Source organism: Paenibacillus vortex V453 (assembly GCF_000193415.1).
Taxonomy (GTDB): Bacteria; Bacillota; Bacilli; order Paenibacillales; family Paenibacillaceae; genus Paenibacillus_AQ; species Paenibacillus_AQ glucanolyticus.
In genome coordinates this window covers 1-115,343 of the sequence record NZ_ADHJ01000023.1, presented here as the reverse complement: position 1 = coordinate 115,343, position 115,343 = coordinate 1, and the positions used below count along the sequence as shown (strand labels likewise).

Sequence of the window (115,343 nt, the reverse complement as noted above, 5' to 3'; positions counted from 1 at the left end):
CGATTGTATGTCATCATGATCTCTCCACCCTTACATAAGGAATTTCCACATAGACGACGGTATGGGACTTCTCGCTTACAATGCGTATGGTTCCCTTGTGGTCATCAACGATGGATTTAACGATGCTGAGTCCCAGACCGACGCTCCCTTCTTCCTTGGAACTTTGTGGCCCCGAGAAAAACGGCTGAAACAAATTCGCAAGCTGGTCCGGGGGGATGGGTTCTCCCGGGTTATCGAATAGGAAGTGAACGCCCCCGTTGATATGCTTGGCCTTGACAGAGATTTCGGAATGAGATGCGCTGTATTTGATTGCATTGTCCAGAAGATTGATAAAGAGCTGGCGCAGCCTGTCCGGCTGACCAAGCACAAACAGCTCTTCTTCCGTCTCACAGGTAATGCTCTTCTTGTAACGCTTGGCTCGGAATGACATCGAGTCAATCACATCGCGGAGTATTTCCCCCGTATCTACAGGTTCCAGGTCGCCATCATGAGCGTTGTGCTGGGACACCTCAAGCAGCTTCAACACCATGGTGTGCAGTCGGCGACTCTCTTCGACAATGTGCGTCATTCCTTTATCAAAGAACTCTCTGTCGTCGTCCCCCTTTTCCCTGATGATCTCGGCATAACCAAGAATGGAGGTCAGCGGTGTTTTGAGTTCATGTGTCACATTGTCAAAAAAACGCTTCTCCTGTTCGTTCAGACTCTTCAGTCGGTCCCGATCTCGTTCAATTGTGGAAATTTGACTGCCGATCCGGTCTATCATGTCATTAAAATTCAACGCCAGTTCGCCAATTTCATCTCTTCGCTGGAACTGGATTCGGACATCCAGATTGCCGTTCTTAACATCTGTAGAAGCCCGCGTTAACTTCACCAACGGAATTGTGATATGCCTGGAGAGCATGTAGGAGAATAGAAAGGCAGCAGTGAATATGGCGAGCGCGATGTAAAAAATGATATCCATGATGCGTCCGCTTTGTTCGTAGAGGAGGGTGAAATCTTTAGTAAAGCGCAAAATGCCCACCTTAACCCCATCAATAATTACTGGATAGGAATAAAGAACACTTCCGCTGTCGCGGCCGTAAGTGATGGTATAAGCCGTTTTACCCTCAATGGCTTGCTGGAGATCCTCATTCGATTGTCCCGTGAATTCCTTCTCGTCCGATGAGAACAATAAGGTGCCATCAACGGTATATGCACTGACATGACTTGAAGTGGCGTGGTTCAAGTCTTTCACCATTTCCTCGGCCATCTGCCCGAAATAAAGTGTGTTGTTTGTGAAATGGTTGATGAGGAAAGCTTGCCGTACATAGACATTACTGTTGTTTTTAAGCCCGACCAAATCGGATGTTACAATCTTCTGATTGCTGGTCCGTATGACTTCTTTAACGGTCTGATTGAGCACAAGGAAAGAAAGGCTGAAGATCAGAAAAAAACCAACGATAAATTTGGCTCTGATGGTCCGAAGCATCCCTTATTCCGCCACTTTCTCGAATTTGTACCCGATGCCGAATACGGTTGTGATGAGATCGCTGGCATCCAGCTTTTTGCGGAGCCTTTGAATATGAGTATCCACCGTCCGCGTATCCCCCATAAAATCATAACCCCAGACCAAATCAAGCAGCTCCGAGCGCGTATAAATCTTCCCTCGGTGGCGATACAGGGTCATGAGCAGATCGAATTCCTTCGGTGTGAGATCAATCAAACTGCCGTCTTTCTTGACCAGACGCTCCTCCATTATGATCTCGATGCATTTAAACCGGATAACAACCTCTTGTGCCTCTTCTCTCTCAACATGGTTCGCCTGATCCAGCCGCCTAAGGATGGTGCGAATTCGCGCAACGACCTCCCGCAAATCAAAAGGCTTCGTGATATAATCATCCGCACCAAACTCAAGCCCAAGCACTTTATCCGTAATATCCGATTTAGCCGTAATCATGAATATGGGGATGTTGTAATCTGCAGTTACTTTTTTGCAAATATCGAGTCCGCTTTGATCCGGCAGCATCCAATCCAGCAAGAGCAGGTCAGGGCTGAAATCCTCCAGTTCCCTAAAACCTGCGGCTCCGCTGGCTGCCGTTCGGGTCTCGAACCCCTCCATAGCCAGCCCATACGCAAGCAAATCGGCGATCGGTCCCTCGTCTTCGATAATGAGAATTTTCGTTTTTTTCATGAGGTCTCCATTCTTAATCCTTAACCTGTTAATGAATCGATTTTAGCATATACCTTCTGCAAATGATAAATTAGATAAGCTGCAAGCGCGGTGAGTCTACTGTGTATCCGGTAAATGCAGCAGCTCTGGTACAGTGACAAATGAATAACCTTGGTCCTTCAAATCAGGAATCAACTGTTTAAGGGCTTCGATTGTGTTGGCAAGATGATTCTTACCATTAGCCGTATGCTGCAGAATAATGCCTCCCGGCTTTAACTGCGTGTGTATTCGCTGCATGATCCCCTGGGCAGGCAAGCCTGACCAGTCCATCGTGTCCACGGACCAGTTCACGATGGCTAAATCCAAACTTTGTATGGCCTCTACTTTTTCCTCATCCAAAGCGCCATACGGAGGTCTAAACAAGGAGGGGCGGTAGCCTATAATATCATTCAGCTTGTCCTGCGTATCATTGATTTGCTTCATCACTTCTTCCATGGTTATCTCCTTGAAGTTGGGATGGGACCAGGAATGATTCCCTATGGCATGACCTTCCTCCACAATCCGCCGCACGGTCTCAGGATGGGACGCAGCCCGATCTCCCAGAATAAAGAAAGTAGCTTTAATATCGTTCTCTCTCAATATATCCAAAATCTGCGGCGTAACGATGGCATCCGGACCATCATCGAACGTTAATGCGACCTGCTTACCGTCTTTTGCCGATCCGTTAAAATACACCTTCTTCTCCATCGACTGATTCTGATTCGTGCCGGATGAGCTTATCTCGTGTGGGCTGCCATCTGTTTGCTGACCAGCCGAGTGTCCCTGCTCTCCCATAAAATAGTCTCGGAGTCCGTCTACAATAGATTGAGCGGCTCGCTCCAGCCCTTCATTGCTCAGGAGCAATTGTTCGTCGTCCGCATTGGTGAGATATCCAACTTCCACAAGTACTGCCGGCATCTTGGGGGTAGCGAGCACTTTTAATTGTTCCTCTTTTATGCCGCGATCCCGGAGTCCAAGCCCCTTCACTACCTGCTTCTGAAGGGTTTGAGCCAACGGAATGCTGTCCTCGTGCCGATATAGGGTTTCCGTTCCCGAAGTTGTGGGATCTGTATACGTGTTGCCATGGATTGAAATCATAACATCCGCATTCCAATCATTCGCGATAGCTGCCCGGTCTTCCAATTCTACAAATTGATCATCTATACGTGTCATAAATGGCTCAAACAAGGGGTCTTCTTCCAGAATATCAAACACCCGCCCGGCAAGGGATAGGTTGAATTCCTTCTCATATGCGCCGCTTACACCGGTAGCACCGGGATCTTTACCCCCATGACCAGGATCGATAGCGATTCGATACGTCTGATTATTGTTAGGTGAATCAGGAAGGGTCTTATAGGTCTCTCCATGTTTAGCTGATGATGCCGGTATTAACTTCACCGTAGCTGAGCCGGTGTGCCATGCCAATTTGAATCCTAGGCAGAAGATGATTCCGATAAGTATAATATAGAAGACTTTCGCTGGTTTTTTACGTTTCTTGTGATGGATCATGGCTCCTCCTTCTGGGTGATCGGTTCATATTTTGTTAATGGAACTATGGCAGGAAACACCTCTCTTTTTATTTGCTAGACTTGTTCCATAAGAAGAATATAATCGCTGGATGTGACAACGATTTTACCGAGATGTCAACAACTTGTGTCAAAGCGCTGCTCGATGTAAATCCAAATCAAATCTATCGTTCCGCCGTCCGGCTGGGTTTCCTTTCATCCCATCTAAAGTCCGCACGTTCCGACACAACAAAAAAAAGCAGGCTGCCGTGGCAGCCTGCTTCTATCGCAACTATACGAGTATCTCCTGCGCTATCGCAGGAATGTTTCTACATTTCTACTACTATACGTTCAATGAATAAGCCGAGCGAGCGATTTCTGTCGCTTGAACCATGTTGCGCAAGGATTCCACTGTCTCTTCCTTACCGCGTGTCTTGAGACCGCAGTCCGGATTAATCCAGAACAGCTTCGGATCCAGCACACGCAATGCCCGATCAATCATACTTGTCATCTCTTCGACTCGCGGTACCCGTGGACTGTGGATATCGTATACACCGAGTCCAATTCCCAGCTTGTAGGTGTTGACTTCAAAGCTATGGATCAGTTCGCCATGGCTGCGCGAAGTCTCGATGGAGATCACATCGGCATCCATGGATTCAATCGAATCAATCATGTCATGGAACTCGCAATAACACATATGCGTATGAATTTGCGTCGTTGGCTGAACCGTGCATGTGGTCATGCGGAAGGCTTTAACGGCCCATGCCAGATACTCCGCCTGATCTTCTTCCTTAAGCGGAAGTCCTTCGCGCACCGCAGGCTCATCCACCTGAATCATTCCGATGCCTGCTTGCTCCAGCGCCTCGACCTCTTGTCTTAGGGCATAAGCCAGTTGATATGCAATCTGTTCGCGAGTGATATCTTCACGGACGAACGACCAGTTCATGATCGTAATCGGTCCGGTCAGCATCCCTTTAACAGGACGGTTGGTCTTGGACTGTGCATACTTCGTTTCCTCAACGGTCATCGCTTTCTCGAAGGCAACATCCCCGAAGATAACAGGTGGTTTTACGCAGCGGGAGCCATAGGATTGAACCCATCCATACTGTGTGAAGGCAAAGCCCTCAAGCTTCTCACCGAAGAATTCAACCATGTCCGTGCGTTCAAATTCACCGTGCACAAGCACGTCCAGACCGATCTCTTCCTGCAGCTTGATCCAAATATCGATCTGCTCCCGAATAAAGCCCTCGTACTGTTCATTATTCCACTCGCCCTTGCGCCACTGCTGGCGAGCCTTGCGCACTTCGGCTGACTGCGGGAAGCTTCCAATGGTAGTTGTCGGAAAAATCGGCAGCTGCCATTTGTTCTGCTGGACGACGTGACGCTCAGCGAACGGCAGACTGCGAGCCGGCTCCTGTGCACTCACCGCAGCAACAGCCTGCTGAACGTCATGGCGGTTACGCTCACCCGATTGCTTAAGCGCCTGAATTGCAAGCTCGGACTGCTCCAGTTCTTCAGCGATCCGGGCTGCGCCTGTAGAGACCGCTTTAGTTAACAGGACCAGTTCATTCAGCTTCTCATCCGCAAAGGCAAGAGCACCCTTCAGTTCGGGAAGAAGTTTCGTTTCGTTGTTCACTGTCACTGGTACATGGAGCAAACTGCATGAGGATTGAACGATGAGACGCTCAGCAACCACGTATTTGGTCAATTCCTCCAATTGTGTCAGTTTCTCGCGCAGTGACGCCTTCCAGATACCGCGTCCATCGATGACACCCGCTCCCAGAACTTTGTTCGAAGGAAATCCTGATTCTTTGATGGCTTGGACATTACCAGTCTGCCCATGCACAAAGTCAAGGCCTATGCCACTGACAGGCAGCTGAATGATGTCCTGGTAGTTTTCTACAGCTTCAAAATAGGTTTGCAGCATGATGTTCAAGCCAGGAGCCGAGGCTGCAAATGTTTCGTAGATCGTTCTTAACCGCTGCAGATCGCCATCGCTTAATTTCGTGACAAGAATCGGCTCGTCGATCTGTACCCATTGAACGCCTTCTTGTGCCAATTCCTGAAGAATCTGCACATAAAGGGGTAACAATTTCTTGAGCCAAGCATCCGTCTCCGAGGGCTGATATCCCTTCGACAATTTCAGGAAGGTTAACGGGCCAACAATTACCGGCTTGCCTTCAATCCCGAGCTTTTCCTTCGCCTCTTTATAGGCAGCAAGCGGTCTGTTCTCCGTAAGAACTGGCGTCGCTCCATCCAATTCAGGCACGATATAATGATAATTGGTGTTAAACCACTTGGTCATTTCACTTGCCGTAGCATCCTTGGTTCCGCGTGCAATGCCATAATAAACGGACAAAGGCACCTCGCCGCCCTTATAGGGAAAACGCTTCGGTATAATGCCAAACATTGTTGCCGTATCCAGTACATGATCGTAATAACTGAAGTCATTGACCGCAATGAGATCAATTCCCTTCTCCTGCTGCTTGCGTAAATGATTCAGTCGAATCTCCTGCAGCTGCTGGTGGAACTCCGATTCTTCAAGCTTCCCCGCCCAGAACGCTTCTAACGCTTTCTTCCATTCACGATCCGCACCAATTCGTGGATACCCCAAAACGCTGCTTCTTGTCATCTATGTAACACTCCCATACAAATTGTTACAAAGAAGATATCATGTATTGATCGGTATAGTGTAACTCGAATAAGCTATATCCAGTTATAGCTTAAGGCTATAACAAGTGTGTTTTGCGGGTTTAGCTCATGGGAATCATGGACAGAGTCTAGAGGCCCTGGTTCAGATTCGCCTTCGTTCTTATATTTTTTGTTATCCAATGCAAAGAGCTTGGCGATAAGCCAAGCTCTTGTAAACATATATAACTTGACCCTCTGAATCGGTTAGTGGCCTATTTTAGCAGCTTGAAACTCCAGCTCCATATTCCATGACAGTATCCTCCAAGGACTGTCTGACTGATTAAGCGAATGGCGGATATGACGAATATGTCCTGCTGTTACCTCATCCTCAAGCTCTTTGGCCCAGAACTGGCGGCCGATGATATAAGCCATACCATATTCCTCCCAGCTCGCGTACGATTGCTGAATCAATTGTGCGTTTTGCATCAGATAATGCCAAGCTTCTTCCTGCTGAATATGACCAAACGTCATGCATAAATGACAAATAAAAGCGGCTCGTCCCAAATCCCAGGCCAGAATGCCGGCAGTTGGCAGGTATCTGTGATAACGTTGAATGATGAGTAATTCGACTGCACTGAATTCATCTTGTATGGATGAAATATAACGGTTCTGCTGCTGTGGCGTCATGAGTGGCAAACCACTACGGAGACGATCAAATTTCACGCGATGCCCACCCTCTACCGTGAGCCAATTCAACACGCGCCAAGCCGAGCTTTCGTCCCTTATGTCCCATGCGTCGACCAATACCTCTTGATTAATCCGATCCCCTTCGGCTCCGCTTCGCGCCAGATCATATTGGCATGTAAAATGGACCCTGTTGTTATGAAGCAGAACGTCTCCCAGCGCTAGCGCCCAAAGCTGGCTTTTACTTAAATGACTGCTCATTGTTTTATCACGACTCCCGGATATTCATTCTGAAGCTGCGGATCTCCCAGAATATCCGGGTAATCCAAATTCTGCACGACCGGTTTATTTGCTGCCGTTGGAAGAAGACCTAACCTTGCGAACAGATTTTTGCGTTTATTCATTTGCTCCTCCATTTGCTTCAAACGCTCCTCGTACTCCCCATGCCCCGGACGATCCTGAAGCGCTTCGCGAGCCATCGAAAGGGCATCATGCGATTCCCCGAGCTGATAAAGAACCAGACTGTAATAGCTGCAGGTGTCTCCGCGGAGTCCCCCTTGGTAAGCCAGTTTAAAAAACTTCGCTGCTTCCTTATAGTTATTGACATAGTACAAAAAGACTCCGCCGTAAAACCAGATATAGGGATTGCGGGATTGCAGATCAAAAGTCTCAAAATACATTTCCAGACTACCTTCAATCTTGTCCCAATTCTGCAATTCGGCATGAACCCTTACAGTATGCAGCATCGCCCATTCGTTCTGATCATCCAGACGCAGCACTTCTTCCAATGGCTGGATGACCTCCTTAAATCTGCGAGCTGCCAGCAGAGCGGCTGCAAAAAGCTTGATGTATTGGGCCCTGTCCATATCCGATGGCAGATACTTAAGCATTTCATTAAAAAAAGAGACCGCAGCATTCCAATCCTTCAGGTAAAAGCTGCTGATTCCGCTGATTAAGTTGGCATCAAATTGCGAATCACCAGGAACAAGCTCCATAAATATCCGCAGATCGGCGCGGCAAAGCTCGAATTCTTTCAGCATGAATCTCGCAAACGCCCTGTTGTAATATGCATAGGGATGGTTATTCCGCTCTATATCCGCATCGAATATTTGAACGGCTTCCCGGTACTGGCCGTTCAGACGAAGCGCAGATCCGTATTCGAAATAGTGTTCTTGTCCCTTGTCATCATCCAGCTTGGCCTTTCCGAAATGAAACACACTTTCCTCATACTGATCCAGATGATAATAGCAGCTGCCCAGATCTGCATGAAGAAACCAAAGGTCTTCGATGTCCAGAGCTTTTTTATAATAAAGAACCGCTTCTTCAAACCGCTGAGCTTCTTTTGACATGACTGCCAAGTAGCGAAGCGATAACAGATGACCGGGATCCAGTGCCAGCACCAGTTCAAACTGCTGAATAGCAGCGGGATAATCCGACTGCTGGTACGCGTTTATCCCTGTTTGGTAGCGTAATTCCAACAGAAACGCTTCGTCCTTATTCTCTGCGTTGCCGGCAGCAGCGTAGTATCGGGTTGCTTTCTCGTATTGTTCCTCTTGATGGAGCGAATAGCCGAGTTGATAGTTCTGCCTAGCTGTAAGCTCGCCGAGCTGCACGAGCTGAAGCCATACGCCGACAGCCTGATCATACTGCTGCTGCTCCATATACAGACCGGCCAATTCATCCAACGTTTTCATTTGATCCGGTCGATCTTCAACCTCCAAGCGCATCTTCATTTGCTGCTCAAGTCGCTGATTCAGCGTGTCTATCTGAGTGTGAGCATGCAGGTCCCAGGGACATAGCTGCTTGATTCGAAGGTATAACTCTCTTGACTCCTTGATCCGCCCCAGCTGCTCAAGACATTGAGCTGCCCCGGTCAAAGCCTGGGCATCATCCGGGGTATGCACAAGAACTTTTTGGTACATGGAATAGGCATCTTCCAGCATTCCTAATTGAAGCATACAGTAAGCCAGGTCGCTGTTGTGATGGACTTCCGCATTCCCGGAAGCTTCCATCCTCTTGAAGGCTTGGAAGGCTTCCTCCCAATTGCTGTACTGCAAGCAAAGCTCCCCAATCATCCGATTGAGATCAGGTTCTTCCGGCATGATCTGAGCGGCTTCCCGAAGCCAGTGCTCCGCACCTTCCACATTCCCTTGGACTAAGCAAATCTGTGCATTTGATCGGGCAGCCAGAAATTGCTCCAGTTCATCCAGCGGGGTCATGCTGTCTGTTACATAGTCATAGCGAAGATCCCAGAAGCCTTCAAGCTGCATCATCACATAATCCACATATGTCTTGGGAAACAGCTCCTGCATCTCTATTTCCATGCTGCTCCACGCGAATGTCTCATCCAGCAATCTCCAGACCGGACCTGGAGCCCAAGCTCTATCCGCAAACAGCCGCAATACCTCGAATTGAAGCCGCTGTCTGGTTTCGAAGCCCGAGAATTTCTCATCCTCCAGCAGGGTAATCCAGCGATCCTCGTCCACTCGCGTTTGAATGTCATCATACAGATCGACAGCTTGAAGTAAAAACTCGTTAGCTAAAGCAGCCGGCAGGCTGTTAGAGGAATTCTGCTCTTGTATATCGGGTAAATCCCGCTCATGAACCGAGTCCTCCGTCCAATCATCAAACACTCCTGGATGATCTGTGTCTGCGTTTACTGCCGAAGGTGCTTGAGTTTGTCTTTGTATGTCCTTAGCTTCTTTTAAAGCGGCATCATAGGCTGTTCGAAGCTTCTGAAAGCCTTCAGGGTCCTCTTCGGGATGATGAAATTTAAGCCGGGCCATATAAGCGCGTTTAATAAGTACCGCATCCTCAGTAGGCTGGATGCCAAGAAAACTCCATATATCTGTCATTAGAAATCCGTCATCCTTTCGAGTTCGTCCAACCAGACCTTGCAATGCTCCGCTGCTTTACGAATCTCCCTGTCGTTCTGACGGCGGAGAATATCCTCGAATTGGCGAAGCACGGAGGCAATCTGTTCACGTGATGATCCGAGCGATTCTTCATAAAGCCGTTCCCCGCGTGCTAGCAGAAGCCTGTTCTCCATTCGGTCTCTAGGGTGGATTTTAATGTCCGAAAGCTCTTTAAATCGCTGCTCAATCTGCTCCTTGGAGAACTGGCCAGGATTCTCCTCAATCACAATTCGGGATTGTTCTCCGGTACTTACTACGGTGGCTTCCACTTCTAAAATGCCGTTGATATCATATGTAAAACGTACCTCGACCACCTCTTCCCCTTTAGGCGAAGCTGGAAGTTTGACGGAAAATTCACCTAGTCTGATATTGTTTTGCGTTAGCCGGCTTTCCCCTTGATATACAACAATGCTCATATCTTTCTGACTCTCACGGATCGTGCTATAGCTCTCTGTTCTGCTGACGGGCACAACCGTATTACGATCTATGATTGGACTGAAATGACCCGATTCAAAATACCCGGAGGCATTCTCTACTGAAACGCCTATGCCTAATGTATAGGGACACACATCGGTTAATACGATATCATGTAAAGCGGCATCTCTTGCCTTCATTCCAGCCTGGATGGCTGCACCAAGAGCCACTGTCTCGTCTGGATCGATATGAGCCGATGGCAGTCTGCCAAACAGTCTGGCAGCAAATCCAGTAATGATAGGCATGCGAGTCGCTCCACCCACCAAAATAATCGCATCCAAATCAGAGGGACGTATTGCGGCATCTCTTATCGCTCGTTCCATCGGCTGACGAAGACGGGCTAATAAAGGTTTAGCCAAAAGCTCAAATCGCTCCGCAGTAATCGTGCATCGCAGAAGCTCCTCATTGCTCACAATTTCCATATCCGCAGCTTTTCCCCTGGATAAGGAATGCTTGGCCTTTTCCGCCTGTTTTCGGATCAGGTTTGCCAGCTTGGGATCCTCCAGGTCAAGCATGCCTTCCTTTTGCCGGATCATGAATTCTTGCATCAGCAGTTCCGTGAAATCTTCCCCGCCAAGAAAATTATCGCCTGCTACCGCCTGAACTTCCATCAGGTCTTCGAATCGCTCCAGTATCGATACGTCGAAAGTCCCTCCACCCAGGTCAAAGACAAGAAATCGTGTGCTCGGTTCTTCTAAATGGAGGCCATAAGCAACAGCTGCAGCTGTAGGCTCATTAATGAGACGCTCGACTTTCAATCCCGCTAACTGGCCCGCTCGCTTCGTCGCTTTGCGCTGTGCATCGTTAAAATAAGCGGGTACACTGATAACGGCTTCCGTAACGGGCGTTCCAAGATACGCCTCTGCATCCTCCTTCAAGGCCCGCAATACAAAGGATGACAAATCCTCCGGACTAAATTGGTGTTCGCCCAAGAGAAACGTTTTATTTGTTCCCATATACCGCTTGAACACCGAGGCAGTCAATTGCGGATGGGTTATCATTCGCTGCTGTGCCGCTTCCCCGACGAGAATTTGTCCATCTTCGTCCACGCTGATTACGGAGGGGGTCAAATGCTGCCCGAGTGCGTTCGGTAAGATTTTGGCACCTTCCGGAGAATAAACTGCTACCACACTGTTCGTTGTACCCAAATCAATTCCAATAATCGTCAATATGTTGTACCTCCCACGATGAACTGCATTAGCGCTGCATCAACGTTCAATTTAGCTGTTAGGCATGTTGACGCATTATAATACCTTAGTTGTCTAAAACGCCTATACAGTATATCGGACAATCAAGAACAGTTCTATAGAATTTAATCCAAACCTTTCGGCTAACTTCCTGAATCCACGATAAAGAAGCATCCAGTTCCTGCCCTCTGGATGCTTTCTTTTGTTCATTCAGAGTGTATACACATTATTTCAATAACCACAGTGCCGGTACATTGGGCGGTTCCCAGCCAGTCAGCGATGTATGCGGCTGACGACAGATGTAGGTTTTCCCTCCGTAGGCCACTTCGTCGTTGACTTTGTAGCTGACATTTGCCGCCCAGGGCTGCGCACCGCTTTGCGGAGCAGTTGTCACACTGATGATGGTACCTGCCGACACATTTCCGGCTGCATCCTTAGCCGTCACGGTGAATGAGTAGCTCGTATTAGCCGTCAACCCGTTAATCGTAGCGGACGTTCCCGCTGTATTAACGGAGCTGGTTCCGTAGGTGACTATGTAGCCTGTTACACCGACATTGTCAGTGGAAGCATTCCAGCTTAAGGAAACGCTTGTTGCCGTCTTGGCTGTCACTTGAACATTGCCCGGGGCCGTCGGAGGTGTTGTATCTCCCCCCGTACTTGGGGGATCGGTTGTCACGGTAAGCGGCGTGCTGGCTGCGGATTGGTTGCCTCTCGCGTCAACCGCCTTGACCGTGAAGGTATAGGATGTGTCCGGTGTTAAACCTGAAATCACTGTACTGGTCCCGGTCACGCTGACGGATTGGGAACCGTAGTACACGATATAACCTGTCACTCCCACATTATCCGTGGATGCCGTCCAGCTTAAGCTTACGCTCGTTGCAGATTTGGACATGGAGGTCACATGGGTCGGAGCCGTTGGCGGCTGCGTGTCCGGCAACGGCGGACTTAAAGCATCCAGATAAGCGCGATGACTGTTCGAGAATTCAAAATTGTTGAATTTATCCCAGTTGACGGACCAGGTCATAAGACCGCGGAAATTCGGATAGCCGCTTACGCTTCCCCGGGTTTTATAGCTCGGCAGCTGGACGCCTTTAATCAGTGCATCCAGCGCCTTGTGTACTTCCGCAACCGAAGTAAAACCCCCGCCTGCATTGACGTTGGCCGGCAGCCCGAGCACGACTTGGTCCGGACGCAGCGGTGGAAACATCTGATTCGGGTTTTTGGCAACAGGGAATCCGGTTAAGATCATATCTGCCATGGCAACGTGAAAATCGGCATTTCCCATATTATGATACTGATCGTCCAGCCCCGTAATCGGACCCGAGTTATAGTTCTGAACCTGCAGCCAATCAAGGATATCGCGCGTGGCATAAATAACCGGCAGATAAGCTCCTGCGCGGTTGTCACAGCTGATGCAGCTGCCTCCGTAGAAGCTATAGCCAAGCTGTACAAAAAACGTTTCAGGCGCCATCGTTAAATAAAACGGTCCCGTTCCAAAATGGTTATTAATTGTGCGCAGGGCGGAGATCAAGTTGACGATGACCGGCGTGGTCGGGTTCTTGAAGTCGCTATCCCCCGAATTAAAATAAAGCGAATGGCCTTCGAAGTCCACGTCCAGTCCATCAAATCCGTATTTTTCGATGATTGCGATAACGGAGTTCACGAAATTATCCCTGGCCGAAGTGCTGGGAAGCTGTACCTGCCCGTTTGCACCTCCTATGGAAATGATGACCTTCTTCCCCTGACTTTGAAGATATGCAACATCTGCTTTGAAGTCTGCCTCCGTATAGTTGTAAGGAATGAAGCCGATAGTTCCGTTGGTTACACCGGATGTTGGTTCAGCAAAAGATACGTTGATGATGTCGAATTTGGGAGATACGTCCCTAAGCTTGATGAAACCGGATCCGTTATCGAAGTTATGCCAATAGCCGACAAGGGTTTTACTTGCCACAGCCGCGTGTGCTTTGGGGATATGAATCGCCGTTACCTGAAGAAGCGATAAGACCACCATAACCATCAGTGCCTTAATCCATGATGATTTGCAATGCATAAAGCGATTGACGAGCATCCTGAGTATTCCTCCTTCACAACCAAATGATAGCGTTCTCAAATCACCCTTAAAAAGAGTTGCATTCAGCGATCCCCCTTTCTTACCCGATTAAGGCGATCAGGACATTAGGGATCATATGTTTATATATGGTAATAAATTCTGGCTGAAAACGAATAATTCAGTGCCAGGCAGGAAATCCTAATTCGCGGCAACTTCATTAAAATAACACTGAGGAGATCTGTTCATGATCAAACATTTGAAGGATATCGGGCTCGGACTGGCTGTCTTAATCCTGATTGCAGGCTGTACGCCAAATAACCAGGTAAATCAGCAGCAAGTTAGCCACAAACCCTTAACACAGAAGCAAGTGAATCCTGCTCCGGTCCAAATATCGTCCCATACACGCAATGCTCAACCAAAGCCACTCTCCACCACCACACAAGCATCTTCCACTTCGACTTTTTGGATGAATGCTTCAAGGTTGTCGGCTAAAGGAACCCAGGACGAGCTCCCATCGGAGCTGCTTGATCTGCTCCAGCCAGGAACCAATAATCCAGCAGGACAAGCTCCGGCTCCGGCAAATAACAATGGAGAACAAACGTCAGACAGGAGTGGTGCAGGAAACAATAAGGGAAATCAGAAAGACTCCTCCCAATTCGCTCAGCAGGTATTGGACCTGGTTAACAAAGAACGATCCAAAGCAGGACTTGGCTCTTTAACCATGGATGAAGAGCTGTCCAAGATGGCTATGGCGAAGGCTGAGGACATGTATGATAACAATTACTTTGACCACAATTCCCCGACGCACGGGTCGCCTATGGACATGATGAAGGAATATGGAATCACCTATAACTCCGCTGGCGAAAATATTGCCAAGGGACAGACCAGCCCTTCTCAAGTCATGAAAGATTGGATGAACAGCCCGGGCCATAAAGCCAATATCTTGAACAAAAGCTATACCAAGATTGGCATTGCTTTTTACAATAACGAATGGGTTCAGGAATTTACCGGTTAACACTTCAGAAGCTAAAGCCTGGTCGATATGACCAGGCTTTAGCTTTTTATTTATCGTGCTTAAGGTGCCGCCCTAGGTAGCTGCCCCTGAGGCGGTATATCTCAACGTGCATAGAAGGATCGACGTTTGGGCTCCGGTGGTTATTTAGTGGTTGCTGCCGTTTACAGCAGAAAAAATGTATGATAAATTAAGTTATATCTCACCAAGCAATATATAGTTTCATCTAGTGAAACTAAATTTAATCTTTGTTTTTAATCTCTGAACTCATTTTGAATGTAGGAGGAATAACCATCGAAGATTCAATAAAAAGCCAAGTGCAGCAGCAATTTGCCAAGAACGCTGGAAAATATGTAACAAGTCAAGGGCATGCCAAAGGTGAAGACCTGTCCCTGCTGGTCTCTTGTTCCCAGGCGGATCAGACGATGGAGGTGCTGGACATCGCAACCGGAGGTGGACATGTGGCTAATGCCCTCGCTCCACTTGTCCGCCGCGTAACGGCCTTTGACTTGACGGAGGAAATGCTGACAACCGCCGCTGCTTTCATTCATGGAAACGGCCATACCAACGTTGATTTCGTGCAAGGGGATGCGGAACAGCTGCCTTTCGAGGATGCTTCTTTTGATCTGGTAACCTGCAGGATTGCGGCCCATCATTTTCCGGATGTACCTGCTTTCGTGCGCGAGTCCCTTCGCGTGCTCAAACCCGGTGGTAAAATCCTGCTTATCGATAATGTCGCTCCGGAAAAAGAGAATTTGGATGAATTCTATAATGAAATAGAAAAACAAAGAGATTACAGCCACGTCCGTGCATGGAAGAAATCGGAATGGATTCATCTTCTGGAGCTCACTGGCTTCCGCACAGAAATGGCCGTGACTTTTCAGAAGCCCTTTCAATTCCACGACTGGTGCGAGCGATCCGGGCTGGCTGAGGAGGAGAAGATTCTACTGGAGCAGAAGCTGCTTCATGCTTCCGAGGAGGCACGGCACTACTTCTTGGTGCGAAGCGATAAGACCGGTGCTGTCTCCGGTTTTACCGGTGAGTCCATCTATATTCAAGCGAGCCGCTCTTCTGTACTGAACTGAGCTCCTACGCACAATATATATTTTGACAGAAAACCGCCATGTCCAGCATAGGCGGTTTTCTGTGCTGTGCCGATCTCCCGAGTCATAATTCATATAAATGCTATTGACAGGCATCGCGAGTAGCCTTACAATAACCTGAGAATGATAATCATTATCGATTTTATATCCAACACACTCGATTGAAATGATGATTGTTCAAAAATACATAGCTTTTTTGGGGGAGAATCATTTTGAAAAAATATTTCACACTGTCCATCCTGCTAGCCCTTCTGCTTTTAAGCGCTTGTGGCGGTCAAGCAAACAGCACCAATACAGAAAGTAATGAAAGTAAGCCCTCCGAAGAAATCTCCTCTTCGAAATCCGATACCTTTACTTATCAATCGGAGAACGGGCCCGTAGAGGTTCCAACCAATCCACAGCGTGTCGTTGTGCTTACCCGATTCTTGACGGGGAATGTGATGGCCCTTGGAGTACCCCTCGTAGGCGTAGACGAAATGTCCAAAACAAATCCTCAGTTCGAGGAAAAGCTGAAGGATATTGAGGTGGTATCCGACGAAAGTCTGGAGAAAATCATCGAACTGGAGCCGGATCTGATTATCGGTCTATCCAGCATTAAAAATATCGATAAATTCCAAGAAATAGCTCCTACCGTAACCTATACCTATGGAAAAGTTGATTATTTGACACAGCAGGTCGAAATCGGCAAGCTGTTGAACAAGGAAAAAGAAGCACAAGCCTGGGTTGACGATTTCAAAGTCCGTGCTCAAAAAGCCGGAGAAGAAATCAAAGCCAAAATCGGTGAAGATGCAACAGTTTCCGTCGTGGAGACGTTCAATAAACAGCTCTACGTTTATGGATTTAATTATGGTCGCGGAACAGAGATCCTGTATAACGAATTCAAGCTTGCCATGCCGGAGAAAGTAAAGGAAGCTACAGCAAAAGACGGCTATTTCACTTTGTCGTCCGAAGTACTGAAAGATTACTTCGCTGACTATGTCATCTTCAGTAAAAACGCAGAGGAAGACACTTCCTTCCAAAATACGGATATGTACAAGAACATTCCGGCAGTCAAAAACAACCGTGTATTCGAAGTCGATGCCAAAACATTCTACTTCAATGACCCGTTAAGCCTCGAATATCAACTGGATTTCTTCACCCAACATTTCCTCGGCAAATAATCGCTCCCCCCGCATCCTGAATCACACCGAGATTTAGTTATACTCGCATAACATCGAAGGACCTGTCTGTTATGGACAGGTCCTTCTGTTATTTTCTTTCTGTTACTTTCGTTTCAAGCATAAGCATTTACAAATAATCGATACTGTTTAACACCAAAATCACTCCGGCAATACACAATACCCACGATAACAGGGAACCGGAGCTTTCGGCAATCTTCACACGCAGCTTCTCCAGCGGTCTCTGCATCACGCGGCCTAATACAAGGTGTAATCCGAGCAAGATCAATGGAGGAAGCACCATCACCATATTATAAGCAGCCAGGATCGGAACCCATTGAACCGTGTTCAATTGGGCGGTAGTCATTAGCCCGATCGCTGCAAAATAAGGAAGCGCGGTGGCCACCTCAATGAGTGAAGTGGTGAAACCTAGCCCGATCATGGCGCCGAAGCTTTTTGATTTCGGGCGGCGCGGTTCGGATTTCTTTTTCGTAGGAACATAAAAACTCGCAACAAACAGGACTCCACCGAGAATGGCCATCATCCAGCTGACCGTTCGATTCTGAAAGATATCGGATATCGATTTCATGACAGCACCCAAGCCGAGCATGAGCGCAGCTCCAACCAGGAAGTAGAAACCGGCCACCGTAACCAAGTAAACACCTAAACGGGAGATGAGTCGATCGCGCTCGGTCAGAAGCAAATACACCGTTACCCCCAGCGCGGCCGGGCTTAGCATATCCAATAGTGACAATACCCCAATGGATAGCAGCAGCTCCAGTGTCATGATGTCTCCCCCCTCTCCGTTTGTTGTTCTTCCTTGCGCGTTACATAAATATCAAATGCCCGTTCCATAAATGCAAGAAGCTCTTGTTCTATTGGGTATAACCCCATCTGCTCGGACTGATCCGGTGATTTACGAATCTCCCACAACTTGTCCACGAAAGAGTCCTCTTCTTCAAAATGCTCCAAGCGTTTCTCATCCATGCGCCGTACAATTCTTTGCACATCGGGCGAATCCGGAGAATCCTCCATCAGCCTTTTGAGCTGACCTAACAGAGCGATCCATTCCAGCGAGTCGGGATCTGCACTGTTCATGTTAGGAAGCAGACTCAGCATTTCCACCTCACGTTCATCAAACATTTGATTGCGGAACGATTGTTTTAGCGATGGATCTTGTCCTGATAGCTGGATTAATTTCTGAATAACCGCCCAGCTCGTCTCGCCTTCCACCGCAATGCTGTGGAGTACTGCTCGTAAAGCCGATTCCATCTGACTCAGCTTCCTTTGTTCCTTATGAACAAAGTCTAACTGATTCATGAGACTGGTAGACCAATTCCACTCCCGGCTCGAGATCATATCTGATATTTCCTGCAAGCTGAAGCCCAGCTTCTTCAGAAACTGAATTTGCTGCAGTTTCCGCAGCTCCGCATCGCTATATATCCGGTGCTTGCCCGGTGTTTTGGAAGCAGGAATCAATAAACCAATCTGATCATAATAGCGCAGTGTTCTCACCGTAATTCCCGTCTGTTTTGATAACTCCTGAATAGGAATCGAATTCAACCTCAACACCTGCTTTCCTCCATTCATCTTATGAACTTAACTATATAAGATGACGCTGCGTCACTTTCAAGCAAATTCTACAAAAAAAGTTATCTTTATACACAAAAAAAGCCTGATTCGTCAGGCTTAACTCATCCAGTGCATCCGATGGAAGATGGAATATTTATTTCGATTTTAATATTTTCGTTCTGCTCAGTCCGATTAAATAGAGTCCGAAGGGAATCACCAGCAAATGAAGAAATGCATAGCTTGCCCACACTTGCTGAATGATGTTAGCAACATAAACGGTGTTGATATACGTATTCCAGGCCACAATGATAAAGAGAACAGATAACGGATAGATTAAGTGGTTCTGCTCCTTCAGCCTGAATACGGTTTTTATTCCATGAAGGATGGAGAGGAACAGCAGCGAGATTTTGATAAAAAACGTAAGCACCCAAAGCGTAATCAAGATACCTTCCACGCGTTGAAAGAAATTCCCGACGTTAATCGTCTTCGCTAATGCAAAGGCCGGGAACGTGCTGTTCTCCGTTTGTTCGATCCCAAGAATGAGCACGCTGAGCAGGACCGTGACACTTAACACGATTCCGCCTGCAACAGCTCCCCACAGCAATGCCTTCTCCCCCTTCCGCTCACCCTTGACCAGAGGGAGGAACACCATCAGTACAATCAGCTCCTGAAACATAGAGGAGTGAAATCCGGCATTGGCAACGGGAATCCATCCATCCTCAAGTATAGGCTTGATATGATTCCAATCAATCTGGGGAATAAGTGAGAGCAGAAGGACCATAAACAGAAACACAATCCACGGAAACATCAATTCACCCACCCGCGCTAGGATGATGATGCCCATTCTGGCGCACATGATGGCCGCAATCAAGAACAGAATCTGAATAGCTTCGATTGGTGTCTCCGGCATCATTTCGCTGGTTATAAAAAAACCTAAATTGCCAAGCAATGTTCCCGTAAGTATCAAAAAATAAAAAAGATAAATCAGTGACATGGCCTTGCCCAGGATTTTGCCCAGAACCAGCTCATTCATTTGAAAAATCGTTTTACCAGGGTATAGCCTTGCGATAGCAATATACAGCACAACCATAAGGATATTTATCAACAAACTGCACAAGGAGGCGATCCACGCATCCTCCCGTGCAGTATGCGCTAAACCAGAGGGTGTGACCAGAATCGAGGTGCCAATGGTCAAGCCGAAGGTTAATATAAAAAACTGCCGTGCCGCGATTCCCTTGTATTTTATCACGTGCGACCATACCCTTCTTGTTATGAAATCAGCCTGTTCAGTGGTTGCATCATGATGCTGATCCAATCCAGCGGCCGAAGCTCAGTGAGCTCCAGCATGTCCCCGATTATCGCAAGCAGCGTCAATCCCCATACGGCATAAAATACGATCATATCCCGAAGAGAACGCAGCCGAATCAGATGCCTTGTTTCCGTGACCACAACAATCAACAGAAACGTTATCAATACAAAATGCCAATTCACTTCTCATCGACCTCCTGATTTAAGGGTTGAATGATGGACCCGATCCGCCGGATCGCGACATGGGAGTGCACATCGATGCTCATCGATTGGAAGCTCTCTCCCCAGTGACTTCTGTACGTTTTCCATACCTGGGGATATTTCCGGTGCAGGACTTCACCAAGTGCAAAAATATCGGCTCCATACCGCTGTTGAACATCCTTAACATGTTTCTCGATGTTTTCGTTATATTTATCCTCGATGCTCCTCTCCAATGCTTCTATGGCCGAAGGCTGATTGATATCAATTGGACATTGAACGGAGTTGATATCCGCTTCTATCTCCATTTTGACGGAAAATCGAGGAATATTCTCAGTGCTCAGCATAACATCAAGCGATGTGTCTGCCCGGTTTACCGTGAAGCCAACAATCCCGCCGCTCGGACATGACACATATCCAACGGTGGACTCGACTCTGTTAAAAACGTAATTCACCGTTTTGCTTGGTGGCTCCCCAAGCCATCCCACCAGCCGATCCCCTTTGAATACACCTAATCCCGCATGCTGTAGGAGTGTAGAGGGACTGATTTTTTTTACATTCTCCACGGACTGGCCTTCCGCCGAACTTCCGTTTAATTGAACTCCGGACAATATCGGATCTGAACCGCTTTGCTTTAATTCGGTAACAAACTGCTGCAATGTAACTTTCCCCGTGGCCGCCCATTTTTTTTCCGATATCAGAATGGAGGAATAGAGCGAGTTCGCAGGAATATATTCGAATGGCGTCACCACCTCCAAAATCTCAGAGGCATTTCCATTCTTGGCTATCAGCATGAAGAAGTCTGTTCGCAGTTGATGATTTCGGGATATGTAATCAAGCACATCGCTGACCCCTTGCCGCGCCAGATCTTCCCCCAAGACCAATACGCGGACATGGGACAGATACAGCATGCGGGGCGCCATGCTTAACATCCGCTGAAGGGCGTCAGGTACCGTTTTTCCTACAGACTTGTAAGTGACCACAGGAAGACTTCCAATGGATCCCCCGCTCTTCGTTGCCAGCTCGCTGGAATTGAGCACTTGCGCGGATACAGCGTAACCGTCCTTATGCGTGTCGATTCCAAGTGCCATAACAACAGCCAGCTCATTCAGTTCCTTTCGGCTCCAGCATCCCGATGTGATGATCAGGCTTGTCATAAGCAGGACTGATAGTATTGTTCTTCCCAGCATCCACAACCTGTCCCATCTGTTTAAAGTAGAATCCCCATGCCCATTTCTTAACTGCAGATCATGATTTGGCTTTGCCCATATACTTCTTCATATTGTGACGGGATAATCGGAGCAGTGCATCCTTCTGGCTCCTCCATCGTATGGGTGCAAAGGAGGTCATGTACGGAACTCCCATCGACTGCAGGCTGCACAGGTGCAGTGCCAGGACAATCAGGCCGATAATCATGCCATACAATCCAAAAGACGCCGCAATCGCCATCAGGCCAAATCGCAAAATCCGGACAGAAATCCCTACATTAAAGGCCGGCAGCGCAAAGTTGGCTATGGCCGTAATGGATACTACAATAACCATGGCGGCCGATACCAAACCTGCTTCCACAGCAGCTTGTCCGATAACCAATGTCCCTACGATCGAGACAGACTGGCCGATTGATTTGGGTAACCGAATGCCGGCCTCGCGCAAAATCTCAAATGTGATTTCCATAATTACCGCTTCAACAAAGGCTGGAAAGGGAACCCCTTCCCGCTGTCCAATCAAGCTAGTCAACAAATTGGTCGGCAGCATTTCCTGATGAAAAGTGGAGATTGCAATATACAACGAGGGTGTAAGAAGGGCAATACCGAAACATAAATATCGGAGCAGGCGAACCAGGCTGGCAAAATCCCATCGCTGGTAATAATCCTCGCTCGATTGAAAAAATTGCACAAACAATGCCGGAACGACCAGAACAAATGGGGTTCCTTCCACAAGAATCGCTATTCGACCTTCCAATATAGCTGAAGCAATGACATCGGGACGCTCCGAGTTGTACACCGTCGGAAAGGGGCTGTATCGATGATCCTGAATCATCTCCTCGATATAGTTGCTCTCCAGTACGCTATCCAGCTTGATCCCATTCAGCCGTGTGCGCAGCTCGTCGAGTACCTTGGTGTCGGCCAAACCATCCATGTACATGACAGCCAGCTGAGTATGGGTATGCTCGCCTACCTTGCTCTCTTCGATGCGCAGCTTGGGACTTTGAATTCTCCGCCGAACCAAAGCCGTGTTCTCGCGAAGCGATTCCGTAAAGCCCTCTCTCGGTCCCCTGACAACCGATTGCGAGCTGGCTTCTTCAACCCCGCGCTGCTTCAGCTTTTCAGTACCCACGTAGAGTGAGGTAGACGTTCCCTCAATAAAAACCACCGTATTCCCTGACAACACGTTCTCCTCAACCTCAGGATAGGTTGTGGCTTCCCCCACCTTCCCCATCGTAATCGTGAGTTCCTTCAGCATCCTCACGCGATCGTCCGGGGACTGATTCGTCAATTCCTTAAACAACGGCGAATCCATATGAAGAGCTTCTATTAAAAAACGGGGGTCTCCCATCCCTTCAATGTAAACGATGACCGCAGGTATAGTACCCAGCATCAGCTCCCGGTAGATGATATCCCCGCTCTGCCCGAACCGGATCTTCATGTTTTCTATGAACTCTGAGATGAGAATCGGCAGCGCTTCTTGTAAACCTTCCTTGCGGGTTATGTTCTGCATCCTATACACGACTCCTCGTTTGGTACTCAAGATGAGCTCTGCCTTACCTCGGACCGTACGACCATCCTGAATCTTTTTCTCTACTGTTCCCGGAGTTGGATATATTATACTTTTTGCCGCTTTAACATCCGATCGTTATAGGCCATAACAAAAAAAAACGATCCGAGTATGTATGACTCGAATCGTTCTAAACGCAATCTGTCAGGTTTCTTACTCCCTGGATTCAATCTCTTTCCGGAGGCGTGCAATCATGTCATCGATAGCGCTCTCCCCAAGCTCACCCTCGCCGCGCTTGCGTACCGCTACCAGGTCCGAGTTCATTTCTTTCTCCCCCAGGACAAACGTGTAGGGCGTTTTCAGCAGACCGGCTTCACGGATTTTATACCCCAGCTTTTCGTTCCTGATGTCAACCTCCACCCGTACGCCTGCATGCTCCAGACGCTTCTTCACCTTAAGGGAGAAATCGATATAGTGGTCTGACACCGGAATAAGCATCACATGCACGGGAGCGAGCCATAGCGGAAATGCCCCGCCGTAATGCTCTGTAAGAATCCCGATAAACCGCTCGATGGAGCCGAATACCGCGCGGTGAATGACAACCGGCCGATGCTTCTGGTTATCCTCTGCGATGTAGGACAGATCGAACTTCTCAGGGAATTGAAAATCCAACTGGATGGTACCGCATTGCCAGCTTCGCTTCAGGGAGTCGAGGATGTGAAAATCTATCTTCGGTCCATAAAAAGCGCCATCCCCTTCATTTATCCGATAAGGCAGCTTCTGTTGATCCAATACCTCCTGCAGGGATGATTCCGCCTGCTCCCATAACTCATCAGAGCCCATGGAGTCTTCCGGTCTAGTGGACAGTTCAATCGTATAATCAAAGCCAAAGACTCGGTATACCTGACTAATAAAGTCGATCACCTGTCCAATTTCATCATGGATTTGATCAGGTCTTACAAATATATGCGCATCATCCTGACAGAACGTACGGACCCGCATCATGCCACTCAGCGCTCCTGAATATTCATGGCGATGCACCTGACCGAACTCGGACAATCGAATGGGAAGCTCTCTGTAGGAATGCAGCGAGTTTTGGTAAACCAGCATATGACCCGGACAGTTCATGGGTTTCATTACATACTCCTGCTCATCCACCTTCGAAAAGTACATATTATCCTTGTAGTGGTCCCAGTGACCGGACATCTCCCACAGGCGCTTGTTCATCATCAGCGGAGTGCGAACTTCGTCATAACCGCGGTGGAATTGAAGCTCTCTTGCAAATTGTTCCAGCTCGTTACGGATAATCGTTCCTTTGGGTAAAAAGAAGGGCATTCCCGGCGCATCATCCGAGAACATAAACAGTCCCAGCTCTTTGCCTAGCTTGCGATGATCCCTCTTCTTAGCTTCTTCAAGCAAGAAGAGATGCTCTTCGAGCTGCGCCTGCTTGGGGAACGCCGTTCCATATATTCGCTGCAGCATCTTATGATCCGAGTTCCCCCGCCAATAAGCTCCGGCAACACTCATCAATTTGAATGCCTTGATTCTGCCAGTCGAGGGCAGATGCGGCCCTCTGCACAAATCAATGAACTCTCCCTGCTCATAAACCGAAATGATTTCCTCCTCCGGCAAGCCAAGGATGAGCTCCCGTTTGTAAGGGTCGTCACTGAATAGTTGTTCCGCTTCTTCACGGCTAATTTCTCTTCGAATAATCGGTAAATCTTCCTGGACAATCTGCTGCATCTCCCGCTCGATGGCAATCAAATCATCGGTTGAGATCGAATGCTCCAGATCCATATCGTAATAGAAGCCGTCTTCGACAACCGGTCCCACTCCGAGGTAAACGGGCTTGCTGCCATACAAACGTTTAACCGCCTGAGCCATCAGATGAGCTGTGCTGTGCCGGTAAATGTTCAGTCCGTCCTCTGAATCCAGGGTCACAATACGTACTTCCGCATCCTCACAAAGTTCGTAATTCAAATCCACGAGCCTGCCATTTACTTTTCCTGCGACTGCACTTTTCCTCAGCCCGGAATGAATGGATTCCGCGATTTGTTTCATCGTCGTTTGTGCGGGATACTCCTTTTTACTTCCGTCTGCTAATGTTACTGTGATTGACATGGTTATCCCTCCATCAAATTTAGATTGAACGCAAAAAAACACACGATCCCCAAAGGGACGAGTGCGTTCGGCTCGTGGTTCCACCCTCATTTGATCCAGACCTGCAGCGCTGTGTGGCCGCGTGCTCATCGGATCCTCATTAAGACATCCGGTAACGGGGATGATTCGGTGTTTTCTACTGCCCTGTCCATAAGTAAACCTATAACTCAAGGGTTCAAAAACACAGCTACAAAGGGGTAATTCATGAAGCAAGCACGGAAGAAGCTTTCACCAATCACTTCTCTCTCTGGGCAGGTCGTTTCAAGAATCATGTCTTTGATGGTTGCTGATAGTAAAGTACTATAAGTCAGTTCTTTCCAATTGTCAATCATTCACTTTTCACTTTTCATTGACCATTTAACCAGATATCCAATACCTAAACCGACAAGAACCCCGGGCAACGCACTGCCCAGCGCTAATCCAATACCAGCCCCGATAATGACACATGCGTAAATGATGATATCTCCCTTGTTCAATCTTTCCAGCTCCCTCTTGTAAGTATTTGATCCCTCATATTCCTTGAACCAAATACAGTTTACAAGATGACGCCGCGTCGCTTTCAAGCCTTAATTTTATGAAAAAAATGAATTTCATCCTAAATGAAGCCGTAACTCTAGATGAAAAAAAAGCCGCTGCATCCAGCGACTTTCTCGCACCTCCACGACTCTGTATCCATCCCGCTACAAAGCGAATTCAACAAGGTACTGCTCACAAATGGCTTCATATCCCAGCGACTGATATAGCCGCACCGCGTTTAGGTTGTGCTCCAGAACATTCAGATACACGTCTGAGGTGACTGCTCTCCCTTCGTGGGTCAAGGCTGCAGATACCTTTTTCCCGTATCCTTGCCTTCTCCACGCAGGTTCCGTTCCTATATTTCCCAGTTCGACATAATCCTCGCTGTAGATATGGTACCCGCCAACCGCGATCAGCTCCTGATCATGCACTACGCCGTAAAAAGGATTCTGCAATTCCTCTCTTGCAAAAGCCATTGTGTCCAGCTCTGTCATTATCGACTCGATCTGCTCAAAATATGACGGCCCTAAACGAAACACAGCCTCGTCCTGTGACGGCAAATCTCCGGGATGCTGGTGTTTCATCAACCAAATTCCCTTGGGAGGTTTCGTAACATCCATCTTTAAGCTAAGATGCGCCCATCTGTCCTTACTCACAATAAAACTTCCAACTGCACCGTCGGGTATACCCAATTCTTGCTTCATTAGGGCAAACACTGGCTGAGGCCGGAAGGATTTCTGTACTGGATAAACCGAAAAGGCATAGAAAGGCAGTCCTTTCAGAAAGGCTGCCACTCCCAGCAGCTCCCCATGTTCCGAGTAATGCCCGTAATGAACCGTATGCTTTTTCCGGAACGTAAGGTAAGAATAATACAAAAAATGCTGTTCTCTATTTATAGATGCCAGGATAATTTCCAGTTCTTCAGAGAAAAGTCTGCGAATCATTGAGTCGTCTCCCTGTCTCAAAAGAAGTCCAGGAGATAGGTTTGCCCTGCAGGAATCATCGATTCCAATTGGGCTGCTGCTGCTGGGTTTCCAGTTAGCCGATGGATGGCATGTAAAGCCTGTGGCCTTTTGTATCCCATAAAGAGTGCAGACAGACTCTGAATATCAGTGGACAGATCAACCGGACCCTCGTAATCTAAAGGAAGCTCCAACAGCTTCGCTCTCCCCTCTTCATTGACCGACAGCTTCCACAGACCCGCATTCCAAGGTGCTGCAGGATCTTCCACCTCCACGGTCAACTCAGCTGCATGATGAGCTTGCGCTTCGAAAGCGTACTGCTCAACGAAGGATTTCAAATCCACGATACGCGCCATGAAGTAAGGGATAATCTCCTGCGTAATCCGCGGATCTGGCAGCATGAACGGCAGCTGATCATCCATGGGCACCATCACCATGTTGACTTGTTCAATCCTGGAATCATGGTTGGCAAAAAAAGTCCATAACGCGGTTCGCGCTTCTTCATTCAGGTAAACAAACTCGTCACACACAAGTTCTTTGTCTTTTAACTCATATAACGCATATCCCGTCGGCTTGCCTTCGGCAGAGTAATACACAACGCTATGTCCATCACCCTGCAGGACAAATCTTTTCCACCAACCTTCATCGCGCACAAGGGTACCGTGATATCGGCTAACATAGGCTTGATATATGCCATCCAGCGTAGGGATATCGTCTACGCCTCTGACAATCCGGCCAGGCATCTCCGCTTTGCGCGGGAATTTAGCTGCCGGGATGACATACTTCTTATACTCTGCGAAAAGTTCCCATCCGAATTTACGATAAAACGGGATTGAGAACGGATGCAGGAAGGACAGAGTCTGGCCGTTGTTCTTCATCTCCTGCAATGCATGCTTGAGCAATGTAGATACATGTCCCTGTCTGCGGTTCTCCGGCCATGTAGCCACGCCGGCAATACCGCCCATATCAAGAATCTTCCCTTGCATATAAACCTGCAGCGGAATGATGGTCAGCTTCGCTTGCAGTTCTTCCCCATCAAAGATCCCCCAGAATCGTTCAGGCTTAAAATGCTTAAGAGAGGACTCTCTTTGCTCAGGCGTCAGCGTATATTGAAAGGCATATTCGGATAATTTCGTACTGATTTCAAATTCATCAGATCTCAATTGTCTAAGTTCCATCACAGTTTCACCTCAACCGATTATATTTTATGTAATCTGGTTAGCAGTCTACCTGCCTTGCAATTCTTTGGTCATAAACACACTGTTCGGGTCTTCTGTATAATCCGAGAAAGGCTCGCCATATTGAAATCCGAAGCTGGCATAAAGTCTTCTTGCCGGTTCAAATGCATCCATGGACCCCGTTTCCAAACTGATCCTCTTATAACCGCGGCGCTCCGCCTCTTCTATGATGTGCTCAAGGAGTCGTCTGGCAACGCCCTTTCGCAAATGGGAGGTTGACGTCCGCATGGATTTGACTTCGCCATGTGTACCGTCAAGCTCTTTAAGTGCTCCGCAGCCCATTAATTCATCGTGCTCCCACAGGCTCCAGAACGTAATTTCCGGCTGCTTCAATTCCTCAAGATTCAGAGCATGTATGCTTTCCGGTGGGGAATGCTCTGTCATTCCCTGCAGATGTTCACTCACCAATTGGATAATTGCGGATCCTGTAAGATCATCGACTTTTATTACCATGGGCCCACTCCTAAACTTCGTAGAAATAAAATGCAATGATATCCATAATGTGGATATGTTTAAAACTTATTCTCTATAATACTAATATAGCATCGTGAATTACTTCAAGATACTCATGACAGCTAAAGTAATCATTTTTCGAACAAACTTTTTGTAAGCTACTTGACAAAGTTAACCGACTAAGATTATTATTAGCTCATGCAAAAAGCAAACACATCACGAAAAAATAAATCAAGAACAATTCGGGAGGTAAGATCATTGTCAAAATTAAATATCGGTATTATTCTAGGTAGTACTCGTCAAGGACGTTTAAGTCCACAAGTGGGTGAGTGGGTAAAAAACATCGCGGATCAGCGTGGAGACGCCAATTATGAGATCGTGGATATCGCTGACTACAAACTTCCTTTGTTGGGCGAAGAGGATGCTACTGAACAAGCAACGGCTTGGAATACGAAACTTGCCAGCTTGGACGGCTTTGTATTTATCGTCCAAGAATATAATCACAGTATTTCAGCCTCTTTGAAAAATGCGCTCGATTACGCTCGTGAGGCATGGAACGACAAGGCTGCAGGTATCGTAAGTTATGGATCTGTTGGTGGCGCTCGTGCTGCCGAACATTTGCGTGGAATCCTGGGCGAGCTGTCTGTAGCGGATGTTCGCGTTCACCCTGCTCTGTCCCTCTTCACTGATTTCGAAAATCCATTTACACCTGAAATGGCCTTTAAGCCAGCTGATCTGCATCTTGTAAACCTTAACGGTATGCTGGATCAAGTGCTTGCTTGGAGCGGAGCACTGAAAACGTTGCGTTAATCTTTAATCCTGAAGTAAAAAGCGAGGCCCGGAGATTTATCGGGCCTCGCTTTTTGTTGTTATGGCTTAAGAGGAATTGTCATTTCCAGATCCTTCAGATAGGTTTTATCGCCATAGCTGTTCTCTCCTTGGCCGATAACGCTCCAGTCCTTATTGTTTACGGTGAGCGTAAACGGCTTGATGGTAATGGATTTAGGAGTTCCCTTAACCGGGCTGAACAGCTGATCGATATGGTACTCGGTTAGTGGTTTGCTGTTAAAGTAATCGAATTTTCTAGGAGTCAGAACGTTGCCTTGGTCATCTACCAGCTCATAATAGACCATGCTTGCACTGTAATTGCCCTCCTGCTGTGAAGATGCCGGCACGGCGCCCTTACTGTCCAGCACCAGGCGAGTCGACACGGGGGACATATCCAGCTGCTTGACGGTATAACTGAACTGCCCATCTGATTTCGAAACATTCGGCTTCAGGACAACAGATTTATTAGTGACACTCACAGGAATTGTGAAGTCAAAGCTCTCGTCTACCCGGGTAACACGGGTCTGAATGGTCAACTCAAACTGATCCGGCAGCTGCAGATCTTTAGTAAGCTCAACGACATACGTATTCTCCAGTCTCGGGTGGTCTCCGAAGACTCCTTCGCCCGATTTCACTTCCTGTCCGTTGACCAGAATTTTGGGTGTTTCAATGTATCCCTTCATCTGATCTTCCTTAGCAACCTGCCTCGACTTGATATAATCGCTATCGGGATTTCCAATGATCTTTGCACCCTCAGCTAAGTACGGCGAAGCTGTATTCGGCAAATCTACCCCATCACGCTCCAGAACAAAGGATAGACGGGTGCCATCATACAGTAAGTCAGCTACCTTCAATGTTACACCCTCGTGAGTAACACTCAGGTTAGGCTCCGATATGATCCCTTGTTGTATAGCTGCATCGACAGCCTCATGGCTCGTTCCTTCAAAAAGCAGGCCAATCATAGGAATTTGCTTAAGGGTTGCCGCCATCGCCGGCGATACGAACCCCGTGCCAATCACGGTCCCCCCTAGTACAGCTGTAACAGATGCAACGAGTAATGTCTTTCTTAATACATTCGGTTTTTGTTTGGTTGATACTCTTGTCATGTCACGATCTCCAATCTGATTCATAATTTGATAACTCATACTCTGCTTCGGAAAATTGGATTCACGAACCATTTGTTCAATTGCATCCATCTCAGCGAATTCCGTTTGTTCCGGCAACTGTCTCATGTGCCACCGCTCCTTTTTGGCTTATTCGGTCCATCAGTTTATGGCGTAAGCGTTCATACTTCTTCCGTACCGTTGCTGATTTGAGTCCCATAATCTCGCTTATTTCCTCGAAGGTATACTGTTCTACGGCCTTCAATAGCAAGATATGGCGCTCTTCGGCTGTAAGGTAAGTCAACAGCTCGTACACAACCGACTCGTGCTGAGATATTTGCATTACCGGCTGCTGCTCTTTACAATGCTCGATCAGGTTGAGAAAACGGCTCTGCTTCTTCTTGATATTGATTAGATGATGATAGGCCATTTTGTACAGCCATGCAGAGAAGGATACTTGCCTCTTGTACTGATGAAGATGTTCATAGGCACGAATGAAAATTTCCTGTACGGCATCCTCAGTCTCCGCATGATTCTTCAGAATATAGTAGCAGTATGTGTACATCTGCCGTTCAAACTGGATAATGATCGCATGATAGGATTGTTTATCTCCTGCTTGGATCTGTTCTATGACCGCTTCAATGGCGTTCCGTTTTCCTTCCGCTTCCCCGGGGATGGTTGGCTGCAAGCGAGCTCACCTCCTTCTTTGTTTACCTATATAACAATCCCAACTTGCTATTTTGTGACACGACTTTATATTCATGAGCTGCATGATCATAGATTCATCCGTCACAATAAAATGAACCCGCCATCATATGATGGACGGGGCCTGCCGGATTAGAGCCTATTTTGGGCATATTCTGCATGACAGCACAGCTACAGCTTTGGATAATTCTTAACATAATTTAAGAATCGTTTCGTAGCCGGGGACATTTCTCTCATAGAGCTAACCGCAATCCCCAGTGAGCGAAAATAGGACTCCTGCAGCTCAACTAGGCGTATATTGCGTCGTTGCCCGCGCAGGACCAGTTCCGGAAGAATACTGATGCCAAGCCCCTTCTCCACCATGGCCATAATGGCATAATCATCTCCAACGGTATATTTAATATCCGGCTTCGTTGAGGCTCTCTCCAATACGCGATTCACATCATCGTCGGAGCCTTTGCTGGGCATGATAAACGGCTCATTCTCAATCTGAGATAAACGAATCGAGGCCTGTGAGCTAAGAGGGTGCTCCATGGGCAGCAGCACCAGCATCGGATCTTGATGCAGCGGCATCGCATCGAATACATCCCACGTTGGAAGCGAGAGAAAGCCGCAGTCAATCCTGCCCTCTGCGATCCAATCCTCAATCTCCCGATAGTCTCCTTCTGCCAAACGAATCTCGATATGGGGATAATCCTGTTGAAAATCCTTAATAATACTCGGCAGCCAGTGCACAGCAACACTTGTGAAGGTTCCTAGTATGAATGGTACCCAGTTCGATTCCATGAAGTGGAGGCCACTTTTTGATCCAGATGCTCATTCCACTTCAATATTTCCCGTATCGTCTTTACAATCTCCTCGCCATTGGTCGTCAGCTTCGTTCCAGAACGGCTGCGAATCAACAGCGTGAAACCAAACTCATCCTCCAGGCTGTTGATCATATGACTGACACCGGACTGCGTAAATCCCATCGCTTCGGCGGCTTTTGTCAGGCTTCCCAGCTCGACAACCTTCATCAATACTTTAAATTTATTCATGCTCAAGGGGGATTCCTCCAGATGGATATTCCATTAGATTTACTCATGTTTATCATAAGAAACATTCGTTTTACTTGTCTATTGTACGTGAGTATACTGATTCTGTTCAATCATTAGAAGGAGGAAATAGACTTGAAACCGCTGAAGGCCGATCTTATGATTTTGTTTATCACCATTTGTTGGGGCTCGTCCTATCTTTTTATGAAAATGGGACTGGATACACTAGGAGAATTTAACTTGATTGCCCTGCGATTTGGATTGGCCTTTATACTTGCAGCAGCCATTTTTTACCCCCGCTTGCGCCAGGTTAACTTGAGGACCATTCGTTATGCCATGCTTCTGGGCTCTATCTTGTTTATTATGTTCACAGCGCTTACCTTTGGCTTGAAGACAACGACAACATCCAATGCTGGATTCCTGATCAGCTTAACGGTAGTGTTTGTACCCTTAATACATACGTTCCTATTTAAGAAGAAAATAGAGAAGAAACTGATCGCCAGTATCCTGTTGGCTTTAACAGGTATTACCCTCCTGACGATACAGCTTCCTTTTACGTTTAAAATCGGAGACCTGTTCTGCATAGCGGCGGCATTATGTTACTGCCCTTCACATCAATGTGGTAAGCTCGGCCGCACAGAAGGTCGATACACTTAGCCTTGGCATTCTGCAGCTCGGATTTACCGGCTTGTATGCGTTTGTCATGTCGCTTATCTTGGAAACTCCGGTATTGCCAAGCACAACCCATGGATGGATCGCTATCCTTGTGCTCAGTGTGGTCTGCAGCGCCTTAGGCTTTATCCTCCAGACTATCGCCCAGAAGTACACAACCGCTACACGAACCGGACTCGTATTCTCATTGGAGCCTGTGTTCGCAGCCATGTTCGGATTCTGGTTTGCTCATGAGATCATGAACTCCGTTCAGTACTTTGGCGCAGCGCTTGTGTTTCTTAGTGTTGTCATAGCGAGTGTTGAAGTGAACACGTTGAAGCGTTCCAACATGAGGAACAGACCCCGTATTAAGAAAGAAAACACTGCCGCTTAAGCAAGGACCTCTCTTGATTTATGCTGCAATCATGATAGAATAGCAAAAAAACCTTGACTTCTTATGCAAAAATCTATATCTTTATATCACGGCTTAACTGATGACGATATCAGTTATGCAGGAACGTGATTAAAGGGGAGTAGCTGTCACAGCAGAGTCGTCATTACGGGATAATTCCCCGGCTTTGTTGGCAACTTTACGTTGTTTGCGAGACCTTTACCACACACACTGTGGTGAAGGTCTCTTTATTATTAGAGACCTTCACCTGCCGGTGGAGGTCTTTTTATGCCTTCAATACTACAACAAGGAGGAAGTTGCATGGAGCTTTTATTGGAGTATGGGTGGGTACTGTTAGTACTCATCGCACTGGAAGGATTGCTGGCGGCAGATAATGCGCTTGTCCTTGCCATTATGGTAAAACACTTGCCAGAAGACCAGCGTAAGAAAGCATTGTTTTACGGATTGCTCGGAGCTTTTGTATTCCGTATAGGATCGCTGTTCTTAATCTCGTTCCTGGTAGACGTATGGCAGGTACAGGCCATCGGCGCACTTTATCTTCTCTACATCTCGATCAATCACACCCTGAAGCACTTTATCAAAGGTAAGAAACCGACAGAAGATGCTAAGCCGAAGCCGGACAAGCCTAAGAAACAATCCGGATTCTGGATGACCGTATTCAAGGTTGAAGTGGCAGATATCGCGTTTGCCGTCGATTCAATCCTCGCAGCTGTCGCACTGGCTGTAGCATTGCCGGCAAGCGGACTGCCGAATATCGGAGGTCTGGACGGAGGTCAATTCATCGTCATCTTCCTGGGCGGATTTATCGGTTTGATCATTATGCGTTTTGCTGCCTCCTACTTCGTCAAGCTGCTTCAGCAGCGCCCGGGACTTGAAGTTGCAGCATTTCTCATTGTAGGCTGGGTCGGAGTCAAGCTGGCTGTCATCACCCTTGCCCACCCTGATGTCGCCCTCATCGATCATCACTTCCCAGAGAGCTCAATTTGGAAAGCATCGTTCTATATTGTTCTTGTTCTGATTGCCGTCATCGGATGGTTTGGTTCATCGAAACAAGAAGTACAGGATGAGGATAATGCAATTAAAGAAGTGGAAGACCAACAACCTGGAAAAACATTTCAAGGATAATTCGTTTCAAGGTATAGGAACCAAAAGATTATAGACCCGAAAAACCTAAAAGGCGATTTGCAAACGGTGCTGACCGTTCACAAATCGCCTTTTTTTCATGCCTAGATGGTTAATTGCATATGAGACAAACTCGCATAAACGCCCTTGCGGGCAATTAACTCTTCATGTGTGCCCACCTCTTCAATCCCATTCTGGGACAATACCACGATTCGCTGTGCATTCCGGACAGTTGACAAGCGATGTGCGATCACAAGCGTTGTTCGGTTATCACTCAGTCGTTCCAGTGAATCCTGAACCGCTCTCTCGCTTTCATTATCCAGAGAACTGGTCGCTTCATCAAAGATAAGGATCGGCGGGTTCTTCAAGAACACGCGGGCGATGCTCAGCCGCTGCTTCTGTCCGCCGGACAATTTAACGCCGCGCTGTCCGATATCCGTATGATACCCGTCAGGCAATGCCATGATAAAATCATGGGCATTCGCTTTTTTCGCCGCTTCGATGATCTCATCCATGCCGGCCTCCATGCTGCCATAACGGATATTATCGGAAACGGACCCGGCAAACAAGAACACATCCTGCTGGACCATGCCGATATGCTTCCTTAATGAACGCTGCGTGATATCCCGGATATCTCGTCCGTCCAGTAAGATACGGCCTTCATTCACTTCATAGAAACGGGGAATTAAGGAACATAACGTCGTTTTTCCGACTCCCGAGGGGCCTACTAATGCAACGTATTCCCCGGCTTCGATATCCAGGGACACATGATTCAGCACGTACCCATAGTCCTCTTTGTACTTGAAGCTGACGTCCTGAAACGTCACACGCCCCCGAACTTGCGTAATCTCCGCGGCATCAACGGAATCCTCAATATCCGGCTCCACCTCCAGAATCTCCATAAACCGGTCAAATCCGGTGATTCCCTCCTGATACAGCCTTGCGAAATTAACCAGTCTCTGGATCGGCTCGATCAGGATGCCGATACAGAGGAAAAAAGTCAGCAAATCGGCAAGCGCTAGCTTGGCATCAACAATCGCTGCTCCACCAAACACAATGACAGCTATCGTAATGAGTTGGGTAAAACCGACCAACCCTTCGTGAAAGTACGTTTCACTCTTGTATCCTTCCCTTCGGCTGTCGACAAAACGCCCGTTCGCATAGGCAAACTTCTTCTTCTCCACCAGTTCATTCGTAAACGACTTCACCACGCGGATGCCGGATAAGGAATCCTCCACCTGTTCATTGATATCACCGATACGATCCTTGCTTACACGCAGCGCAATATTCATCTTCTTGTTGAAATAAAAAGCAAACACAGCCATGAACGGTAGAAAAAGAAATACGATCAGGGTAAGCTTCACATCAATATACATTAGAATGATGAATGCCCCAAGGAACTTCAGAATGGAGATCACGATATCTTCAGGTCCATGATGGTACAGTTCCGTAAGCGACAGAATGTCATTGGTGGTGCGGGTCATGAGCTGTCCTGTTTTGTTCTCGTCGTAAAAGCTAAACGACAACTTCTGAAAATGGTCAAACAGTTCCCTTCTCATGTCACTCTCCATATAAGCCCCCATCATATGCCCTTTATAGGAAATGAACATATCGCACAAGGTATGGATGATGACCATGGCCAGCATGACAGCCCCCACCGTATAGATTTGGCTCAGCGGATGGGGCGAATTTCCTTCTAACACGTTGATGGTGATGTATCTTATACATAGTGGAAGCATCAATGTTATGGCTGAGACAACAAAGGCGCATGCCAAATCAACACACAATAACCCCAGATAGGGTTTATAGTAGGACAAAAATTTCTTGGTTCGAGAATTCAAATACATCTCCTCCATTATAGTGGAGGGTTACTTATTCATGCCCCTCCAAATGTGATTCATGGTGACGTCCTTTGTTTTTCTCATCGATAACACCCTTCCTTTTACTTGATAGTTCCATCTTACTCCGAAGCGGCCGTAATCCGGAGTGTAAGAATCATTTATAATTAAAAAATCCCCTCTGGGTAAGAAAAAAGCAGGCTTGGATCCCTGCCCAAGCCTGCTTTAGTATGTTCAAATTCTTCGATTCCAGCGCTCCGCAAGCAGCTCTCCGTTCAGGCCAGCGGCGGCTATCGAGCCCGACGAGGCAGCTGCAATGGCCTGGTACATCTCCGTTGCTGCATCTCCGGCACTATAGACACCAGGCACGCTGGTTTTACCATATGCATCAACGACGATGCTTCCGGCTTCATTGAATTCGCAGCCGATGGATGCAGGGAGATCCGAGCCGGACACCAGCTTCGGCGCAAAGAAGATGCCTGTGCAAGGGATGCGGGTTCCGTCCTCCAGCACAACCTGCTCCACCATTCCGCCGCTCGATTCAATAGACTCGATCGGGGCGTTGAATACGGGAATGTTATGCTGCTTAAGCTCTTCACGCTGCTCTTCCGTCCATTCATCGGGACCGTTGGTGCAAATTGTATATCGTTCGCTCCATCCTGCGATCAATTTGGCAAAGTGAAAGGCTCCCGCACCATTGGAAATCACGACCAGCGGCTGATCTCGCAACTCCCAGCCATCACAATAGGGGCAGACAAATGCGCTTTTTCCATATACGTCAGCCAACCCGTTGATGTCGAGTGGGGAATCTTTTTTGCCAACGGCGAAGAGCAGCTTTTTACTGCGGTATATCGTTCCCTGTCCCGTTGTAATCTGAAAATCACCGTCAACGCCAGTAACGGCTGCAGCTGTATCCTCAACAAACCGGACCGAAGGATAAACGCTAATCTGTTCCTTGGCAATTCTCCGAAACTCGCTTGGACTAATACCGTCCCGGGTCAAAAAACCATGCGTCTCACGAGTAACCTTGTTTCGCGGCCTGCCTTCATCAATCACTACCACCTGTTTTCTTGCTCTTCCCAATACTAATGCCGCGCTTAATCCGGCTGGTCCGCCTCCAATAATAACTGCATCATACATGGGTTCACTCATCTAGTAACGCCACCTTCCTGGATTCCTAATATCCATAATTAGAGTGCAAGAAGTCACAACTTCTTGCTTGTTTATCAATCTTGCCAAGCTGGGTTCGACAATTATAGACCCACAGTGTCTATTATAGACAATAAAGATCCGCAATACAAGTGATTTTTCTGGACAAGGGTTTCTTCCATTATTTCACGTAAACACCATAGTCCAATACCACATTCCCCTTCTCATCGGGTGTCGTGAAGCGGGGATGATGATAACGCTCGAAGAACCATGCATTCGCCCCCTGCTGCCAGCCTTGTTCCGCGATTTTGGCCATGCATAAGTTATGAGGGTCCATGCCGTACAGCTCTCCGTTATCTGCATTGCCGTATAACCAGCACACGCCTACATCGCCTTCTGCCAGATCCTCGTACTGGTACCCGTCAGGAGCCGCCGTGTTGATCGGGAAGAGCATGCCGATCCAATACTCAAACCGATCCCCATTCATACGCATAAGGCCGTAAGAAGAGCCCTCGGATTCCGGCAGCGCCCCGAGCTTTCCGATTTCTTCGAACCAGCCATTGAGGAACCACTCCGCCCATCGCCCCGCAAAGCTTCCTGCTGCATCTCGGTCCTCATCGCCATACCGTTTGCCGATCAAGCGTGCTGATGGAACATGTTCTTTGTACACCCTGGTCACTTCTGCTGCCACTGTCCTCTACCTCCTGAATTTGGTTTCCCTCTGACATTAACTATGTAATTCGGGAGCATCGAAGGAAATCCTGCACATCCTGGGCGCAAACTCAACACTCACTGAAATAAAGCTTGAACACTTCCCGCAAAGCATGTCACAATAAGCAGTGTAAGCATATTCAAACCGATTAGGAATGGGAGGCATTTCATCATGAAAACGATTAAGCTTGGAAGCAGTTCACTCGAAGTACCTGTTGTAGCCGTTGGTTGCATGCGAATAAATTCATTGGAAAAAGCAGAAGCCGAGCGCTTCGTGCAAAGCGCGCTGGAGGAAGGAGCCAACTTCTTCGATCATGCCGATATCTATGGCAGCGGTGCTTGCGAAGAGATTTTTGCAGATGCCATACATATGAACGCAGAGATCCGCGAGAAGATCATTCTTCAATCCAAATGCGGGATTCGTCAGGGCATGTTCGATTTCTCCAAGGAGCATATCCTGGACTCCGTGGATGGAATTTTGAAGAGACTGAAGACCGATTATCTTGATGTGCTTCTCCTTCACCGTCCGGATACACTTGTTGAGCCCGAAGAGGTTGCTGAAGCCTTTGACAAACTCGAAAGCTCCGGCAAAGTGCGCCATTTTGGTGTATCCAACCAGAACCCGATGCAAATTCAGTTACTGGAAAAAGCCGTGAAGCAGCCGCTCGTGGCGAACCAGCTGCAGCTCAGCATCACGAACACAACCATGATTCAAAGCGGTATCAACGTCAATATGGAGAATGATGCCGCTGTAAACCGCGATGGCAGCATTCTCGAGTTCTGCAGACTTCATGATATAACGATTCAGCCTTGGTCGCCTTTCCAATATGGTTTCTTTGAAGGTGTATTCCTTGGAAGCGACAAATTCCCTGAGCTTAATCAGAAAATCGATGAAATTGCGGAAAAATACAGCGTAAGCAACACAACGATTGCCATTGCATGGCTGCTCCGCCATCCTGCACATATGCAGCCCATTATCGGTACAATGAACATCAACCGTTTAAAGGACTGCATTAAAGCCGGCGATGTGACATTGACCCGTGAAGAATGGTATGCCATTTACCGTGCAGCAGGCAATATTCTGCCATAAATTCATTGCCAAACAGCCTCCTATCGACTGCGATAGGAGGCTGTTTCTATTATGATGCCGCGTTATGGGATGATGCAGCCTTGCGAGCTTTGATCGAGCTTAAACATACAGGTATCAGCACTAGCGCAAGCAATCCTCCTGCTATCGAGAGTGTCCCATAGCTGGTGCTCGCTACCACCATGCCGGATAAAGCTCCACCCGATGCTCCGGCTAAGGCAATCAAGACATCCACCGTTCCTTGTGTCTTGGCACGGGTGGAAGCAGGCGTTGCATCGATGAGCATCGCTGTACCGCTAATGAAGCCAAGGTTCCAGCCTAGACCAAGCAGGGCAAGTGCCGTTATGATGAGTCCCATGGATTCCGCAGGAGCTACTGCTGCGAGGATCCCCGAACATAACATCACGATTCCGGCAGTGACGGACATGGCAATCCGGCCGATTTTGTCCACAAGGAAACCCGTGAACAGCGAGGGCAGATACATTGCCCCGATATGGATTCCAATCACTAACCCGACGGCATTCAAATCATGGCCGTGATGTTTCATATGAACGGGCGTCATGGTCATAATGGAGACCATCACCACTTGAGTCAGTATCATCACACAGGCTCCAACCAAGATCCCCCGTGTATTTCGCTCGGATCTGTTCATAGCTTCATTCGAAGAATCAACGACGTTGCGGATGTTCGCCTCTTCTATCGCTTGGGCAATTCCATACGGGTCCGGACGCAGGAATAACAGAAGAATCAAACCTGCAAGAATAAAGGCTCCCGCAGCAAGAATAAACGGCCCTGCCAATGCAGGGACACCGATAGATTCCGCAACTCTGCCCATGACGCCGACCAGATTGGGACCTGCAACGGCGCCGAAGGTGGTCGATACCATCGCCATACTGACTGCTGCAGCCCGCTGTGAAGGTTTGGCCAGGTCAGTCCCTGCATAGCGGGCCTGCATATTCGTAGCGGTACCTGCTCCATAAATCAGCAGCGAAGCGAACAGCAGATAAATATTCTGATGAACAGCCGCGATAATGATGCCGATAGCTGCAACACCACCGGCGAGGAAACCGCTAGCCAAGGCCGGCCCCCTGCCCCATCGCTGGGTTAGGCGTCCGACAAACCACGCTCCAAGTGCCGAGCCTACTGTAATGAGAGCAACGGGGATTCCTGCGTAGCTGTCCGTCTTCAGCATATCCTGTGCCAGCAGGGCACCGACGGTTAAGCCTGCCGCAAGCCCTGCACCACCGAATATTTGCGATAGAATGACAACAATAAGTGTCTTTTTATATAGCTGCTCCTGCAGCTTCGGAGAACCCACATAACGTTGAATCGTTGGTGTTCGCTTATTTCCCGCTTCGGAAGATGAAGATTCTTGTGTCATCCCATTTCTCCTTTAGTAAGTAATCATGATGGAACCAGGTTAAATTCATATCCCTCATAAGCAAATTCTATTTGAAAACCGATGCGACGTGCAATCCCGTTTGAAGGCAGGTTCCCTTCCGAGCAATCCCAATAAGGGATGAAATCATGTCTCAAACAATGCTCTACCATAGCATAAACCGCACATTGCGCAAGTTTGTTCCCTCGATGTGATTCCATGGTCTTGATATCAAGGGCGTGTATATTCCGATATCTGAAACCGGTCATACACAAGCTTACGACCTGCCCATGATAAAGCACACAGAAACCCAGGCCGTTTTCCAAAAAATCTTCCTGGCTCTGCCAAAACTCCCCGATGGTTGCCTCAATCATCTCAAGATGCTGCATTGGATGATTCCGGAGCAATTCCATAGTCACTTGCTGAACTTCATAGTCCGCTCCGAGCTCGGGTCTACGAATGGAGCGAAAGTCTGCAGGATTCAGATTATACACATATTGATTCCAGCCCGCCAGATGCCGATCCGCAAAAAGCTCTTCTTGAAAAACTCGGTACCAGCTCGGATGGTCACCGAGACATTCAAACCACTCGACACCGAGTTCTACGGCTTGGGGTGTAATGATGGTATCGATATAAGCCCGAATTTCGTAATTGAATGCCGGATTTCCGGAATCCCCAACAAAATGAAAACCGTCTAAATTACCCTGCCATATCATGCCTGACCGTGGATGATCCACGTACATCAACGAATACCCTCCCCGGATTCATGCCTGCTATGTATGGCCTTACTCTCTAAGTTCGATACCCCCGATTCACTAAATTTCGGCATCGATGAAACTGTGCTGGTTCAAGTTCATGTATAAGCAATTGAATCACAATTCAAGGGAACAAACAGCTTTATTAAAATAAATCAGATGAACAATCTTCGGAATACGGCATGTTGTTTACATCAACTGCATCCATCCTCTTGTTCTTCATCTTCTGAGCGAATCACAGCCTCGCAATCGATCTTCCGGCCTGTCTGCCCGTAAAGAGACAGCCTCCGAGGAAAGTTCCCTCCAGCGCCCGGTATCCGTGCAAGCCTCCCCCTCCGAATCCCGCCGCTTCTCCGACCGCATAAAGCCCTGGCACAGGCTTGCCGGAGGCGTTCAACACTCGACCGGATAAATCCGTCTGCAGTCCACCTAAGGTTTTACGGCTTAGAATGTTCAGACGCACCGCAATCAACGGACCGTTGGCAGGATCCAGAAATTTGTGAGGCTTGGCAACGCGGATTAGACGATCCCCTATGTAGTTCCTTGCTCCCCGCAAGGCTGTAATCTGCAAATCCTTTGTGAATTTATTGTCCATCTCCCGATCTCGCGCAAGAACCTGTCTCTCCATATCTGCCAATTGAATGAGTCCGTGACCCGTAAGCTCGTTCATCTTGCTTACAAGCTCAGGCAACGTTCCCGCTTGGACAAAATCCTCTCCCCGATCCAGGAAGGCCTGCACCGGCCCCGGCGTACCGGCCCCTGCTCTTCCCAACACTTGACGTATGCTCTTCCCCGTCAAATCGGGATTCTGCTCTGAGCCGGACAGAGCGAATTCTTTCTCAATCACTTTTCGGGTTAAGATGAACCAGGAGTAATCATATCCTGTATCCTGGATCGCTTTGAGCGTTCCCAGTGTATCAAAGCCCGGAAAATTCGGTGCCGGGAACCGCTGCCCCCTTGCATCCAGCCAGAGAGATGAAGGACCCGGCAAGATCCGAATTCCGTGCATCGGCCAGACTGGATCCCAATTCTGGATCCCTTCCGTGTAATGCCACATTCGATCCCGGTTGACCATCCGGCCACCTGCTTGCTCGGCGATTCCCAGCATGCGTCCGTCAACATGAGCCGGGACACCGGAGAGCATATTTTGAGGTGCCTTCCCAAGCCGTGACGGCCATAATTGTCTGATCAACTCATGGTTGGCCCCAATTCCTCCACTGGATACAACAACGGCCTCTGCATAACACTCATATTCACCAATTACATCCCGCGAGCTTTTTTCGCCACGCAACACCGGGCTTGGGGCTAACACCGAGCCTTTGACACCCATCACCGCTCCATCATACGTCATAAGCTCATCCACCTGATGCCGGGGCCGATATTCAACCAGTCCTGAGCTTATAGCCTCTCGAACCCTGAACTCAAAAGGCTTGACAATTCCCGGACCGGTCCCCCACACAATATGAAAACGGGGAACGGAGTTGCCGTGTCCCTCTGCCAAATATCCCCCGCGCTCTGCCCATCCTACAACCGGAAAGAATCGTACGCCCAGGGAGTGAAGCCATGCCCGCTTCTCACCTGCCGCAAAGTGAACATAAGCCTCCGCCCACCTTCGACCCCATAGATCTTCGTCTTCATCCTGATCAAAACCAGCGGAACCAACCCAATCCTGCCATGCAAGGTCGCGGGAATCCTTGATTCCCAATCTTCGCTGTTCTGGTGAATCAACGAGAAATAGTCCGCCAAAAGACCACCATGCCTGCCCGCCAATGAAGCTTTCCGGCTCCTGATCAAGCAGCAGCACTTTCTTCCCGGCCTCAGCCATCTCTGCGGTTGCTACCAGACCGGATAGACCGGCTCCCACCACAATCACGTCATATTTCATGCATGCCCCCGTTCTTCAGCTTAAGCTGACTAATTCAAGTCATGTAGAAATCATATTCGTCGGTGCGTAAACGTTTTCCTGTAACAGAACCAAATAGTTTGCCAAGCCAAAACAGCTTGCTATGTAAGCCCGTACAATAACAAAAGAAACCCACACCGAGCAACCGGTGTGGGTTTCCGTATTCAATCATTAAACGCCGAATCCGAATCCGAATGCAGATACAATGATTACCAAGAGAATAAAGAGAACCAGTACTGCACCAACGGATCCGTAACCTCCGCCGTAACCGCCAACTCCATATCCAGCAACTTCACCCATTTGTCTAACCTCCTTTATTTTTCCGAACACCATATCCTATGCTCAATAATTCAAAGAGACTAGACTCTCGAGAAAAAAATAAAGCAAACGGGCTTTTGGAAGCGGCAGGAAATCCGATGTCATGAAAAAACCTTAATCCGCCAGCATTTTCTTCGCGAAACTGAGTACGTTCGACTTGGCGCTTTCTGCCCAGATGGTGTAGCGAATCTGACTTTCCTCATCTACCCAATCCAAATGATCTCTCCCTTTGGAGTCATCTGTATACACGCACTCCACTCCGTTGATGACGATGGTCTCTGTTTTCTCGTTTGGCTTCTCAGCCGGTACAGGAGTTCCGTTCATTGGCGGAGCCGGATGAATATAATTTGCAATGACATCCAATTTCACGCTGCCTTTCTCATAATTGAGAACAACTGCTGTTGCTTCATTCACGTCAGGTATTGCTTGGGTGTATAACGTTTTATTTCCTTTCGCGGCCTCTGCTTTCAGTTCCTTCTCTAACTTTTTATAGAGATCGGATGTTTTTTCCGGGCTCTTTAAGTATAGAACGGCATTTTGGAAGACATAGCCCTTGGGCAATACATTCGGTTTTGTCAGCGCGGGGGCGTCCATGGCCTTCGCCTTCTTCAAGTAATCAGAATACGTATCGTAAACAAAACCCTTGCTTGCAAAGTAAATTTGATCCAATGGATTATATTCTTTGTCGGCAGCATAGTATGCAACCATCTGACCCGGCTTAAGTCCTTTGGTCAGCTCATAAATTTGATCATCGAGCGAAGACGTCAACTTCTCTGATTTCACGGAAGAGGCTGCTGCAGGCTTGATCTTGGTCTGCGGTACCGTTGTGCTTGCTGCATAAGCATTAGCGGATCCGATCATCATCGTAGCGGCGAGAAATAAGGCAACTTTCATCTTGTTTTTCATCATGGTACAATTCGTGCTCCTTTCGGCGGCTAGGCCTTCTAAGTTTTTAAATACATTTCGTATAACGCCCAGCCGCGAATAAAAGGGACATTTTGTTAAAAAATCAGGGGGGATTCTTTATTCCGGCAGGAGACCGGCGGCAATTTTCGCAAAATCATCGTTGGACAGCGGATCCTTCGGGTCGTCCGTAATCACATACATCACTTCTTCATTGTCGCTGAGCCATGTTAACTTACGGTTCGCGGAAACAGAGTTGGAGGACAGGATCATTCCTTTTCCATTCACCGTTAGTTTTACAGCTTGCTCTGTAGGAACACCCGCCTTTGAGCCCTTTTCTCTGGCAAATGCGATGAAAATAATCCGGCTTTCGTCTTTTCGGTATTCCATCACCGTAGACGCAATCTTCGACCAAGAGACCCTTTTATAAAACAGCCCCTGTTCTTCATCAGACCTTGCAGCTTGCTCCTTGAGTTCATTCAGAAGGCTCTCATACTCTGGCGTGCCCCATACAGGTTCGTTCCTAATTTGGATTTGCCCCCGGTCAAAGAAGTACCCTGACGGGACATATTCCGGTTCTTGTAACAGGGGAGCTCCCTTCTCCTCGATTTCCTTGGCCAGATCGTTATAATTCGGATGCTGAATCGTTTTGTAAAAATAGTTCAGAGGATATTTCTTGGCGGATGAAGTCATGTGCCTGTCCTTGATATAATACACGGCCTGTTCTCCCGGCTTTAACCTCTTGCTCAGTTCTTCTTCCGTTTCCCTTTCACGTTTGGCATTATATTCCGATTCGGTGTATTTCCATGGCTTCATGGTAGTCAGTATGATTTCGCCTTCCTTGTTTTTGATCTGTATAAAGTATTGACTGGCGTAGACACTCATCGACGAAAGAATCAATATGGCAGATAGTGAGGCCATCATGAAGTATTTCCTCCGATTACGGAATCCCCTTCCCTGTTTCTTCTGATGAATTTGACGAACCTGGCGCATGATGGCAGGGGTTACGTCAATCTCATCCTCTACCGATTGCAATTCCAAACTTCTCAGCATTCGATCTTCGTCCGACTGTCCGTAATCTCGCATAACTCCGTGCCCCCCCTTCTCCTCCATCAACTTGATGACTTTCTGTTTCATGCGTGCATATTTTTTCTTCACTGCACTAAGATTCTTATCCAGAATCTGAGCGATCTCTGAGAACGGTTTATCTTCAAACACCCGCAGCACCAGCAGATTCCGTTCTTCAACCGACAGCTTGTTCATAGCATACTCCAGCGGTTCGCTGAACCATCGGCGCTCCAACGTTTGCTCCACGCTATCAGCATGCCCTGCCGGTTTCATAAGCCGACTTACCCGTAAACGCACGCGTCGCTTGCGAATCAGGTTGAGGCAATGATGATAGGCAATTTTGTACAACCATGACGAGAACGATACCTTCGCTTCATAAAGATGAAGCTTGGTGAAAGCCTTGATGAATATATCCTGGACAGCATCCTGCGCATCCTGTTTGCAGCCAAGCATTCGGCAGCAGTATATGTAGATCTGTTTTTTGTACGTTTCGACGATGGGCTCAAAGCAATCTACCTCACCGGCCTTAACGCGTCTCACACACTCCTCGATGTAATCCAATTCGAAGCCGCACCCCCGCGTACACCATATTTACGTTATATAACACCCCTCCTGCCGAAAAAGGGACATCTGCAATCAAAAAATAAAAAACAATCCATACCTTAAGTATGAATTGTTTTCATATAATGTCGATATTTTCTTTTTAATCGGAAATACCCGCCAGCGGCAGGCCCCCGGTCCCTTTTTCAAGGTACAATCAACTCCGTGAAAAGAGCTTCCTGCGTACGAGCACCAGTCCACCAGCCACGATGACCACCGCTGCGCCGATCCAGATCCACAGATTCATGCCCGCTTCCTCCGCTGCGACCACGTCGGCTTCGGCCGTATTCGCTCCATAGAGTATCGCTTGCTCTCCTTCCACCACTTGAACTTGATCACGTCCAAATTTCTCGTAGAGGAAGTTGGCATGCTCTTCATTGTAAGGCGTAATGCCAACTTCCACCTTATCTCCTGCTGCAACCGTGTGGGTTACAGTAAAGCCCTCCCGTGAAAGCTCCTCTTGGCCTGCTCCGGCAACATAATCATCGATTTCCGCTTGTTTATCATCCAGGCTCTCATCAGCGGCGGACACGATATGCATGGACGCGGACATCACGCCATTCGGCGCAGCCGCAGCATTGCCTGCCCCTGCCATGAGCAAGACACACCCCAGCATCATGAGCTTAACCCATTGTTTTATATAATCCTTATTCATTTTTCACTACCTCCTGATTATCTCTGGTTTATGGCCTATGATCTTTCTGCTTAACAGGCTCCATGGATCGTGCAATGCGAAGAGCTTCCTTAGCGCTCACAAGCCCTGATATCGTGAAGTGAATATCATCCGTGTACCAGTGAAGCTCAACATTCGGTGTGATTAATCCGTCATCCTGCAACGGTTCACCTGCGATCAGGTAACCAGCGGCACCGTTCACATCGACGGTTTCATCGAAATGCTGCGGCATGCTTGAATTCGCGCCTTTGTCAGCAAATAAACCGAAGGAACGCTCACCTGCTGTATAACTGAATACGGCCGCTCTTACCGCTTCGTTCGGTCCCGTCACTGAAATTTGCTGAAGGGAGAAACCCTCCGGAATATAGGACGGGACGCCGAGCTTATCGCCAAATGCCTGGCCCGCCTCTTCATAACTGCCAAGGATTCGCGGCTCGTCATTATAGCCAACTGGCGGATCATCGATTGGAGAGTCAGGGTCCATTAGGGTTACAGGCGGATCCTGATCTAATGGAGGAGATCCCGGAGAATTGGAAAAATCGGGCTCAGCAAGGAACAGACATAGTCCGATGAATATCGCGGCCGCTGTTGTTCCGGCGAACCACCGATGATTTCTCATTCTCATTCTTGTTCTACGCACCGGGCTCTCCTCCTGCAGGTTCGCTTCATGCTGGATACGCTGATTCACCTTTTCGCACATATGTGAATCAAAGTGAAGATTGCTGAACAGCATTTCATCCGCTTCGCTTTTCACAAGGTCTCGAAGTTTGTCCTCCTGAGATGTCATAACGCGAGTCCCTCCTTTGCCAGGTATTCGCCCAGAAGCGCCCTTGCCCGGTGAAGCCTTCCGCGAACGGTTCCTTCCGGTGCGCCGGTTGCTTCAGCGATATCACGGGTTCCCAAATCCAGGTAGTAATACAAGTAGATAACCTCATGATAATGAACCGGCAGTGCAGCAATATATTTAAGAATGGTTGTTTGATCCAAGCGTTCTAAAGCCTCCTCCTCCACGCTGCGGAGAACGGAATTCTCCATTAGCAGCGGATCTGTTGGCTGCTCTTTCATCATTTTTAATCCCTGTTTATCCCGGCATGCATGGATTGCAATCTTGGTGAGCCACGTCTTCACGCTGCTATCTCCACGAAACGATGTCCAATGGCGAAAAGCTCGCAGGAATACCTCCTGGCTGACGTCCTCTGCTAGATGTCGATCGCCCAAATAGAAGTAGGCTGTACGCAGTATGGAGGTGCCATACTCGGTCATGAATTGCTCCAGTGCCAGGGAGGGCTCAGACGGGTATCTGGATTTGTCGTTAGGGCCGGCCGGCCTTGCCATCTGTTGACCACCTCCATACCCTATAGACGGGGTAACTCTCGATTCCGCTACATAGAATTCTAGAAAAAAAGAAAAGTAAAAACGGTACGAAAAAAAGGCCAGCCAGTAGATTCTGGCTGACCTGATCATACGAAAAAGCCTGATTCATCAGACCATATGTCATCAGGTATTCCTGAACGGTCTCCGGTCCGTCTTGGGACCAAACTGCATTTGATACAGCCCCCATACCAGGATGCTTAAAGCGGTCATTATAAAGAAAATATTGCTGTAAACATAAGCCGACTCGTTACCTGTCAGCGGATTCAACCGCCAGGTTGCCGACTGATCCAATACCTTGCCTATAATGCTCATTGCCATCGCGCCGGATATAAAGTTCAGCATGGAGAACAATCCCATGCCGACACCGACCTGTTCTTTGGAAAGCGTTCTTGAGATCGTGTTGGACATCGCAATCTGCATAAAGGTTTGTCCTACTTGACCCATGATTAACAGCAGTGCAATGACATATGGTGAAATGCCAACGAAAGTGGAGGTCAGAATGAAGCATAGAACCAGCAGTGCAGCCGCAATGGAAAATAGAGTTGAATTCCCGCGTTCATCCGCAAGTTTACCCCCGACACGGCCAAGCGTGGCCGCTGCAATGGCAGCAGGCACCAGGACAAAGCCAATGCTCCCTGCAGACAGATTGTTCAGTGCCGTCAAATACTGAGGCGTAATAAAGGTAATGCTAAAATTCATGGAGGTCGATATAAAAGCGATGACCAACGCACCGGTATATCTGGCACTCATGAACAGCTCCGGCTGAATAAACGGATGGACCGCTTTTCGAATGCGGATCGCAAACATCAGTAGGAATAGCCCCCCGATAACAGCAGCCGCCCAGCTGCTCTGTGTGATGGCTAGCAGGAACAAGCCCACCGCTGCCGCAAGGAATCCTCCGCCTATCACATCCAGCGGCTTGGCTGTCCCTCTCTCATCGTTCAGATATCTTCTGAAGAAAGGTATGGTCAGCAGCGGCAGTAATGAGAACAAGAACAAGATGCGCCAGCTGCCAAAACTCATAATCATCCCGGACACGATCGGACCCAGAGCACCTCCAAGTGCCAAGCCAATAGCCGATGTACCGAGCGCTCTCCCGCGTCTCTCAGGTTCAAAATATCGGATTGGAATAATCATGGCTATGGCTGGCAATACGGCAGCACCTGCTGCTTGAAGCACTCGGCCGAGAATAATCATCCAAAAATCAACGGCCAGCATCCCGACAACCGATCCGACAGCAAATAAGAGCAGCCCGTACGTAATCAGACCCTTCAGGCTATAGCTGTCTGCAAGTTTACCAAAGACAACCGAACCGATTGCATAGAGAGCCATATAACTGGTCATAATCCAGCTAACTTCAGATGGAAGCAATTCAAATTCTTTACCGATGGCCGGTAAAGCCACATTGAACATCGTACCGTTCATGACGGAGAATATGAGTGTTACAACGAGGACGCGGAGCAGTTTGTCCCCGTTGTTATACGTATCATTTTTCATGGTTATCCCTTCCCTCGTGTTTGAAAGATAAAATCGTCCATAATAAACACCTAGCTGCAGCATGGAAATGGAGTGTATAATTTAATGAGTTTACTCATTATATGTTTATTATATAGTGAGTAACCTCACTAATTATGAGCTTAAGTATAAAGTCTGCTTTTGTCAAGGAGGAACTTATGAAACCAAACGACGCTGTACCCTCATCCATCGATATCATTCACATGCTTGTAAGAACTACTCATGCCATCCAAAAAGAATTCGACGCTCAACTAGGTATGTTCCCAACCCCATATCAAGTGTCCGGACCGAGACTTCGCGTGCTCTCTGTCGTCCTAGAAACCGGAAGCATTCGAATGAATGAATTAGCTGCAAGGCTGGGCATTAAAGCCCGCACGCTTACCGATTTAGTGGATGCTCTTGAGAAGGAACAACTGCTTGTCCGTGTCCAGGATCCGCAAGACCGCCGGGCTATCCTGATTCAGCTCACGGAACAGGCACAAGCGACCATTAGGCCCGTACTGGACTATCAAACGGAAATCGCCGAGAAAATCCTCGGCAGCCTTACCGAGAGTGACCGCAGAGTTTTCTATGACATGTTGTTAAGCCTCTCGAAGAACAAGGATCTGTCCGCCTGTATAGAACTTAAATAGCGGATTTGTTTCCGAAAACCCATGATTGCATTCATAGAAAAGGAGCAGAGAGATCTGCTCCTTCAACATCCATTTCATTTCCCTGCTTTATGATGATCAAAATCGAAAGACGATCTTTACATGATCATTCTTGATTTCGTCGACAGTCTCCTGAAACCCCCGTTCCGCTCTATAACTATGAAGCGTCTTTCTCCAGAAGGCTTGTGCCCTCTTATTGCTGTCCGTGGCGTTCGTTTGGATCTCCCAGCTGCCTGAATGCTCGTTGAATACCTGTGCCGCAGCCGCCTCTGCGATATTCTGGCCACGGAAGGGCTTCATCACAAAAAACTCGTTCATGTAGAATTCACTGCCAAAGGTATACGGCGGGGTTGCAACCAATGCAAAGCCCGCAGGAATGTCATCGGCCCATATAAGATACGGGAATAACACCTCTGGCTTATCCCACCATATATCGAACACTTGGATTTGATCATTCAAGGTTCTGGTATCATCATCTTCAAACACGCCATATCGATTCGGCTTCCATCCCCATATTCCTGACAAATCGTGCAGGTACAGCGGATACATATTATTAATGATAAATTTAGTCGAGGCATCACTTAACTCCACCGTGACTTTCATCCGTTCTCCCCCATTCTGTCGGCTATCTCGAAACCTTTGAAATACCGCATCTTGCCCTATTAATTCAGATATTTAACGGCTTCAACGTAAGCGTAACATCGTCCCAAAACCATAAATAGAGGAGGTATGAGTATAATTAACTTTTATATAAACTGTCGTTGGCCGCAATAAAAAAAGCAACGAGCACTGTCCAGCTCAGACATGCTCATTGCTTAATATGCGTGTTAGTCCGTTACTTTTCCGCAAAACCCATCAAATCTTTCACATGTAACGTATTTTCTCGCGTTGTCAGCTTTTCCAGCAAAGTGAAGGCCACTTCAAAGGCTGTTGCCGGGTTACAGGAAGTGATCAGATTCCCATCGACAACGACTTGTTCGTCCACCACGATGGCGCCAAACTCGCTCAGCTGTTTCTTTCTGACGCTCGTTGGATGATCGTAGGTTGTTGCCCTGCGCCCCTCCAGCAGCCCGGCCTTGCCAAGCGTCAGGGCTGCAACACATATGGTGGCGATCCACTTGTCTTGTGCATGGAATGCCTGAATGACGGCGGAGAACCTGGGATCGTATGCATCCTTGTAAAACCCGGCTTCCTCAAATCCGCCTGGAATCGCAAGCGCATCATAGTCATCAACCCGGACTGAATCCAGTGTCACTTCAGGAATCACGGTGAAGTTCCAGGTACACTTTAATCGGTCGTGCAATCCGGTCGTTACCACCTGCGTGGTGCCGTCTCCCTCAAGCATGTTCCATCCTAATACGTCGGTAAAGACGCTTGCTTCCACTGCCTCGAATCCATCGGCCAGCAGCAACAGCACTCTTTTCATCGTCATCCCTGCCTTTATGTTTACTAATAATTATAGTCCCCATTACCTCTCATGGAAATATACCTCCTGAAACTATTCTATCTGTCTATATCCTTTTCTCTCTTTGATGAATAGAATGTAAGACTTAATTAAAAGAGGTGAGCATATGACTCCGTTACAGTTGAATGGGATTGTAGGTGGGAAGAATCCTATTGATGTAGGTGCTGGAAAGACCATTTTGTTGCAGCAAATTGTAATCAACGTGAGAAACGGCAGAAAACTGGTTCTCAAAGATATTAACTTTTTGTTTAACAATGATGCTTTTGCAATCAAAATTGAGGCACAGCCATCCCCCGGCGTATATATTGCCAGAGGTGGCGCTGGTGATTTGCACCCGAACAAAGTATTGTTCAATAATAATACGGGGTCATCCGTTTTGATTTTCTTACTGGTAAGTGCCGTCAATACGTCCCGTAACAAGCGTTCGCTCAGTCGTTCTGACAGCTGGCACCTTAATCTCAAGCGACAATAAAGCATTCCTCCTACAAAAGGAAGCAGCTCCTGTGCTGTTTCCTTTTTTTTATGGCGGTAAAGGGCATCATGCCGGAAAAAGCAGCCGCCGTCGCAACTTGACATCGTTTAATACCCGCGTACCACCAAATGAATGCCAGCGCCGTTACGATCGGAACGTACCATACGAGCGCCAGCCATTCTTGCATTCCAATTGCAGCAAGGGAAGCTGCCGGATTTTCGAACCATAAGGGAATGAGACACAGGATAAAGGCCGCCGCAGATACCCGTGTTGTCTCGAGTCCTTCAGCAGATACAATCGCTCATCGGTGTTAACAATACCGGACGTTGAATCCTTGTACTTGACTGTTGCTTCTCCTCCCCATTCTCCTTTCATGCATAAATTAAAACATAGAATGGAAATGATAACTAAATCATGTATTGCATGGACTAGGGAGTGAGTGTATGGATCTCAAACAGCGTTTGGCTGATTATTTCAGGGCAAATGCCGATTATTTCAATGTAGAAATTCAATTGCTGCAATATCGAGTTCAGGTGATCGGCTTGGATTCTTTGGTCGATCTTCCTCAGAGCATTGCTATGCTCCAGACGCAGACAACAAACATGGTCGATGACTCGCTGTCACCGGATTCATTGCTCAAGATTATTGGACAGCTTGTGGACCCCGATCTGGGTGCAATTGTGCCTGACATCATAAAGGGCAACTTGATTGTGCTGGAACCTCTGTCAGGAACATGCTGCGCTGTCCTTCCTATATCCAAAGTTGTTACCCGGTCGATCGGACCGGCTGAAACGGAGAACACCCTGTATGGGTCCAGCAGCTCTTTTCTTGAAGATCTCAACACCAATATCGGCATCCTTCGGAAACACTGCACAAGCGACCAACTTGAAAGTAGAAACTTACAAGGTCGGAAAGAGCAATCCCAAAGCCGTTTTGTTAATCTACGTTGAGGATCAGGTTAAGCCCGCGCTTATCGACAACCTCCGGAAGAAAATTGAAGCCGGTTTGGATAAGGATATCCAGCATCTGCAGCAGCTTGAGAAAATTCTGGGATCAAACCCCTGGACGCTGGTAGCCCGGTTTAACGCAACCGAGCTCCCGCAGAATGCGGCACATTCCCTGCAGCAAGGGAAAGTCGTGTTAATGATTGATCGACTGCCGTTTGCGGTCATCATCCCAAGTCTGATCTGGGATATGTTCTGCATGAAGGATGATCACAATTTCCCGCTGCCCTTCATGTATCTTATCCGCTTACTTCGCATTCTGGGCGCGCTGATTGCCACCATCATTCCGGGTCTCTATGTTGCCCTGGTGTCCGTAAACCCAGAAGTATTGAGGCTGCAATTGGCGCTATCCATTGCCCACAGCCGTCAAGACGTCCCGTATCCCGCCATGGTGGAAACTTTACTGCTTCTGGTTGTGCTGGAGCTCATACTGGAAGCCAGCATTCGCCTGCCCAAGAGCATAGGACCGACCGTTACGATGGTCGGAGGCATTATCCTCGGGCAAGCCGCAGTTGCGGCGAAACTCGTCAGCAATCTGTTAATCATCGTGCTGGCGGGCACCACCATTGCCTCTTCGACGGTAGTCGGATTTCAGAACTCTGTGCCGATCAGGGTCTTCAAGTATCTGCTCATTATTTTATCTGCTATTTACGGGGTATTGGGTCTGCTCGCGGGGATTGTGCTTATCTGCGCCTACATAGGCAACCAGAGCAGCATGGGTGTTCCTTACTTGTCCATGCCCTCATTGACCCAGAAGGATGAACCCAATGGCTAAAGGCGGACTTCAATCAGCCGTAATGTACGTGGTCTGTCATATGGGGCTTATCTTTTTTCTATATCCCTCGAGGTTTTTTTCTGCTATGCAAACCGGGCACTGGATAGGCATTGTATTCAGCTACGCCGTACAGATGACCGTTGTTTTCTTATATATCATGGGCTTGCGATTTGCCAAAAATCAAACGGTCATTGATATATTCCGAAGTGCAGGCAGGGTTGTTCCATGGATTGTCCTGCTGCCTGCCTTCCTGTACCTGGTCGTTGCGTTTATCGTAACTATTCGTGCCTACTCTGAAATGCTCACGCTGATTTTCTTATCCAACACACCCCTGTGGGCCATCCTGCTGCTCCTGTTCCTTGTCGCCTTTGTAATGGCTTGGCAGGGAATTGGCAGTATGGCCAGAACAGCCTTATTACTTGCTATCTTGTTCTCGGGTCCACTCCTGTTTGTCCTGTATCTATCCTTTCAGAATGTCGATTGGTATTACGCTTTGCCGTTCGTCGGCCATAAACAAACGTTTACCTTCATAACGGATGTAGAATTTCAAGTTAGTCTGTTTGTGTATGCGGGGGGATTCTTTTTTCTGGGACTACTCCCCGTCTCTATTCCTATCAACATGAAAAAGATGGCCATCGGCGGACTGCTGCTGCTCCCAATGTACCTGCTGTCGGTATATCTTCCCCTGCTGACCTTTGGCCAATCGACCGCTGAGCTGTATGAATTCCCCATGCTGATGACGATCGATACGGTGAACGTGACCTGGCTGATGTTTGTACCGGATCACCATATTCTTCCTCGCTCTAGTTTAGATGGACTTTTGCTCTGCTATACATGGCAGTCACCCTATGGACTTTAATGACCTTAACGAAAAAAGCACTGCCCTTTATCCCCGATCCTTACGGGCTAATCGGGTTGACGATTCTCCTATTTGTTATCTCATTGGCCATTCCGGACTGGGACTTCCTGAAACAGCTGCAGATCGGGATCATCCCGCTCAGGTTATACATTTTCATTGTCATCCCCGTGCTCACTTTCATTATGGGATGGCGGCTCAAGAACAAAGCCAATCGTAAAGCGGAGGTATCTTGATGATGATCATACGAACCCCTTTTCGTTGGAGGATGAAACTTCTGATGGTTTCGATAATCCTTCTCCCTTTATTAAGCGGCTGCTGGGACAACAAAGATATTAACCATCGAGCCCTCCCTGTCATCATGGGGATATCCCTGACCGAGCATAATCAGTACAAAATCTTCTTGGATATCCCGTCAGCGGATGATTCCAACAACATTACGATTGTATCGGATACCGGAGACACCATTAACAAGGTCATTGACCATATGAGTATGAATATGGAATCTCAAGTTGATTTGCTTCATCTGAAAATTGTTATTGTGGATAAGAAATTTGCGCAAAGCGGAATGCAGGACGTCGTGTCGGCCTTTAATCGGTCCCGTGATATTTCTTCCAAAACGCTGTTTGCTATCAGTGAACAGCCGTTGGAGCAATTCTTCTCCGAGATAAAGGCAAAGACTCTGAACAGCGGGAATATCATTTATGATTTTTTCGAAAAAAACGCCGGATGGAATCCCCAATTAGCCGATACACGGGTATGGGAAATGTTTCGAAGCATTAATTCCTATACGCATGATGTCATCGTTCCGCTTATTCGCTCAGGAAAGACAACGAATATCGAATGCATTGGCTCGGCCATTATCAAGAATGGGAAGATGACGGGACAGATCAGTCCGGAGGAAACGCTGGTCGCTAACGCTTTTTATGGAAAAAGCGCCTATGGCAAGCTCGAAGTTATGGACAGTGCGACAGTACAGATTATCAGCAACAAACTTACCCATAAGAGCTGGATGAAGAATGACCAGGCTTTTTTGAGGAGTAATCTGAAGCTGAATGTCACCATTCTGGATTCAAAGGGCCATCCCACGGAACAAGAGATTAAAGATAAATTGGAGCAACTGCTCACCTCTCGATTAGAGCATTTATTTAAGCAAACCCAGCAGGACGAAGCGGATATATTAGCATTAGGCCAATTTTTCAGAAACGATCTGACCCGTGAGCAATTGTCCAGATGGCGATCCGAATATTACCCGGAGCTGGACTTCGAGCTTAAGGTCACGACCAAAATCGAGAACCGGGGCAATCTCAAAAATTTATGATAGATATGAAAAAAGGACCCTTTGCGGTCCTTTTTTTACTTTCCTCTTATTTCATAAGCAGTGAAATTCCATTTAATGCCTCAAGCCGTATTTTGATTCTCCTCGGCGGTACCTACAGAGATGCGAATATTAAACCTCGCTGTAATCGATCTCCAAAAACTGTACGACTTCCTTCTCCCAGCGATCCTCTACAAAGGCAACATGCTGCGGATGCACATGGTATGCTTCATAATCAGCTTCGCTATCAAATACCATGGAGAATCCGAAATCGTATGTATTCTTATGGCTGATCTGCTTGAACACCTTGAACTCCTGAACCACTTCAATCGTACTAAGGGCAGATCGCCCATCCTCCAGAAAACGCAGCTCCTCTGCAGAGCCCTTCTCATGCTTCAATGAAAAAATAACGGAGTGAATCATTCGGTTTGATGTCATGTCAATCCCGCTCCTCTCATGTCGTCTTTTGATTCGGTTTCATGTTTCCTGGTCCATTTGAAAAAAGCCAACGAGCCGAGTACGGACGTGATGAACAGGATGGCTCCCATCGGCACGGCTGTAGACTCATCCATACCGACAAGCGGTGATACGATGGATCCCAGCAGGAGTGGAAGCAAACCTATGACAGCACTTGCACTTCCTGCGCGGTGTCCTTGCTTCTCCATGGCCAGCGTAAATGTGCTTGTTGCCACCATTCCAATGGTGATCATGTAGATGAATATCAATATAACAACGATGGCCAGAGGCCCTTTCAGCATCGTCATCAGCAACAACAGGAACGTTGCACTCACCGCCATGATGACTCCGACCCGGAGCAAGCTTCGTTCATGAACGATGCCGCCAAACCGTCCAATAATGAAACTTCCCGTAATAATAGCGATCCCGTTAATCCCGAACAGTACGCTAAACATTTGTGGTGAAACACCGTAAATTCCCTGATACACAAACGGCGTTCCCGAAACGTAAGCAAAGCTGCCTCCGTGAATGAAACCCACCGTCAGGGCGTACCCGATAAAGGAACGATCCTTGAACAAACTTCCCATCGTACGGACGGAATGGCCCAGCGAGCTTGGCGTTCTTCTCTCCTGCGGCAAGGTTTCCTTCAGCCGAAAGGCAACGATCAGTACAATGAAGACACCGAATATGCTCAAGAAATAAAAGATCGTGTGCCAGCTTGCAAACGGCAGCAGCAGGATGGCTCCGCCTGACATCGGGGCAACCATCGGGGCAACCGCGTTAATGACCGACAGCAGCGCAAAGAATTTAGTAAGCTCACGCCCGCTGAACACATCGCGCACAACAGCACGTGAAATCACAAGCCCGGCCGCCGCCGTGAATCCCTGCAGGAATCTGGCAACAACCAGTGCCGTAATATTCGGTGCCAGTGCACAGAACAAGGAGGATATCGCAAATAAGGCTAGCGAGACTAATAACGGCTTTCTTCTTCCGTGAGCGTCACTGATCGGTCCAACAATGATCTGACCAACCGCGAGTCCGATGAGACAGGAGGTCAAACTCAGCTGGACAAGCGAAGCCCGCGCCCCAAAATCATGGGCAATCTCGGGAAAGCTGGGCAAATACATGTCGATATTGAACGGTCCTAATATACCAAGCAAGCTGAGAAGCAAGGCTAATCCGAGGCGTTCTTTTCCTGTTGGGTTATGAAGCATGCGTGTCAAACACCTCTACTCTACTATTGTTTTGTATTCATATAATGTAACAGCTTTGTCCCAAATAGAATAGTGCCATTGCAAGGCAGTATGATAACATATTTGCATTTGCACAAGCTAAAGAGCCCGGTTCTGATCAAACCGAGCTCTTCGACGCTTTTATACAAGATCCGGTTCACCTTCTCCGTGCTCAGCATCAGGAATGAAACGCCTTCCAGAACTCGCCTTCCGTATTGAGGATGTCTTTAATCTGAACAAAAGGAATCGTGAAAGTGGGAAAACCTGCGGCATAGGGGCCGATCTCATACGGTGCAAACACCAGATGAAGGGCATTCTCTGTCACATAGAAGGGCTGGTCTGCGGCGATTCCCGTATAACTGCCGGGGAATACATACGAATATTGGGGATCTTCCTTAATCTGCTTGCCAACGATCCGGCTGAGCTCTGCGACATAATCACTGCCCGGTTTAAACAAATCCTTCAAGCTGTACATGCTTCCATTCTCCATGTTGATCACGGCATACACTTTGGTTGGCATGCCATGGGCGGCTCCAAAAGGATAATGATATCCGTTCAGCTCCATTTCAAGCAGCTTCTGCTTAAAGAAAATTACGTCGAAATCACCGGAATAGGAATAATCCAGCTTCTTATCAGCAGGAATCGGCTTCACCCCAGACATATCCTTCAGCTTGGTATTCACGGTTTGCTGAGTCCCCTGGTCTCTCATTCCTGTGACCTGCGGATAATAGATCAGATAATCCGGATTCGGCTTATACTTCTCTTCTGTTACCTGATAAGGCCGCTGCAGCGGAATAACGGTATTCTGCGCCCAGACGAGACGTCCCGACCGGTCCAGATAGGATAGACGCAGATCGACCAATGCCTTAATCAACCCTCCGGGTTCGAGCGTAAGCGTACCGCTGCCGTTCACTCGGGGAAAACCCGGCGCAGGTTTGCCGGTACGGTCAATCAAATACGTTTGCTTCGCATTATACACGGAGGCCAAACCGTGCTTGTAGTCGGAGATATCGCGATACGTAAAGTCAGATAGCATCTTCCCGTCCCAATCTGCAATCGCATATATCGAGCCGATGAAAGGCTGTTCAGGATCAATCGCGCGCCCGAGCGCAAACCGTTCTTCCGTTAAATCCCGAATATCGTTGTATTCCGGATGGATCACCCAGGTCCCCTGTCTATTGATGACGCCATACTTCGACTTGTAATCTTCAGCTGTATTTACAATAGCTCTGCCATCGTGAAACGGAAATGCCGATGTATAGGTCGGCGGAATGACGATTTCCCCCTGCTCATCGATGTAGCCATATTTGCCCGTGCTCTCCTTCTGAAAGGCAAGCAAGCCCTCGCCAAGCGGTCCGACATAGGCAAAGTGATACGTGGCCAGTTTCCGTCCATGAAGATCAATGAGCGCATAATCATCATCTTTTAACTTCACAACAGCTTTACCATCAACAAAATCATTCGCGTCCGCGTACCGAGCAGGAATCACCTCATGACCATCGGCATCAAGGTAGCCGTAACGGCTGTTATCCCCATCACCGCTGTCATGATCGGTAACATAGAACACGGCCCTTCCTTCACGCAGTTCTGCAATGTATGGATACGCCCGACTTGTCAGAATTACCCCTTGTTCGTTAATCATCTTAAAGCCTTGACCATCCATGACCGTCGCGCGATGCTCCGAGAAAGGACTGATGGACTGATATTGGGGCTGCACAACATAATGGGCGCTTCTATCAATGACACCATAGCTGCCGTGTGCACTTACGATTGCAAGACCGTTATCCTGAAAATCCTGTGCATCATCATATACCGGATGAATCACCATCTCACCGCTATGGTTAATGTATCCCCATCGGGTTCCACTCGTTGTCTTCACAGATGCCGGGTATAACCGGGAACCCAGCTGTGCCTCTCCTCTTCCAGCCAGCATCTCCTGAATCCGGCGCTCAAGCTCAAGCAGCGTATGGCGCTCAGGGTATGGCTCTGCAAAAGAGAGTGCCTTACGGACGGACTTCAGCGCAGCTTCCGGCATTCCCGCACGATATTGCGCATCCGCCAGATAATACCAATAGAATGAATAATCCGGGTGTTCCTGGGTCAGCCTCTCGTAGTAACCCACTACGGCGGGAAAATAATACGGATAAACGTCCGGTGCAGCTTCAAACGCCCCATGATTCCATCTAACGACCTCAACCCGGTAAGCTTCGCCTGTATCATGAATCCACAGCGCGATTTCAGCCTGACCATCCGTCCCGATCGAACTTGGCAAATCAACGATATCGATATGGCTGTAGGTCATATCCGCGGGTGCTGCATCCTTCAGCCCCTCCGGTGTCCAGGCATATATCGACAACTTAGACCAGATGGCGCCGATCTGCCAGCCTATGATCAACTGGTTTACGTTATGACCCAGCACCGGTGCGGCCGTCATTAAAGTGACGCCATATCCCTGTCCCTTCACGTTGGCAACGACTTCCCAGCCTCCCTGACGGTGCATGAGGACCATTACATAAAGTTCACCGTTTAATCGATATACTCCCACAATTTCAGGCACCCGATCTCCCGTAATGTCAGCTGCATAAACGGCTTCATGCGCACCCGATGCATCCTTCTCTACCAGTTCTGCGCCGTTAGGCAATTTGGCCTTAACCGCCTGCACCAACTGCTGCTCATTGTAAGCGGACATATCAGCATCCTCCCTCTTCGCAAGCTTTCTCGCCTAATCGTATGCCGTCTATTACCAAATATTCGCTGGCTTGAGAAGCTGCAAGAGGAACTGACGCCACTACGTGATGCGGTCCGGAACATCTGTCGGCGCTCGGTCAATCAAGTGCAGCTGATTGCCATTTAATCCTCAACTAAAAAGAAGGACCGTCACCAAGGCGACCGTCCTTCTTGATTCAAAAAGGCTTGCTGATCATCAAGTACAAGATGATTACCGGCAGTAGTGTTGCTGCCGTCCCGCCTACCGCCCAATACATCGACACTCTCTTGTATCTATCAGAAATAACTCCGCCGCCTATCGATTCCAGACTAAGGCGAATCATTCCTTTTTGCAGTGGTATCAAAATCCCTGCCCACAATATGCCTGTGATGCCGAACAGGATCAAAGAGACCGCCAGCCAGCTCATTCCACCCATTCCATATCCCGCCTGTACAGACATAACGACTCCAGAAATAATCAGCAGCAGCAAGCCTGGCAAGGTAAACACATAATCGGCTAGCATAACATTTTTGACCGTATGATGGATTTCCGTTGGATCCCCCTTTAGGTCTGCCCTCACTTTCCAGAAAGCTGCCGTGATAATATTGCCCAGGAACAGCACGCATCCGGCGATGTGAAGAAATAACCACAATGTCATAGGCCTTCCCTGCCCCCCTCTTTGTTCCCGGGCCGCAGAATGTCGGTTATAAAATCCGAATATTCCTTGGTACTGAATACATTTCCCTTCACTCCGATCAGTCCCCGCATCCGCAGCCCGAAGGATAACAGTTCGAACAGCTCGGCTGTCCGTTCAGCATCAATTGTATCGGTGATAACACCTGCCTCCTGACCTGTTACAATCCACTGCTTGGAGGTGGCCGTGGCTTCCTTATAGAAGCCCGCAACGATGTCAGCGATCTCGGGCTGATCGCTTTTGCCGATAAGGTACATCAAGATGAGGTTGCTTACGTCATCCCGGCTTTCCAGGCTCGACATGCTGTTTATGATGGTATTCATCGGACCATCAAATTCCTTGATGTCCCCTTGCTTGTTCACTTCGCTCATGAAATGCTCGTTCTGTTCCGCAAGCCTGGCTTTCAATACATGGACAAACAGTTCGTCTTTACTGGATACATAATGAAAAATGGCTCCTTTGGACATGCCGGACCGTTTCATTATGTCATTAAGCGTCGTTTGGCTGCAGCCTTTCTCCCTTATCAGTTCTTCCGTGGATTCAAGCAATATCCGCTTGGTCTGCTCGCGCCGTTCTTCCTGCTTCATCTGGAATCCTCCTTCTTCTCGGTTGGTTACCCCTGGGGCGGAAGCCATCCTGCTCCTAGAACCGCAGCAAGGAACAGCATTTGCATAATCGTTCTCGCTCCGATTGGAGTGACCGGTTTGCCCCCAAGTGTCAGCTTCTTCTGGGCCGCATATATGTTGGCGGGAAACATAGCCAGGAGCATTAGTGCCAGCCCTGTTGACGCAGCCATCGCAGTTGCCGGGATGAGAAGCAAAATCGCACCCGCAATCTCAAGAATACCTGTAAGACTGATCAGGATCTGGGCATTCGGTATTCTTGGCGGCATCATGGCAATCAGATCACCTCGAAGTCTGCCCCAATGCGCCGATGCGGCTACCAAAAACATGATGGCAACCGCAAACCGCAGGGAAGTCACCCAATCATTCATGTAATCCCACCCTGCCCAGCCCAGCGTCCGAAACAATATAAGCGAAACCAGCATGGCTGCTAATGGTACCATCTCCTTCACCTCCAATTTGAATATTCTGTATTTTTATTATATATACCGACCATCGGTTTGTAAATATAATTATTTGTATGTTTAAGGGAACAAGCTCACGGTTGTGATACAACCGGGCTGGCTCCATTTTGCAAACACTATTCTCTTCCTACGCCCTGCCCTCTTCATAAATTCTGAACAGCAGGGTATACAGCACCGCACTGATCAGTGCTGCTGCCAGAATGATGGTGAAGATTCCCATAGGCGGCAGCCAAGCGGACAGGAATACCGTCACCGGTGCAAAAAACCTGCCGATCGTATACTGCAAACTGTCCGCCCCCATATACTGACCTCTTGCATGCTCGGGAGCATAACGGCTGATAAAGCTCTGTGTCACCGGAGAACGAACCATTTCGCCAAACGTGAACACCGTCGTTACAAAGAACAGGAACCAAATATTCGTGTGTAAACCAAGGGCAAACGTACCGATTCCGGACAACAGTGAAGACAGGACAAATACGTTGCGCTCCTTCCAATGGTGGAACCATTTTGTGATCGGGATCAGAAACAGGACAAACAATAGTCCGCTATACCCCAGCAGCCAGCCTAATATTTCTGTGCTCGACAGCATAAGCGAATTTCCGTTCCAATGGATCAGTGCTTGGGAAGGTACATAATGGATGACATACACCGCTAGATACATATCCAATTGCATGATCGTCACAAGCGCAAAGATCCCCGCCAAAATATACAGCAGAAACACCTTATCCCTGAATATAATGCCATAGCCTCTCCATTGTTCCTTGAATGCATGTTGGATCGAGGCTGAACGTTCTGTGATTCTCGCTGACGCTGGCAATGTTTCATGAACAATGAAGTATATGGAGATGAAGTATGCCAGCAGAACGATGGAACAGGACCACAAGAGCTCTTGCCGATATTGGAAGAAAAAAACAGCCCCGAGTGCCGGACCCAGTACAGCGCCCACATTGTTGGCTGTCGTAAACATGGCGAATACTTGTCGCCGTTCTTGTGCCGGAACCAGATCCGCCACCATCGCCGTGCTGGCCGGTCTATAGATAGCTCCGCCGAATCCAATCGCTATAAAAGCCGCATAATCCATCCAATGTGAAGGCGATAGCGCAAACAGCGCAAACATGAGCGTTTGTAACGAAGCGCCAAGCAGCATGATGGGCCGTCGGCCTAACCGATCCGCCAAGGCACCCCCAAGCAGGTTGCCGATAATGCTGAATATCGGGGGGACCGTCATTAGAACACCCGCGATATGATTGCCCAGAGACTGACCAAAATAAACCGTTATGAAGGGAAAGTACATCCAATACAACATATTGAACAGCCCTTCGCCCAACAACCGGACCTTTAAATTGTTATCCCATAATCGTATGTGCACAAGACTCCCTCTTTCTATCCAAACAGCGCATGGTAAAAAGCTTCCGCGCTAAACACGTCTCCCGGCCGGGTATTACAAACTATAGAGCATTTCCCTGCCAAAATATAGACTTATAATGAGGGCTGAGTTATACTAATAATATCAAAGCCGAATATACAAGTATTTAATTTCGATGCCCCATAAAACGAACATTTGTTCCGCATATAATAAGACGCTCCGGTCGGAGCGTCTTTTTTAGTGCATTCATATATGCCATTATCATGCTGTTCCAGCTTGCCTGAAGGCTTAATCAGCCAGCATCTTCTCGTTATGCAAATAATCAAAAATCATCTGACAAACGGCGGATACACGTTCCCTGTCCTTATAAGTGAACCAAGCTAAGGCTTCAATCTCCGAAGCTGGGTTCAGCTCTCCTTCATAGTCCGCGGTGTAACAGGTCATCGTTACTTGAACGCCCTCTAATTTACCGTGAGCGGCCGCATGAAAACTGTCGACGTGCGCTGCCGTCTTTCTGTTGATTCGAACAGACAGCTCCTCCTCGATTTCTCTCACCAGCGTATCGATATCGGATTCTCCCGGTTCGCGTTTCCCTCCAGGCAGATAATAGGTGTCCTTGCCTTTGGAACGAGCAGTTAATATCCTTCCATCTACGATATGAAGCCAGGCGATTTTATCAATCTCCGTATTCATATGGATTCCTCCTCATCATTTAAAACACAGGTTTATGCCGCCTCTTGCTGCTCATGTTTCCCGCCCAGTTTAAAAACCAGGATGCCTCCGACAATAACGACAACACCGATCAGTTGGTTCATCGTAAAGGGAACCTTCTCCAGGCCTAACCAGCCGAGGGAGTCCCATAACAAAGCAAAGCCGAGCTGTGAGGTCATGACGATCGAAATAGCGAACGTTGCTCCCAGCAGCCTTGTCGCCTGCACGAGACAGATCACCACACCGACACCGATCAATCCGCTGATCCAGTACCAAGGCTCCATATTTTGAATATTAAACGTACCCTTACCTTCCACGATAAGACTCATGCTTAATGAAGCCACAAAGCCCATGCCTAACACCAAGGTGGTTGTGGACCATGATCCTGTTTTTTCATTGACTCTATTATTGAAGATATTTTGCAGACTGACCAGTGAACCTGCGATAAGTGCTAATATTAATCCTGCTATCATGCTCGATCTCCCTTGCTGAATGATTCATATTGTTGCGTGTTACTCTTCATAAATATTGCTGCCGGCTACAATTGTCAAAGCTTCTCGATTCTTAATCAGAATGAATCCCTTGCGGCGTTCAATCAGACCCTCTTGGCTAAATTTCAAAATCACGCGGTTTAAGTGCCGGTAACTGGTTCCGAGTAAATTCGCGATATCAGTGAGGTTGAATGCGGTTGGATCATCTGTCTTGAGCGTGTCCGAATCCTCTACCGAGACCGACAGCAAATAACTGGCCAACCGCACCTCTACCGGATGCAGCAAATTAAAGCTTAGGAAATTGGATTTAATATAAAATTTTCGTGTAATGATGCGCAATAAAAATTGCAGCAGCGGCGAATGCTCCTGTCCGTATTTTCGTAACCAGCGATAATGCACGCCAATCATGTACACGGGCGAGACGGCTTGAACCGTATTAATCATCGGATTCCCTTGGATATATTCAATATCTCCAATCACCTCAAGAGGTGTTTTGAAGGAAAGAACGAGGGCTTTGCCTTCCGCAGAGGTTGTGTATATTTTGATTTTCCCCTGGACAAGGATGTACAGCATTTCGGCAGGTTCTCCTTGCGTGCAGATGATATCCCCCTGATCGAAGCGATACAACACCAAATAAGGCATTAACTCCTCATGAAACACGGACTCCATCTCATGGTTCAGCAGAAAGTTTCGCAGAAGCTCTGCATTATGAATTTCCTTCACGTTTCTATCTCCCTCTCCAGCCTTCCAATCTTCGGCACCAGCCGTGCCTCATCATAATTTTATAATGACCACTCCAGCGATCATCATCCCGATGCCAATGAATTGTGGCAAACTCATCCTCTTCTTCACCACTCCGAACCAGCCGTTGCTATCGATCAGGAAAGTCAAAAATAGCTGCGCTATTAACAATGCAGATATCGTTAACGTAACACCGATATTCTGAATGGCCGTAACTTCACTGAATATAATGGGCGCTCCCAAGGCTCCTCCAATCAGATAAAGCGGCTTGACCTGTCCAAATCCTTGCTTGCTTCCGTCCCGGACGAACAGTAGAATAACCAAAGCCATCATGAATCCGGTCAGCTGCGTTACCGTTGCGGCTTGCCAGGTGCCCATATCCTGACTGATCCGGGCATTCGCTACGCCTTGCAGTGTAATGCAAGCTCCGCCAATGAATGCAAATATAATTCCCCTCATGGTTCAAACTCCTTCATGTATATAGGTCTGTATACTATTAAAAGTGAAATGGCTGAACTCAGGAAAGGACATATGTCCTGAAATGGTTTAAAACCTGCATGCTTTCAGATAAGAAATCACGAATTCCATTATATACTATCCGTCAACTTTGCATTTAACATACAAATAAGCTGCCGACGTTTCTTGACAGCTTAAGCTTTATTCGTATAGCACGCCCCATTTACGCTCCCTCATATTAATCGTCTCGCATGGTATAAAACAGTTATAACCAAGTTTACTTATATGGTGCGGCCATCATTATGTTTTACTATAAATATATAAATGTAAACCGCTTTACATATTGGATTGGGAAGGAGCTCCTGTAAGTGATGTTAGACAGACAAGACCATGCTCACAATGAACGCAACCGTATGAATCTGCAATCCGACTGCAGCAGCTGCTTTGGATTATGCTGCGTCGCGCTGCCCTTCGCGGCCTCGGTTGACTTTGCCATGAATAAAGATGGCGGGACGCCTTGTCACCATCTGCAATCCGACTTTCGCTGCGGCGTTCACGGCAGCTTGAGGCAGCGCGGCATGCGAGGCTGCGCCGTATTTGATTGCTTCGGAGCGGGACAGATGGTTTCGCAGGTTACCTATAACGGCCGTGATTGGAGGCAAGCTCCGGAAACGGCACAGGAAATGTTCAATGTATTCCCGGTCATGCGACAGCTTCATGAGCTGTTATGGTACCTGAACGAAGCCATGACATTGCAGCCAGCGCAGGAGATACATTCCAACTTAAGAGAGGCACTGGACGAGACGAAGCGGTTCACTCTGCTTCCACCCGAATCCCTGTTACGGCTGGATATCTCAGCACACCGGTCCGAGATGAACCGGCTGCTCCTTCAAACAAGTGAACTCGTACGGGAGAATGCGCGCCGTTTACACAGAGATAATCCTGTCCGCCGGAAGATCGGCAGCCTTGGAGCCGATCTCATCGGAGCTAAACTGAAAGGAGCCGACCTGAGATACGCGAACTTAAGAGGCGCATATCTGATCGCCGCAGATCTCAGTGGAGCTGATTTGAGAGCCGCTGATCTGATCGGTGCGGATCTCAGGGATGCCGATCTAAGGGGAGCTGACCTGACGGACAGCATTTTCCTTACCCAGTCCCAGCTTAATGCAGCGAAGGGCGACGCCAATACCAAACTACCACCCTCCCTGTCACATCCGATACATTGGGTGGATTAAGCCTAATGAGGGACGGTATATCATATGAAATGGGTCACGAACGCTTGGAAGAGCGGCGGTAGCATTTTGCCCCATCTTGGTGACCGTAATTGCCATCATTTCACCGTCAACTACTTTGAATGGTTTGCAGGCCTATTCCACGAATCCTTCAATGAAACGATGCGGTTAAACACAAGCTTGTGCTCTGTTGAATACTTGGAATCCACGCAGAAATAGCCGTGTCGGATGAATTGGTACGTGTTGTGCGCAGTCGCTTCCGCCATCAAAGGCTCCAATACAGCGGCTTCGACTTTAATGAGCGATTCCGGGTTGATCAAGTCTTCCCAGACGTTACCCGATTCGGATAACTCGGCTGATTCCTTCAGCAGCTTATCATACAGATGAAGTTCCGCTGTGATCCCATGCCTGGCCGAGACCCAATGCAGCGTCGATTTCACCTTTCTTGCATTAAATCCGCTGCCGCTCTTGGTTTCGGGATCATACGTACAGTGGATCTCCTGGATTTCCCCTGTTGATTCGTCCTTCAAGATATGCTCGCATTTGATAAAATAAGCGCCCTTTAAGCGCACTTCCTTGCCGGGCGACAACCGGTGAAATCCGGGAGTCGGCTCTTCCATGAAATCCTCCCTCTCGATAAACAGCTCCCGTGAAAAAGGAACCTCCCGGACCCCTTTCGATGCATCACCTTCATGATTCGGAACAATAAGCATCTCGCTCCAATCTTCCGGAACGTTGGTAATGATAACCTTCAGCGGTTTGATGACAGCCATCACGTTGTGGCAGCGTTCCTTCAAATCTTGACGGATGTAATGGTCAAGCATGGCCGAATCCACCATGCTGTTGCTGCGAAACACGCCGAGCTCACCCAGAAATTTCTGAATCCCTTCCGGTGTCACTCCCCGCCGCCGGAGCCCTTTAAGCGTGGGCAGTCTGGGGTCGTCCCAACCATCCACGAAACCACCTTCAACCAGCTCCCTCAGATACCGCTTGCTTGTCACGAAGCCGGAGATGTTCAATCGTCCGAACTCCCTTTGCTTGGGCGGCTCCTTGATTTCAAGCTCGGTTACCACCCACTCATACAGCGGTCGATGATCTTTAAACTCGGCTGAGCACAGCGAATGTGTGATTCCTTCAATGGAGTCCTGAATCGGATGGGCAAAGTCATACATCGGATAGATGCACCATGCGCTTCCGGTTCGATAATGCTCGGCATGAAGGATACGATACAGCACAGGGTCTCTTAAATTCATGTTGGGCGAAGCCATGTCGATTTTGGCCCGGAGTACTTTCGCTGATACAGCGAATACCCCCGCCTTCATTTGCTCAAATAATGATACATTTTCTTCAACGCTGCGCTCACGGAATGGACTGTTCTTGCCTGCTTCCGTCAGTGTTCCCCGGTACTCCGTCATTCCCTCGGGCGTAAGATCACAGACGTAGGCCTTCCCCTTGCGGATTAGTTTCTTGGCCGCTTCTGCGATTTGCTCGGAATAATCCGAGCCATAATAAACCTCCGGCGTATACCCGAGCCACGCGATATCCTCCTGGATCGCTTGTACGTATTTCACATCCTCCTTCAGAGGATTCGTATCGTCAAACCGAAGGTTGAATGTTCCATGAAATTGGCTTGCTATGGAATGGTTGATGTGTATGGCATAAGCGCTGCCAATGTGCAGGTAGCCGTTAGGCTCAGGCGGAAAGCGGGTGGCCACGGGTCTGTGGTACACTCCCTTTTCAATATCTTCCTTAACCATTCTTGTCAAAAAATTCACCGTTTCTTCTCCCAAACTCTTATCATGAATCATGCTGAGCTCCTCCTTCGAATTCATCCCGAATAACTTCCTGAAAAAATAAAAAAATCCCGTCTCCAAGACATTAGTCTTGGGGACGAGATTGGTTTCGCGGTGCCACCCCTGTTTACCGATATATCACGATATCAGCCTTATCGGGTACGGCTATCACAAAACAAGCTTATACCCTAGCTCTGTAACAGGAGCTCCTGTCGCACCATCCCTTATCCATAAGTTCCGATGCGCCGCTCAGAGGCTTGGTTCAATAAACGGCTTCCTGCCCCTTTTCAGCTTACCGGAGCTCTCTGTAGGGAATCCTGTTTCATCTACTCTTCTCTTCATGGCGTTTATAATTTGATCCATAGTATCATCTATAAATAAAAAAGTAAACCGTAAGCGTCATTTAAAATCGCAAAAAATCTTATGAAAATCCCTCCGTTAAACGGTCCAGGAATCAGATTGGCAGCAATTTAACGGTAGCCAGCTTGCCGCTGACCTGAATGCCGGTCTCCTTCTTGCCGACCTCGGCCAGATCATGGACCAGACGCTCAAGCAGCTTGCGGGCTGCTTCTCCCTCCTTGCCTTGAATGCGGATGACCGGCTGCACGGCTTTATCCGCTGCAAGCAGCTTATGCATTTGTGACAGCTTGGTATCGTAGTCGTGCTCCTCGATATGTACAGACAAGCGGAATTCCTTCACTTTAATTGGACCGGATGTTTCATTATTGCCTTTCTTTTCCTTCGCAGCCACCTGCTTAGCCTGCCCCCGGCTCACCAGCTTACATGGCGGCGGGCTGCTAAACAAAGAGGTACACACCAGATCGGCTTTGTGGCTCTTGGCCAGTGCGAGCGCTTCTTCCCTTGTGACGATGCCCAGACTCTCGCCGTTTAACCCGGTAAGTTCAACCTCTCGTGCCTTTATCTTTTCATTCATAATCAACATAAACAAGTCCTCCCATCATACGTGTCTCTCCCATTTCTTCTCTTGATAGAATAACATATTCCCTTATCTGCATGGATTGTTTTAATAATGACAATAGTTGTCACTATTATGGGTTATAGTTGAACTACAAACAACAAGCAATGGGATAGGTTCCATTGCCCTAAGGAGGATATGATATGCAGCCCGCTCAGGATATTCAATCAACCAAACGCAAGTATTTTCAATCAGGCAATTTGAAACTCTCCTACCTCGATTATGGTGGCGAGAGTCTTAATGTTCTCCTTATGCTGCATGGGCATATGAATGATGCCGAAACCTTCACGAAATTAGCCGCAAAAGTTTACGGATTGGCGGGTGATCGGGCTTGACCAACGCGGTCACGGCTGGAGTGAGCATTCCCCGGATAAAAATTATTCAAGAGAGAGTTATGTGGAGGATATCCACACCTTGATTACATCCGAGTTAAAGGGACAACAGGTAACATTGCTCGGACATTCTTTAGGAGGTATCAACGCATACCAGTTTGCCGCCCAGTATCCGCAGTACGTTAAAGCCGTTATCGTAGAAGACATCGGGGCTGAGATTGACGTCGACATGTCCTTTATCGGGAACCTGCCGGAACGATCAGATACACTAGACGACCTTAAAGAGGCTCTTCTGCGTATTGGCCTAAGAAATGTCGATTACTTTGCTGAAAGCGTATTTGAAGATGAGAGAGGCTGGGGCTTCCGTTCGGATCTTCAGGGAATTCCGGTTTCTACACAGCATACGAAAGGCGACTGGTGGGAGGACTGGTTGGCCTCCTCTTGCCCGATCCTGCTTATTCACGGCAAACAAAGTTTCGCCTTGGACGAAGCCCATGCCAGACTAATGGCATCCCGGAGGCCTCATACTTCTCTCGTTGTTTTTGAACAATGCGGCCACGATATCCATTCTACCGATTTGGAAGGATATACCCAGGCAGTGAAGGAGTTCCTAGACACGCTAACATAAAAAATCCAAACAGATAGCAGCCAGCATAACGAGAAGAATGTTGAATTTTTTTTATGTAGGATAGACTTTCAAGATAACATTCTCCCTGAAGCTACGTAAGCGTGGTGATAAGAGTATGCAGCTGCTTGGCAGAATACTCATCTTTATCCCTCTATTCTTGATTTTTTACTTATTAGGTAGGTTCGCAATATTTGATATTATAAATTTTGACAAGCGCATTTTTCAAAATGTTTTTGTCCGCTGTAATGGTGGATAAGCTAAGAAATAGCAGGGATTATTAGTCTTACTAGCAAACACCTTTACTCGACGAAATTACACCCTTTTGTCGAGTTAAGGTGTTTTTTTCATTTCTCGAGGTTCTGCTTTAACGGGACAAAATAGGTTTGGTAAACCTCTCCTTCCCTGATTTCCAGGCAGTTCAGCTGTTTGCCGTACACGCATGCCCCATCAATGCCAATCTTGTCTCCGTCCTCACTGAACCAAACCTTCTCGGATGCATGCAGGTTGATGGCCGGCGTATGCCCGAATACAACGGTTTTGGGAAGACGGGTCGGATAATTATAGAACTTGTCGCGAATCCATATGAAATCATCCTGCACCTGCTGCTTCCAATCCTCCACAGCCGGATTAATCCCGGCATGCACAAAGATGTGGGTGTCTGTCTCATAATATAGCCGGAGTGTATTGAGGAATGCGAGATGATGTTCATAATGCTTCTTAATATAGGCTTTACCCTCGTTATACTTGTCCCGCTCCATTTCACCTTCAAAGAAATCAGCGCCGCAGTAACTCTCAATTGTATGTCGCGCACCGTTGCGAATCCAGCGCGAATTCACTTCCTCCGTATCCAGCAGAATAGCATCCAGCATCATCTGATCATGGTTCCCGCGAAGGGTGATGACTCCGCAATCTTGCAGTGCCATTACCTGTTCCACAACTTCCTTGCTTCGCAGTCCCCGGTCCACATAATCACCAAGCAGGATGAGTCGATCTTCATCCGGATCAAAACAAACGTCTAACAATAACTGATTAAACTCATCATAACAGCCATGAATGTCACTAATAGCTAAGACCCGAATCGTGATCCCCTCCACTTCTTAGGAAATGATTTAACCCCAAATGCCCATAAATTGTACATTCTAATTAGGTATTCTAGCATAATCTTATCATTCGCGAAGAACACTTCTATACGGCCTGCCGTGGATCTCACATAAAAAGAGGCGCTCCATCAAGTCCTATTGACCCGCTGGGAACGCCTCTTTTAGCTTGCAGTCATCTCTACTTTATTTTTCGATACAGCTTTTCCCTGTCATCCATCGCTTCATAACAGTGGGTGTAGGGATTAAACAGAATGGATTCCTTATCCCCAAGAACCAGAAAGCCCAGTTTAGCCAGACTCTCATAAAAAAGCTGATGTGCCCTGTGCTGCAGCTCTCTATTGAAATAGATGAGCACATTGCGGCACAGAATGACATTGAACTCATTAAACGACTGGTCCGTCACCAAATTATGTCTGGCGAACACGATATTTTTCATCAATGAAGAATGAAAGATAACCGATTCATGCTGCGCTGTATAATAATCCGCAAAATCCCGCGTTCCGCCGGATCGGATGTAATTCTGCGTGTATGCCTTCATGTTACGCAAGGGAAAGATGCCTTTTTGCGCCGATTCCAGCGCATCGTCATCAATATCCGTTGCATAGATACGCGCTTTGTCATACAGGCCTTCCTCTTGGAGAACAATCGCCATGGAGAGCACCTCCTCGCCCGTAGAGCACCCCGCATGCCAGATTCGGATATGCGGGTATGTCCGCAGGTACGGTACCACCTTTTGTTCGAAAGGTACAAATACATGGAAGAATCCCGAAACATCTCCGTGACATTCACCATGAAGTAATTCACAAGCTGCTGCATACTGTCCGGTTGATAAAGCACTCTGGGAATGAGAGAGGCAATCGATTCCTCACCCATCCGCTGCATGCCATGTCGAATCCTGCGCCGGATGTAATCATACGCATAATTCCGAAAGTCATAACCGTACATCCGATAGATAGCCTGCAGCAGCAGCTCTACCTCAATCTTCTCGCGTTCGGCATATTCATCGTTGACCGATGGATTCATCATCTCATCCTGGTTGAGAATAATCTTCTGCCTCCTCTATGTGTAAAGCCATACCTTCAGTAAGGACAGCAGCTTCTCGACATCAATCGGTTTGGTGATGTAATCGGAAGCACCCGCATCAATGCAGCGCTGACGGTCTTCCTTCATGGCCTTCGCTGTCAGGGCGATAATCGGCAGCTTGTCGAATTGCGGGATCTCTCGAATCGCCTTCATCGTCTCATAACCGTCCATTTCCGGCATCATGATATCCATCAGCACCAGATCAAAATTGTGATCCTTCTGGAGCATCTCAAGCGCTTCCCGTCCGTTTTCTGTGAAGACCACGTTCAGTTTATAGGATTCCAGCACACTGACCAGCGAGAAAATATTACGGATATCGTCCTCCACCAGCAGAATCCGTTTTCCTTCGAACGCATCTTCATTGTTATACAGCTTACGCAATAGATTGCGTCGATCTTCCGGTAAATTGGCCTCTACCCGGTGCAGGAACAACGCCGTCTCGTCAAACAGCCGTTCCTGCGATTTCACGTTCTTAATGATGATGCTCTCCGCATATTTCTTCAGTTCGATTTCTTCCTTCATATCCAGTTCTTTACCCGTATAAATAATAATCGGCAGCTGCTGAAGATGCTTGGTCTGCCGAATGCGGTCCAGCAGCTCGAAGCCCGTAATGTCAGCCAGCCCCAAATCCAGTACCATGCAGTCAAAATGCTCCCGCCCCAGCTCGCGCAGTGCTTCCGCACCCGTGGAAACGGCCGTTATGATGACATCATCATGGCCAATCAGCTCTACCATGCTGCTGCGCAGAATAACATCGTCTTCAACAATCAGCAGCCGCTTGAGATCACGATCCACAAAGGTTTCGATATGAGCCAAAGCTCCCTCAATCTGATTCTTGTTGGCCGGTTTCTTCAGGTAGGCCATTGCCCCCATGCTTAAGCCCTGCTGCGGCTCATCAACCACGGAAATGACATGCACCGGAATATGGCGCAAATCCGGCTGCTGCTTCAGCCGCTCGAGTATGGTCCAGCCATCGATGACAGGCAGCTGAATATCAAGCATAATGGCATCCGGTTTATAGGCATGCGCAAGCGCCAAGCCCCGGTCCCCTTTCAGCGCAACAATCCCTTTAAATTTATGTGCGCGAACGATATCCAGCAGTATTTTCGCAAAATGGATATCATCCTCAATGATTAATAAGATCCGGTCGCCAGGCTTAATATGTTCCCGGTCATCCTCCATTTCGGAGACGGTCAACAGATCGGGATCGGATAATTCAATATCCGTTGCCAGAACCTCTTCCGAAGACGAAGAAGATGAGGGTACGCCCGGGATAACGGCTTCATGGGCAGCGGCGGCTTCCTGAATACCTGATGCCTCTGGTAGAACCGGAGTTTCCGGCACATATAGCGTGAAGGTGCTGCCTGTGCCTTCCTGGCTTTTAAAATCAATGTATCCGCCAATCAATCCGGCCAGCTCGCGGCTGATCGTAAGCCCAAGTCCCGTGCCGCCGTATTTGCGGTTAGTGGATCCATCCGCCTGCTGGAACGCCTGGAAGATGACATCTTTTTTATCCATCGATATGCCGATGCCCGTATCGGTCACGGAGAATGCAATCCATCCCCTTTGACTCATTTCACTGAAAGGCTGTTGATGATTCGTTAACGGGTTAACCTCGCAATAGTTACAGAGCCCTGGCTGGTAAATTTGAAAGCATTGGATAACAAGTTCTTCAGAATCTGCTGCACGCGCTGTACATCAGTATGTAACGAATGAGGCAGACCCTGCTCCATCTCGATATGGAACTCAATGCCTTTTTTCGCCGCAAGCGGCTCGAAGCTGCGCTGCAGGGTTTCCTTAATCTCTTCGAGAATAACAGGCTCCAACTCAACCTTCATCTGTCCCGCCTCTACCTTCGACAGGTCGAGAATATCATCAATCAGATGCAGCAGATCATTGCCCGAAGAGTGAATCGTTCGCGCGAAATCCACCTGCTTCTCATTCAGGTTCCCTTCCTTGTTCCCCATCAGAATTTCGGACAAGATCAATAAACTGTTCAGCGGCGTCCTGAGCTCATGGGACATATTCGCCAAGAACTCCGATTTATATTTCGATGCAGACTGCAGGTCGGAAGCCTGTTTCTCCAGCATGAAGTTCTGCTTCTCAATCTCGTCTTTGATTTCTTCAATCTTGCGCATATACGCTTCCACTTGCTCCGTACGATTGCTCAGCTCCATATTGTTCTTCTCCAGCTCTTCTTGCTGAAGCTGCAGCCGTTCTTCGGATTGTTTCAAGGCCTCGTTGGACGCCTTCATCTCATCTTGCTGTGACAACAGCTCATCCGATTGTGCCTTCAGCTCTTCCGTTTGCACCTGAAGTTCCTCGGACATCGCCTGAGACTCCTCCAGCAGACGCTTGACTTCCATCTGGGCAAGAACGTTATTCATCGCAATGCCCAGCGTACTCCTTGCCTGATCTACCAGCTTCAATTGTATTGGAGTAAAGGCTTCTAGCGAAGCAAGTTCAATAACCCCTTCAAGCTCTCCTTCATATTCAACAGGAAAAATGAGAATGCTGCGCGGGGCAGATTGCCCGAGACCGGTCGTTATTTTCACGTGATCATCAGGAATCGCTTCCATAACGATGGTTCTTTTCTCAACGGCGCATTGACCGACCATACCCTCACCCATATTGAATACCGAGGCGCCCATATCGGTGCCTGAAGCAGCGAATGAAGCCGTCTTATGAAGCTTGTCACCCTTCCGCAGGTAAAAAACACCATAGGAGGCGTTGACCAGATGTGCCATTTTGGTAATGAAGGCCTCGGCAAGCGGGTTGATATGGCTGATGCCTTGATACGAGATAGCTACATCACCGGTACTGGTCTGGAGCCAGCTTTGTCTCTCGTGATTTTCGAGCAGCCGGTTGGTGGCTTCACCCAAATCCCTGACCTCATCCTTGGTTCGAACCACAATACGCTTGGAGCGTAAATTGCCTTCGGAAGACGCAATGTCCGAAATCGCATGGACCACTTCCCGGATCGTGTTCACGATAGACTTCGAAATCACCACGCCAACTGTAATGGAGAGAACAATGACCAATGCCAGAACAATATAAAGCACGTTTTTGAAGTCCGCGTTTTTTTGATCGAGCTCATCTACGCGCTTCTGTGTCAGACTTTTCTCCGTGCTGCGGAAATCTGCCAGCTGTGACCGCATTTGATCAACGATTTTTTTACCCGGGTCCTCCATGAAGAATTGAAGGACTCCTTCGTTGTCATTCGCTTTTTTCATAGCAACAACGGACTCTCCAGCGGTATCAATCCATTCTTCGATGTTGGCCTTGATCTCTTCCAAACGATTCTGCTGATCGGGATTATCGGCTATTAACTCATGGAGACTGGAAAAATCCTTCTGCCAATTGGCCTGTCCGTCTGTATAGGGTATTAAGTATCGGTCATCCCCGGTAAGGGCAAAACCTCTCTGTCCTGTCTCCATATCGAGCACATGTTTTTCAATCTGATTCGTCAAATTGTGAACTTCAATATCATGCTCCACGATAAAATCGATCTCTTTCTCAAGAGATGAAATTCGATCGCTGAGAACAAAGATGGAAGCTCCCAGAAAAATAACGATGATCAAATAACCAAGCACAATCTTTGATCCTATGGTAAGCCTCATATTATGTAACACGTTTTTCACTTCCCTTTCCCCGGCATCCAACCTTTTTTGAGGAACCAAACCATAAAGAAGAATACGCCGAACCCTTTCATCGAAAAAAGGACTTGGCGTAATTACGGATACTTCTGGCACATGTCGTACTCGAAGCTTGATATGATAATGTCTCTATCACTCACGTTTAAGTTTACGATAGTTTCTATGATGATGTCTAGATTTACATAGGGTCTTTTATATATAACTATATTTGGCCATCGCATCTCCCCACGGAGCATAACCCGCTTCCTGGAACCCCATTTGGGTGTATATCGTTTTGGCCCGCTCATTCTCGGATTTATAACATAACATCACATGGTCTGTTCGGTCCGAAGCCTTCCGAATCTCATCAAGAACGAGCCGAATCGCAGGTTTGGCATAATGCTGCCCTTGAAACCTGCCGTCGATCATAAACCGGTATATCCAGTAGTTATCATCGCAAGAATGAGGACCGTACATGACAAAACCAATCATCTCATCATCATGATAGATCGCCCTTGTTTCGAATCCTTCCATAAATTGTGCCTCGGCTATCGAGTATAGATTAGGTGCAATCCATTTCTCTTGTTCCGGCTTGGGTTTGAGACGGATGCAATCCTCCCAATTATCTTTATCTATGACATGAAGTGTTATCAAGTGCAAGACCCCTTCAATATGGTTTATGCCTCTATCCTAATCCAATGCGAGCTATTTTTCACGGTATTAAATATGTAAATCCAAATAGAGCGCTTCAAAACAAGATAATTAATAATTATAAGCGTTTGTTCCATATTCCGAACATGCTGCGACGGATAAACTAAAGTTAACTTTATTTAAATGGAGGCGTTTATCTATGCGGCAATTCAAAAACCATACCCAATCGAAAGGACTACAAAACATGAAACGAATGAGGGTTATACTATATGCAGAAAATATTGAATATTGGGGTTCTGGCCCATGTTGACGCCGGTAAAACCACACTAACAGAGCAAATTCTCTACCGATCCGGTATCATTGAGCAGGCTGGCTCGGTCGATCAGGGCAATACAACCACCGATTCCCTCGAAATTGAGCGAAGACGGGGAATTACGATTAAATCCGCGGCGGTATCGTTCACGCTGGGTGATCTTAAAGTCAATCTCATCGATACGCCGGGGCATGCGGATTTCATCTCGGAGGTCGAGCATTCCTTAAGTGTTCTGGATGGCGTCATTCTGGTTATTTCCGCCGTTGAAGGTGTACAGGCCCAGACGCGGGTGCTTAAACAGAGTTTGAAGGAACAAGGTATCCCTACCCTACTGTTCATGAACAAAATCGACCGAATGGGTGCGGACTACAACCGAGTTCGTACCATGCTGCGGAATCTGCTGGATGAACATATTTGTGAAATGAGCCGTGTTGATAATGAAGGCAGCACATCCGTTCACGTGGACATGGCAGATCCCCATAACTCAGGTTGGCTGGAGATCCTGGCGCTGCTTAACGACGAGCTGCTGCAAGATTACGCTCATGATGTTCCTGTATCCAGCGAACGGCTGAAGGAAGAATTGCGCAAGCAAACCCGGCAGGGTAAAGCTTATCCCCTGTTTGCAGGCTCCGCCGCCAAAGGAGTTGGCATGGAGCCGCTGCTAGCGGCACTGAACGACTTTTTCCCGGTTAACGACCCGTCTGAGCTGAATCATGAACCGCTATCCGGCTTGGTGTTCAAAGTGATTAAACAGCCGAACGGGGAACGGAATGTCTATTTTCGGCTGTTCGCCGGGAAAGTCCAGGCCCGTGATGAAATCTCGGTTACGTCACAGGACGGACAAACCACGATGCTTAAAGTGAAGCAGCTGCATGCTCTGCAGTATGGAAAATCCGCTCCGGCCGGTCATATTGATGCAGGGGATATCGGCATCCTGATCGGTAGCGAACTAAGGGTCGGCGATGTTATCGGAGCCGTGTCTGACAAGATGAAGATTGTTCACTTTCAGAAGCCACCCATTCAGGTCCATGTCTCAACGAAACAACCCGAAGACGAACATAAACTGCACAATGCACTAAGCGATCTGACCGTTGAGGATCCATTTCTGCAGTACGTTCAGGATACAAACACAAAGGAAAACATCATCCATGTGTTCGGCAAAGTCCAGCAAGAGATTCTGGTAGAGACGCTTCAGCGGCAATACGGCATCGAAGCTGTTTTTTCAGCTCCCCGGGTCATTTGCATCGAGAAACCCTGCGGTGTCGGAGAAGCTGTTGAATATATAGGGGAGTGCCCATTCTATGCAACCGTCGGCCTGCGGGTTGAACCGGGAGAACCGGGATCCGGTCTGCAGTATCGCTTGGACGTTGAGCTGGGCTCCCTTCCTCTATCCTTCCAGAAAGCGATTAAGGATACCGTCATTGAGGTGCTTCAGGAAGGGCTGTACGCATGGTCCGTAACGGATATCATCGTGACGCTGACGCATACCGGTTACGCAAGTCCCGTATCCACAGCCAAGGATTTTCGCAGCTTAACCCCGCTTGTCCTTATGGAAGCGCTGAACCAAGCCGGGACGGAGGTATACGAGCCCATGAATGATATCCAATTCATCCTGCCGGAAAGCAGCTTAAGCAAAGTTTTATCCAGGTTAGCTGCACTTGAAGGAACGTATCAGGAACCTGAATTCCGTAACAACGCCGTTCATCTTCATGGCACGATTCCTGTGCGCACTTCCGACGAGCTGAAATCAGAAGTCCATTCCCTGACAAGCGGTGAAGGCATGCTCTCCGTTAGACCAGGCGGCTACGTGAAGGTGCAGACCACCATCCCTGAGAATAAACGGCGACAAGTTAACCCGCTGAATCGCGGTGAATATATGCTTCACTTGAATAAGATCCTGTAATGAAGAGAAGCAGGCACAATACACCACATGAGAAAATTCCCTCCGCCCAAGCGAAGGGAATTTCTTCTGTCTAACTCCATATCTAATAAGCGAAAAGATAAGTTCGAGCACGCTACACTTACGAAAGGCGGCGAACAACCCAATCATTATTCATATAATCTGAATATTATACTATGAAGAGGTAAGATGATTCTTAATCATGATATATCAGGAGGCTAGACGCTATGCCTGCAATAATAGGGGTTCTTTCCGTTATACTGATGTTGCGCGTCGTTAAACGCAGATCCCGGAGGAATAATCGCTAAGCCACCTTTCCCTCCCATACCCATAAGAAAACCGCCAGTTCTCCTACTGGCGGTTTATTGTTTATGTTTATGTGTATGTGTATGTGTATGAAGAACCCCATGGACCGGTACTTATCCTGTACAAATGCAGCCACCTTTCTTGTTCAGATTCATTTATAAGCACGATTTCGCCATATTTGTCATCCACAATGAATTATTACTGAATCTATTGATATTCTGGTCCGTAAATACCTCCTCACAATAATTATAGGCGGCACATGAAATGGAAGCATGCCTATGCCTATTCTCGTTCTCTTTTCGCGGAGGTTGTGGGTCTAAGCTGGTTTCAAGTGTAAGTAAGATCAATAGTCCGATAATCCACCAGTTCATGTTAAGGTAACCGCCATTCTCTCTTTTTCGCACGAATACCAACCTTTCATCCCTGCAGCTTATGCTGGGTTATTTCTGCGATCTAGTAGACCTTGATCATCATCCATAGTGGTTCATCCCCCTATCATATCCGTTCAATAACGATAACCTCCAGCAAGCCAAGTTGTTTGTTAAGCTGTTATACTTAATTAACGCTTCAAGCCCCATCGTAGTCTCGCTCTATCTTTCTTAGTCTGGTGCAACTCTTTTTGCCCCTTGTCAATTATTAAGAGAGAGGAAAAAACGTTGCTCTAGACCCACCCATAATCGGCTTGGTAATATAGTCAGGTACTATTCAGGGGCGTGCGGAAGGAGTCGGCTAGATGTGGAGCAACAACGTTTCAATGATTTAAAATTAGGTGAAAAAGGTGCCATTATCAGTATCATTGCTTATATATGTTTATCTGCAATCAAACTGTTCATAGGCTATACCGCGAACTCCGAGGCCCTGCGGGCGGACGGATTAAATAACGCCACGGACATCGTGGCCTCCATTGCAGTCTTGATCGGACTTCGATTGTCACAAAAAACCGGCTGACCGGGATCACCCCTACGGACACTGGAAAGCGGAGACGGTGGCGTCCTTAATCGCTTCCTTTATTATGATGGCTGTAGGTATCCAAGTATTGTACGGGGCCATATCTTCCGTATTTGAAGGAAATCATGAGTCCCCTGATCTCATATCCGCGTGGACCGGTATCTTCTGTGCTATTGTGATGTTTATGGTTTATCGCTATAACAAACGACTCGCAACGAAAATAAACAGTCAAGCCGTTATGGCAGCCGCCAAGGATAACCTCTCGGATGCCTGGGTCAGCATCGGTACGGTTGTCGGTATTGTTGGCGCTCAATTTCATGTGCCATGGCTTGATCCGCTAACTGCCGTCCTGGTCGGCTTTCTGATATGCAAAACCGCATGGGATATCTTCCGCGATGCCTCTCACCATTTAACCGATGGATTCGATGAGAACATCATTAAGAGTTACAGAGAAACGGTGAAGCAGGTTTATGGAGTAAAGGGAGTCAAAGACATTCGTGCAAGAAATTATGGCAGCAACACAGTTGTCGATATCGTTATTCTCGTAAAATCAAATCTGGATATCCGGGTTGCTCACGATATCTCGGATCAAGTGGAGCATGAGTTAAAAGAAACGCACGGCGTTTATGATGTTCATGTTCATATCGAACCGAATTAAGCTTCCAACAGACGACAAAACAAGGTCCGGCCGTATCTACACTGGCCGGACCTTGTTTTGTCTATTTTGCGTCTTCGAGCGATTTTTCAAGATCAAGCTTAAATTGCTCCAGCGTCTCATAACGAATGATGGTAACTCCCTCCTCGATGAGGAGTTTCTCCAGACCCGATTCCAGGCATAGAACCGCTTCGTGAAGCGGAGCGAAATTGCCGGGATCCAGCACTGACACCAAATCCGGCAGCCCTTTGCTGAGATAAACCTGTTGATAGTTCAGACTTGAATCTAATGAGGTCGGCCAATACCCATGTTCAGCGTAATAAATAAAACGGGCGATCTCATCTTGGGCACCAATCGACCAGAAGTAGGCGATTGGATAATTCCCAGTTTCACAGGCCGTCTTGAGTTTATCCAAAATCCCCTTCAACTCTTCAAAGAATCCCTTCATTCGGTCCGGATAAGAGGGCTGCCCCGTTAGCCCAGCTTTCTCCTCGATCAATAACGAAAGCATACTCTCGACGAGATGTTCGCATGCATCGCGAATGCTCTCTGCCGAATCTGCACACATGATGTAATCCATCTGTTCTTCCAAACGGGCGGGTTTTAGCGCAAAATTCATGATCTGGCTTTGGTTCTTGCCCCAGCCGCTCTTGAGATAGGTTCTATTGAGAAGTGCCAGACTCGAAAGCACCTGGATTAGTACATCATGAGCTTCATTGCGGTAGTATGTGATGTTTCCCTCGTATGGCGCCTTCCCGAGCTTATACAAATGAAGATACACGGCACGTAACTGTTCTTCGGCTTTATCAATAAACGACTGCTGGCTCGGAGGCATATCGATAATCGTTTGCTGCAGCTTCTTAAAGCGTGACAGATCCTCATCGCTCCGCGAATACAGCAGAATCGAGTCCGCGATGATGGAGGTGTTCGTTTCCTGATAGGTTGCCATGCGTTCGGCACGTTCCCAACTGATCGGCCAGAAATCGAAGCTGATATCTTGCATAACAAACTGTATACTTGCACGATAACCTTTTGGCGTGGCCGGTATGAAGAAAAAATCCAGATCCGATCGCTTGGTAGCCGTGCCCTGTGCGTATGATCCGTAATAGGCAACAATTGCGATATCCTGTGGATAATTATTTTTGATATGATCCACCAACGTTTCAGCGACGTCCATTATATGTAACACCAGGATTCCCCCTTTCAAATTCGAATGGTTTGCTCTATGATAACAGAACGAATTCGAACATCTTAAGGGAAACTTCAAGTATAGTTTAATTTTACACTTCGTAATAAAAAGCCAATGAGCAAAATAAGCAGACATGTAAAAAAGAGTGATGCGTATTAGTCGAGCCTAATGTGCATCACTCTTTTATGAACGCCTTAGCAAGGAGGATAAACCTCCTCCAACAGCGTGATCCTAGCGTACTTTAGTAGTCCTCCACGTCGAATTTCCTATCTTTATAATAATACGGTCGGTCCTCTTCCGTAATCGTTCTTAAGACTCTGCACGGATTCCCGACAGCGATCACGTTGTCCGGCAGGTCTTTGGTAACCACGCTGCCTGATCCGATGACTACGTTATGACCGATGGTTACACCCGGATTAACGACCACGTTAGCACCTATCCAGACGCTGTCGCCTATGGTAATGGGGATCCCATACTCATATCCTGAGTTTCTTGAATCCGGATGAATCGGATGTCCAGCCGTGATGATGGATACATTGGGGCCAAACATGACGTTATCCCCAATCGTCACCTTGCCTACATCCAGGATCGTACAATTGAAGTTGGACATAAAGTTATTCCCAACCTCAATATTTTTGCCATAGTCACAATGAAAAGGCGGTAAAATATTAAGATTTGATCCGGCTTTTCCCAGAATGCTTCTCATAATCTCATCTATTCTCTCCTTCTCCTCGGGAGGACATAGATTATATTCGCGGATCTTCTTCTTGTTCGCTAATTGTTCTTCAGCAAGTCCATCCATCCATGCTTTATACGGAAGACCAGCCAGCATTCTCTCTTTATGGTTCATCATTTCTTCTATAATCTCCTTTATGTAAATGATGTTGGTCCATGCTATTGTACCAAATAAGCCGCTTGCGCTTAAATCCGCTGGATAAAGCGGTCTCCTCAACACGGTTATCCAGTATCAGCTTCCTATGGTGGTGTCATGACCAATGAAGAAAGTCCGGCCATATTTCTATTGGCCGGACCTTTCATCGTCTATTCTGTATTTTCGATCGATATCTGCTGCTCATGCTTCTCCGAATAAGCTTCTGTAGATTAAGAGACCTATATGTATCGATATGTTAATACTATGTTATCTGTAGCTTTACACTTCTCATGCCATTTCGACATTCACGACGTCTCATCGACTTTAAGGCCGAAAGCCTGAGTGGTTTGCCGGCAGTGAGTCAGTGCAGATGTCTCTGTTGTCTTTAATTACAGGCAATAAATAATCGAGAATTTCAGAAAATCTGTCAAATAAGTTTTCGTTAAATGTTACACCCCAGCATTCTTCCCCAGCTTTTTGAAATGAGGTCATTTTCATCATTTTGTAAAGGAGGCTCGAGGATATTCAATTAGCTTTACTCCGACTTTCCTCATACCAGATGGTGAATTGGCCTGCAGTGCGAATATCGTGTTATCCGAAATCCTCGTCTTCATTGAGACACCCTAAATATGTCTTTCATTATTGTTTGTCTAACTTTTTCACTTGATTGCTCTAACATTTGTACCAACTGACTTGCATAATAAGATACATAAGAAGAATCTATTTTAGATTCTTCATCAAAAAAATTTTCAGGGTATTCGGATCGGCTAATATCTTCTTCTCGAACTGCACCAAAATATTCAAATACATATTGAAATCCGGCATTCTCAATTAGTTCATCAACTACTTGTTCTATTCTTTCACGGCTTATATTATCTACAATGACTACTGGAGAAGATCCGCACCAATATGCCCCGTTTAAACAATGTCCATTTTGCAAATAATCTTTTCTAATTGATTCAATACATTTGATGGTATAGAAATTTGAAATCCATTTTGTTGAATCAGGGAATGTGACGACTACATCCACCTGAGCATCTTCTACATCATCTGCCCATCCTTCTGCACCTATATGAATATGCCTTCTTTTTTCAAACATAATTTCCACTCCTTGTCTTTTAACCCTCATACATATCAATCTTTTTTTGAAGGTATCACATAACGTTCTTACATTCAATTCGAGAGGCTTAAAAGAGCGATCAGCGACTGGGTGCGCAGCACTTAGCCTCGCAGGATTGTCTGCTGATTCACTTCTTCGAATCACCTCTTGCAGACCAAGGAGCCGTTAGGGGACGCTGCGTGAATACTATGTTAGGCGGAGTTCAATTGGAATATCACAAAATTTGTTCGATCTCGGCCGGCCGTGATGCGGTTGGGTGAATGGATGTGTCCCGGCAATCACTTCTCCGATTTTTCTTCCGGGACCGAGGCAGTTTGACTGCCTATGAGTGAACACGTTGTTTTACGAAGATAACTACTTCCTTGTATTACTCGCAATTCCATTGTTCTATAATTGTTTCGATTTCTAGCAAATCTCTTACTAGTCCATCATATTCAAATTGATCTGTATAATAAGTATCTTCCTTCCAGATCCCCTTCATACCAGCATTCTTACTCGCAGTGACATCATTAATTGGATGATCACCTACATATACACATTCCTCAGGTAATACTTTCATCAAATCAGCTGCTCTAAGAAATATGGCTGGGTCAGGTTTTCTAAGGCCCTCTACCTCAGAGATCAATATCACCTCAAAGTACTTCTGTATTCCTAAAGCGTGGATATTACTAGATTGAAAATCACTGAATCCATTAGTGATCATCCCAAGCTTGTAATCTTGTTCTTTGAGCTTTTCAAGTATTTCAAAGGTATTTGGAAATGGTATAGCATACTTACAAAATCCATTTTTATAATCAGCTAATAACTCATTCCAATCAAGTTGCAGATCAAATTCCTTTATTAATTCCTGGTAGACCCTATCCTTCGAAACATATCCCCGATTATCCAGTTCAATAAAGCGATTAATATAGCTCTCCTTATCTATATTCTTAGCCTTCTTTATGATCCGTTCATATTGATCGACAATGAATTCATATAGTGAACTGTTACGGTTTAATATAGTACCATCAAGATCAAAGATAATTGATCGAATCATATGTTTTTCCGCCTTTCAATGCGTTTCAGTGATGTTCGCCTAACGTTCCTGTATTCATGACGTCCCACCGACTCAAAGCGACGAATGTCGCCGGGCTCGATGTGCGCTTAGTCGGTGCGAATGTGTCCGGTGATTGCGCTTCCCTGCAACTGAAATGCCTCACGGAATCACTTCTAACTTCATGCCGGACCGAGGCAGCTTTTCTGCCGAAGCGTGAATATACTGTTATACGATGCCTTGTCTTCTAGAACTGCCACCAAATCTGCTCTTCACCTTTATTTCTTTGCCCTTTATATATTATATCTCCATCTTTTTCTGACTTTATATCAAAATTAATTTGATAGCTTTTTCTAAACAGGTTTAAATCTGTAATTCCTCTTTCTATTTCATCAAAGAAATCAAAGACTAATTCTTTTGCTTGTTCATTAGTTAATCTATCTTCTACCATAATTCTAATATTGATCATACCATCACTTGAACTCGAACTCGTTGCAGTAGTAGTAACTAGCTCTTTACTATTCATGGTCTTTTCCGCTTTAACTAATGAATCTACTAATTGATTAAAATCGATTTCATTATTATTGTTACAGCCAACTGTAATAAGAGAAAATAAAATTATTGATACTATTAAATATCTCATTTAATCTCCTTCTCTTAATGAATTTACATTCCCGAACCCGAGAACCTTAAGGCCCGAAGGGCCGGACCGCGACGCGGTTAGGCTCGCAGGGTTGTCCTCCGCCAACGCTTCCCTGTACCTCTGAATTCGCTCCGCAGTGAAATCCCTTCGCTCTTGGCGCACCAAGGGGCAAACGCCCCGCCTCGGGAATATGGTGTTATGTAATGTCTGCCTCATCTTCGAAAAACTTTCAAAAATTATAAGTACTTCTTAAAGGCTTTACTCGAATCACCGTCATAACCTAACTTTGTATAGAACTCGTGTGCTTGCTTCCTCGAAGCTCCGCTGGTTAAAAAGACCTTAACGCAATCCCTTGAAATACACAGATCTTCAATATGCTTCATAATGAGCGATCCATAACCTTGACCTTGTCTGTTTCCAGATACAACTACACGTTCTACAACCCCAAAAGGTTGTGACTCTATCAACGCATCTAAACATAGATGCAGATGTGCAGTTGCAACGATCTCTTGGTCTACTTCGCAAATGAACAAGAAACTATTAGGATTTTGTTTAACTTCTTCTATTCTATCTTCCAACACTTTTATTTTTGTGTTGTTTGGAAGCAATTCTTTATATAGTCGTTCAATCGCTCCGGCGTCCTTTGTTTCAGCTTCACGAATTATCATTCACATTCTCCTCTGTATTTAGGCTTATTTCACGTAACGTTTGTGTATTCACGAACCCGAGGGGATTAAGGGAGCAACGCGACCGGGTCCAACGGACTTAGCCTCGCAGGGTTGTGAGCTGATTCTACTTCCCTGACTACCTCATCTTGCGAACCAAGGGCGTAGCCCGCAGTGTAGATACTGTGTTAGGCGATGTATCTGCCTTCTTCGATTACACTTTCCTAATAATGAGCCCTTCTTCAAACTCCTCTATCTTATTAACGTTTATCCATATCTCTCTGAATCTATGAAAACATACAATATTGAATTTACTACCAATGCCTTCACTAAATATCTGATTTTGCAAAGATAGACCCTAGTTCTCCATTTTTTTTATGTAGCCCAAAAAAGAGAAAATGGATTATTTAGAACTTTCTATACTTTTGAAGGGGTCTTCTAAGTAAAGGATGTAAATATGAAGTCAATATCATCACTTTAAGTTTTCAGGATTTAATCCTTTTAAAATATCAGGAATAAACATTCCATCTTTGCGGATTAATATATCATCAAACCATATCTCTCCACCGCCATAATCCCTTTTTCAAGTATCCTACACGCTTGGTTATTCGAAACAATTAGATAGCTTTAAATATTCATGTTTCAAAATACTCATCAATATACGATCGACATATTGACCATTTTTATAGACTTCGTCTCTTAGTATGCCATCCTTCTTGAAACCAGCCTTTTCATAACTCCGAATAGCACCAGGATTATCAGCGTCTACAGTCAAATACACTTTATGAAGGTTTAAACGCTCGAACGCAAAATCCAGAACAACACTTGTCACTTCTGTAGCATAACCTTGCCCCCATACCATTTTGTTCCCAATCCAAATACCAAATTCAGCATGCTTGGACCAAGGATGGATTTTAAACAATTGGGTACTGCCAATCGCGATGCCGTCTTCTTTTATTATGGTAAAATAGACAGCTGATGGATCTGTTTGCGCGTAACTCCGGGTACGTTCTCTAACCACTTCCGGTGTTAGGGGCATACCACTTCCTGATGGTAACGTTCGGTTAACTACAGGATCGGACAGCCATTCGTATCGCAGTTCCCAATCTTCTTCAACAACAGGCCTTAATGTTACTCGTTGTCCGTATAGCATATTTCCCCTCCGTGTACTTAGATAGGTAATTATTTTAGCCCACAGTTATAATAATAGATTTTATCTAGCAGTATGTCATATAACGTTTATGTGTTCCTGACATCGAAAGGCTTAAGCTGCCTCAATCCATATGCGAAGCATGTACTGAAGCCGGGTGGCTCCGCCACTTAACCTTGCAGATGTATCCGCCTGCCCTACTTCTTCGCCGCTGAATTCCATCATTGTGAGTTAACTTCTATAACCTCGGGCGGACCGAGCGGTGATAACCGCGAAGCTGGAAAACGGTGTTATCTGCTGGATCTGCCCCACTTCTCCGAATCAAGACAGGACGTCGGCCACAGCCTTATTCTCTTTATAGACCTATTTGAATTTGATGTCTTTTCAGACTTTATAGCTTAAAAGCCATTGTCACATCGGTAAAATTATATAGTTTTTTGACTGTTTATAGTCTTGTATTCTTCGTAATGGCTTTATCTAGTTTTTATATGTATTTAGGGCTTCATCTGTATTCTAAGCTTTGTTATTTAGATCATCCTAACATCTCGTTATTTAAATCGTTATAATCAGTTTCGATCCCTTAAAATTTCTTTAATCTCTCGTAATTCTTCTATCATTTCTTTCATTTGTTGATTGTTCCTAGAGTTGTCCATTCCAATTTTCACACTAAAGATACCAATTACTAGATTCACTGCCAACATAATAATAACTTCCAATATATCCTTCCTTTCTCCAAGCAACGGGACGTTGCGAATGTATAGCTCTCAAAATGTCCCTTTGGGGCAATATCTTGCAGTTAACGTTTCTGTATTCACGAACCCCAAAGGGGTTGTCTGTTGTAATGCCTCTTCGCAATCCATCCCGGCAGGCCCAGGCTCCGTAAGGAGCCTCAGCTTGAATAGGTTGTTAGGCGTAGTACCCTCCTTTCAAATCTCTATCCAAAATCTATTTAATATGCTTCCATATTATTCCATAAAATCTTCATCCCTTAATCCACCATTCTTAATAATTGTATTTTTTGATGCTTGATTAATTTCATCACATACTAAAAAAGCACCTTCAATATTCCCAGTCTTTTACTTTTCAATAAAGCAAGTCTTAAAAGCTCTTTAGCATATCCCTTCCACCTTTCCGACGGTCTGATCCCATAGCCAATATGTCCACCACTATGAAATAGTTTATCTGTCAATTCGTGTCTAATATTTACTGCCCCTACAACAATCTGATTTGCTACTAGCCAATAAGTTGAATTGGCAACAAAGCCATTTGTATTCATTCCTTGTTTGTTATTGTTAAGCCATGTAATCATGTCTTCAAAGTTTTCTGGGTCTTTCTCTATCACCCATGGAACCATATCTTCTCCACTTTGTTTCCATTCCTGATAAAAACTCAAATAGGAGTCTTTCAGTTCAATACTCGGATTAGATAAAACCAACTGATCATTCAACAGCATTGTCTCCTTTTCATTGCATTTAGGGTATTACGCCTAACGTTGTTGTATCTACGAACCCGAGAGGCTTAAGGGGCTTAAGCCCCGGGTTCAACGGAGTTAGCGAGTGCAGGGTTGTCTGCTGTATCCGCTTCCTCGAAAACCCTCTTGCAGACCAAGGGTCGAAAGTCCCGATGTGTGAATACTATGTTATAAGATGTCCCCGACTTCTTTGAAATGCCAAACTCTATTTATTATTCTTCTTGATACGGATTAGAATAAAGGTCACACTCAATTTCTGCATCGATTTTATTTGTGAATTCTATTATTTCTTTATTTATTATTAGTGCGGGAGTAAAGCCGTCGTTCATTCTTATCACAATCATGAACTTACACTCTAATTTATATTTGTTACTTAATTCAACTATTTTTTCTTCTTTACCTAAAAGCTGTTTTAGTATTTTATTTAGTTGCACAGTAACATCTAAGGATTCTTCGTATTCCGTACTAAGTTCCCATACAGTTTCTTTCCTTATGTGTTTTATAGTCTGGGCGATATTAAAGTTGTTTTTTCTTGAAATAAGTTCTCCCATGGTATGCGAATGCGTTGGTCGTAAATTCAATTCTTTTGAGATGTGATCAATTGGAAACTGATCACCATATAAACTGAAATATACTTTTACATTTGTCTTTTCCAAAGAAACCACCTTCAAATAGTTATTTAATATCTTGCGGGGATTTCTGATCCTTTTCGATATCAATAAACCTTGAACCAGTTGATAAATCAAGTGGTCAACATTCCAGCCAACTCCCCCTTCGAAAATGTCACATATCTCCTCGTACGTTCTGCTGAATGTTAGAAGTCTACTACCATATTCATGTAACCAGTCATGAAAGACTTAATATCTGTTTTCTTTTACAATAAAGCATAAAACCTTTTTGCATCATCATCATATTGAACGTAATGACTAATTCATTCGGATCAATACTAGTCAGTCTTTCTAAGAAGTATATCATCCATTCTGGATATATCTTTTTCATAAACTTTTGAATGTGTGTCCAAAATGATCTCAGTGCATCAAGGATGGACAGATTATCTGGTATTTGTGAATGATATAGTACTTTACCGATTTCCAACAACGCTTTTTTAGAGTGCCCACCCTGAGTTTAAGGAGTATTTTGTTTTATAAAAATCAATCATATGATCAAAAATCTCCAGCCCTTGTTTTTTTATGTTCGGTAGTGTCTTGCAATGCTCTACAATATGATGTATATTCTTTTATTGCTTCTCGCGGATCGCGAGGCGCTGAGCTCCGATGTATGAGTATGATGTTATAAGATGTTGACGACCTCTTTAGCTGCATACATTTTTTCTTTATGCAAATCATTTTTTTGTAATTGCTATTTCATATTCTTTATGTCGTTTTTAAAAGATTCAATATATTTTTTTGATTAATTTCGAATAACTCCTCATATCCATAATAACTAATTAAAAAAATCCTTTGTCAAAATTTATTGCTTCTAGTATTTTACAATCTACATCTTAATATATCCCAACTTGTTCCAGCTACGAAAACAGGAATAGAGAAAAAACAGCCCCTGAACTGACCTTGTTGTTAGACTTCACTAACAAAGTAGGTACAGTTTAATGTCTGGGCTGTTCTTTTACATGTACTCCAAATATAAAGAATACCATCTATCCTGCAATCATAAGGCATCATTTCACTTTATTTAGTACATGATTCTTTAATTAAATTCCCACTGAACTTCTTCTCGTTCCTGTATTCACGAATCCCAAAAGGGTTGTCTGCATAAATGCCACTTCGAAATCCATCTTGCAGACTCATTTCATTTAGTGTATCTGAGGTGGCTCCAAGTGTCCAATTGGATCAGGGGCCTTTAAAGAAATCTATCTTTAATATGTTCTTTAGCTCTTAAACAAGCATTCTTATAACCTTCACTTCTCATATCGTCGGAAAGAATTTTTTGGAGGTTTGGCAGATAGATGCCCTATTTCATTTGCATTTGTTCATGCCTGCAAGTGTTACTGCGGCAAGTCCTACGCAAAATAGTAAACTAATGCAACTAAGAATAACCTGAAAAGTCGATGCTTCATAGTAGCCAGATATGGTAAATACAGCTGTAATAGGATATAAAGCTTTTAGGGTATTTGACGTACTTGTAAATAATCCAATAAAAGAATAAAATTCAGTGATAACTAACGCAATCCAATATCCCTTTTTCATGTATGATATCAAAGCAATAATAGGTGATATTGCTAGAAATATACATATACCATCCAAAAAATAAGCTTTCAAAAAATTCATGACCATCCCTATGGATAAATCAGAAAAATGTAAAGCTGCTTCAGTGAAAAATGTTATAGCAAAGAGCAATAAGTAAAAAAGAATTACTACTATACAAGGGTTATAATCATTTTTGCAATTGTCAACTTTGCTTCATTCACGGGGATAAGTCGAAGTGAATCGATTGTATTCTCCTGTTCTTCACGACAAATCATGTAACTACCTAAGAGAGCAATAACCGCTGGAAGAACGAAAAATGTTGCCAGTGGTTGAGCAACAGCCATATACCAACCTATAGTATCTATATCTCGAATACCGTCATTGTCTGTTAACCCGGATAAAAAAACAATAACTGCTACCATAACCGTCGCAAAAATTGCAATCCAAACAAAACTTAACCGGCGAATCTTTTGATGTTCCGCCCAAAGTAACGTTCGCATGATTAACACCTCACTTTCTTCTTGCTAATGCAACGTTTGCAAGAAGTACGGATACAATCCCCCAGATAAAAATGCTAAGAAAAGCCAAAGGTATGCTAATTACCTGTGTATTGTTCAGTCCTGGAATATCTCCGTTTCGAGCAACGATTACTGCCATGCTGGATAAAGGATGTATATACATATTTATCGACACTATAATAGAACCAAGAAAAGCATAAATTAGTGTTATAGCAACTGGAAGAATATATCCGTTTTGCGTTGTAGCAATTGCCAAAATCGGCAGCATTGCAAAAGCTGTAATAACACCAATCTCCAAACACTTTCTTATCAAAAACAAAACGTTTTGCCAATCAAATGCGATATCTCCGAGAAATATACTAAATATAACGGAACCTACAGCTGTGACTAACATGAAGCAAACAGAATAAATCAAAACCACAAAAAATTTACTAAAGAAATATATCATTTTGCTGACAGGCACAATCCAAAGTTGTTTAAGCATATCGTATTGATTTTCATTGTACATTAGCATTGTGCTTAATATTCCTAAAACAACAGGTAAGACAATAAAAAGTGTAAGTCCGAACGCTGACCATTTATAAAACTGTACAGGGTCACCGCCTGTATCCCACGCATATTTAAATAATAAGTACGCAAGGAATGGCATGATGAGAGCTGAAAACATCATAATCCACACAAATGTTCTGCGTCGTAACTTAAGAAATTCTATTTGAATAAGTTTAAGCAATGCCATCTCCTCCCGTAATTTTCCTAAAATAGTCCTCTAAAGTATCATTACAAAGCTGAGAACTAATAACCGACACATCTCCCAATATAAGTGCCTTATTAACAGAAGCCATATCCAGAGAATTATTATAGATTTGCAACGTATGATCGTCTTTCACAGAATAACTTTTCAAACCGAATTGACGTTCCAAGATCAAGCTGGCTTTAGCAGCATCAGAAACTTGAAGTAGAATGTATTTACCATTTTTTCGTTTAAGTTCCTCCATACTATTTTCTTCTAACAGAATACCATTGTCGATTATTCCAATATCATCCGCAAGCAATGAAATTTCAGTAAGAATATGGCTGGAAATAAGAATTGTTTTCCCACGTTCAACGCTCAATTTCTTAATAAAATCCCTGACTTCTGCTATACCTATAGGGTCCAGACCGTTTGTAGGTTCATCTAAAATCAGGAGTTCTGGGTCATGCAAAATAGCATTAGCAATACCCAGACGTTGTTTCATACCGAGAGAATACTCACCGAACAGCTTTTTATCCTTATACGGTAATCCTACAACTTCCAATGCGTTCTTCACAGCGTTAGGAGCAGATGTACCACGCAGTTTTGCAAAAATATTTAAATTTTCTGTTCCAGTTAAGTTTGGATAGAATCCGGGCGTTTCAATAATCGCTCCAATTCTGGGATATACCTGCTTTTCTCTTCCTTTAATGTTATTACCAAATACGTCTACCTCACCAGAAGAGGTAGACGTTAACCCTAAAATCATTTTCATAATTGTCGTTTTACCGGCGCCATTACGACCGAGCAAACCGTAAATACGTCCTTTTTTCACATGGATATTTACATTATTTACAGCTTTCTGATCCTTATAGATTTTAGTAAGTTGTTTAGTTTCTATCGTATACTTTGTCATATGAATGCCTCCTTTATTTAAAGTTTATCAAACAAATCTTGCCATAATCTTGCCGAAATCTTGTTTGTTTCTTGCTAATAAAAAAAGCTCTTAAAAATTAAAGAACTTTCGGAAGTTTTACTATGAATGCTGTACCACCATATAATGAATTTTGAGCATGGATTGTTCCTTTATGCAGATGAACAAGTTCTCTAGCAATAGCAAGCCCTAAACCATTTCCGTTAGTCGAACGTGATTCATCACTTTGATACAGTCTATCAAATATATGCGGCAGGTCATTAGGAGAAATCCCTTTTCCATTATCACTAACCTGAACCATAACGTTTTGTTCATTTTCACTTATTTGTAGATCAATTCTAGTTCCCTCACTATGTGCAATAACATTTTGAATTAAATTATTAACAATTCTTATATAAGCATTTGGATCTAATCGGATAAAGCATTCTTTGTCAGAAATATCAATTTTATATTCAAAATGCTCTTCCTCAAAGGTTGGTATCCAATTCACCAATATATCACGAGTAAATTCGTTTATATCCTGTTCTTCAAGTTTAAACACTTGCTCTTTTGCGTCAAGCTTGACCCAATCAAATAAAACTTCAACAAAACCCTTCAAATGATGTGCTTTATTTAAAGCAATCTCAAGATATTCTTCTTTTTCTTTTCCTGTAACAAACTTCTTTTGAACTGCTTCTAAATAGCCAACTAAAGAAGTTAAAGGTGTTCTCACATCATGGGATAAACTCGTCATAAGTCGCTTATAAGCTTGTTCGGATTGCTTTAACTGTATGAGTTGAGTTTGACTTTTCATTGCTATATCATTTATGGAATAACAAATTGTTTTAGTGATATCATTTTCATTTACCAAAACACGACGATTCCAATTCCCTTTTTTTATATCCACTAAAGAATCTTCAATAATTGAAAGTTGTTCAGAAACCTTATACAGTTTTGTTACCAAATAAATGATAACCATAAGAGAAGAAGCTAGAGCCATAAGTAGAATATAGATCCATTCCATAATTAAGCCTCCTTATTAAAACGATAACCTACTCCGTGTACCGTTAAAATATAAAATGGCTGTTCTGAATTGGGTTCTATTTTCTTCCTCAACTTACTTATAAAGGACATAATATTATTGTCGTCAAAAGAATAATCATCGTTCCAAACTTGTGTATAGATTTGTTTCTTCGTAAACACACGCCCCTTATTCGAAGCTAAAAATACTAATAAATCAAATTCCTTTCCTGTTAAATCAATTAGCTTGTCCTCAACATGAACAGTTCTTATTTCTTTGTCGATAACAATTCCTTTAAAGATAAGAATGCTTACAGAATCCCTGGAATTAAAAGTAGTATATCTTCTAATCAAAGATTGCACTCTAGCAATGAGTTCATTGATACTGAACGGCTTTGTTAAATAGTCATCTGCTCCAAGACTAAGACCTGTTACCTTATCAGGCTCACTTCCTTTAGCCGTCAGCATAAGTACGGGGACATTACTATATTTTCTTATTTCAGATAATACTTGAAAACCGTCCATATTAGGTAACATCACATCTAAAATAATTAGGGAATATGAGTCGTTTTCATTCATGACTTGAAGTAATCCTGTTTGCCCGTTATATGCCATATCGGTTTCTAGGTTTACTTGTGATACGCATTTTTTTACTAATGAGCACAATTCCACATCATCATCTATTATGAGTATTCTATTTGTCATGAGGTTTCTTCGCCCCTTTTTTTCTTTCAAAATAAGTGCAGCTGTTTTAATATACTATTTCCCAGATGTTAGATTAATGATAATTCCAAAAAATGTAAATCAAAACGAAGTAATGTTATTATTTTATGGCAGCATTCTTTATTCGCTATCGAAATTGTCCGATCACAGGAAAATTAGTTAGTACCATAAAGCCCCTCGCAGAAGAGTTTGGAATAATCGCTTTAAGCAATTCAAAATACTGTTGATCAAGTTAAGTTAATTAACAAAGATATCATAATCGTTTTCCTTTCTTATTTAAGGGTATTTCACATAACGTTCTAGAGATTTACGACGTCTCACTCCCTTAAAGGCCGTAGGCCTGGCCGCGACGCTGTTAGGGAGTGCAGATGTGTCCGGCACACTTCTTCGATTCATCTTACCCGGACCGAGAAGCGTTAGCGACAATGCGTAAATCTAGTGTTATGTGATGGTGCTCTGAAATATTCCAACTAAAACTAGTATTTATCCCAACCCTAGTTCCATAGAAATCACATTATCGTCATATATGGTTCTAATAACTTCCTCTCTATTGTTTATCAAAACCTTTAACCACTCATTGAAATTATCCATGATTCCATACAATTTGGGGTTGTGGCTATCGAAATAAGCAACTATGTATTCTTCATTTATCATCTGATTCACAATGAAACACCATGCATTTCCATTATGATCTAGAGAAAACGGGATTAAATGGTCTACGTTCACAGATCCACCCTCTCTAATATTAATCATTTCATGAGTCTCAACGCTAATCATTCTTTGTAAAGAAAGGCTCTGCATCGGAAAGATTTGTTTGTTTCCATCTCCTACTGCACTTACTTCTTGAATCATGTATAAATGCACCATTGCTAAACTGTGATACAAAATCGCAATATGATTTTGGTAGTTTGCAATTCAAATCATTTTCTGTTTTTTCTATATCTTCTTTCGATGCTACTTCATATGTTTCATGGATCTCTTTTTCTTTAACAAGGGATTTTATGAGGCTTTGTCCATTCATTCTAGGACTCTCCTTTTTCTCATTTTGACTTCGCACTTTCACATAACGTTCCTGTATTCATGAACCCCAGAGGGGTTGTCTGCTGATATGTCTCTTTGAGCTCCATCCCGCACGCAGACCCAAGCTCCAAAAGAGCCGCAGCGTGAATATTATGTTATGCGAGGTTATTGCCTTCTTGAGAGACTTTCAATTTGTCTTGTTCTTTTAGATATCCATATAACGCTGAAATATATGTTGAGATGGTTATTTGAGCACCTTTTCCATTCTGATTCATATGTACCCCTAAGTTTTCACTGATTTTATCCTTTATTTCTTTATTTGCAATTATTTCGTTCAACTCTTCAACCCTGTCTTCAAATCCAAAATTTTTTATTTCCTTCATTACCTCGTCTCTAAAATTCTCATACCAATTTTGCTTTTCTGTCCATATTAAGAATGCTTCTACCGATCTAGTATTCGGAGCTTTATCATGACAATCCCTGCACATTAAAAACAAATTTGAGGGTTCATCAGTACCGTCAAATTGCTTGGCAACAATATGGCATCTCTGTAACGGGACATTATCCCAATTCTTTATTATTTCTTCCCTAGTTGCACGAGGTTTCTTTATATCATATTTATCCTCCCAAAACCTGCCACATGCCCAACAACACGGCTCTCCCCAATCAATTCCCTTCTTATCTAACCAATTCATCCAATATTCAAATATCTTTGATTTCGAAGGCATTCCCATCTTCAACTATCATTCCTTTCATTTAATTGATTGCAATAATTTCGCCTAACGTTCTTGCATTCACGAACCCTAACCGGCTTAGATATCTCCTATCTTAGTTGGTGCAGGGTTGTACGCTGAATCCACTTCTCGATAATGCTCCTTGCGGACGAGGGACAGCATAGCTGGCCCAACGCGTTAATGTGGTGTTATACGCTGTTACTGGCTTCTTCGAACTACTTACTTAGTATCCCTTGATCTACTGACTTGTTAATAATTTGTTTGGCATATTCCCATAATGATTCTGAACCTTTAGAGATTTCACTATTTCGATTTATTACCTGCTCACTTGTTATTTTGTATTTCCTCCAAGTGTCTCCTTGATTTAAGTAGTTATGAATTAATGGCTGCAATCTGTCCAGCGAAGAAGCAAACTTTGCTTCATTGGTTTCCTTGTTTTCAAATTCAATCCATAATTCCATCAATTCATTTCCTTGTTCTTCTGGCAACAATCCAAACAGTCTCTTCGCAGCTAAAATTTCTCGATTATACTTATCAACTTGTCCTTTTGTATCATAAGCAAAGGTGTCCCCTGCATCTATTTCTACTAAATCATGAACTAATAACATCTTAATGACTTTGAACAGGTCAATTTCATGATTAGCTTGTTTATGTAAAATGATTGCCATCATTGCTAAATGCCATGAATGCTCGGCATCATTTTCTAATCTCGAACCACTTATTATCTTAGTTTTCCTTTCGATGTTCTTTAACTTATCAATCTCTATCAAAAAGTTAATCTGATTTTCTAAATTCTCCATTGGATAGTCCCCCACTAGTTATTGCAGTAATTGCGTATAACGTTTCTGTATTCACGACGCGAGCCGGCCTTAGATAGCTCTTATCTTAGGCCGGCTCGTGTGTCGTCCGAGTTATCTTCCATGATTATACATCGGACGACCAAGGGGTGTAAGCCCCGTAGTGTGAATATTATGTTATGCGATGCCTCGGTCATCTTCGATTTACTTTCATATTAGTCCTTTTTTAAATGCAATTTATAAATCTTTAATATATATTCTTTATCTTCTGAGTCATCATTATGTCCTTCTATTGGTAACCCATTATGAAATGGGGACCCTAAAAAATCATCAAGTATTTCTCTTGGATTATTTAATATTCGTATTTCACAGCTAAATGGTAATTTCTTGTTTATGTCAGATATCAGATTGAATCTTAATTGACTTGCCATAATATCAAACCATAAATAAAAATACATACCTAGATTTGAACTAGAGCTTTCTATTTGATCTTTCCGATTCTGTATAACTTTATTTATAAATTCGTTGAAATCGTCAGTTGTAATTTGATTAATCAATTCAGGAGAAATCGAGATTCTCCACATATTTGTTTCAATTTCTTCTTGAAGATCAGCTTCAGAGGAACCGATATAAATTAAATCGTTTATTATATCTTGAAGATCTTCAAAATACTGTTCCTTATTCATTTGTTTTTCCTTCTTTCATACAATACCGAGGTTTCATATAACGTTCCCGCATTCACGACGTTCAATCGGCTTAAGGATCCGCCAGGAGCTGGCCACGATGTGATTAGTCGGTGCGGATGTGTCCGCTGACTCCACTTCGCTGCCGATGCTTCTCGCGGACCGAGGAGTCGTCAGGCTCCGATGCGTGGATATGATGTTATAAGATGTCCCCGCCTTCTTCGAGCAACTCTCACATTATTACTTTCTCTTTTAAATTTATCTTTGTTTTTATTAATTCCTTACTAATTTTGATTTCTTGATACTTTTCATAGATGTGATAATAAATTTCTCCGTAATTTAATCCTTCAGGTAAATACTCACTCAATTGAATTTCAGCAATTTCAAAATCTGGAAGTTCTCCAAGTTCCTCAACGTCTGCTTCAAATACGACTCCATATTCGCCATTCATTTGATAGATTCCAATCTCAACTAAATCAAAAATTAATGCACCTGTCTCTTCAAATAATTCTCTACTTGCGGCTTCGATTAATTGCTCATTTTGTTCAATTTTTCCTCCCGGAAGTTCCCAAACAGTTCGGTTCTTATTTCTAATCAGAATAAACTGGCTCTTGCTCTTGGCAATCAACACAACATACTTTATTGTAAAACGATCTATTTCATAGAGTTCATGCCATGAATAATTCACTTTTTATCCCTTCTGTCCTTTTATATTGTCTTTAGATCATGCGGGGATTTCCTATAACGTTCCCGTATTCACGACGCCCAGCGAATGCTGGGTGTGTCCGGCTCTGCTTCTGCTTTCCCGAAATCCCCCTGCTGGACCGAGGGCGTATGCCCGATGCGTGAATATAATGTTATGTGATGTCAGCATCATCTTCTAACTACTTAAGTCGGTTCTTTGATTTCTTTGCCATGGTTTTAAACTCTTCGTATTTCTCTCTCGATGCTTTAATTTTACTCTCAACAACATACGGGGCAGCAGCAGCTAAATTAGGTAACTTCTCATTTATGTAACTGTATAATGATCTTTTCTCACTATCGGTTGGAACTATAGGAGCAACAGGTATAGGTAATGGTTTATCATCGACTTCTACTCCTTCGAGTAAACTCGGCATTCCAAAAGCAAAGAAATTATGAAAAGCTCTTTTCCTATCTACTTCTGTTTCTTCATAATTGCCATTGGAATCTAATCGGAATCGTTCAAATTCGATGGTAAGCAATTGATGTGGCTTCCTGTCTTTATTTTTGTAAAATAAAATGACCTCAAGTACATTCTGATTTGCTAATTGAGGTACAGACTTATATTTGTGATTTTTGGGTTGGGAGATCTTTATAATCTTATCTCCATTAGAAGAAATGAATAAAAATCTGCATCCAGTCATTCATACCACTCTTTCAATTTTTTTATGTTGATTTCACATAACGTTCCTATATTCATGACGACCGACTTAGTCGGATTTGTCTGCTGAAATTCCTCCTCGAAATTCTTCCAGAAGACTTAGGCTTCAACGGAGCCGCTACTTGAATATTATGTTATCGGATGTTCTCATGTTTCTTCTTCATTCAATGTACGTAAGATAGGTATTTCAACTACTTCCCCTTTAGCAAGTTCTTCAGCAATCAATTTATAAAAGTCATTTAATAAAGTCACTGTACCATGTATCTTTTCATAACGGAAAGTAAAGTCATCAACAATTCCAACTATGGGATAATCTTTAATTACTCTATAAAACATTTCAACCTGTATAAGAACAAGGTTAACCAAACTTAGTAGTTGAAAATGAATGTCTCTATCTTCAGTTCTATCAAATATCCAAGAAACTCCTTGATAGTGTTCTTCACTCAATTCAAAATTTCCAAATGCACTTAAGATACTAGAATGCGCGAATTTACTATTAATCTGCTTTTTATACACATGAATTGTATCAGACATGTCTTTATAATTATTTTCAATCCATTTATTTGCTTTTGATTTTACTCCTGATTTCTCTACCATTGAACCTTGATCATTTTTGATAGCAAAACTATCAATTTTAGGATTATACAATGCATAACACGCCAATACTGAAGACTCAATTGATTAACGTAAATTAAAGCTTGTTTGAACAGTATGCTTTCTAATTAACGATAAAATCGCTAAATACAATGAATTATTGGTTTGAGATAAAAAACCAGCAAATATCCAGGCACTGATCTGATAATTTTTAGTAAATGTCCAAGATAACTCTATTGCCTCTAAACATACTTCAAAGATTAATCCAAATTGATCGTTTGCTCTTATAATCATCTCATGTTCTTCCTGAGATATTTCATAAATGTTGAACATTCTTTACTCCTCCTGTACAGTTTTTTTATTCAGTATATTTTATGAGAATTTCCGATAACGTTCGTGTGTTCCTGACGTCGATTCCCCTTAGATAGCTCTTATCTTAGGGGGAATCGATGTGCCTGCCTGAATCCGCTTCCTCAAAATACCTCAGGTAAACCGAGCGGCGGCAGCCGCGGAGCTGGAACAATTTACGATTATTTATCGTTCTTTTTGAATAATGATGTAATAATAATTTCTGCACATTCTTCTGGTGAATTCAAACTTGTATCGACTGAGCAGCTATAGCGAATGTTTTGTGACATTATTTTATTTTGCTCATCTGATTGTTCTTCTCTTCTATCACCACGTTCTATATTTCGTTTACGACAAAGATCTAAAGGACAGTACACCTCAACTATTTCCAAAGGATACCCATTAAAAATATCTTTGACTTTATCATAATGTGGCTTTAACTCAGGCCTTTCAACAAGTATCCCATCGATTAAAACATTCTTTCCATTATCCGAAAATAATTTTGCAGTGTGATACATCATAATTATTACTTCACTTAGATATTTCCAGTAGTCTGTCTGCAGATGTTTATCACCAATCGTATTTTCAAAAAGATCATTGGCAACTACATAAAAAAATGGTTCAGAGTAAGATTGCATAGCTTCTACTATAGAAGTTTTACCTGAACTTGTTATACCATTCAAAAATATAATTCTCCCTTTATCCATGTTTCTCATCTTCCTTTGCATGGGTTTTATGTAGATATACTCTTTCTTATGTTTTATAAGATTTAGGGGGTTTCGGATAACGTTCCCGTATTCACGACGCCGAGTGGCTTAAGGTCACGAAGTGACCGGGTCCGACTGGACTTAGCCTCGCAGGTGTGTCCACCTGATCCACTTCCTCGAAAACCATCTGGCGGACCGAGGGGCCGGCCCCGATGCGTGAATACATCGTTATAAGATGTCGGCGCTTCTCCGATTCACTTACAAATTTGTTTTAATGGGGTTCCATCCGCTTTTTTGGCTCCATTTATTCGCCTTCTTCATAATTTCCCATATGAAATCAGTTTTGGCTGAATACTCCGGAGCATATTGAGCCAGCGTTCCGGTGAGTGAGAGCCACGTCTCCGGCATTATGAGCCAGCTCTCCGGCAAAGAGAGCCACCCATTTTCTTGAGTGGCTCTCAGGTCTTATTATAGAACTATCGTATTCCGTTAACTTAATGAGTTGTGATACGATTCAGAGATTTTTTCTTTAGGCACAGGTTATTTCTGATTGATCGAACTGGAGTAATGGCTAATCTGAATGACATGTTATTTCTATTTCTTAAATGATAAACCAAACTTCTCTAATGCCATTCTTAGCTTTGGGATCGTACTGGGACCGACACCATGTAGCTTCAAGATATCCGACTCAGCATACTCTGACAGGCGTTGGAGTGAGGTAATATCGTTCCGTTCAAGAGCCCTTCGGGCAGGTGCACCTATCTTGGAGAGAAAATCACTTTCGATCTCTCTTTCTGCCTCACATATAGGGCAAGTTGGGCAATCAGAGCTTTTATAGTAGTCGTGACCATTTTTACAAGTCCTCAAGGTTGTAATAGCCATCGTAATTGTCCTCCTTTTCATGCAAACCCTTTATTCCCAAGTATAACATTTTGGAGTTTATTAAGTTTCTCATAAATTGCTTAATTGTCCGTTTGGTTGGTTAGCGCTTACGAAGTAAAAGACACTAGGGACGCTTCATCAATATCATCAGGTTATTGAGCAATTCTGCTCTAAAGCTTAACGAGACTGCCTTTACAGATTCATGGCAGCCTAGTTAATTCCCTATATTTATATCGTTCCTTTTTAGGCCGCTGGGTCAACCATAAAACTAAACTGGAACGTAGGTCAACCTGATCACCTGCTCGCCAATTCGATCGCTTGCCACAAGGCGCAGCGGCGGCCGCGGACCGGCGAAGAACGGCTTGCCGCGACCCAGCACGACTGGATGGAGATAGAGGCGATACTCATCAACGAGACCGAGCTCCGTTAGACTGTGGCGCCAACTCCGGCCCGGCAACTTCAATCTCCCCTTCATGCAGAACCTTCAGCCGACGTATGGCCGCTACGAGGTCGCCCTGGATCAGAGAAGCGTTCGGACCGACAAGTCATCATTATCCAGACGATATCGGAAGCCTAATGATGCAAGGCCGGATGCGACACTCTCCATGAACACTAAATTCTTAACAGATATTTGAATATCAATGATGGGCTTTGCAGCTAATCCAGTTACTGCAGTTGGTGATCAATTCTTAGTATGTCAGAGCCAATCATTGTCGTGATCTTGGTTTGTAATTCATTGAATAGATTCGGCCAATTATAGCTGTATCGCTCAATAACGATTGGATCCTTCATTGAAATCACCAACTCAAATGATTTTAAATGCTCTTCGCCGATTTCTTATAACGTTCCTGTATTCACGACCCGGCGTATGCCGGGTGTCCGACGAATGTCGGACCCAGGGCCGGATGGACCGCAGCGTAAATATTATGTTAGATGATGTCGGTACTTCTACGAATATACTCAGAATTTATTTTGTAACTACTTATTTCTATTTTCTAAAAATTTATTGATTTCTTTGATGACCCATTGACGCTTTTCAATTATCTTCTTCTGTTCCTTATCTTGAGCATTCATACCATTTATACTTCTATTAATTTGTTCAAGCACCGATTCAGCATTATTTTTGAAAGTTTTCAAAAGCATAAAATTTATAAAATAGTGTCCATCCGATTCATTTTCTAAAAACATATTTCCTTTAAAGGTATTTTCCATCAAGTAAGGATAAAGATCATAATCTTCATATTCAGTTGGTATCAAAGTCAAGCTTATGATATTTGGATCTATTACGATTCTAGGGGTGCTAGCTAATTGGTTTTCTAAAAGATAAGCTTTAATAAAAGCAGGACCAAAGCATATATTTTTTTCATGGAATATCGGTCCCCACGTTAAACCACCTCACAGTAGTACTCCTTCGTTTAAAAATCTAGCTTGCAAATAAGAAAGTAAACTACACATATTCATTATATTGTTGATATTATGAAATTTAAGACCATCTATTTCTGGTACAACAATGTCTGTACTTAAAATGATGCTGTCTGAGAATTGAGTATAGTTTACTTTTAGCTTTGACACAGTATTATTACCGACATCTTCTGAAAATTGGTAAAGTTCTTCTTCCCGCTTAATAAAACTCTCTATGTCTTTAAGGGAACTTAGTAACATCTGTGCTTTACTATCATTAGTTTCACTTTCTTTAACTAGATTTGAAAAGCCCAAAATATCGATGAAAGCCACTAATTTATTTTGATATGTACTCAATGTACTCACTCTCCATTCATCTTAATAAATGCGGTTTAGTAAATATTTTAACAACTTTTGATTTGGCCGATTTCATCTAACGTTCCTGTATTCACGAACCCCAAAGGGGTTGTCTGCTGAAATCCCTCTTCGAAATCCATCCACAGACCAAGGCTCCGAAGGAGCTGCTGCTTGAATATTATGTTAGTTGATGTTCGACACTTCTTGATATCGCTCTCAAAAATTCATACTTTAGAATCGATATATTGCAAAATACTTCTGAATAAATTTATTACAAGTTTAGCTTCAGGCTCTCCTATGATTTGTTCATCAGGGTGAGAGTATGATCTATTGTTTCTTATCCCATTTAAATTTTCTAAAAGCTTCCCAATTGCATTGATAATTTGATTGATAGGAAGATGGCTTTCTGCATTAATCTATCAGAATACTCGGATGTTCTTGTTTCAATTTACTCCAATAGTCTTGTATTTTTGGATTGTTTTCAGTAATCGTAAGCCCTGCATTATTACAAGTTTCTTTTAAATATCCATGTAAGGCAGTATGCGCCCTATCGACAGCACTTCTACAATCATGTTCCGAAATCAATGTCTGACAGTGGTCTAATGTCTCTTGTACAAATTGGTAGTTATACGTTAAATCTTGTACGGCAAGTAATCCTTTGCCCTTTAAATCAGGTATCCATGATAACATGCTTGCATGAATTCTTTGTTTTTGTTTGAATTCTCCTTCAGTTAAATGCCCATCAGTAAACCGATCCTCAAAATGTTCTAAAGGATATTTGTCGATTACTCCTTGTATAATTTTTGACTGAACTAATGGATCTGCTTGAGATAATATTGCTATAAATCTTTCTCTTGTTGTTCCATTAAATTCATTAGGATCAATATCTAAACCACAATATGCAGGATAGAATTCAGCGTGAGAGGCGTATGAAAAGTTTCCTAAGTAGCCACCGCTGACTCCAATATAAGCGACCACACTATTCACTTCTTTTCCACTCAATCTTTCCATAATTGTTCAACTCCAAAATCTCTATTTATCGGTTTGTCGAATTTCAGCTAACGTTCCCGTATCCACGACGTCCCACCGACTTAAGCGACCAACGGGTGCGGCCGCGATGCGGTTAGTCGGTGCGGATGTGTCCGCCTGATTCTACTTCTCTGTCAATCTCTTCGGGCGTACCGAGGAGCCGTCAGGCTCCGATGCGTGGATATAATGTTAGATGAAGTTCTACTCTTCCTTGAGTAGCTCACTAAAATCACTATATGCTTTTTCGAAAATCCTCAATTCTTCAAGTGTTGATTCAATTACTTCTTCTTCATTACCATAGATTCCTTGAGAGGCTAAATAATATCGATCTTCTATAATGTCTAATAATTTCAGTGTTTCTTCATCATCTCCAATAGCACTTCCCTGAATTAACAAGCTAGATATGTATGAAAACAATTGATCCTTTGTAATCTCATTTTTTAGATACTTCAACCTAATTTCATAATGGATTATTAATAAAGGTGTTCTGAGTTCAAATTTGTTATAGATTAATTTCAGTAAAGAAAGGATTTCATCAAGACCTTTTTCCTGGGACAAAGATAATTCAATGAGTTCATATGGCACTTCATATTTTTCTAAACAATCATCAGCCCAATCGATTACTTGATCTCTTTTAATTAATCCAATAGCAAGTCCAAGATAATAATAAGCAGCACTTATTTTTAGTTTTTTATTTTTCAAGAATTTCATCGCCCTTAGTAGAATTTCATATAACGTTCCCGTATTCACGACGTCCCACCGACTTAAGGCTGCGTAGGCAGCCGGCCGCATGCGGTTAGTCGGTGCGGATGTGTCCGGCTGAGTCTGCCTCCCTGCTTACTGTCAAATGCCTCACAGAATTTACATCTGACCGCTTCGGACGGACCAAGGATCGGCGCCAGCCGATCCGCAGCGTGAATATAATGTTATGTGCTGCCAGTGCCTTCTTGAACAATCTACATTACGATCTTAATATCCCTGCTTTGTTTGTCATTAAGTCTTCAAATACTGGTTTCTGAACAAGATTAATTGTCTCTAGATCTATATCATCTAAATCTTTAAACACTAGTTGTAATGATTCATTTTCATGATCTTTAAAATTTAGAGTTTTTCCGTCTTCTAATAACTTACCTTCTAATTCTGCTTCTACATTAAATAAGAACATAACAAACACGACTTCATTTCCATCAGGATATGTATACTTCATTCTCGAACCTGAATAAATAGAATGTAAATTGAAGTTCTTGATATCAAGACCCGTTTCTTCTTTAACTTCTCGAATCATTGTTTCTTCTATTTTTTCCCCTACTTCCATTCCTCCGCCTGGTAAACCCCAATCTCCATAGTCAGATCGCTTTTGCATTAGAATTCTTCTGAATTCATCTCTAATAATGGCTCCGCCAGTGACTACAATACGTCTTGTCATAGTTACATCCCTTTTAAATTTTTATAGTTTTGCACTGGTTGCACATAACGTGCCCGTATTTACGACCCAACGAATGTTGGGTGTCCGGCGAACGCCGGACCCAGGGCGTATGCCCGCAGCGTGAATATTATGTTAGGTGATGTATTCGGCTCCTTCGATTTACTCTCAAAACAATCCCTGCTTTATAAATCTTTATATCTAAATTCTCTGTATGCCACATATTCATTCTTATTATAAAAGTTCCTTGCAACTTCATTTTTTGCCCAGTAGTCTACTTCTATTTTATTGATCTTGTTTTGAACTGCAATCTCGTAAACTTTGTTTAGTAGCTTCTTCCCAAGTCCTTTATTTCTATACGCTTTAATGATAGTCAATTGATGTATGTATACTGCTTTATATGATTTTCGAAAGGGGTTTTCTTGATATTCCCTTATTTCAATCCATATGTAACCTAGTTTTTGTTCTTGCTCTTCAATAACATAAAATTGAAAATTAGGCTTGGTCATAATTGATTTAAAAAACGCACTTATAGTCACCTGATCATATTCTTTGAAATGGTTCGGATACATTTGAGCGTGAATATCCTGCACTTCTCGGTTAAGTTCACTAATTAATTCATGATTTTGGGTTTGAATAATATTCACGTTATTCCCCTTCAATCCATTAATATTGTTTTAATCATGCAATTTGAATATTTCACCTAACGTTTTACGCATTCACGAACCCGAGAGGCTTAAGTGACCGTAGGGAACGGGTCGTCAGACTTAGGCTCGCAGGGTTGTCCGGCTGATTCCGCTTCCCCGAAAATCCGCGGCCGAACCGAGGGGCGAATGCCCCGATGCGTGAATACGTTGTTAGATGGAGTTACTTTGAGCTACTCACAAAATCCCTCATGCCCTCTCTTAGCATGCTAACCCCTTCTTCTACACTCTTCATATTCTCATCGTCATTCATATTATTCCTTGCATGTAATAATGCCGGTCTTAATGATTCTACTGAATTTCCAAATTGGTACATCCATGCATATCTAGGAACCATCCATAAATGAAAGTGATGTGTTGTATCTTCATTATAAAAATAATAGACCTTATCAATTCCCAATCGTTTTCTTTGTTCACTTCTGAGCTTATGGATTAACGAAATAAATTCTAATCGCTCTTCATCTGTTAATTCATCCATGCAGTAGAAATGTCTCTTTGAAGCTAATATAACTAACCCTTTAATTGGGTAAGCAATATCTTGATGGACATGAAAGTTGCTTGATTCAAAAATTAACTCCACCTCGTTGAAGAAATCAAACCACTTGTCACTGCGCAGCTTACACATTCAACTTCTACTGATCTTCCATCAGCCAATGTAATTAGTCTTGGCATTATGCACCTCATATTTTTTGATTTTGATAAGAACTTGCATCGTAATTTCATCTAACGTCCTTGTATTCACGAAACGCCCCAGCCTTAGATAGCTCTTATCTTAGGCTGGGGCGTTTGTTGTCTGAGCTTCTTCCATGATTATTCATCTGACAATCAAGAGGCGAAAGCCTCGCAGCGTGAATACCGTGTTATACGATGGAATCACTTCTACTGACTGCTCCCATATTACTTTTATGTTCTAACTCCTTTTCATACTTTAAATTTCGTATTTTACAAAGTCACTTTAAATATTTTTTTTCAATAAGAAAAGTAGAAAAGCTCTCAACCACAAAATTAGAAATTCTTTGTATTTCATCAACCTTTCTTCTTAATTCTTCAAATGTAAATCTTCTACCAACATCACTTGCCTTCAAGCGTCCATGAGAAATAGCATTTCTAGAATCGGTAAGTTCATTCAACAGTAAAGAGATCATATTAAAATAATTAACATCTTCTAAATCTATACCAAAACTTTTCCAAATACTTTGAAGCTGTTTACTTTTTATGTTTGATCCATCTGATGGTAATAAAGAATTGCTTATACTAACTATCTCTTCAGAATTCCAAGTTTCTGTGATTTCCCAAGTTTTATCCCATTTTTTCGTTATACTACAATCAGAATATGCTTGGAGTCTACTTTGGAGTGCAATACCTTTGAACCTTTCATTCAGTTGGTTATATTTAACATTCTCATTGTTTATTATACCTATCGCTTGGGATACCGTGTTTACTACGGTATATTCCATTACAGAATAAATTCCAACCATAATTAAACCTTTATTAGCATTCTTAACTTCATCAATAGAATTAATATTAGAACTTGCTTCTAGTGCATTTATCATTTTTTTTAGTTCAAAAATTCGTAAGTTCAATTCATTTGAAATAGAGTTCAACATAGGATTATATTAATTTATCCTTTGCATAATTAATTCTATCCTGAACTCGTTTTTTTGAATTAGTAGCACCAGAAGTTAAGCCCTGCATATCATCACTATTCATCCATTCAAAGATGCCTTCGGTTTTTATGTCCAGTCCTTCTTTAATAACTAACGCCGCGCCAACTGCTACAGCTTCAAATAGGTTAAAGGGTGTTAAGTTTCGTTGTCCTCTGACTATTCCATATTCTAAAGCAGCACCTAATTTTTTAAAAACGATCTCAAATATCTGTTTATTGGATTGGTAATCAAAATCTTCTCTTGCATTCTTCATATATTCATTCAGAAAATTCACAACACTATGTTCGAAATTATGCGAGTTATTCAAATAAGCAAAGAATCTCAATACTAGCTCTTCCCTTGTACCATCATTCTCTTGTTTATCAGTCAATTTAACTACACTCTGAAAATCGGGATTTGCAGCTAACTCTTTTAGAAAGTTATTGAATTTTCCTCTAAAAATACAACTCCGAATTTCTTGATCAGAAAGTCTGACTCCTCCTGTATTTAATCTTTCAAATAAATCAAATCTAACCTCCACATCACTTTTATCACTGAGTGTTATTACTTTTAATGGGCTATTTAAGAGAAAACTTAATTGATGAGTTTTACTTAACTCATTAAAAGACTTACCATTTAGTTCAGTTATTTTTTTTAGACCCGTTAATTTCAATCTACTATCTTTATTAATTTTTTCTAATAATTTTTCTTCTCCTGCAAAGTGAATAATAGTACTTAATCTCTGTACCCCATCAATAAGTTCCCATGTTCCATCGGCATTTGTTGCCATAAACAAATTAGGTATAGGTATGCCAAGAAAAATTGATTCAATTAGGGCGGATTCCCTTTCTTCTTCCCATCTAAACTGCCTTTGATATTCGGGAGCTATGTCGATAATATCACTCTCAAACATACTGATTAACTCTTTAACTGAAATATCAAATGAATTAAAATCCACTTTTCTTTTTTGTTCTTGCAATTGCTCATCTAAAGTCAATTTATACACTCCCTAGTAAAATTTTTATTAAATTCTTACCCTAAAACTGTATTAATTATTCCCACGCATTTCGTTGCCAGTATCATTACTACTTTCTACTTTTGTCTCTGCTATGTGTTCCAATAAATCCCCTGGCTGACACCCTAAAGCCGTACATAATTTATCAATCACTTCTAACGAAACATATTCATTCGTATTGAGCTTCGCCATCGTAGCAGATGAAATACCCGTCATTTTCAATAAATCCTGTTTTTTAATTTCCCTGTCAATCAATAACTTTTGAAATGGTTTATAACTAATCATCTGATATCCTTTCAAACACACATTGTAATTTTTCTTTAATTATATGAAAGTATGTTTCCTTTATCAAAAACATCTTTAACACATCTTGACTTCGGTATTTATTATGTTAAAATTATATTTATTTAATTGAACTTTTATTCGTAATATGAAATATATTGGGTGGTGTTCATTCATGTATACCTCTTTAGATATCTTACTCGATTCACTAATCCGCAAACGAATTGAATCTTTATATGGAGAGCTGATCAAAAATAACTCCAGCTATAACCAATTTTCATCCGAACGAAATCTTTACTTGAAGCAGTTACACGAACTTCTGCCAGGGGATATGCAAAAAACTTTATTTCTCTACGACGATGCAGACCTTTCTGTGCAAGCAATCTTAGAACGTGAAATCTACTTACAAGGGTTTAAGGATGCTCTCCAATTACATAACGAATTAAATATATCTACTGATTGAGAGCCATTTGACGCTTCATTCATCTGATTCTGTCGTATAACGTCTTTTTCACGAACTTCGCAAAATTATCATCTCTTGAGATGTTTACGAACTTCGTGAACACACCTTCAACAACCAAGTTTACGACTCCTCTTCCATTTGATCTAACGGACTTTTAATCCTTCTTATGTCCTTCGCACTCACATGTGTGTACCTTTCGGTGGTGCGCACACTTTGATGACCGAGCAACACTTGAATGAAGCGAATGTCAATTCCACCTTCCAATAGATGTGTGGCGAATGAATGACGTAAATGTCTTGAGTTTTCAAACGGACCACTTCCCCTACCCGTAATCCTGAGGAATAGGTAAGGTATAGGATCGCACGATGTTTTAAATTATGGAGTGCTTTTAAGATTAACATCACTTCGTTCATCGATAACACATTCGGCAACTTCTTTTCTTTCTTAGGGCGAACATAAGAGACGGTTTCCTCATGCAATAATACTTTATGAGCGTAGAATTTGATCACGCTGAGCGCTTGATTAACATAGGAATGCGAACATTTCCTGTGAAGTAAGTGTAATGAATAACTCTGAATCATGTTCTCATGACCCATCCAATTATTTTGCTGCTGTTCAAAAGTATGAAATCGATGGACTTGACTACAATAAGCTTTTATCGTTTTTTTACTATAACCTCGAAGCTGCAGTGCATGAACCAAGGACCTTTTTATCGACTCATTCCAAGAATAGATTGGAGTTTTATCCTGCATATTAAGTGCATTGTTAAACAAGCTGCACTCTTTCATCAACACGCTATCAACATAAATCTTCGTTCCTTCAAAAAGTGTATATAACTGTTGAATGGATTCGGTACGTTCCCACCCTCTCATTATAGCAGCAACCTAATTATTGGAAAGCAAAAAGAGCTCACAATCGCCGTAATCGACGTTGTAAGCTCCCAATACTTTCGGTGCTGTTCATCCTTTATAATCCAACCACATTCAACTCAACATGATAACGAGTAGCGCAGCGAATCGATTTAAGATGTTACACGCCGTCTTCGAATAACTCACAACTTAAGATATATATCCATTTGCGTACAGTGGCATTCTTACCTAAAGAATAGAGTATACGTGATTGTTACTGCAGCTCCTCGTTTCACGAGACCATCTTGTGGTGGATTTTGAAGGGATCCCTACACTCCATGGGAAATGACGGCCATGGTATTACAATTGTCCATTAACGTACCCTACCAATTCTAGAAATCAGAAGGAATATTTGTCCATTTCATCGAAATACAATGTACTAATACGAAATCGATAGAAAGTGATGTGTATCTTATGAACGGAATTCTGGGCGTATCCGGACTATCATTCCTGCTGGTGACACTCTTTACGCCACTGCTCATTTGGGCATTACGCACCTTAAAGCTTACACAGCCGATACGGACCGAGCTGCCTCCGGATCATCAGGCCAAACGCGGGACGCCGTTAATGGCTGGGCTTATTCTGCTGGTTGGCGTGGCCATGTCACTGCAGTTTCATCCTGCGCCACTTACGGTTTTTTTGTGCTCATCCTTTCTTTTGTTCAGCTCCATCGGGTTTATGGATGATTTCAAAAAAGCAGCCTGGCAGGACCCCTCCGGTATTTCCGGACGTATGAAACTCGTGCTCCAGTTCCTGTTTACCGGTATACTGCTGTATGTGTTGTTCCAGTCCTTCTCGCTGACAAGTGAGATCACGCTATTCCATGGATTTCAGCTTCATCTGCCTGTCAGCGTATACATCATCGTCATGCTATTATTCATTGTAGGGTCGGCTAATGCCATCAACTTTACCGATGGTTTGGACGGGCTGTTAATCAATGTGGCGATACCTACCTACTTTTTCTTCTTTCTGATCTCCGATAAACCCGAGGTGCAGATGTTTTCGCTGGTCATGATTGGCTGTCTACTCGGCCTGCTGCTCTATAATATTTATCCTGCTCGAGCGTTCATGGGCGATACCGGATCACTGGCCATTGGCGGGTCCCTATCGTTTCTGGCCGTCATCGAGAAGGTCGAAATTCTGATTCCGCTTCTGTTCTTCATCTATTTGGCTGAACAGCTTTCCGTCATCCTGCAGGTATGGTATTACAAGCGCACCAAGCTGCGGCTGTTCCGGATGACGCCTATCCATTACCACTTTAGTCTCAAGTATGGCTGGAGCGAGAACAAAATCGTGATGGTATTCGGGTTTGTTTCTTGGTTTATGGCTCTGCTCTGTTGGGTGCTTGTAAAATATGTAATGTAGGGACACTGAAGTAGGTGAACGTCGGTATGGCATATCGCCAGCCGTGATTGTGATTCATCAGAGCCTTGCCTTGGACAAAACCTCTAGGTTTTGAAGTAATTCACAAAACTAAAGGATCAGACCGCTAGGGCCTGATCCTTTAGTTTTCTTAAATTATTGAATCAAATCCGACTTCCTGAGTAATTTCTGAAGTAGTGTAGCAACTTCAGCACGAGTGATTTTGCTCTTTGGTTGAATGGTATTGGTTGTTCTACCATTTATAATATCCAGGTCTAAACCTGCGGCTATATGATCTCGAGCATAGCTTGAAATCGATGCTGCATCTTTATAACCATCTAGCAGTCTGTTTACTCGCTCAGGAGATAAGTCAGGATTGATGCCCGTGATATTCATTGCTTTGGCAATGATAGTCATAGCTTGTTCTCGAGTAATCGTGTCCATGGGTGCGAACCGAGAACCACTATACCCCTCAATTAACTGATAATCATGAGCAGTTTGGATATCATCAGCAAACCAATCGGACTTATTTACATCCACAAACGAAATTTCGCCATTTGCCGGCATCAAACCAAGTGCCCGTACAACCATAGCCACGAACTCTGCACGCGTAATATCCCTATTCGGTTCGAATAAATTCTGGCCCATCCCAGTAACAATCATTCGTGATCCCATGTCATTGATTGCATGCTGTGCCCAATGATCTGTCACATCAGCAAACTTGACTGGATGCCAGACCAAGGTGTACATACTATTGGTTAAGCTGTTAACCACTGCATAATAACGATTGTCTTTTTTCTGTACATATGTCGGTACATGATGAGTGGAACCATCCAATCCTACAACAATCCCTGTCGTGATTTGATTCGGATCCACTGTCTCTGGAATAGGAATAACCCGTTCAACATAACGAGTGAAGCGATTTAATTCTATTTTTGCACCGTTAAACTCAGCCATTAAGGTAAAATGAACAGGCTCCACTAAAAGTGATACTCCTTTTCGATTCAACACACTTTGGGCAAGGCTTGTTTCTGATGATAGGGCTTTAGACATCATGATTTCAATCGTCACTTCAGATAACGAAGCATCTGCCCCAAGTTGGTCCGCTATAGCTACAATTGGGAATTGATCCGCATGTATTCTGTAAGAAGCCATTGGGGTAACCAGCTCCAATACGGCTGATTGATCTGCCATCCTTTTAACAACATTAGCTGTCAGCAGTCCCACAATGGAGTCAGATGAAACATCAACTGGAATAGTAACTACGGCATTCTTACCTTCTCTCTCTAACCACTCTATCAGTTTATCTGGGTCAGGAGTAATGGTTGTTATTTTTCGATGGTCAACGACCTTCGTTTCCAGCTTGCCGATATTCTCTGACTTGCCATTGATCATTACAGGCACACCACCTGGATCCGGTTGTGACGGATTCGGAGACGGTGTTCCGCTGCCTTGAGAACCACCAGCGCTACCGTTATTGCCTGAATTTCCTGGATTCTCCCCACCGCCTGAGCTGCTTGGAGGATTTACGGTCAACACCAGGTTAGCAGTTGCTATCTCTCCATTCCCATAAACAGCCGTTATTACTGAAGAATGGGTTCCTGCTGGTAAGCCTGTCACAGGACGTACCGTCCAACTGTCGATACTTTCACCTGCAGCTACAATTCCTCCATTCCCCTCAACGATAAATTTGCCGGGTTCACTGGATGTAAGACTGTTGATCGTAGTATCGACCATCCCTGTATTCCTGATGATCAATTTTTTTTGCTGGAGGCTGTTCGTAACCAACTGTTACAGGCGTAAAGGAAGGTGCAACAATACTCAATACAGGCAAACTTTCTGATATATCCTCAAACTCAGCACTAATGGTTACATCCCCACTTGGCATGACAAAGCTTCCATCTGTGATGGGGAAGTCTGTGGAATTGAAAGTGTATTTCAGTGATCCAACTTTCAGTCTCTTACCAAAATCCGGTACAATGTTCAAGCTGATAACACTACCTGCTGAAGCAACAGAAGGGGTAGCTGTTATATGGCCGCCATTCAAATGGCTTATCGTTACCGTATACACATCAATATCACTGACTACTGTAATCGTGGCGCTGCCGGATTTACTGTTGTCCACGGTCGAAGTTGCCGTAACCGTGT

At 44.9% G+C, this 115,343-nt stretch carries 114 protein-coding genes, 6 pseudogenes and 1 other annotated feature (1 of these 121 running past the window's edge); of the genes and pseudogenes, 21 read left to right on the top strand and 99 right to left on the bottom strand.

What is annotated here, in order from left to right; genetic code table 11:
• From PVOR_RS14175 to PVOR_RS14135, 9 genes are all read right to left on the bottom strand, one after another.
• Positions 1-17, bottom strand: partial view of a hypothetical protein gene (locus tag PVOR_RS14175; protein ID WP_040680615.1) — the 5' end (the start) only. 1,126 nt of this gene lie to the left of the window's left edge; 17 of the gene's 1,143 nt are visible here — the first part of the coding sequence; the start codon lies at positions 15-17; the stop codon falls past the left edge of the window.
• The gene (locus PVOR_RS14170) at positions 14-1,468 is read right to left on the bottom strand and encodes a sensor histidine kinase (protein ID WP_006209973.1); all 1,455 of its coding nucleotides are present in this window, start codon (positions 1,466-1,468) and stop codon (positions 14-16) included. The genes PVOR_RS14175 and PVOR_RS14170 overlap by 4 nt, the downstream gene beginning before the upstream one ends.
• A 3-nt stretch (positions 1,469-1,471) precedes the next feature.
• Positions 1,472-2,170 (bottom strand): response regulator transcription factor, encoded by a 699-nt coding sequence (locus PVOR_RS14165; protein WP_006209972.1) that lies wholly within the window; start codon positions 2,168-2,170, stop codon positions 1,472-1,474.
• Positions 2,171-2,266: 96 nt separating this feature from the next.
• Entirely contained in the window at positions 2,267-3,697 is a 1,431-nt protein-coding gene (locus PVOR_RS14160; RefSeq protein WP_006209971.1) for an N-acetylmuramoyl-L-alanine amidase, read from the bottom strand.
• Between the two features lie 339 nt (positions 3,698-4,036).
• Complete coding sequence (metE, locus tag PVOR_RS14155) at positions 4,037-6,325, bottom strand: 5-methyltetrahydropteroyltriglutamate--homocysteine S-methyltransferase (RefSeq protein WP_006209970.1); 2,289 nt, start codon at positions 6,323-6,325, stop codon at positions 4,037-4,039.
• Between the two features lie 263 nt (positions 6,326-6,588).
• Positions 6,589-7,269 (bottom strand): DUF1266 domain-containing protein, encoded by a 681-nt coding sequence (locus tag PVOR_RS14150; protein WP_006209968.1) that lies wholly within the window; start codon positions 7,267-7,269, stop codon positions 6,589-6,591.
• The gene (locus PVOR_RS14145) at positions 7,266-9,863 is read right to left on the bottom strand and encodes a tetratricopeptide repeat protein (RefSeq protein WP_006209967.1); all 2,598 of its coding nucleotides are present in this window, start codon (positions 9,861-9,863) and stop codon (positions 7,266-7,268) included. The genes PVOR_RS14150 and PVOR_RS14145 overlap by 4 nt, the downstream gene beginning before the upstream one ends.
• A complete protein-coding gene (locus PVOR_RS14140) occupies positions 9,863-11,566 on the bottom strand; it encodes a molecular chaperone HscC (RefSeq protein ID WP_006209965.1) in 1,704 nt (567 codons plus the stop codon). Before PVOR_RS14140 ends, PVOR_RS14145 begins: the two co-directional genes overlap by 1 nt.
• Positions 11,567-11,810: 244 nt before the next feature.
• Positions 11,811-13,652, bottom strand: a complete 1,842-nt coding sequence (locus tag PVOR_RS14135; RefSeq protein ID WP_006209963.1) for a fibronectin type III domain-containing protein — start codon at positions 13,650-13,652, stop codon at positions 11,811-11,813.
• A gap of 226 nt (positions 13,653-13,878) precedes the next feature.
• Here PVOR_RS14135 and PVOR_RS14130 point away from each other — a divergent pair, with 226 nt between their 5' ends.
• From PVOR_RS14130 to PVOR_RS14120, 3 genes are all read left to right on the top strand, one after another.
• Positions 13,879-14,649, top strand: coding sequence for a CAP domain-containing protein (locus PVOR_RS14130; RefSeq protein ID WP_006209962.1), 771 nt, complete (start codon positions 13,879-13,881; stop codon positions 14,647-14,649).
• A 290-nt stretch (positions 14,650-14,939) separates the two neighbouring features.
• A complete protein-coding gene (locus PVOR_RS14125) occupies positions 14,940-15,731 on the top strand; it encodes a class I SAM-dependent methyltransferase (protein ID WP_040680642.1) in 792 nt (263 codons plus the stop codon).
• Positions 15,732-15,961: 230 nt separating this feature from the next.
• Positions 15,962-16,909: an iron-hydroxamate ABC transporter substrate-binding protein gene (locus PVOR_RS14120; RefSeq protein ID WP_006209960.1), complete on the top strand. Its 948-nt coding sequence runs from the start codon at positions 15,962-15,964 to the stop codon at positions 16,907-16,909.
• Between the two features lie 127 nt (positions 16,910-17,036).
• Here PVOR_RS14120 and PVOR_RS14115 read toward each other — a convergent pair whose 3' ends face one another.
• The 11 genes from PVOR_RS14115 to PVOR_RS14065 form a co-directional block, all read right to left on the bottom strand.
• Positions 17,037-17,693, bottom strand: a complete 657-nt coding sequence (locus PVOR_RS14115) for a GAP family protein (protein WP_006209959.1) — start codon at positions 17,691-17,693, stop codon at positions 17,037-17,039.
• Entirely contained in the window at positions 17,690-18,475 is a 786-nt protein-coding gene (locus PVOR_RS14110; protein WP_006209958.1) for a MerR family transcriptional regulator, read from the bottom strand. Before PVOR_RS14110 ends, PVOR_RS14115 begins: the two co-directional genes overlap by 4 nt.
• A gap of 157 nt (positions 18,476-18,632) precedes the next feature.
• Positions 18,633-19,727 (bottom strand): GerAB/ArcD/ProY family transporter, encoded by a 1,095-nt coding sequence (locus PVOR_RS14105; RefSeq protein WP_006209957.1) that lies wholly within the window; start codon positions 19,725-19,727, stop codon positions 18,633-18,635.
• Between the two features lie 20 nt (positions 19,728-19,747).
• Entirely contained in the window at positions 19,748-19,969 is a 222-nt protein-coding gene (locus PVOR_RS14100) for a hypothetical protein (protein ID WP_006209956.1), read from the bottom strand.
• A complete protein-coding gene (locus tag PVOR_RS14095) occupies positions 19,966-21,174 on the bottom strand; it encodes a Ger(x)C family spore germination protein (protein WP_006209955.1) in 1,209 nt (402 codons plus the stop codon). The genes PVOR_RS14100 and PVOR_RS14095 overlap by 4 nt, the downstream gene beginning before the upstream one ends.
• A 58-nt stretch (positions 21,175-21,232) precedes the next feature.
• Positions 21,233-22,702, bottom strand: coding sequence for a spore germination protein (locus tag PVOR_RS14090; RefSeq protein ID WP_006209954.1), 1,470 nt, complete (start codon positions 22,700-22,702; stop codon positions 21,233-21,235).
• Between the two features lie 210 nt (positions 22,703-22,912).
• Positions 22,913-24,820: a threonine--tRNA ligase gene (gene thrS / locus PVOR_RS14085; protein WP_006209953.1), complete on the bottom strand. Its 1,908-nt coding sequence runs from the start codon at positions 24,818-24,820 to the stop codon at positions 22,913-22,915.
• Positions 24,821-25,191: 371 nt separating this feature from the next.
• Positions 25,192-25,335 carry a hypothetical protein gene (locus tag PVOR_RS31025; RefSeq protein ID WP_006209952.1) on the bottom strand — a complete coding sequence of 48 codons (144 nt, stop codon included), beginning with the start codon at positions 25,333-25,335 and terminating at the stop codon, positions 25,192-25,194.
• A gap of 204 nt (positions 25,336-25,539) precedes the next feature.
• A complete protein-coding gene (locus tag PVOR_RS14075; protein ID WP_006209951.1) occupies positions 25,540-26,319 on the bottom strand; it encodes a GNAT family N-acetyltransferase in 780 nt (259 codons plus the stop codon).
• A gap of 17 nt (positions 26,320-26,336) precedes the next feature.
• Entirely contained in the window at positions 26,337-27,515 is a 1,179-nt protein-coding gene (locus PVOR_RS14070) for a GNAT family N-acetyltransferase (protein WP_006209950.1), read from the bottom strand.
• 48 nt (positions 27,516-27,563) lie between these two features.
• Positions 27,564-28,028, bottom strand: coding sequence for a GNAT family N-acetyltransferase (locus PVOR_RS14065; RefSeq protein WP_006209949.1), 465 nt, complete (start codon positions 28,026-28,028; stop codon positions 27,564-27,566).
• Positions 28,029-28,286: 258 nt separating this feature from the next.
• On the opposite strand from PVOR_RS14065, the gene PVOR_RS14060 reads away from it, so the two are divergent.
• Positions 28,287-28,838: an NADPH-dependent FMN reductase gene (locus PVOR_RS14060; RefSeq protein WP_036638265.1), complete on the top strand. Its 552-nt coding sequence runs from the start codon at positions 28,287-28,289 to the stop codon at positions 28,836-28,838.
• Positions 28,839-28,897: 59 nt separating this feature from the next.
• On the opposite strand, the gene PVOR_RS14055 is transcribed toward PVOR_RS14060, so the two are convergent.
• The 4 genes from PVOR_RS14055 to PVOR_RS32800 form a co-directional block, all read right to left on the bottom strand.
• Positions 28,898-30,088, bottom strand: a complete 1,191-nt coding sequence (locus PVOR_RS14055) for a DUF4179 domain-containing protein (protein ID WP_006209947.1) — start codon at positions 30,086-30,088, stop codon at positions 28,898-28,900.
• Entirely contained in the window at positions 30,054-30,647 is a 594-nt protein-coding gene (locus tag PVOR_RS14050) for an RNA polymerase sigma factor (RefSeq protein WP_006209946.1), read from the bottom strand. Before PVOR_RS14050 ends, PVOR_RS14055 begins: the two co-directional genes overlap by 35 nt.
• Positions 30,648-30,835: 188 nt before the next feature.
• Positions 30,836-31,450 carry a LysR family transcriptional regulator substrate-binding protein gene (locus tag PVOR_RS14045; RefSeq protein WP_327196545.1) on the bottom strand — a complete coding sequence of 205 codons (615 nt, stop codon included), beginning with the start codon at positions 31,448-31,450 and terminating at the stop codon, positions 30,836-30,838.
• Positions 31,420-31,701: a LysR family transcriptional regulator gene (locus tag PVOR_RS32800; protein WP_327196544.1), complete on the bottom strand. Its 282-nt coding sequence runs from the start codon at positions 31,699-31,701 to the stop codon at positions 31,420-31,422. Before PVOR_RS32800 ends, PVOR_RS14045 begins: the two co-directional genes overlap by 31 nt.
• A 132-nt stretch (positions 31,702-31,833) precedes the next feature.
• Between PVOR_RS32800 and PVOR_RS14040 the strand changes: the two are divergent.
• Positions 31,834-32,743, top strand: a pseudogene (locus PVOR_RS14040) (DMT family transporter).
• Positions 32,744-33,061: 318 nt separating this feature from the next.
• Positions 33,062-33,886: a TerC family protein gene (locus tag PVOR_RS14035; protein ID WP_006209941.1), complete on the top strand. Its 825-nt coding sequence runs from the start codon at positions 33,062-33,064 to the stop codon at positions 33,884-33,886.
• A 101-nt stretch (positions 33,887-33,987) separates the two neighbouring features.
• On the opposite strand, the gene PVOR_RS14030 is transcribed toward PVOR_RS14035, so the two are convergent.
• The 3 genes from PVOR_RS14030 to PVOR_RS14020 all read right to left on the bottom strand — a co-directional run bounded on the left by PVOR_RS14030 (position 33,988) and on the right by PVOR_RS14020 (position 37,561).
• The gene (locus tag PVOR_RS14030; RefSeq protein WP_006209940.1) at positions 33,988-35,724 is read right to left on the bottom strand and encodes an ABC transporter ATP-binding protein; all 1,737 of its coding nucleotides are present in this window, start codon (positions 35,722-35,724) and stop codon (positions 33,988-33,990) included.
• 231 nt (positions 35,725-35,955) lie between these two features.
• Entirely contained in the window at positions 35,956-36,873 is a 918-nt protein-coding gene (locus PVOR_RS14025; protein ID WP_006209939.1) for an NAD(P)/FAD-dependent oxidoreductase, read from the bottom strand.
• Between the two features lie 178 nt (positions 36,874-37,051).
• The gene (locus PVOR_RS14020) at positions 37,052-37,561 is read right to left on the bottom strand and encodes a hypothetical protein (RefSeq protein ID WP_006209937.1); all 510 of its coding nucleotides are present in this window, start codon (positions 37,559-37,561) and stop codon (positions 37,052-37,054) included.
• Between the two features lie 192 nt (positions 37,562-37,753).
• On the opposite strand from PVOR_RS14020, the gene PVOR_RS14015 reads away from it, so the two are divergent.
• Entirely contained in the window at positions 37,754-38,671 is a 918-nt protein-coding gene (locus PVOR_RS14015; protein WP_006209935.1) for an aldo/keto reductase, read from the top strand.
• A gap of 49 nt (positions 38,672-38,720) precedes the next feature.
• Here PVOR_RS14015 and PVOR_RS14010 read toward each other — a convergent pair whose 3' ends face one another.
• The 10 genes from PVOR_RS14010 to PVOR_RS13965 all read right to left on the bottom strand — a co-directional run bounded on the left by PVOR_RS14010 (position 38,721) and on the right by PVOR_RS13965 (position 49,137).
• Entirely contained in the window at positions 38,721-40,049 is a 1,329-nt protein-coding gene (locus PVOR_RS14010) for an MFS transporter (RefSeq protein WP_006209934.1), read from the bottom strand.
• Positions 40,050-40,072: 23 nt separating this feature from the next.
• Complete coding sequence (locus PVOR_RS14005; protein ID WP_006209932.1) at positions 40,073-40,789, bottom strand: GNAT family N-acetyltransferase; 717 nt, start codon at positions 40,787-40,789, stop codon at positions 40,073-40,075.
• A 247-nt stretch (positions 40,790-41,036) separates the two neighbouring features.
• Positions 41,037-42,686: an FAD-binding dehydrogenase gene (locus PVOR_RS14000; RefSeq protein WP_006209931.1), complete on the bottom strand. Its 1,650-nt coding sequence runs from the start codon at positions 42,684-42,686 to the stop codon at positions 41,037-41,039.
• Between the two features lie 189 nt (positions 42,687-42,875).
• Positions 42,876-43,004, bottom strand: coding sequence for a hypothetical protein (locus tag PVOR_RS31020; RefSeq protein ID WP_006209929.1), 129 nt, complete (start codon positions 43,002-43,004; stop codon positions 42,876-42,878).
• A 132-nt stretch (positions 43,005-43,136) separates the two neighbouring features.
• Positions 43,137-43,931, bottom strand: coding sequence for a hypothetical protein (locus PVOR_RS13995; protein ID WP_006209927.1), 795 nt, complete (start codon positions 43,929-43,931; stop codon positions 43,137-43,139).
• A gap of 114 nt (positions 43,932-44,045) precedes the next feature.
• Positions 44,046-45,533, bottom strand: a complete 1,488-nt coding sequence (locus tag PVOR_RS31745) for an RNA polymerase sigma factor (protein WP_234972875.1) — start codon at positions 45,531-45,533, stop codon at positions 44,046-44,048.
• 217 nt (positions 45,534-45,750) lie between these two features.
• A complete protein-coding gene (locus PVOR_RS13980; RefSeq protein WP_006209923.1) occupies positions 45,751-46,248 on the bottom strand; it encodes a hypothetical protein in 498 nt (165 codons plus the stop codon).
• A gap of 28 nt (positions 46,249-46,276) precedes the next feature.
• The gene (locus PVOR_RS13975) at positions 46,277-47,053 is read right to left on the bottom strand and encodes a DUF4367 domain-containing protein (protein ID WP_006209922.1); all 777 of its coding nucleotides are present in this window, start codon (positions 47,051-47,053) and stop codon (positions 46,277-46,279) included.
• The gene (locus PVOR_RS13970; RefSeq protein ID WP_006209921.1) at positions 47,050-47,601 is read right to left on the bottom strand and encodes a sigma-70 family RNA polymerase sigma factor; all 552 of its coding nucleotides are present in this window, start codon (positions 47,599-47,601) and stop codon (positions 47,050-47,052) included. Before PVOR_RS13970 ends, PVOR_RS13975 begins: the two co-directional genes overlap by 4 nt.
• 162 nt (positions 47,602-47,763) lie before the next feature.
• Positions 47,764-49,137: an MFS transporter gene (locus PVOR_RS13965; protein WP_006209920.1), complete on the bottom strand. Its 1,374-nt coding sequence runs from the start codon at positions 49,135-49,137 to the stop codon at positions 47,764-47,766.
• 176 nt (positions 49,138-49,313) lie between these two features.
• Between PVOR_RS13965 and PVOR_RS13960 the strand changes: the two genes are divergently transcribed.
• Positions 49,314-49,787, top strand: a complete 474-nt coding sequence (locus PVOR_RS13960) for a MarR family winged helix-turn-helix transcriptional regulator (protein ID WP_006209919.1) — start codon at positions 49,314-49,316, stop codon at positions 49,785-49,787.
• A 96-nt stretch (positions 49,788-49,883) separates the two neighbouring features.
• On the opposite strand, the gene PVOR_RS13955 is transcribed toward PVOR_RS13960, so the two are convergent.
• Both PVOR_RS13955 and PVOR_RS13950 read right to left on the bottom strand, forming a co-directional pair.
• Positions 49,884-50,408, bottom strand: coding sequence for a GNAT family N-acetyltransferase (locus PVOR_RS13955; RefSeq protein WP_006209918.1), 525 nt, complete (start codon positions 50,406-50,408; stop codon positions 49,884-49,886).
• A 232-nt stretch (positions 50,409-50,640) separates the two neighbouring features.
• A complete protein-coding gene (locus PVOR_RS13950; RefSeq protein WP_006209917.1) occupies positions 50,641-51,231 on the bottom strand; it encodes a DJ-1/PfpI family protein in 591 nt (196 codons plus the stop codon).
• A 145-nt stretch (positions 51,232-51,376) separates the two neighbouring features.
• Here PVOR_RS13950 and PVOR_RS13945 point away from each other — a divergent pair, with 145 nt between their 5' ends.
• The 6 genes from PVOR_RS13945 (at position 51,377) to PVOR_RS13930 (ending at position 55,698) form a co-directional block, all read left to right on the top strand.
• Complete coding sequence (locus PVOR_RS13945) at positions 51,377-51,742, top strand: hypothetical protein (protein ID WP_006209915.1); 366 nt, start codon at positions 51,377-51,379, stop codon at positions 51,740-51,742.
• A 443-nt stretch (positions 51,743-52,185) separates the two neighbouring features.
• Entirely contained in the window at positions 52,186-52,692 is a 507-nt protein-coding gene (locus PVOR_RS31740; protein WP_052649276.1) for a spore germination protein, read from the top strand.
• Positions 52,628-53,521, top strand: a complete 894-nt coding sequence (locus PVOR_RS29640; protein WP_234972873.1) for a spore germination protein — start codon at positions 52,628-52,630, stop codon at positions 53,519-53,521. The genes PVOR_RS31740 and PVOR_RS29640 overlap by 65 nt, the downstream gene beginning before the upstream one ends.
• The gene (locus PVOR_RS13935) at positions 53,514-54,380 is read left to right on the top strand and encodes a GerAB/ArcD/ProY family transporter (RefSeq protein ID WP_006209911.1); all 867 of its coding nucleotides are present in this window, start codon (positions 53,514-53,516) and stop codon (positions 54,378-54,380) included. Before PVOR_RS29640 ends, PVOR_RS13935 begins: the two co-directional genes overlap by 8 nt.
• Positions 54,380-54,613, top strand: a complete 234-nt coding sequence (locus PVOR_RS31735; protein ID WP_006209910.1) for a hypothetical protein — start codon at positions 54,380-54,382, stop codon at positions 54,611-54,613. The genes PVOR_RS13935 and PVOR_RS31735 overlap by 1 nt, the downstream gene beginning before the upstream one ends.
• Before the next feature lie 44 nt (positions 54,614-54,657).
• Positions 54,658-55,698, top strand: coding sequence for a Ger(x)C family spore germination protein (locus PVOR_RS13930; RefSeq protein ID WP_234972872.1), 1,041 nt, complete (start codon positions 54,658-54,660; stop codon positions 55,696-55,698).
• Between the two features lie 129 nt (positions 55,699-55,827).
• On the opposite strand, the gene PVOR_RS13925 is transcribed toward PVOR_RS13930, so the two are convergent.
• The 11 genes from PVOR_RS13925 to PVOR_RS13875 form a co-directional block, all read right to left on the bottom strand.
• On the bottom strand, positions 55,828-56,133 hold the full coding sequence (locus tag PVOR_RS13925; RefSeq protein WP_006209907.1) for a Dabb family protein: 306 nt from the start codon (positions 56,131-56,133) through the stop codon (positions 55,828-55,830).
• Positions 56,130-57,365, bottom strand: a complete 1,236-nt coding sequence (locus PVOR_RS13920; RefSeq protein ID WP_006209906.1) for a Bcr/CflA family efflux MFS transporter — start codon at positions 57,363-57,365, stop codon at positions 56,130-56,132. The genes PVOR_RS13925 and PVOR_RS13920 overlap by 4 nt, the downstream gene beginning before the upstream one ends.
• A gap of 196 nt (positions 57,366-57,561) precedes the next feature.
• Positions 57,562-60,072, bottom strand: a complete 2,511-nt coding sequence (locus PVOR_RS13915) for a WG repeat-containing protein (RefSeq protein WP_006209904.1) — start codon at positions 60,070-60,072, stop codon at positions 57,562-57,564.
• A 214-nt stretch (positions 60,073-60,286) separates the two neighbouring features.
• Positions 60,287-60,748, bottom strand: coding sequence for a DUF2269 family protein (locus PVOR_RS13910; RefSeq protein WP_006209903.1), 462 nt, complete (start codon positions 60,746-60,748; stop codon positions 60,287-60,289).
• Positions 60,745-61,371 (bottom strand): TetR/AcrR family transcriptional regulator, encoded by a 627-nt coding sequence (locus tag PVOR_RS13905; RefSeq protein WP_006209902.1) that lies wholly within the window; start codon positions 61,369-61,371, stop codon positions 60,745-60,747. The genes PVOR_RS13910 and PVOR_RS13905 overlap by 4 nt, the downstream gene beginning before the upstream one ends.
• A gap of 26 nt (positions 61,372-61,397) precedes the next feature.
• Complete coding sequence (locus PVOR_RS13900; RefSeq protein ID WP_006209901.1) at positions 61,398-61,850, bottom strand: DoxX family protein; 453 nt, start codon at positions 61,848-61,850, stop codon at positions 61,398-61,400.
• 148 nt (positions 61,851-61,998) lie between these two features.
• A complete protein-coding gene (locus tag PVOR_RS13895; RefSeq protein WP_006209900.1) occupies positions 61,999-63,240 on the bottom strand; it encodes an MDR family MFS transporter in 1,242 nt (413 codons plus the stop codon).
• Between the two features lie 285 nt (positions 63,241-63,525).
• Positions 63,526-63,930, bottom strand: coding sequence for an NUDIX hydrolase (locus tag PVOR_RS13890; RefSeq protein ID WP_006209899.1), 405 nt, complete (start codon positions 63,928-63,930; stop codon positions 63,526-63,528).
• 32 nt (positions 63,931-63,962) lie between these two features.
• Positions 63,963-64,421: a DMT family transporter gene (locus PVOR_RS13885; protein ID WP_006209898.1), complete on the bottom strand. Its 459-nt coding sequence runs from the start codon at positions 64,419-64,421 to the stop codon at positions 63,963-63,965.
• 39 nt (positions 64,422-64,460) lie between these two features.
• The gene (locus PVOR_RS13880) at positions 64,461-65,162 is read right to left on the bottom strand and encodes a Crp/Fnr family transcriptional regulator (RefSeq protein WP_006209897.1); all 702 of its coding nucleotides are present in this window, start codon (positions 65,160-65,162) and stop codon (positions 64,461-64,463) included.
• A gap of 51 nt (positions 65,163-65,213) precedes the next feature.
• Complete coding sequence (locus PVOR_RS13875) at positions 65,214-65,639, bottom strand: DMT family transporter (protein WP_006209895.1); 426 nt, start codon at positions 65,637-65,639, stop codon at positions 65,214-65,216.
• A gap of 368 nt (positions 65,640-66,007) precedes the next feature.
• Between PVOR_RS13875 and PVOR_RS13870 the strand changes: the two genes are divergently transcribed.
• Complete coding sequence (locus tag PVOR_RS13870) at positions 66,008-66,871, top strand: pentapeptide repeat-containing protein (protein ID WP_006209893.1); 864 nt, start codon at positions 66,008-66,010, stop codon at positions 66,869-66,871.
• A gap of 110 nt (positions 66,872-66,981) precedes the next feature.
• Here the strand turns inward: PVOR_RS13870 and PVOR_RS13865 are convergent, their stop codons facing one another.
• Both PVOR_RS13865 and infC read right to left on the bottom strand, forming a co-directional pair.
• On the bottom strand, positions 66,982-68,676 hold the full coding sequence (locus tag PVOR_RS13865) for a glutamine--tRNA ligase/YqeY domain fusion protein (RefSeq protein ID WP_040680637.1): 1,695 nt from the start codon (positions 68,674-68,676) through the stop codon (positions 66,982-66,984).
• 75 nt (positions 68,677-68,751) lie between these two features.
• Positions 68,752-69,012: a binding site (T-box leader), on the bottom strand.
• A 103-nt stretch (positions 69,013-69,115) separates the two neighbouring features.
• Positions 69,116-69,604: a translation initiation factor IF-3 gene (infC, locus tag PVOR_RS13860; RefSeq protein ID WP_006209891.1), complete on the bottom strand. Its 489-nt coding sequence runs from the start codon at positions 69,602-69,604 to the stop codon at positions 69,116-69,118.
• 176 nt (positions 69,605-69,780) lie between these two features.
• Between infC and PVOR_RS32795 the strand changes: the two genes are divergently transcribed.
• Both PVOR_RS32795 and PVOR_RS13855 read left to right on the top strand, forming a co-directional pair.
• Entirely contained in the window at positions 69,781-69,972 is a 192-nt protein-coding gene (locus tag PVOR_RS32795; protein WP_006209890.1) for a hypothetical protein, read from the top strand.
• Complete coding sequence (locus tag PVOR_RS13855; protein WP_327196543.1) at positions 69,959-70,597, top strand: alpha/beta fold hydrolase; 639 nt, start codon at positions 69,959-69,961, stop codon at positions 70,595-70,597. The genes PVOR_RS32795 and PVOR_RS13855 overlap by 14 nt, the downstream gene beginning before the upstream one ends.
• Before the next feature lie 344 nt (positions 70,598-70,941).
• On the opposite strand, the gene PVOR_RS13850 is transcribed toward PVOR_RS13855, so the two are convergent.
• The 5 genes and pseudogenes from PVOR_RS13850 to PVOR_RS13835 form a co-directional block, all read right to left on the bottom strand.
• A complete protein-coding gene (locus tag PVOR_RS13850) occupies positions 70,942-71,691 on the bottom strand; it encodes a metallophosphoesterase family protein (protein ID WP_268741792.1) in 750 nt (249 codons plus the stop codon).
• Positions 71,692-71,875: 184 nt separating this feature from the next.
• Positions 71,876-72,720, bottom strand: a pseudogene (locus tag PVOR_RS13845) (CheR family methyltransferase).
• A 36-nt stretch (positions 72,721-72,756) separates the two neighbouring features.
• Positions 72,757-74,355, bottom strand: a complete 1,599-nt coding sequence (locus tag PVOR_RS29180) for a response regulator (RefSeq protein WP_083811682.1) — start codon at positions 74,353-74,355, stop codon at positions 72,757-72,759.
• Between the two features lie 326 nt (positions 74,356-74,681).
• Positions 74,682-76,265, bottom strand: a pseudogene (locus PVOR_RS29175) (CHASE3 domain-containing protein); the annotation flags it as partial.
• A 363-nt stretch (positions 76,266-76,628) separates the two neighbouring features.
• Entirely contained in the window at positions 76,629-77,069 is a 441-nt protein-coding gene (locus tag PVOR_RS13835; protein WP_006209882.1) for a GNAT family N-acetyltransferase, read from the bottom strand.
• 266 nt (positions 77,070-77,335) lie between these two features.
• Between PVOR_RS13835 and PVOR_RS13830 the strand changes: the two genes are divergently transcribed.
• Positions 77,336-79,282 carry an elongation factor G gene (locus tag PVOR_RS13830; protein WP_006209881.1) on the top strand — a complete coding sequence of 649 codons (1,947 nt, stop codon included), beginning with the start codon at positions 77,336-77,338 and terminating at the stop codon, positions 79,280-79,282.
• A 1,038-nt stretch (positions 79,283-80,320) separates the two neighbouring features.
• Positions 80,321-81,191 (top strand): annotated as a pseudogene (locus tag PVOR_RS13825) (cation diffusion facilitator family transporter).
• A 61-nt stretch (positions 81,192-81,252) separates the two neighbouring features.
• Here the strand turns inward: PVOR_RS13825 and PVOR_RS13820 are convergent.
• From PVOR_RS13820 to PVOR_RS13645, 38 genes and pseudogenes are all read right to left on the bottom strand, one after another.
• Positions 81,253-82,377: a nucleotidyltransferase domain-containing protein gene (locus PVOR_RS13820; RefSeq protein WP_160163995.1), complete on the bottom strand. Its 1,125-nt coding sequence runs from the start codon at positions 82,375-82,377 to the stop codon at positions 81,253-81,255.
• A gap of 241 nt (positions 82,378-82,618) precedes the next feature.
• Positions 82,619-83,227, bottom strand: coding sequence for a sugar O-acetyltransferase (locus PVOR_RS13815; RefSeq protein WP_006209879.1), 609 nt, complete (start codon positions 83,225-83,227; stop codon positions 82,619-82,621).
• Positions 83,228-83,858: 631 nt separating this feature from the next.
• Complete coding sequence (locus PVOR_RS13810; protein ID WP_006209878.1) at positions 83,859-84,347, bottom strand: hypothetical protein; 489 nt, start codon at positions 84,345-84,347, stop codon at positions 83,859-83,861.
• Between the two features lie 388 nt (positions 84,348-84,735).
• Complete coding sequence (locus PVOR_RS13805; RefSeq protein ID WP_006209877.1) at positions 84,736-85,404, bottom strand: HAD family hydrolase; 669 nt, start codon at positions 85,402-85,404, stop codon at positions 84,736-84,738.
• A 244-nt stretch (positions 85,405-85,648) separates the two neighbouring features.
• Positions 85,649-86,044, bottom strand: a complete 396-nt coding sequence (locus PVOR_RS13800; protein WP_006209876.1) for a hypothetical protein — start codon at positions 86,042-86,044, stop codon at positions 85,649-85,651.
• Between the two features lie 236 nt (positions 86,045-86,280).
• On the bottom strand, positions 86,281-86,712 hold the full coding sequence (locus tag PVOR_RS13795; RefSeq protein ID WP_006209875.1) for a GNAT family N-acetyltransferase: 432 nt from the start codon (positions 86,710-86,712) through the stop codon (positions 86,281-86,283).
• Positions 86,713-87,313: 601 nt separating this feature from the next.
• Complete coding sequence (locus PVOR_RS13790; RefSeq protein WP_006209873.1) at positions 87,314-87,862, bottom strand: GNAT family N-acetyltransferase; 549 nt, start codon at positions 87,860-87,862, stop codon at positions 87,314-87,316.
• Between the two features lie 962 nt (positions 87,863-88,824).
• Positions 88,825-89,312 (bottom strand): annotated as a pseudogene (locus PVOR_RS13785) (GNAT family N-acetyltransferase).
• A 230-nt stretch (positions 89,313-89,542) separates the two neighbouring features.
• Entirely contained in the window at positions 89,543-89,995 is a 453-nt protein-coding gene (locus tag PVOR_RS13780; RefSeq protein WP_376167074.1) for a DUF4279 domain-containing protein, read from the bottom strand.
• A gap of 1,308 nt (positions 89,996-91,303) precedes the next feature.
• Entirely contained in the window at positions 91,304-91,684 is a 381-nt protein-coding gene (locus PVOR_RS32530; protein WP_268741791.1) for an ABC transporter permease, read from the bottom strand.
• Between the two features lie 20 nt (positions 91,685-91,704).
• Positions 91,705-92,034: an ABC transporter permease gene (locus PVOR_RS32525; RefSeq protein ID WP_006209867.1), complete on the bottom strand. Its 330-nt coding sequence runs from the start codon at positions 92,032-92,034 to the stop codon at positions 91,705-91,707.
• Positions 92,035-92,044: 10 nt separating this feature from the next.
• Positions 92,045-92,788, bottom strand: a complete 744-nt coding sequence (locus PVOR_RS13765; RefSeq protein ID WP_234972859.1) for an ABC transporter permease — start codon at positions 92,786-92,788, stop codon at positions 92,045-92,047.
• Positions 92,775-93,698, bottom strand: a complete 924-nt coding sequence (locus tag PVOR_RS13760) for an ABC transporter ATP-binding protein (protein WP_006209865.1) — start codon at positions 93,696-93,698, stop codon at positions 92,775-92,777. The genes PVOR_RS13765 and PVOR_RS13760 overlap by 14 nt, the downstream gene beginning before the upstream one ends.
• Positions 93,699-93,795: 97 nt before the next feature.
• Positions 93,796-94,719 (bottom strand): sensor histidine kinase, encoded by a 924-nt coding sequence (locus tag PVOR_RS13755; RefSeq protein WP_006209864.1) that lies wholly within the window; start codon positions 94,717-94,719, stop codon positions 93,796-93,798.
• Between the two features lie 2 nt (positions 94,720-94,721).
• Positions 94,722-95,420 carry a response regulator transcription factor gene (locus PVOR_RS13750; protein ID WP_006209863.1) on the bottom strand — a complete coding sequence of 233 codons (699 nt, stop codon included), beginning with the start codon at positions 95,418-95,420 and terminating at the stop codon, positions 94,722-94,724.
• Between the two features lie 787 nt (positions 95,421-96,207).
• The gene (locus tag PVOR_RS29635) at positions 96,208-96,459 is read right to left on the bottom strand and encodes an SMI1/KNR4 family protein (protein WP_083811680.1); all 252 of its coding nucleotides are present in this window, start codon (positions 96,457-96,459) and stop codon (positions 96,208-96,210) included.
• A gap of 154 nt (positions 96,460-96,613) precedes the next feature.
• Complete coding sequence (locus PVOR_RS13740) at positions 96,614-97,153, bottom strand: HNH endonuclease (RefSeq protein ID WP_160163994.1); 540 nt, start codon at positions 97,151-97,153, stop codon at positions 96,614-96,616.
• 254 nt (positions 97,154-97,407) lie between these two features.
• Entirely contained in the window at positions 97,408-97,992 is a 585-nt protein-coding gene (locus PVOR_RS13735) for an HD domain-containing protein (protein WP_006209859.1), read from the bottom strand.
• A gap of 212 nt (positions 97,993-98,204) precedes the next feature.
• Complete coding sequence (locus PVOR_RS13730) at positions 98,205-98,675, bottom strand: hypothetical protein (RefSeq protein ID WP_006209858.1); 471 nt, start codon at positions 98,673-98,675, stop codon at positions 98,205-98,207.
• 229 nt (positions 98,676-98,904) lie between these two features.
• Positions 98,905-99,360, bottom strand: a complete 456-nt coding sequence (locus PVOR_RS13725; protein WP_006209856.1) for an NUDIX hydrolase — start codon at positions 99,358-99,360, stop codon at positions 98,905-98,907.
• Positions 99,361-99,556: 196 nt separating this feature from the next.
• The gene (locus PVOR_RS13720) at positions 99,557-100,057 is read right to left on the bottom strand and encodes a hypothetical protein (RefSeq protein WP_006209855.1); all 501 of its coding nucleotides are present in this window, start codon (positions 100,055-100,057) and stop codon (positions 99,557-99,559) included.
• A gap of 164 nt (positions 100,058-100,221) precedes the next feature.
• Positions 100,222-100,722, bottom strand: coding sequence for a hypothetical protein (locus PVOR_RS13715; RefSeq protein ID WP_036642808.1), 501 nt, complete (start codon positions 100,720-100,722; stop codon positions 100,222-100,224).
• 33 nt (positions 100,723-100,755) lie between these two features.
• Positions 100,756-101,001 (bottom strand): hypothetical protein, encoded by a 246-nt coding sequence (locus tag PVOR_RS13710; RefSeq protein ID WP_006209852.1) that lies wholly within the window; start codon positions 100,999-101,001, stop codon positions 100,756-100,758.
• Positions 101,002-101,198: 197 nt separating this feature from the next.
• A complete protein-coding gene (locus PVOR_RS13705; protein ID WP_006209851.1) occupies positions 101,199-101,723 on the bottom strand; it encodes a phosphotransferase-like protein in 525 nt (174 codons plus the stop codon).
• Between the two features lie 594 nt (positions 101,724-102,317).
• Entirely contained in the window at positions 102,318-102,599 is a 282-nt protein-coding gene (locus PVOR_RS13700) for an RNA polymerase alpha subunit C-terminal domain-containing protein (RefSeq protein WP_036642829.1), read from the bottom strand.
• A 274-nt stretch (positions 102,600-102,873) separates the two neighbouring features.
• Complete coding sequence (locus PVOR_RS13695; protein WP_006209846.1) at positions 102,874-103,080, bottom strand: dihydrofolate reductase family protein; 207 nt, start codon at positions 103,078-103,080, stop codon at positions 102,874-102,876.
• 45 nt (positions 103,081-103,125) lie between these two features.
• Positions 103,126-103,236: a hypothetical protein gene (locus PVOR_RS33025; protein ID WP_376167069.1), complete on the bottom strand. Its 111-nt coding sequence runs from the start codon at positions 103,234-103,236 to the stop codon at positions 103,126-103,128.
• A 347-nt stretch (positions 103,237-103,583) separates the two neighbouring features.
• Positions 103,584-103,817: a hypothetical protein gene (locus PVOR_RS13690; RefSeq protein WP_040680608.1), complete on the bottom strand. Its 234-nt coding sequence runs from the start codon at positions 103,815-103,817 to the stop codon at positions 103,584-103,586.
• 183 nt (positions 103,818-104,000) lie between these two features.
• Positions 104,001-104,363, bottom strand: a complete 363-nt coding sequence (locus PVOR_RS13685; RefSeq protein WP_006209844.1) for a hypothetical protein — start codon at positions 104,361-104,363, stop codon at positions 104,001-104,003.
• A gap of 224 nt (positions 104,364-104,587) precedes the next feature.
• Positions 104,588-104,704 carry an abortive infection family protein gene (locus PVOR_RS31725; protein WP_234972907.1) on the bottom strand — a complete coding sequence of 39 codons (117 nt, stop codon included), beginning with the start codon at positions 104,702-104,704 and terminating at the stop codon, positions 104,588-104,590.
• A 70-nt stretch (positions 104,705-104,774) separates the two neighbouring features.
• A complete protein-coding gene (locus PVOR_RS13680; RefSeq protein WP_006209843.1) occupies positions 104,775-105,374 on the bottom strand; it encodes a hypothetical protein in 600 nt (199 codons plus the stop codon).
• A 219-nt stretch (positions 105,375-105,593) separates the two neighbouring features.
• Positions 105,594-106,142, bottom strand: coding sequence for a hypothetical protein (locus PVOR_RS13675; protein ID WP_006209842.1), 549 nt, complete (start codon positions 106,140-106,142; stop codon positions 105,594-105,596).
• 211 nt (positions 106,143-106,353) lie between these two features.
• Positions 106,354-106,818: an NUDIX domain-containing protein gene (locus PVOR_RS13670; protein ID WP_006209841.1), complete on the bottom strand. Its 465-nt coding sequence runs from the start codon at positions 106,816-106,818 to the stop codon at positions 106,354-106,356.
• Between the two features lie 182 nt (positions 106,819-107,000).
• Positions 107,001-107,462: a GNAT family N-acetyltransferase gene (locus PVOR_RS13665; protein WP_006209839.1), complete on the bottom strand. Its 462-nt coding sequence runs from the start codon at positions 107,460-107,462 to the stop codon at positions 107,001-107,003.
• Between the two features lie 220 nt (positions 107,463-107,682).
• Positions 107,683-108,144: an HIT family protein gene (locus tag PVOR_RS13660; protein WP_006209838.1), complete on the bottom strand. Its 462-nt coding sequence runs from the start codon at positions 108,142-108,144 to the stop codon at positions 107,683-107,685.
• A 325-nt stretch (positions 108,145-108,469) separates the two neighbouring features.
• The gene (locus PVOR_RS13655) at positions 108,470-109,126 is read right to left on the bottom strand and encodes an MAE_28990/MAE_18760 family HEPN-like nuclease (RefSeq protein ID WP_006209837.1); all 657 of its coding nucleotides are present in this window, start codon (positions 109,124-109,126) and stop codon (positions 108,470-108,472) included.
• A gap of 4 nt (positions 109,127-109,130) precedes the next feature.
• Entirely contained in the window at positions 109,131-110,171 is a 1,041-nt protein-coding gene (locus PVOR_RS13650) for a DUF262 domain-containing protein (protein ID WP_419144510.1), read from the bottom strand.
• Positions 110,172-110,213: 42 nt separating this feature from the next.
• Positions 110,214-110,465, bottom strand: a complete 252-nt coding sequence (locus PVOR_RS13645) for a helix-turn-helix domain-containing protein (RefSeq protein ID WP_006209835.1) — start codon at positions 110,463-110,465, stop codon at positions 110,214-110,216.
• 172 nt (positions 110,466-110,637) lie between these two features.
• Here PVOR_RS13645 and PVOR_RS13640 point away from each other — a divergent pair, with 172 nt between their 5' ends.
• Positions 110,638-110,925, top strand: coding sequence for a hypothetical protein (locus PVOR_RS13640; RefSeq protein ID WP_006209834.1), 288 nt, complete (start codon positions 110,638-110,640; stop codon positions 110,923-110,925).
• A gap of 120 nt (positions 110,926-111,045) precedes the next feature.
• On the opposite strand, the gene PVOR_RS29625 is transcribed toward PVOR_RS13640, so the two are convergent.
• Entirely contained in the window at positions 111,046-111,189 is a 144-nt protein-coding gene (locus PVOR_RS29625; protein ID WP_234972856.1) for a tyrosine-type recombinase/integrase, read from the bottom strand.
• A gap of 275 nt (positions 111,190-111,464) precedes the next feature.
• Positions 111,465-111,677: pseudogene (locus tag PVOR_RS31720) on the bottom strand (phage integrase N-terminal SAM-like domain-containing protein); the annotation flags it as partial.
• A 570-nt stretch (positions 111,678-112,247) separates the two neighbouring features.
• Between PVOR_RS31720 and mraY the strand changes: the two are divergent.
• Positions 112,248-113,198 (top strand): phospho-N-acetylmuramoyl-pentapeptide-transferase, encoded by a 951-nt coding sequence (mraY, locus tag PVOR_RS13630; RefSeq protein WP_006209832.1) that lies wholly within the window; start codon positions 112,248-112,250, stop codon positions 113,196-113,198.
• A gap of 153 nt (positions 113,199-113,351) precedes the next feature.
• Here mraY and PVOR_RS13625 read toward each other — a convergent pair whose 3' ends face one another.
• Both PVOR_RS13625 and PVOR_RS30650 read right to left on the bottom strand, forming a co-directional pair.
• The gene (locus PVOR_RS13625) at positions 113,352-114,932 is read right to left on the bottom strand and encodes an S-layer homology domain-containing protein (RefSeq protein ID WP_083811678.1); all 1,581 of its coding nucleotides are present in this window, start codon (positions 114,930-114,932) and stop codon (positions 113,352-113,354) included.
• The coding region (locus tag PVOR_RS30650; RefSeq protein WP_006209830.1) for an InlB B-repeat-containing protein at positions 114,895-115,343 on the bottom strand (449 nt) is incomplete at its 5' end. The genes PVOR_RS13625 and PVOR_RS30650, both read right to left, overlap by 38 nt.

What these genes read in the sequence shown, in the direction of transcription:
- PVOR_RS14170 (WP_006209973.1), bottom strand. Translation starts at nt 1,468, where the DNA reads ATGCTTCGGACCATCAGAGCCAAATTTATCGTTGGTTTTTTTCTGATC.
- PVOR_RS14165 (WP_006209972.1), bottom strand. Translation starts at nt 2,170, where the DNA reads ATGAAAAAAACGAAAATTCTCATTATCGAAGACGAGGGACCGATCGCC.
- PVOR_RS14160 (WP_006209971.1), bottom strand. Translation starts at nt 3,697, where the DNA reads ATGATCCATCACAAGAAACGTAAAAAACCAGCGAAAGTCTTCTATATT.
- metE (WP_006209970.1), bottom strand. Translation starts at nt 6,325, where the DNA reads ATGACAAGAAGCAGCGTTTTGGGGTATCCACGAATTGGTGCGGATCGT.
- PVOR_RS14150 (WP_006209968.1), bottom strand. Translation starts at nt 7,269, where the DNA reads ATGAGCAGTCATTTAAGTAAAAGCCAGCTTTGGGCGCTAGCGCTGGGA.
- PVOR_RS14145 (WP_006209967.1), bottom strand. Translation starts at nt 9,863, where the DNA reads ATGACAGATATATGGAGTTTTCTTGGCATCCAGCCTACTGAGGATGCG.
- PVOR_RS14135 (WP_006209963.1), bottom strand. Translation starts at nt 13,652, where the DNA reads ATGCTCGTCAATCGCTTTATGCATTGCAAATCATCATGGATTAAGGCA.
- PVOR_RS14130 (WP_006209962.1), top strand. Translation starts at nt 13,879, where the DNA reads ATGATCAAACATTTGAAGGATATCGGGCTCGGACTGGCTGTCTTAATC.
- PVOR_RS14115 (WP_006209959.1), bottom strand. Translation starts at nt 17,693, where the DNA reads ATGACACTGGAGCTGCTGCTATCCATTGGGGTATTGTCACTATTGGAT.
- PVOR_RS14095 (WP_006209955.1), bottom strand. Translation starts at nt 21,174, where the DNA reads ATGCTGGGAAGAACAATACTATCAGTCCTGCTTATGACAAGCCTGATC.
- PVOR_RS14090 (WP_006209954.1), bottom strand. Translation starts at nt 22,702, where the DNA reads ATGCAGAACATAACCCGCAAGGAAGGTTTACAAGAAGCGCTGCCGATT.
- thrS (WP_006209953.1), bottom strand. Translation starts at nt 24,820, where the DNA reads ATGTCAATCACAGTAACATTAGCAGACGGAAGTAAAAAGGAGTATCCC.
- PVOR_RS14075 (WP_006209951.1), bottom strand. Translation starts at nt 26,319, where the DNA reads ATGATTCGCAGACTTTTCTCTGAAGAACTGGAAATTATCCTGGCATCT.
- PVOR_RS14070 (WP_006209950.1), bottom strand. Translation starts at nt 27,515, where the DNA reads ATGGAACTTAGACAATTGAGATCTGATGAATTTGAAATCAGTACGAAA.
- PVOR_RS14065 (WP_006209949.1), bottom strand. Translation starts at nt 28,028, where the DNA reads ATGGTAATAAAAGTCGATGATCTTACAGGATCCGCAATTATCCAATTG.
- PVOR_RS14055 (WP_006209947.1), bottom strand. Translation starts at nt 30,088, where the DNA reads ATGAGACAGTTGCCGGAACAAACGGAATTCGCTGAGATGGATGCAATT.
- PVOR_RS14045 (WP_327196545.1), bottom strand. Translation starts at nt 31,450, where the DNA reads ATGGAATCGAACTGGGTACCATTCATACTAGGAACCTTCACAAGTGTT.
- PVOR_RS32800 (WP_327196544.1), bottom strand. Translation starts at nt 31,701, where the DNA reads ATGAATAAATTTAAAGTATTGATGAAGGTTGTCGAGCTGGGAAGCCTG.
- PVOR_RS14035 (WP_006209941.1), top strand. Translation starts at nt 33,062, where the DNA reads ATGGAGCTTTTATTGGAGTATGGGTGGGTACTGTTAGTACTCATCGCA.
- PVOR_RS14025 (WP_006209939.1), bottom strand. Translation starts at nt 36,873, where the DNA reads ATGAGTGAACCCATGTATGATGCAGTTATTATTGGAGGCGGACCAGCC.
- PVOR_RS14015 (WP_006209935.1), top strand. Translation starts at nt 37,754, where the DNA reads ATGAAAACGATTAAGCTTGGAAGCAGTTCACTCGAAGTACCTGTTGTA.
- PVOR_RS14010 (WP_006209934.1), bottom strand. Translation starts at nt 40,049, where the DNA reads ATGACACAAGAATCTTCATCTTCCGAAGCGGGAAATAAGCGAACACCA.
- PVOR_RS14005 (WP_006209932.1), bottom strand. Translation starts at nt 40,789, where the DNA reads ATGTACGTGGATCATCCACGGTCAGGCATGATATGGCAGGGTAATTTA.
- PVOR_RS14000 (WP_006209931.1), bottom strand. Translation starts at nt 42,686, where the DNA reads ATGAAATATGACGTGATTGTGGTGGGAGCCGGTCTATCCGGTCTGGTA.
- PVOR_RS31020 (WP_006209929.1), bottom strand. Translation starts at nt 43,004, where the DNA reads ATGGGTGAAGTTGCTGGATATGGAGTTGGCGGTTACGGCGGAGGTTAC.
- PVOR_RS13995 (WP_006209927.1), bottom strand. Translation starts at nt 43,931, where the DNA reads ATGATGAAAAACAAGATGAAAGTTGCCTTATTTCTCGCCGCTACGATG.
- PVOR_RS13980 (WP_006209923.1), bottom strand. Translation starts at nt 46,248, where the DNA reads ATGAATAAGGATTATATAAAACAATGGGTTAAGCTCATGATGCTGGGG.
- PVOR_RS13975 (WP_006209922.1), bottom strand. Translation starts at nt 47,053, where the DNA reads ATGACATCTCAGGAGGACAAACTTCGAGACCTTGTGAAAAGCGAAGCG.
- PVOR_RS13970 (WP_006209921.1), bottom strand. Translation starts at nt 47,601, where the DNA reads ATGGCAAGGCCGGCCGGCCCTAACGACAAATCCAGATACCCGTCTGAG.
- PVOR_RS13965 (WP_006209920.1), bottom strand. Translation starts at nt 49,137, where the DNA reads ATGAAAAATGATACGTATAACAACGGGGACAAACTGCTCCGCGTCCTC.
- PVOR_RS13960 (WP_006209919.1), top strand. Translation starts at nt 49,314, where the DNA reads ATGAAACCAAACGACGCTGTACCCTCATCCATCGATATCATTCACATG.
- PVOR_RS13955 (WP_006209918.1), bottom strand. Translation starts at nt 50,408, where the DNA reads ATGAAAGTCACGGTGGAGTTAAGTGATGCCTCGACTAAATTTATCATT.
- PVOR_RS13950 (WP_006209917.1), bottom strand. Translation starts at nt 51,231, where the DNA reads ATGAAAAGAGTGCTGTTGCTGCTGGCCGATGGATTCGAGGCAGTGGAA.
- PVOR_RS13945 (WP_006209915.1), top strand. Translation starts at nt 51,377, where the DNA reads ATGACTCCGTTACAGTTGAATGGGATTGTAGGTGGGAAGAATCCTATT.
- PVOR_RS31740 (WP_052649276.1), top strand. Translation starts at nt 52,186, where the DNA reads ATGGATCTCAAACAGCGTTTGGCTGATTATTTCAGGGCAAATGCCGAT.
- PVOR_RS13935 (WP_006209911.1), top strand. Translation starts at nt 53,514, where the DNA reads ATGGCTAAAGGCGGACTTCAATCAGCCGTAATGTACGTGGTCTGTCAT.
- PVOR_RS31735 (WP_006209910.1), top strand. Translation starts at nt 54,380, where the DNA reads ATGACCTTAACGAAAAAAGCACTGCCCTTTATCCCCGATCCTTACGGG.
- PVOR_RS13930 (WP_234972872.1), top strand. Translation starts at nt 54,658, where the DNA reads ATGGTTTCGATAATCCTTCTCCCTTTATTAAGCGGCTGCTGGGACAAC.
- PVOR_RS13925 (WP_006209907.1), bottom strand. Translation starts at nt 56,133, where the DNA reads ATGACATCAAACCGAATGATTCACTCCGTTATTTTTTCATTGAAGCAT.
- PVOR_RS13920 (WP_006209906.1), bottom strand. Translation starts at nt 57,365, where the DNA reads ATGCTTCATAACCCAACAGGAAAAGAACGCCTCGGATTAGCCTTGCTT.
- PVOR_RS13915 (WP_006209904.1), bottom strand. Translation starts at nt 60,072, where the DNA reads ATGTCCGCTTACAATGAGCAGCAGTTGGTGCAGGCGGTTAAGGCCAAA.
- PVOR_RS13910 (WP_006209903.1), bottom strand. Translation starts at nt 60,748, where the DNA reads ATGACATTGTGGTTATTTCTTCACATCGCCGGATGCGTGCTGTTCCTG.
- PVOR_RS13905 (WP_006209902.1), bottom strand. Translation starts at nt 61,371, where the DNA reads ATGAAGCAGGAAGAACGGCGCGAGCAGACCAAGCGGATATTGCTTGAA.
- PVOR_RS13900 (WP_006209901.1), bottom strand. Translation starts at nt 61,850, where the DNA reads ATGGTACCATTAGCAGCCATGCTGGTTTCGCTTATATTGTTTCGGACG.
- PVOR_RS13890 (WP_006209899.1), bottom strand. Translation starts at nt 63,930, where the DNA reads ATGAATACGGAGATTGATAAAATCGCCTGGCTTCATATCGTAGATGGA.
- PVOR_RS13885 (WP_006209898.1), bottom strand. Translation starts at nt 64,421, where the DNA reads ATGATAGCAGGATTAATATTAGCACTTATCGCAGGTTCACTGGTCAGT.
- PVOR_RS13875 (WP_006209895.1), bottom strand. Translation starts at nt 65,639, where the DNA reads ATGAGGGGAATTATATTTGCATTCATTGGCGGAGCTTGCATTACACTG.
- PVOR_RS13870 (WP_006209893.1), top strand. Translation starts at nt 66,008, where the DNA reads ATGTTAGACAGACAAGACCATGCTCACAATGAACGCAACCGTATGAAT.
- PVOR_RS13865 (WP_040680637.1), bottom strand. Translation starts at nt 68,676, where the DNA reads ATGATTCATGATAAGAGTTTGGGAGAAGAAACGGTGAATTTTTTGACA.
- infC (WP_006209891.1), bottom strand. Translation starts at nt 69,604, where the DNA reads ATGTTGATTATGAATGAAAAGATAAAGGCACGAGAGGTTGAACTTACC.
- PVOR_RS32795 (WP_006209890.1), top strand. Translation starts at nt 69,781, where the DNA reads ATGCAGCCCGCTCAGGATATTCAATCAACCAAACGCAAGTATTTTCAA.
- PVOR_RS29180 (WP_083811682.1), bottom strand. Translation starts at nt 74,355, where the DNA reads ATGAGTCAAAGGGGATGGATTGCATTCTCCGTGACCGATACGGGCATC.
- PVOR_RS13830 (WP_006209881.1), top strand. Translation starts at nt 77,336, where the DNA reads ATGCAGAAAATATTGAATATTGGGGTTCTGGCCCATGTTGACGCCGGT.
- PVOR_RS13815 (WP_006209879.1), bottom strand. Translation starts at nt 83,227, where the DNA reads ATGAACCATAAAGAGAGAATGCTGGCTGGTCTTCCGTATAAAGCATGG.
- PVOR_RS13810 (WP_006209878.1), bottom strand. Translation starts at nt 84,347, where the DNA reads ATGTTTGAAAAAAGAAGGCATATTCATATAGGTGCAGAAGGATGGGCA.
- PVOR_RS13805 (WP_006209877.1), bottom strand. Translation starts at nt 85,404, where the DNA reads ATGATTCGATCAATTATCTTTGATCTTGATGGTACTATATTAAACCGT.
- PVOR_RS13800 (WP_006209876.1), bottom strand. Translation starts at nt 86,044, where the DNA reads ATGAGATATTTAATAGTATCAATAATTTTATTTTCTCTTATTACAGTT.
- PVOR_RS13795 (WP_006209875.1), bottom strand. Translation starts at nt 86,712, where the DNA reads ATGATAATTCGTGAAGCTGAAACAAAGGACGCCGGAGCGATTGAACGA.
- PVOR_RS13790 (WP_006209873.1), bottom strand. Translation starts at nt 87,862, where the DNA reads ATGCTATACGGACAACGAGTAACATTAAGGCCTGTTGTTGAAGAAGAT.
- PVOR_RS32525 (WP_006209867.1), bottom strand. Translation starts at nt 92,034, where the DNA reads ATGCGAACGTTACTTTGGGCGGAACATCAAAAGATTCGCCGGTTAAGT.
- PVOR_RS13765 (WP_234972859.1), bottom strand. Translation starts at nt 92,788, where the DNA reads ATGGCATTGCTTAAACTTATTCAAATAGAATTTCTTAAGTTACGACGC.
- PVOR_RS13760 (WP_006209865.1), bottom strand. Translation starts at nt 93,698, where the DNA reads ATGACAAAGTATACGATAGAAACTAAACAACTTACTAAAATCTATAAG.
- PVOR_RS13755 (WP_006209864.1), bottom strand. Translation starts at nt 94,719, where the DNA reads ATGGAATGGATCTATATTCTACTTATGGCTCTAGCTTCTTCTCTTATG.
- PVOR_RS13750 (WP_006209863.1), bottom strand. Translation starts at nt 95,420, where the DNA reads ATGACAAATAGAATACTCATAATAGATGATGATGTGGAATTGTGCTCA.
- PVOR_RS29635 (WP_083811680.1), bottom strand. Translation starts at nt 96,459, where the DNA reads ATGAATGGACAAAGCCTCATAAAATCCCTTGTTAAAGAAAAAGAGATC.
- PVOR_RS13740 (WP_160163994.1), bottom strand. Translation starts at nt 97,153, where the DNA reads ATGAATTGGTTAGATAAGAAGGGAATTGATTGGGGAGAGCCGTGTTGT.
- PVOR_RS13735 (WP_006209859.1), bottom strand. Translation starts at nt 97,992, where the DNA reads ATGGAGAATTTAGAAAATCAGATTAACTTTTTGATAGAGATTGATAAG.
- PVOR_RS13730 (WP_006209858.1), bottom strand. Translation starts at nt 98,675, where the DNA reads ATGAATAAGGAACAGTATTTTGAAGATCTTCAAGATATAATAAACGAT.
- PVOR_RS13720 (WP_006209855.1), bottom strand. Translation starts at nt 100,057, where the DNA reads ATGACTGGATGCAGATTTTTATTCATTTCTTCTAATGGAGATAAGATT.
- PVOR_RS13710 (WP_006209852.1), bottom strand. Translation starts at nt 101,001, where the DNA reads ATGTTCAACATTTATGAAATATCTCAGGAAGAACATGAGATGATTATA.
- PVOR_RS13705 (WP_006209851.1), bottom strand. Translation starts at nt 101,723, where the DNA reads ATGGATAAAGGGAGAATTATATTTTTGAATGGTATAACAAGTTCAGGT.
- PVOR_RS13695 (WP_006209846.1), bottom strand. Translation starts at nt 103,080, where the DNA reads ATGAAGGGGAGATTGAAGTTGCCGGGCCGGAGTTGGCGCCACAGTCTA.
- PVOR_RS13690 (WP_040680608.1), bottom strand. Translation starts at nt 103,817, where the DNA reads ATGGAAAATACCTTTAAAGGAAATATGTTTTTAGAAAATGAATCGGAT.
- PVOR_RS13680 (WP_006209843.1), bottom strand. Translation starts at nt 105,374, where the DNA reads ATGGAAAGATTGAGTGGAAAAGAAGTGAATAGTGTGGTCGCTTATATT.
- PVOR_RS13670 (WP_006209841.1), bottom strand. Translation starts at nt 106,818, where the DNA reads ATGACAAGACGTATTGTAGTCACTGGCGGAGCCATTATTAGAGATGAA.
- PVOR_RS13660 (WP_006209838.1), bottom strand. Translation starts at nt 108,144, where the DNA reads ATGTGTAAGCTGCGCAGTGACAAGTGGTTTGATTTCTTCAACGAGGTG.
- PVOR_RS13655 (WP_006209837.1), bottom strand. Translation starts at nt 109,126, where the DNA reads ATGTTGAACTCTATTTCAAATGAATTGAACTTACGAATTTTTGAACTA.
- PVOR_RS13645 (WP_006209835.1), bottom strand. Translation starts at nt 110,465, where the DNA reads ATGATTAGTTATAAACCATTTCAAAAGTTATTGATTGACAGGGAAATT.
- PVOR_RS13640 (WP_006209834.1), top strand. Translation starts at nt 110,638, where the DNA reads ATGTATACCTCTTTAGATATCTTACTCGATTCACTAATCCGCAAACGA.
- mraY (WP_006209832.1), top strand. Translation starts at nt 112,248, where the DNA reads ATGAACGGAATTCTGGGCGTATCCGGACTATCATTCCTGCTGGTGACA.
- PVOR_RS13625 (WP_083811678.1), bottom strand. Translation starts at nt 114,932, where the DNA reads ATGGTCGATACTACGATCAACAGTCTTACATCCAGTGAACCCGGCAAA.